Annotated in this window: 92 protein-coding genes and 1 pseudogene (2 of these 93 running past the window's edge); 46 read left to right on the plus strand and 47 right to left on the minus strand. The window is 70.8% G+C overall.

Features of this window, described 5'->3' with window-relative positions; all coding sequences use genetic code 11:
* A protein-coding gene (locus QMG73_RS10425; protein WP_281894051.1) for a nucleotidyltransferase domain-containing protein crosses the window boundary here: on the plus strand, positions 1–646 show its 3' portion. It extends 122 nt beyond the left edge of the window; the window shows 646 of its 768 coding nt (coding positions 123–768); its start codon lies off the left edge, out of view; its stop codon occupies positions 644–646.
* Here the strand turns inward: QMG73_RS10425 and QMG73_RS10430 are convergent.
* Positions 599–1,813 (minus strand): hypothetical protein, encoded by a 1,215-nt coding sequence (locus tag QMG73_RS10430; protein WP_281894052.1) that lies wholly within the window; start codon positions 1,811–1,813, stop codon positions 599–601. The genes QMG73_RS10425 and QMG73_RS10430 overlap by 48 nt on opposite strands.
* 62 nt (positions 1,814–1,875) lie before the next feature.
* Here QMG73_RS10430 and QMG73_RS10435 point away from each other — a divergent pair, with 62 nt between their 5' ends.
* Positions 1,876–3,297, plus strand: coding sequence for a serine hydrolase domain-containing protein (locus tag QMG73_RS10435; RefSeq protein WP_281894053.1), 1,422 nt, complete (start codon positions 1,876–1,878; stop codon positions 3,295–3,297).
* 15 nt (positions 3,298–3,312) lie between these two features.
* On the opposite strand, the gene QMG73_RS10440 is transcribed toward QMG73_RS10435, so the two are convergent.
* The 4 genes and pseudogenes from QMG73_RS10440 to QMG73_RS10450 form a co-directional block, all read right to left on the minus strand.
* On the minus strand, positions 3,313–5,358 hold the full coding sequence (locus tag QMG73_RS10440; protein ID WP_281894054.1) for a hypothetical protein: 2,046 nt from the start codon (positions 5,356–5,358) through the stop codon (positions 3,313–3,315).
* 79 nt (positions 5,359–5,437) lie between these two features.
* Positions 5,438–5,836: an MBL fold metallo-hydrolase gene (locus QMG73_RS10445; protein WP_281894055.1), complete on the minus strand. Its 399-nt coding sequence runs from the start codon at positions 5,834–5,836 to the stop codon at positions 5,438–5,440.
* A pseudogene (locus tag QMG73_RS46355) lies at positions 5,797–5,898 on the minus strand (MBL fold metallo-hydrolase); the annotation flags it as partial. The pseudogene QMG73_RS46355 and the gene QMG73_RS10445, both read right to left, overlap by 40 nt.
* The gene (locus QMG73_RS10450) at positions 5,888–6,691 is read right to left on the minus strand and encodes an alpha/beta hydrolase (RefSeq protein WP_281894056.1); all 804 of its coding nucleotides are present in this window, start codon (positions 6,689–6,691) and stop codon (positions 5,888–5,890) included. The pseudogene QMG73_RS46355 and the gene QMG73_RS10450, both read right to left, overlap by 11 nt.
* Before the next feature lie 85 nt (positions 6,692–6,776).
* On the opposite strand from QMG73_RS10450, the gene QMG73_RS10455 reads away from it, so the two are divergent.
* The 3 genes from QMG73_RS10455 (at position 6,777) to QMG73_RS10465 (ending at position 8,967) form a co-directional block, all read left to right on the plus strand.
* The gene (locus QMG73_RS10455; RefSeq protein WP_281894057.1) at positions 6,777–7,733 is read left to right on the plus strand and encodes a helix-turn-helix domain-containing protein; all 957 of its coding nucleotides are present in this window, start codon (positions 6,777–6,779) and stop codon (positions 7,731–7,733) included.
* 145 nt (positions 7,734–7,878) lie between these two features.
* Positions 7,879–8,304, plus strand: a complete 426-nt coding sequence (locus QMG73_RS10460; RefSeq protein ID WP_281894058.1) for an ester cyclase — start codon at positions 7,879–7,881, stop codon at positions 8,302–8,304.
* Positions 8,305–8,496: 192 nt separating this feature from the next.
* Positions 8,497–8,967 (plus strand): Pycsar system effector family protein, encoded by a 471-nt coding sequence (locus QMG73_RS10465; protein WP_281894059.1) that lies wholly within the window; start codon positions 8,497–8,499, stop codon positions 8,965–8,967.
* Between the two features lie 10 nt (positions 8,968–8,977).
* On the opposite strand, the gene QMG73_RS10470 is transcribed toward QMG73_RS10465, so the two are convergent.
* From QMG73_RS10470 to QMG73_RS10495, 6 genes are all read right to left on the minus strand, one after another.
* Positions 8,978–9,955 carry a hypothetical protein gene (locus QMG73_RS10470; protein WP_281894060.1) on the minus strand — a complete coding sequence of 326 codons (978 nt, stop codon included), beginning with the start codon at positions 9,953–9,955 and terminating at the stop codon, positions 8,978–8,980.
* Entirely contained in the window at positions 9,942–12,167 is a 2,226-nt protein-coding gene (locus QMG73_RS10475; protein WP_281894061.1) for a hypothetical protein, read from the minus strand. Before QMG73_RS10475 ends, QMG73_RS10470 begins: the two co-directional genes overlap by 14 nt.
* A 5-nt stretch (positions 12,168–12,172) precedes the next feature.
* Entirely contained in the window at positions 12,173–12,934 is a 762-nt protein-coding gene (locus QMG73_RS10480; protein ID WP_281894062.1) for a hypothetical protein, read from the minus strand.
* 74 nt (positions 12,935–13,008) lie between these two features.
* Positions 13,009–13,692: a Crp/Fnr family transcriptional regulator gene (locus QMG73_RS10485; RefSeq protein WP_281894063.1), complete on the minus strand. Its 684-nt coding sequence runs from the start codon at positions 13,690–13,692 to the stop codon at positions 13,009–13,011.
* 73 nt (positions 13,693–13,765) lie between these two features.
* Entirely contained in the window at positions 13,766–14,713 is a 948-nt protein-coding gene (locus QMG73_RS10490) for a nucleoside hydrolase (RefSeq protein ID WP_281894064.1), read from the minus strand.
* A complete protein-coding gene (locus QMG73_RS10495; RefSeq protein WP_281894066.1) occupies positions 14,710–15,534 on the minus strand; it encodes a fumarylacetoacetate hydrolase family protein in 825 nt (274 codons plus the stop codon). The genes QMG73_RS10490 and QMG73_RS10495 overlap by 4 nt, the downstream gene beginning before the upstream one ends.
* 179 nt (positions 15,535–15,713) lie before the next feature.
* Between QMG73_RS10495 and QMG73_RS10500 the strand changes: the two genes are divergently transcribed.
* The 20 genes from QMG73_RS10500 to QMG73_RS10595 all read left to right on the plus strand — a co-directional run bounded on the left by QMG73_RS10500 (position 15,714) and on the right by QMG73_RS10595 (position 48,598).
* The gene (locus QMG73_RS10500) at positions 15,714–16,310 is read left to right on the plus strand and encodes a TetR/AcrR family transcriptional regulator (protein WP_281894067.1); all 597 of its coding nucleotides are present in this window, start codon (positions 15,714–15,716) and stop codon (positions 16,308–16,310) included.
* The gene (locus QMG73_RS10505) at positions 16,307–18,715 is read left to right on the plus strand and encodes a beta-glucosidase family protein (RefSeq protein WP_281894068.1); all 2,409 of its coding nucleotides are present in this window, start codon (positions 16,307–16,309) and stop codon (positions 18,713–18,715) included. Before QMG73_RS10500 ends, QMG73_RS10505 begins: the two co-directional genes overlap by 4 nt.
* Positions 18,716–18,725: 10 nt before the next feature.
* Positions 18,726–20,273, plus strand: a complete 1,548-nt coding sequence (locus QMG73_RS10510) for an ABC transporter substrate-binding protein (RefSeq protein WP_281894069.1) — start codon at positions 18,726–18,728, stop codon at positions 20,271–20,273.
* A complete protein-coding gene (locus QMG73_RS10515; RefSeq protein WP_281894071.1) occupies positions 20,270–21,214 on the plus strand; it encodes an ABC transporter permease in 945 nt (314 codons plus the stop codon). Before QMG73_RS10510 ends, QMG73_RS10515 begins: the two co-directional genes overlap by 4 nt.
* The gene (locus QMG73_RS10520; RefSeq protein WP_281894073.1) at positions 21,211–22,062 is read left to right on the plus strand and encodes an ABC transporter permease; all 852 of its coding nucleotides are present in this window, start codon (positions 21,211–21,213) and stop codon (positions 22,060–22,062) included. The genes QMG73_RS10515 and QMG73_RS10520 overlap by 4 nt, the downstream gene beginning before the upstream one ends.
* Positions 22,059–24,062: a dipeptide ABC transporter ATP-binding protein gene (locus tag QMG73_RS10525; RefSeq protein WP_281894074.1), complete on the plus strand. Its 2,004-nt coding sequence runs from the start codon at positions 22,059–22,061 to the stop codon at positions 24,060–24,062. The genes QMG73_RS10520 and QMG73_RS10525 overlap by 4 nt, the downstream gene beginning before the upstream one ends.
* 2 nt (positions 24,063–24,064) lie before the next feature.
* Complete coding sequence (locus QMG73_RS10530) at positions 24,065–25,630, plus strand: sulfatase family protein (protein ID WP_281894076.1); 1,566 nt, start codon at positions 24,065–24,067, stop codon at positions 25,628–25,630.
* The gene (locus tag QMG73_RS10535) at positions 25,627–27,369 is read left to right on the plus strand and encodes a sulfatase (RefSeq protein ID WP_281894078.1); all 1,743 of its coding nucleotides are present in this window, start codon (positions 25,627–25,629) and stop codon (positions 27,367–27,369) included. Before QMG73_RS10530 ends, QMG73_RS10535 begins: the two co-directional genes overlap by 4 nt.
* Complete coding sequence (locus tag QMG73_RS10540; RefSeq protein ID WP_281894079.1) at positions 27,366–28,799, plus strand: sulfatase-like hydrolase/transferase; 1,434 nt, start codon at positions 27,366–27,368, stop codon at positions 28,797–28,799. The genes QMG73_RS10535 and QMG73_RS10540 overlap by 4 nt, the downstream gene beginning before the upstream one ends.
* Positions 28,796–29,734 carry a formylglycine-generating enzyme family protein gene (locus QMG73_RS10545; protein WP_281894080.1) on the plus strand — a complete coding sequence of 313 codons (939 nt, stop codon included), beginning with the start codon at positions 28,796–28,798 and terminating at the stop codon, positions 29,732–29,734. Before QMG73_RS10540 ends, QMG73_RS10545 begins: the two co-directional genes overlap by 4 nt.
* Before the next feature lie 362 nt (positions 29,735–30,096).
* Complete coding sequence (locus tag QMG73_RS10550; RefSeq protein WP_281894081.1) at positions 30,097–30,696, plus strand: D-sedoheptulose-7-phosphate isomerase; 600 nt, start codon at positions 30,097–30,099, stop codon at positions 30,694–30,696.
* Positions 30,693–31,733 (plus strand): putative sugar O-methyltransferase, encoded by a 1,041-nt coding sequence (locus QMG73_RS10555; RefSeq protein WP_281894083.1) that lies wholly within the window; start codon positions 30,693–30,695, stop codon positions 31,731–31,733. Before QMG73_RS10550 ends, QMG73_RS10555 begins: the two co-directional genes overlap by 4 nt.
* Positions 31,730–33,415 (plus strand): condensation domain-containing protein, encoded by a 1,686-nt coding sequence (locus QMG73_RS10560; RefSeq protein WP_281894084.1) that lies wholly within the window; start codon positions 31,730–31,732, stop codon positions 33,413–33,415. The genes QMG73_RS10555 and QMG73_RS10560 overlap by 4 nt, the downstream gene beginning before the upstream one ends.
* Position 33,416: 1 nt before the next feature.
* Entirely contained in the window at positions 33,417–34,721 is a 1,305-nt protein-coding gene (locus tag QMG73_RS10565) for a glycosyltransferase family 2 protein (RefSeq protein WP_281894085.1), read from the plus strand.
* Complete coding sequence (locus QMG73_RS10570; protein WP_281894086.1) at positions 34,718–35,446, plus strand: HAD family hydrolase; 729 nt, start codon at positions 34,718–34,720, stop codon at positions 35,444–35,446. Before QMG73_RS10565 ends, QMG73_RS10570 begins: the two co-directional genes overlap by 4 nt.
* Positions 35,439–38,522: an amino acid adenylation domain-containing protein gene (locus QMG73_RS10575; RefSeq protein WP_281894087.1), complete on the plus strand. Its 3,084-nt coding sequence runs from the start codon at positions 35,439–35,441 to the stop codon at positions 38,520–38,522. The genes QMG73_RS10570 and QMG73_RS10575 overlap by 8 nt, the downstream gene beginning before the upstream one ends.
* The gene (locus QMG73_RS10580) at positions 38,519–43,918 is read left to right on the plus strand and encodes a non-ribosomal peptide synthetase/MFS transporter (RefSeq protein ID WP_281894088.1); all 5,400 of its coding nucleotides are present in this window, start codon (positions 38,519–38,521) and stop codon (positions 43,916–43,918) included. The genes QMG73_RS10575 and QMG73_RS10580 overlap by 4 nt, the downstream gene beginning before the upstream one ends.
* The gene (locus QMG73_RS10585) at positions 43,915–45,390 is read left to right on the plus strand and encodes a class I adenylate-forming enzyme family protein (protein ID WP_281894090.1); all 1,476 of its coding nucleotides are present in this window, start codon (positions 43,915–43,917) and stop codon (positions 45,388–45,390) included. Before QMG73_RS10580 ends, QMG73_RS10585 begins: the two co-directional genes overlap by 4 nt.
* On the plus strand, positions 45,387–48,347 hold the full coding sequence (locus tag QMG73_RS10590; RefSeq protein ID WP_281894092.1) for a non-ribosomal peptide synthetase: 2,961 nt from the start codon (positions 45,387–45,389) through the stop codon (positions 48,345–48,347). Before QMG73_RS10585 ends, QMG73_RS10590 begins: the two co-directional genes overlap by 4 nt.
* Positions 48,344–48,598, plus strand: coding sequence for an acyl carrier protein (locus tag QMG73_RS10595; protein ID WP_281894093.1), 255 nt, complete (start codon positions 48,344–48,346; stop codon positions 48,596–48,598). Before QMG73_RS10590 ends, QMG73_RS10595 begins: the two co-directional genes overlap by 4 nt.
* Here the strand turns inward: QMG73_RS10595 and QMG73_RS10600 are convergent, their stop codons facing one another.
* Positions 48,599–49,393, minus strand: coding sequence for an AraC family transcriptional regulator (locus tag QMG73_RS10600; protein WP_281894094.1), 795 nt, complete (start codon positions 49,391–49,393; stop codon positions 48,599–48,601).
* A 70-nt stretch (positions 49,394–49,463) separates the two neighbouring features.
* Between QMG73_RS10600 and QMG73_RS10605 the strand changes: the two genes are divergently transcribed.
* Entirely contained in the window at positions 49,464–50,285 is an 822-nt protein-coding gene (locus QMG73_RS10605) for a phytanoyl-CoA dioxygenase family protein (protein ID WP_281894095.1), read from the plus strand.
* Positions 50,282–50,566, plus strand: a complete 285-nt coding sequence (locus tag QMG73_RS10610; protein WP_281894096.1) for a hypothetical protein — start codon at positions 50,282–50,284, stop codon at positions 50,564–50,566. Before QMG73_RS10605 ends, QMG73_RS10610 begins: the two co-directional genes overlap by 4 nt.
* A 17-nt stretch (positions 50,567–50,583) precedes the next feature.
* Here the strand turns inward: QMG73_RS10610 and QMG73_RS10615 are convergent, their stop codons facing one another.
* Both QMG73_RS10615 and QMG73_RS10620 read right to left on the minus strand, forming a co-directional pair.
* The gene (locus QMG73_RS10615; protein ID WP_281894097.1) at positions 50,584–51,816 is read right to left on the minus strand and encodes a hypothetical protein; all 1,233 of its coding nucleotides are present in this window, start codon (positions 51,814–51,816) and stop codon (positions 50,584–50,586) included.
* Between the two features lie 6 nt (positions 51,817–51,822).
* Positions 51,823–52,332, minus strand: a complete 510-nt coding sequence (locus QMG73_RS10620; RefSeq protein WP_281894098.1) for a SigE family RNA polymerase sigma factor — start codon at positions 52,330–52,332, stop codon at positions 51,823–51,825.
* Positions 52,333–52,408: 76 nt separating this feature from the next.
* On the opposite strand from QMG73_RS10620, the gene QMG73_RS10625 reads away from it, so the two are divergent.
* On the plus strand, positions 52,409–53,533 hold the full coding sequence (locus QMG73_RS10625; protein WP_281894099.1) for a hypothetical protein: 1,125 nt from the start codon (positions 52,409–52,411) through the stop codon (positions 53,531–53,533).
* Between the two features lie 16 nt (positions 53,534–53,549).
* Here QMG73_RS10625 and QMG73_RS10630 read toward each other — a convergent pair whose 3' ends face one another.
* From QMG73_RS10630 to QMG73_RS10665, 8 genes are all read right to left on the minus strand, one after another.
* Positions 53,550–56,327: an Hsp70 family protein gene (locus QMG73_RS10630; protein ID WP_281894100.1), complete on the minus strand. Its 2,778-nt coding sequence runs from the start codon at positions 56,325–56,327 to the stop codon at positions 53,550–53,552.
* 35 nt (positions 56,328–56,362) lie between these two features.
* Complete coding sequence (locus tag QMG73_RS10635) at positions 56,363–56,773, minus strand: VOC family protein (RefSeq protein WP_281894102.1); 411 nt, start codon at positions 56,771–56,773, stop codon at positions 56,363–56,365.
* A 10-nt stretch (positions 56,774–56,783) separates the two neighbouring features.
* Positions 56,784–57,158, minus strand: coding sequence for a helix-turn-helix transcriptional regulator (locus QMG73_RS10640; RefSeq protein ID WP_281894388.1), 375 nt, complete (start codon positions 57,156–57,158; stop codon positions 56,784–56,786).
* 103 nt (positions 57,159–57,261) lie between these two features.
* Positions 57,262–60,804, minus strand: a complete 3,543-nt coding sequence (locus QMG73_RS10645) for a LamG-like jellyroll fold domain-containing protein (RefSeq protein ID WP_281894103.1) — start codon at positions 60,802–60,804, stop codon at positions 57,262–57,264.
* Positions 60,801–62,474 carry an amylo-alpha-1,6-glucosidase gene (locus tag QMG73_RS10650; protein WP_281894104.1) on the minus strand — a complete coding sequence of 558 codons (1,674 nt, stop codon included), beginning with the start codon at positions 62,472–62,474 and terminating at the stop codon, positions 60,801–60,803. Before QMG73_RS10650 ends, QMG73_RS10645 begins: the two co-directional genes overlap by 4 nt.
* Positions 62,475–62,490: 16 nt before the next feature.
* Positions 62,491–63,300: a carbohydrate ABC transporter permease gene (locus QMG73_RS10655; protein WP_281894106.1), complete on the minus strand. Its 810-nt coding sequence runs from the start codon at positions 63,298–63,300 to the stop codon at positions 62,491–62,493.
* Positions 63,297–64,133, minus strand: coding sequence for a carbohydrate ABC transporter permease (locus QMG73_RS10660; protein ID WP_281894107.1), 837 nt, complete (start codon positions 64,131–64,133; stop codon positions 63,297–63,299). The genes QMG73_RS10655 and QMG73_RS10660 overlap by 4 nt, the downstream gene beginning before the upstream one ends.
* A gap of 37 nt (positions 64,134–64,170) precedes the next feature.
* Positions 64,171–65,427 (minus strand): sugar ABC transporter substrate-binding protein, encoded by a 1,257-nt coding sequence (locus QMG73_RS10665; RefSeq protein ID WP_281894108.1) that lies wholly within the window; start codon positions 65,425–65,427, stop codon positions 64,171–64,173.
* 177 nt (positions 65,428–65,604) lie between these two features.
* Here QMG73_RS10665 and QMG73_RS10670 point away from each other — a divergent pair, with 177 nt between their 5' ends.
* Complete coding sequence (locus QMG73_RS10670) at positions 65,605–66,615, plus strand: LacI family DNA-binding transcriptional regulator (RefSeq protein WP_281894109.1); 1,011 nt, start codon at positions 65,605–65,607, stop codon at positions 66,613–66,615.
* Between the two features lie 84 nt (positions 66,616–66,699).
* Positions 66,700–68,502: an RICIN domain-containing protein gene (locus tag QMG73_RS10675; protein ID WP_281894110.1), complete on the plus strand. Its 1,803-nt coding sequence runs from the start codon at positions 66,700–66,702 to the stop codon at positions 68,500–68,502.
* A gap of 293 nt (positions 68,503–68,795) precedes the next feature.
* On the opposite strand, the gene QMG73_RS10680 is transcribed toward QMG73_RS10675, so the two are convergent.
* The 7 genes from QMG73_RS10680 to QMG73_RS10710 are packed head-to-tail and all read right to left on the minus strand — an operon-like array spanning position 68,796 to position 75,839.
* Positions 68,796–69,710, minus strand: a complete 915-nt coding sequence (locus tag QMG73_RS10680) for a dihydrodipicolinate synthase family protein (protein WP_281894111.1) — start codon at positions 69,708–69,710, stop codon at positions 68,796–68,798.
* Positions 69,707–70,513: an ABC transporter ATP-binding protein gene (locus QMG73_RS10685; RefSeq protein WP_281894112.1), complete on the minus strand. Its 807-nt coding sequence runs from the start codon at positions 70,511–70,513 to the stop codon at positions 69,707–69,709. The genes QMG73_RS10680 and QMG73_RS10685 overlap by 4 nt, the downstream gene beginning before the upstream one ends.
* Positions 70,506–71,480, minus strand: coding sequence for an ABC transporter ATP-binding protein (locus tag QMG73_RS10690; RefSeq protein ID WP_281894113.1), 975 nt, complete (start codon positions 71,478–71,480; stop codon positions 70,506–70,508). The genes QMG73_RS10685 and QMG73_RS10690 overlap by 8 nt, the downstream gene beginning before the upstream one ends.
* Entirely contained in the window at positions 71,477–72,997 is a 1,521-nt protein-coding gene (locus QMG73_RS10695) for an ABC transporter substrate-binding protein (protein ID WP_281894115.1), read from the minus strand. The genes QMG73_RS10690 and QMG73_RS10695 overlap by 4 nt, the downstream gene beginning before the upstream one ends.
* Positions 72,998–73,030: 33 nt before the next feature.
* The gene (locus tag QMG73_RS10700) at positions 73,031–73,840 is read right to left on the minus strand and encodes an ABC transporter permease (protein ID WP_281894117.1); all 810 of its coding nucleotides are present in this window, start codon (positions 73,838–73,840) and stop codon (positions 73,031–73,033) included.
* Positions 73,837–74,766 (minus strand): ABC transporter permease, encoded by a 930-nt coding sequence (locus QMG73_RS10705; RefSeq protein WP_281894119.1) that lies wholly within the window; start codon positions 74,764–74,766, stop codon positions 73,837–73,839. Before QMG73_RS10705 ends, QMG73_RS10700 begins: the two co-directional genes overlap by 4 nt.
* Positions 74,763–75,839 (minus strand): LacI family DNA-binding transcriptional regulator, encoded by a 1,077-nt coding sequence (locus QMG73_RS10710; protein ID WP_281894121.1) that lies wholly within the window; start codon positions 75,837–75,839, stop codon positions 74,763–74,765. Before QMG73_RS10710 ends, QMG73_RS10705 begins: the two co-directional genes overlap by 4 nt.
* 187 nt (positions 75,840–76,026) lie before the next feature.
* On the opposite strand from QMG73_RS10710, the gene QMG73_RS10715 reads away from it, so the two are divergent.
* From QMG73_RS10715 to QMG73_RS10730, 4 genes are read left to right on the plus strand one after another with little or no spacing between them, the layout of a single operon-like run.
* A complete protein-coding gene (locus QMG73_RS10715) occupies positions 76,027–78,117 on the plus strand; it encodes a golvesin C-terminal-like domain-containing protein (protein ID WP_281894122.1) in 2,091 nt (696 codons plus the stop codon).
* Positions 78,117–79,898 (plus strand): glycoside hydrolase family 127 protein, encoded by a 1,782-nt coding sequence (locus QMG73_RS10720; RefSeq protein WP_281894124.1) that lies wholly within the window; start codon positions 78,117–78,119, stop codon positions 79,896–79,898. The genes QMG73_RS10715 and QMG73_RS10720 overlap by 1 nt, the downstream gene beginning before the upstream one ends.
* A gap of 3 nt (positions 79,899–79,901) precedes the next feature.
* Positions 79,902–81,734, plus strand: a complete 1,833-nt coding sequence (locus QMG73_RS10725; protein WP_281894126.1) for an MGH1-like glycoside hydrolase domain-containing protein — start codon at positions 79,902–79,904, stop codon at positions 81,732–81,734.
* Positions 81,731–83,332 carry an FAD-dependent oxidoreductase gene (locus QMG73_RS10730; protein ID WP_281894127.1) on the plus strand — a complete coding sequence of 534 codons (1,602 nt, stop codon included), beginning with the start codon at positions 81,731–81,733 and terminating at the stop codon, positions 83,330–83,332. The genes QMG73_RS10725 and QMG73_RS10730 overlap by 4 nt, the downstream gene beginning before the upstream one ends.
* 12 nt (positions 83,333–83,344) lie before the next feature.
* On the opposite strand, the gene QMG73_RS10735 is transcribed toward QMG73_RS10730, so the two are convergent.
* Genes QMG73_RS10735 through QMG73_RS10745 form a run of 3 tightly spaced genes read right to left on the minus strand, consistent with a single transcriptional unit; the run spans position 83,345 to position 85,436 of the window.
* A complete protein-coding gene (locus QMG73_RS10735; protein ID WP_281894128.1) occupies positions 83,345–83,917 on the minus strand; it encodes a transcriptional regulator in 573 nt (190 codons plus the stop codon).
* Positions 83,914–85,059: a PEP/pyruvate-binding domain-containing protein gene (locus QMG73_RS10740; protein WP_281894129.1), complete on the minus strand. Its 1,146-nt coding sequence runs from the start codon at positions 85,057–85,059 to the stop codon at positions 83,914–83,916. The genes QMG73_RS10735 and QMG73_RS10740 overlap by 4 nt, the downstream gene beginning before the upstream one ends.
* Positions 85,056–85,436: a DNA-binding protein gene (locus QMG73_RS10745; protein ID WP_281894130.1), complete on the minus strand. Its 381-nt coding sequence runs from the start codon at positions 85,434–85,436 to the stop codon at positions 85,056–85,058. Before QMG73_RS10745 ends, QMG73_RS10740 begins: the two co-directional genes overlap by 4 nt.
* 61 nt (positions 85,437–85,497) lie before the next feature.
* Between QMG73_RS10745 and QMG73_RS10750 the strand changes: the two genes are divergently transcribed.
* Positions 85,498–85,983, plus strand: a complete 486-nt coding sequence (locus QMG73_RS10750; protein ID WP_281894132.1) for an HAD domain-containing protein — start codon at positions 85,498–85,500, stop codon at positions 85,981–85,983.
* Here QMG73_RS10750 and QMG73_RS46230 read toward each other — a convergent pair.
* Positions 85,980–86,966, minus strand: coding sequence for an RICIN domain-containing protein (locus QMG73_RS46230; RefSeq protein ID WP_309299451.1), 987 nt, complete (start codon positions 86,964–86,966; stop codon positions 85,980–85,982). The two genes, QMG73_RS10750 and QMG73_RS46230, sit on opposite strands and share 4 nt — an antisense overlap.
* A 195-nt stretch (positions 86,967–87,161) precedes the next feature.
* On the opposite strand from QMG73_RS46230, the gene QMG73_RS10760 reads away from it, so the two are divergent.
* Both QMG73_RS10760 and QMG73_RS46590 read left to right on the plus strand, forming a co-directional pair.
* Positions 87,162–88,556, plus strand: coding sequence for an OFA family MFS transporter (locus tag QMG73_RS10760; protein WP_309299455.1), 1,395 nt, complete (start codon positions 87,162–87,164; stop codon positions 88,554–88,556).
* Complete coding sequence (locus tag QMG73_RS46590) at positions 88,553–88,660, plus strand: MFS transporter small subunit (protein ID WP_456107249.1); 108 nt, start codon at positions 88,553–88,555, stop codon at positions 88,658–88,660. The genes QMG73_RS10760 and QMG73_RS46590 overlap by 4 nt, the downstream gene beginning before the upstream one ends.
* Here QMG73_RS46590 and QMG73_RS10765 read toward each other — a convergent pair.
* A complete protein-coding gene (locus QMG73_RS10765) occupies positions 88,650–89,195 on the minus strand; it encodes a PadR family transcriptional regulator (protein ID WP_281894142.1) in 546 nt (181 codons plus the stop codon). The two genes, QMG73_RS46590 and QMG73_RS10765, sit on opposite strands and share 11 nt — an antisense overlap.
* A gap of 161 nt (positions 89,196–89,356) precedes the next feature.
* Between QMG73_RS10765 and QMG73_RS10770 the strand changes: the two genes are divergently transcribed.
* From QMG73_RS10770 to QMG73_RS10785, 4 genes are read left to right on the plus strand one after another with little or no spacing between them, the layout of a single operon-like run.
* Positions 89,357–93,205 carry a Pls/PosA family non-ribosomal peptide synthetase gene (locus QMG73_RS10770; protein WP_407676777.1) on the plus strand — a complete coding sequence of 1,283 codons (3,849 nt, stop codon included), beginning with the start codon at positions 89,357–89,359 and terminating at the stop codon, positions 93,203–93,205.
* Positions 93,184–94,527 carry a M1 family metallopeptidase gene (locus QMG73_RS10775; RefSeq protein WP_309299452.1) on the plus strand — a complete coding sequence of 448 codons (1,344 nt, stop codon included), beginning with the start codon at positions 93,184–93,186 and terminating at the stop codon, positions 94,525–94,527. The genes QMG73_RS10770 and QMG73_RS10775 overlap by 22 nt, the downstream gene beginning before the upstream one ends.
* 36 nt (positions 94,528–94,563) lie before the next feature.
* Positions 94,564–94,890: a PadR family transcriptional regulator gene (locus QMG73_RS10780; protein WP_407676778.1), complete on the plus strand. Its 327-nt coding sequence runs from the start codon at positions 94,564–94,566 to the stop codon at positions 94,888–94,890.
* Complete coding sequence (locus QMG73_RS10785; protein WP_281894150.1) at positions 94,887–95,822, plus strand: hypothetical protein; 936 nt, start codon at positions 94,887–94,889, stop codon at positions 95,820–95,822. Before QMG73_RS10780 ends, QMG73_RS10785 begins: the two co-directional genes overlap by 4 nt.
* Here QMG73_RS10785 and QMG73_RS10790 read toward each other — a convergent pair.
* The 4 genes from QMG73_RS10790 to QMG73_RS10805 are packed head-to-tail and all read right to left on the minus strand — an operon-like array spanning position 95,758 to position 100,083.
* Positions 95,758–98,094: a hypothetical protein gene (locus QMG73_RS10790; protein ID WP_281894153.1), complete on the minus strand. Its 2,337-nt coding sequence runs from the start codon at positions 98,092–98,094 to the stop codon at positions 95,758–95,760. The genes QMG73_RS10785 and QMG73_RS10790 overlap by 65 nt on opposite strands.
* Before the next feature lie 37 nt (positions 98,095–98,131).
* Positions 98,132–98,737, minus strand: a complete 606-nt coding sequence (locus QMG73_RS10795) for a flavodoxin family protein (protein WP_281894155.1) — start codon at positions 98,735–98,737, stop codon at positions 98,132–98,134.
* Between the two features lie 18 nt (positions 98,738–98,755).
* Complete coding sequence (locus QMG73_RS10800) at positions 98,756–99,775, minus strand: hypothetical protein (protein WP_281894157.1); 1,020 nt, start codon at positions 99,773–99,775, stop codon at positions 98,756–98,758.
* Positions 99,760–100,083 carry a PadR family transcriptional regulator gene (locus QMG73_RS10805; protein WP_281894159.1) on the minus strand — a complete coding sequence of 108 codons (324 nt, stop codon included), beginning with the start codon at positions 100,081–100,083 and terminating at the stop codon, positions 99,760–99,762. The genes QMG73_RS10800 and QMG73_RS10805 overlap by 16 nt, the downstream gene beginning before the upstream one ends.
* A gap of 69 nt (positions 100,084–100,152) precedes the next feature.
* On the opposite strand from QMG73_RS10805, the gene QMG73_RS10810 reads away from it, so the two are divergent.
* Positions 100,153–100,692: a DUF4232 domain-containing protein gene (locus QMG73_RS10810; RefSeq protein ID WP_281894162.1), complete on the plus strand. Its 540-nt coding sequence runs from the start codon at positions 100,153–100,155 to the stop codon at positions 100,690–100,692.
* An 87-nt stretch (positions 100,693–100,779) separates the two neighbouring features.
* Positions 100,780–101,010 carry a hypothetical protein gene (locus QMG73_RS10815; RefSeq protein ID WP_281894164.1) on the plus strand — a complete coding sequence of 77 codons (231 nt, stop codon included), beginning with the start codon at positions 100,780–100,782 and terminating at the stop codon, positions 101,008–101,010.
* A 13-nt stretch (positions 101,011–101,023) separates the two neighbouring features.
* Here the strand turns inward: QMG73_RS10815 and QMG73_RS10820 are convergent, their stop codons facing one another.
* On the minus strand, positions 101,024–103,360 hold the full coding sequence (locus tag QMG73_RS10820) for an ATP-binding protein (RefSeq protein WP_281894165.1): 2,337 nt from the start codon (positions 103,358–103,360) through the stop codon (positions 101,024–101,026).
* A gap of 125 nt (positions 103,361–103,485) precedes the next feature.
* Between QMG73_RS10820 and QMG73_RS10825 the strand changes: the two genes are divergently transcribed.
* Both QMG73_RS10825 and QMG73_RS10830 read left to right on the plus strand, forming a co-directional pair.
* Entirely contained in the window at positions 103,486–104,127 is a 642-nt protein-coding gene (locus QMG73_RS10825; protein WP_281894167.1) for a sigma-70 family RNA polymerase sigma factor, read from the plus strand.
* A 24-nt stretch (positions 104,128–104,151) separates the two neighbouring features.
* Entirely contained in the window at positions 104,152–105,114 is a 963-nt protein-coding gene (locus QMG73_RS10830) for a glutamate ABC transporter substrate-binding protein (protein WP_281894170.1), read from the plus strand.
* A gap of 195 nt (positions 105,115–105,309) precedes the next feature.
* Here the strand turns inward: QMG73_RS10830 and QMG73_RS10835 are convergent, their stop codons facing one another.
* From QMG73_RS10835 to QMG73_RS10860, 6 genes are all read right to left on the minus strand, one after another.
* The gene (locus tag QMG73_RS10835) at positions 105,310–106,122 is read right to left on the minus strand and encodes an ABC transporter permease subunit (RefSeq protein ID WP_281894172.1); all 813 of its coding nucleotides are present in this window, start codon (positions 106,120–106,122) and stop codon (positions 105,310–105,312) included.
* A 1-nt stretch (position 106,123) separates the two neighbouring features.
* Complete coding sequence (locus tag QMG73_RS10840) at positions 106,124–107,047, minus strand: ABC transporter ATP-binding protein (RefSeq protein ID WP_281894174.1); 924 nt, start codon at positions 107,045–107,047, stop codon at positions 106,124–106,126.
* A gap of 162 nt (positions 107,048–107,209) precedes the next feature.
* Complete coding sequence (locus QMG73_RS10845) at positions 107,210–108,154, minus strand: ABC transporter substrate-binding protein (RefSeq protein ID WP_281894176.1); 945 nt, start codon at positions 108,152–108,154, stop codon at positions 107,210–107,212.
* Between the two features lie 11 nt (positions 108,155–108,165).
* Positions 108,166–108,951, minus strand: coding sequence for an ABC transporter ATP-binding protein (locus QMG73_RS10850; protein ID WP_281894177.1), 786 nt, complete (start codon positions 108,949–108,951; stop codon positions 108,166–108,168).
* Entirely contained in the window at positions 108,951–109,985 is a 1,035-nt protein-coding gene (locus QMG73_RS10855; RefSeq protein ID WP_281894180.1) for a FecCD family ABC transporter permease, read from the minus strand. The genes QMG73_RS10850 and QMG73_RS10855 overlap by 1 nt, the downstream gene beginning before the upstream one ends.
* A complete protein-coding gene (locus QMG73_RS10860) occupies positions 109,982–111,016 on the minus strand; it encodes a FecCD family ABC transporter permease (protein ID WP_281894182.1) in 1,035 nt (344 codons plus the stop codon). Before QMG73_RS10860 ends, QMG73_RS10855 begins: the two co-directional genes overlap by 4 nt.
* A 791-nt stretch (positions 111,017–111,807) precedes the next feature.
* Between QMG73_RS10860 and QMG73_RS10865 the strand changes: the two genes are divergently transcribed.
* On the plus strand, positions 111,808–113,364 hold the full coding sequence (locus QMG73_RS10865; RefSeq protein ID WP_281894183.1) for a pectate lyase family protein: 1,557 nt from the start codon (positions 111,808–111,810) through the stop codon (positions 113,362–113,364).
* A 176-nt stretch (positions 113,365–113,540) separates the two neighbouring features.
* On the opposite strand, the gene QMG73_RS10870 is transcribed toward QMG73_RS10865, so the two are convergent.
* Both QMG73_RS10870 and ligD read right to left on the minus strand, forming a co-directional pair.
* On the minus strand, positions 113,541–113,990 hold the full coding sequence (locus tag QMG73_RS10870) for a GNAT family N-acetyltransferase (RefSeq protein WP_281894185.1): 450 nt from the start codon (positions 113,988–113,990) through the stop codon (positions 113,541–113,543).
* A 75-nt stretch (positions 113,991–114,065) separates the two neighbouring features.
* Positions 114,066–115,343, minus strand: partial view of a non-homologous end-joining DNA ligase LigD gene (ligD, locus tag QMG73_RS10875; RefSeq protein WP_281894187.1) — the 3' portion only. Its footprint extends 324 nt past the window's final position; the window shows 1,278 of its 1,602 coding nt (coding positions 325–1,602); its start codon lies off the right edge, out of view — the gene reads right to left on this strand; its stop codon occupies positions 114,066–114,068.

Raw genomic sequence — 115,343 nt, forward strand, 5'->3', positions numbered from 1 at the left:
CGACGTGCTGGTACCGAAAGGACCACGCGACCGCGCGATGGAGTGGTTCGACGGGCCGGTACGGGTGTCGGCGTGGGTCCGCGACATCGACCTGTGGCTGGCCGAGCGAGACGTGCCGCAGGAGTGGGCGTTTCACCTGCCCTGCGAAGACCTGCTCCGGCTGTGCTGGAGCGCCAGCGACGAGTGGCGGGAACGGTTGGACCGCAAGGCACTGCCCCATCGCGCCGGCACGCCGGAGCTCGACCACCTCATCGGCGACGCCGCCAAGGTGGCCAACGCCCGCCGTGCCGGTGACGAGTTGGGACTGCGGCTGGCCGCGCAGGACCTCGCACGCTCCTGCCCCGCGCTGCTGCACCCGGTCAACAAGGTGTCCCCGGTGCACAGCCGGCGCGCCGCGCTGCGGGCGGCCACCGAGATGGCGGTGGCTCCCCCCACGTACCAGGAAGACCTGCTCGCGTGCCTGGGCCTGACCGCGGGGCCGACCACGGCGGCGCAGGTCTATACCGCCGCCGGGCGCCTCGCGCTCGGCGTCCTCGACATCCTGGCCGCCCACGACGCGACCTACGCGCCGCTGCTGCCCGCGGACCTGCTGGCCGACCTACGAGCCGGCGTCCTGCGCTCCTTTGTGGAGCGTGCCTTCGGTTAGCCGGTCGCGCACCGCGAGATAGACGGCGCGGACGGCGAGGGTGCGTTCGACCTCGTCGATGACCGGTGCGAAGAACTGGCGCCGGTGCTCGGCGTCGCTCATCGAGGTGACCGCGAAGTACATGCTGCCGAAGCCGGCCAGCAGCGTGGCGTTGCGCAGCAGGGCGACCGGGACCCCGGGCAGCAGCACCGAGCGTGCGGGCTCCTCGCCGATCCACTGCTTAGCCGTCTCCGGCGTCACCACGAGCAGGCCCAGCACGAAAAAGACCACGAACAGCGCGAGGCCGACGACCGCCGCCTGCACCAGCTGGCGGGTAGCGAGCATCAGGAGCAGGTTGCGAGCCTGCCGCCCGTTCAGCGGCACGGCCTCGACCGAGCCACCGGGCGCGATGTCGTCGACCGGCAGGTCGGCGAGCGGGGTGCGCTCGCAGGCGGTGGTCAGCCGGGGCGCGCTGAGGTCCTGCTCGACACGGCCGATCTCGTCGCGCAGCCGGGCGGCCGCCGCCAGGATCGTCACCGCCGCGAACAGACCCACCACGAGCCCGAGCCGCCACCAGTCGAGGCGGTTCATGGCCTGCCACAGCTCGCCGGTGAAGAACAGGAACGTGGTCACGAACAGCAACGCCGGCAGCGCCCGCCCGAACAGCCGCACGCTGTTGCTCAGGTCCACAAAGGCGTGTCCGATCGCGCGGCGCAGCAGGGCGCCCAGGCCGTACGTGGTCGCGAGCCACGTCGCGACGAACGCACCAGCGAAGAAGATGACGAAGCCCAGGAAGCCGACCACGTTGCCGCCCGGCGGCGTGATACCGCCGTCGACCGCCAGCTGGAGCAGCGGTACCGCCAGCGGCATGAACGCGTACGCGCCGAGGATGGGGACGGTGGCGCCGCGGGGGAACCGGGGCAGCCGCCGGACGAACCGGCCGATCAGGAACCGGACGAGGAGTACCGCCGCTACGATCCCGGCCAGCAGCAGCCAGCGAGACCGGCCGGCGGCGCGAAGCGGTAGGAGCCAGGCCAGGCTGGCGACCGCCACGACGGCCAGCGCCGGCAGCATCCGGGGCAGCACGTGCGTCCCGAACGCGTACCCCTCGATCATCGTGGGGGTGCCGCGCCGGACGAACCAGCGCTCGGTCCGGCGCACGACGGTGCGCGTCGCGGTGAGTGCCACCTGCCGATCATGCCGGTTTCGCGGCGGAAGCGGGTGTTCAACGCGGAGGTAATCTGCTGGGTATGCTGCCCGCCGCCACCCCTGAAGAGCACGGCGTCCCCTCCTCGGCCCTGATGGCCTTTCTCGACGCGGTCGAGGAGCGGATCGACGCGTTGCACAGCGTCGTGCTGGTGCGGCACGGCCACACGCTCGCGCGGGGCTGGTGGGCACCGTATCGGGCCGACCGGCCGCACGCCCTGTTCTCGGTCAGCAAGAGCTTCACCGCCACGGCGGTCGGGCTGGCCGTCGAGGACGGGCTGCTGTCGGTCGACGACCTGGTGGCACCGCTGTTCCCAGACGCGCTGCCGGCACGGGTCGACGACCACCTGGCCGCCCTGCGGGTACGCCACCTGCTGACGATGACCGCCGGCCACGCCACCGACACCACCGACGAACTGTGGAGGGAGCCCGACGGTGACTGGGCGCGCGCGTTCCTCGCCCAGCCGTTCACGCACGAGCCGGGCACCACGTTCGTCTACGACACGCCGGCCACCTACATGCTCTCCGCTATCGTGCAGCGGCTGACCGGCGAGACAGTCCTGGACTATCTACGCCCGCGCCTCTTCGAGCCGCTCGGCATCACCGAGCCCGCGTGGGAGACCTGCCCGCGCGGCGTAACTGTTGGTGGGTGGGGCCTCAGCCTCCGTACCGACGAGGTGGCGCGCTTCGGCGAGCTGTACCTGCGGGACGGGGTCTGGCGAGGGCGGCAGCTCGTGCCCGCGTCGTGGTTACGCGCGGCGACCGCCTCACAGGTGGCCACCGGCGCACTGGACACTGTGGACTGGCAGCAGGGCTACGGGTACCAGTTCTGGCGATCCCGCAACGGATACCGGGCCGACGGCGCGTTCGGCCAGTTCTGCCTCGTGCTGCCGGAGCATGACGCGGTGGTGGCCATCACGTCCGGCACCCCCGACACGCAGGCCGCGCTCGGCCTCGTGTGGGAGCACCTGCTGCCGGCCGTCGCCGACGGGCCGCTGCCCGCGGACGACAGCGCGGTCAAGGCACTCGCCGGCCGGCTCGACGGCCTGCGCCTGCCGACCGTGGCCGGCCGCGCCTCCACACCGTTGGCACCACGGGTGTCCGGCCGCCAGTACCACGTGGACGGTGAGTCGGGCACGATCACGTTCTCCGCGGAGCCTGGCGGGGCGGCACGGCTGGTCCTGAAAGATGAACGCGGCGCGCATGACCTGGCGATCGGATACGGGGAGTGGCTGCCCGGCACGGCGACCGTCGCGACGGGGCAGACGGTGGCGGTCGCGACGAGCGGAGCGTGGACGGCCGACGACACCTACGTCGCGCACGGGTACGCGGTCGAGACGGCGTACCGGCGCACGTTGACCTGCACCTTTGATGGCGACCGCCTGACCGTGGAGTCCCGCGACAACGTCTCGTTCGGCCCGACCGAACACCCACCCATCATCGCGACCTGCCGTTCACAGCCCTGATCACGAAGTGGGGTGTTAGGCGTACCAGCCTTGGACGTCGACCAGCAGGTGCAGGGTGCCGGTGCTGCCGTTGACTATGCGAATCTTGCCGTCGGTGCCGGGGACCAGCTTCAGGGCGTTCGCCCGCCACACGCCCGCATTGAAGTCCATGATGGACACCGCCGGCTCGGTCGCGCCGACCGGCCACGCCTTCAGGTAGCCGGACTGCTCCTGCCTGGTAACCGTCACGTTGATCGCGACGGCCGTCGCGCCCGCGGGGATACCGTTGGCGCCGGCGACCACCACGTCCACTGTGCCACCCGCCGGTACCGGCGTGCCCGTCCCGGCCGTGCGGGTGTCGAGGACGCGCACCGCCGCCGGATTGAGCTCGGCGCCCGTCGCCGCGCTGCCGGTGTAGTACCCCTGCACCGCCACCGTCAGGTGCACCGCCGAGCCGCCCTTGTTGTAGAAGGTGGCCTGGCCGTTCGCCGCCAGCTTGACCGTCGCGCCCGACTGCGTCGACCCGGTCGCATAGTTCAGGATGCCCTTGCCGCTGGCCGTACCGGCCGGTGCGGCCGCCAGCCAGCCCGCCGCGGGGGCGCCCGGCACCAGCAGGTTGACGGCGACGGCCGCAGCACCGGCCGGCACTCCGCCGCCGGTCAGCGTGACGGTGCGGGTGCCGCCGGCCGGGATCGTGCCCACGGTGGTGCTGAGGCCGCTGCGGGTGTCGACGACCCGGGTGTGCGCCACCGGCACGAAGCCACCGCCGGTCGTCGCCGAGTAGTAGCCGAGCACGTCGACGACGATGTTGGTGTCGCCCGCGCTGTTGTACGCCACCAGTTTGCCGCTGGCGCCCACCGGCACGACGGCGACGTTGGAGATGTTCTCGCCGGCGCCCACGTTGATAAGGGACAGGCCGTTGTGTGGCCGCCCCTCCGGCCATACCTCCAGGAAGGTGGCGGCGGTCGGCGCGTTGGGTGCCACGCGGACCTGCACGGCACGGACCCCGGAGGTCGGGATGCCGCCCACGCCGAGCACCGGGAACGCGGTCATGCTGCCGGGTCCGCGCTTGCCGGTGGTGCCGCCGGTACCGTCCCTTGTGTCCAGTACACCGGCGGGTGTGGCCAGCGGCACGAAGTCCAGGGGCGCGGGTGCCGGCTCGGTCCGCGGCGCGGTGATGAGGTACTGGCTGTTGGCGACGTTCCAGTGGTTGGCGAGCCAGCTACCCGGGACCGGGTTGGTGCTGAAGTAGTCGTCGTGGTTGCAGTCGAGCAGGTTCTCCGGCGCGTCCGCGCACACCTTGACGATGCCGCCCGGCGGGTCTGGGATGCCGCCGTCGTCGTAGCACATGATGTCTTCGTCGTCCCAGCAGTGCCCGTGCGCGCTGGCGTTCGGGGCGCCCGGGAGCACCGCGCCAAGGGTGTGCAGCAGCTCGTGGCCGGTGGTGGCCCAGCTCCAGCAGTTGGTGCCCATGGTGGCCAGATCGGGCCCGGAGTTGTACCGGTTCTCGGCTCCCGGCCGGTCGTCCTTGGCGCCCGGACCACCGCCGCCGAGGCCGCACCACGCGGTGGTCTCCGCGTACGCGACGTACTTGCGGTTGGTGCTGTTGTAACCGGCGTTCTTCAACGCGGTGAACGTCGTGCCGAAGTTGGCCAGCGTGCCGTTGGCCACGACCACGCCGGTGACGGTGGGCTTGCAGGCCCGGTCGTGCGCCCAGCGCACCCGCCGGTACCCGCCGGTCTCGGCCGCGCTGTCGATGAAGGCCTGGTCCACCTGGGTCGCCCACTGCTGGAACGTGGGTCGCAGCGTCGCCAGCCGGTCGGTCTGCGCCGTCTCACGCACGTACAGGATCTGTACCCGCTTGCCGCTGGTGCCGTCGCCGTCGCAGGCCACTTCGCCAGGCGCCGCCGCGAGCGTGGTCGGGCTCACCGGGTCGGAGCTGATCCAGCGCTCAGCGGGACCGGGGTCCTCGATCGGAGCGCTGAGGACGGTTGACGCGGCCGAACCGCCGACGGGCGTACCCAGTACCAGGCATGTCACCGCCGCGACCACCGCGGGCAGCGTGCTTCGCCGCATTCCCATGTGCTGTGCCTCCCCAGGCGGTGATGTCACCGGCATGGAGGCTGCCAGGCGGCGCCATCGCGCCGCCACCGCGCGAGCATCACAGGTCGACCGGCGTGGGCTCTCCCAGCGGCAGCCAGCGGATCGCGTCGCGGATCTGGGCCGGTGCGGCGGCGAACTCGCGTTCGGCCGCCTCGCGGCCCTGGCGGAAATGCAGCCAGCCCTCGTAGTGCACGGGGACGACGGTGCGCGGCTGGACCAGTCCGCACAGCGTGACGGCCTCGCGTGCCGTCATCGTGTACCGGACCGGGCCGGTCAGCGGAAACTGGACGCCGCCCAGGTGGAGCAGCATCACGCCCACCCGCAGCCGCCCGGCGACCGCTCGCACACCGCCGTACAGGACGGTGTCGCCGGTGACCCACAGGTCGCCGTCCCGCTGTCCGGGCCAGCGCAGCGGCGGCCGGGCGCGTCGAACGTCGGGTCGGTCAGGATCCGCCACCCGCCGACCTCGATGAGCGCGGTCGGCCCTCCGATATGCGTGACGCGGACGCTATCGGGCATGAGCGAGTGCCCATTCCAGTACGTGGTCGGCGATCTGCTCCCAGCCCTTCTGGGCGGGCAGCAGGTGCGCGTACCCCTCGTACTCCTCGACCTCGGTGACGGTGTTCGACTTGTAGTGCTTGGCGTTGGAGCGTTGGACGGACGGCGGCATGATGTGGTCCTCGGAGCCGGAGACGAACAGCAGCGGCGCGCGGGCGTCGTTGTGGTAATCGACCCAGGTGTCCTGGTGGCCGGGCTGGAAGTTGGCCAGCACCCCGCCCCACAGGATGCCACCGCTCGCCGGGATGTGGTACCGCTCGTACAGCGCGCGCCCCTCCTCCTCGCTGAACGTGTTGGTGAACGCGTACTGCCACTGCTCGAACGTCAGCCCGACCGCCTTGTGCCGGTTGGCCGGGCTCTTCAGCACCGGAAACGTCGACTTCACCTGAGACAGTGGCACGACCCGTACGCCTTCGGTGGGCGCGGAGTTCAGTGCCACGCCGGACACGCCGAGGCCCTGGTCGAGCAGGATCTGGGTGAAGGCACCGCCGGCGGAGTGGCCGATGATGACCGGCGGCGTCGCCAGCTCGCTGATGACCGACTTGAAGTGGTCGATGATCTGCGGGACGGTCACCTCGACGATGGGCGTGGGGTCGGCGTTGAGCGCCTCGACCTCCACCTCGAAGCCCGGGTACGCCGGTGCCAGTACCCGGAAGCCCTTGTTTTCGTAGTGCGCTATCCAGTGCTCCCAGCTGCGCGGCGTCACCCAGAAGCCGTGAACCAGGACGATCGTGTCGGGTTGCGGAGATGCCATGGGAAACGATAGGCCCCGGAAACATTTCCCGAGCAGACTGTGCGTGCACCGCTGCCGACTCAGGGTGCACGAATGGGGTGCGTGAATGGGATACGTGCTGGACACGGCGGACCTTCCGGTCGTAGACCGGGCCGAAGCGGTCCACGCGGCGATGATGTACGCCTCGGCGCCGTGCCACGTCATCCACGAGCACCCCGACCGGCCGATCCACACCCGCCTGGAGGTCCGGGAGCTCGGCCGCGCCAACATCTTCACCACCCGGTCCACCGGCATCCGCCTGCTGCGCACCGCCAAGCAGGCAAGGCATGACGCGGCGCCGGTGATCGCGCTGTCGGTGCAGCAGCTCGCCGACGGGCGGCACGAGCAGCTGTCCCGGCGGCAGCTCGTCTCGCCCGGCGAGCTGATGGCCGTCGACCTGTCGGCGCCGTACGACTTCGCCTGGTCGGGTGACGGCGCCGCGGGCTGCGTCCAGATCCCGTTCGAGCAGTTCGGCCTGCCGGTCGACGTGATACGGCGCGCGCTTGGCAACCTGCGCGCCAGCCCGCTGTACGACCTCGTCACCGACCACGTCGCATACCTGGCGCGCCACGCCGACCGGCTCGCCACGGACCCGGGCGCCCCCGCGCTCGCCACGGCCACCGTCGAGCTGGCCCGGGCGCTGCTGGCGTCCGCCGGCTATCCGGACCGGCGCTCTCCCGAGGTGCTGGCCGAGACGCTGCTGAGCCAGGTCCGCGCCTACGTCCGCCAGCATCTGGCCGATCCGGATCTCACGCCGGCCCGGATCGCCGCCGCGCACAACATCTCGCTCCGCCAGCTGTACAAGGTCTGCGCCGCCGCCGACCTCAGCCTGGAACAGTGGATCATCGGCGAGCGGTTGCACGGCGCCCGCGAGGAGCTGAGCCTGCCCGAGCACCGCCAGCGCCCCATCGCGGTGATCGCCCGCCGGTGGGGATTCCGCGACCCGACGCACTTCGCCCGCCGCTTCCGGGCGGCATACGGCCTCCCGCCCCGCGAATGGCGCCGCCTCTCCACCGACGGGTAAAAACAAGATTTCGAGCTGCCGCGACGCCCGTCGCGGGCGAGACCGTCGCTCCCGCGGCCTCACCCTCCGCGTCCACCAAGCCCCCATCGGGGTGGGATTGCCCGTTCGCCCGCGAGCGGCCCTGAGCTGGGCAGATACTGGCCGCATGAGCGCCGAAGAACTCAGGAAAGCGAACGCACACTTCTACGACGAGGTATTCCGGCGGCGGAACGTCGACGCGATCGACGACCTGCTCTCGGACGACTTCGTGGAGCACATTCCCGGTCCGGGCCAGCAGACGGACCGGCAGGGCACCAAGGAGTTCATAAAGAACGTCCTGGACGCGTTCCCGGACATGGACCTCGAGATCGAACACGACGTCGTAGAGGGCGACACGATCGCCTCGGTGGTGCGGTTCACCGGCACGCACGAGGGCGAGTTCGCCGGCGTGCCCGCGACCGGCCGGCGCGTAACCGTCTACGTCACCGACTTCGGGCGCATGCGCGACGGCAGGTGGACCGACCACTGGGGCCTGGTCGACGTCGGCGGCCTCATGGCGCAGCTCGGCGCGGGTCCGGGCGGCACTCGCTAGCCGTCGCAAGACCGGCGTTTCGCCGAGGCGCTAGACCGGCCCTGGCGACGCCGGTACCGTACGTGTGCTGGCGGCAACGTGTCTTAGTACATAGTCACCACGCGCACTTCTCGGTTTCATTCCGCTATGGGTTCCAAGTCCAAGCCGAGGTATTCCTCCCCAGCGTCCGATCTCGATGTAGCCCTTCACTGCGTGGCCGAATTCGGCCAGTGGATCAGGAGCGCAGACTCCAAGGCCGCCGCGTTGGCTGCCATTCAGGGTCTCCTGCTCACCGCGCTGACCGATCGGCTGACGTCGGTTGCGAAGACGCTGCCGCCGAATACCTTCGTGGCTTGGGCCATACTCCTGGCGTTAGCAGGTTTCGTGGGATCCATGATCTTTGCCTTCATCTGTCTTCTCGGTGCACAGCTACCGCGCCTGACCTCTCCGGCAGAGCGCGCTTCGCGCATCGCGTTCCCGACTGTTGCCCGGGTCGGCACCGCACCGGTCAGGATGGAAGAGACGGAGCAGCGTATACACGCATGGCGCCAAGCCACCACGCTAGCTGGCATCGCGACTGCGAAGTACCGCTGGCTACGACACGCCGTCATCGCCAGTGCCTTCACCGTCGGCGCTTTCCTCGCACTACTAGGGCTTACCGCGACGCAGGTCCCGCCGCGGTAGGCCAGCATCGTCAATGTCCGGACTTCATCTCGTCTGACGGCGCTTCGGGTTCCCATCGGGCACCCGAAGCGCTCAGAGCCTCCCACAGCCGGCGCAGCGCATGATCTCGAATCGGATCTAGGTCGGCTGGGTTGTAGAGGTCGGCGCCCATGAGGTCGCTGATCACCTTACGCGCCTTCTCGAAGGAGTTGTCGTTGCGACGCTCGAGCATTGAAATGACGGCACTGATGTCTTCAGGGTGCTCGATCAACTGTAGAATCACGAAGCCAACACCGTCGCGCTCTAGAGCTTTTACGTAGAAGTCCATCCGTTGCTGCTTCAAATTCAGCCGGTGCGCGGCATCCAGTTGTTCCAGTTGCCGACGCAGATCGGCCAGTTCGGCATCGTGTCGATCTTGCAGAAGCCTAAGATCGTGATCGAGCAGCGCCTGTTCCCGAGCGCGGCGGGACTCGGTTCGCCGGGCGAGATGCTCCTGCGCTCGATCATCCAAACTCAGATCCACCGCACATGACGACAACACAATACCTTGATCAAGCATAAATGGCGCGGCCTTGAGATCGCTGTTGAGTTCGTCTTCGGCCATCGCGCAAGACTCAATCGCATGCTGACGGCTTAGGGGACGGAGCCTCTGATCCAGGAATGGCCAGAAGATCGCCTTGACATCTCGGATACCGAGTCGAGCAATGTCATCCGGACCGTGAACCGCCCAGGTTAGATACATGGTCACCCGGAACCTGAATGCCTCCTCGGCGGATGGAAGTTCGAACTTTAATGTGATCGGATGATGTGCCGTATCGATCTCAAACAACCGATACGACTTGCGTAGTCGTTCACGGAGGGACGGCAACCTGCCACCTGATTCCGATAGTCCGCCATCGTGTATATACACGATCCTGGTGTTGCCACGAGAGTGATTACTGAGCGCACGAAAACCAAAGAAGGGAACGGCGGAGTCTCTAATAATCGGATTGAGGTCAGGCTGCGTCATCGCGCATCCTCTCGGCTCGTAGTGCATTCAGCAGGATGTGGGCGGTCGCTGGGCTCGCATTGGGTTCGCTCGACCACTTCCGAAGGTTGAAACGGAGCGAACGCAAATCTCGTTCAGATTCTGGAATCGCCGCTACCTGAACACTCAGCGGCTCCCGCACGTGCGGGTAACGCTCTGCCAGGCACACCCAATGATGAAGTACACCCATGGCGGCTTCGTCGAAGTTGGGCCTATTAATCGCCTTGCGCCACAATCCGGCTACAACTCCTCGATATGCCGGCACGTCTCTGACACGCCACAAGAGTCTCGGCCACAATGCACCAGTCTCTGGATCTGTGTATTCGCGGTCAAGTGCGATTTGAAGGAACGTCGCCAGCGATGTTCGAATACGCTCGATATTGCGATCGGTCGCCCAACGGTTAACGCTATCCAACACAAGGTATGCCTGGGCAGGGTCGGACGACGCAAAGAGATCGGTGGCGGCCTGGCAGATCGTCTGCTTAAGCCTGTAACTAACGGAGTCTGCCTGCTTTTCGAGAATCCTGAGCGCGCGACGAGTGTCGCTGGCCCCCACGCTGCCCCCCAGCGCCGCAGCTGCGGTCAACTGCAAAGGCAACGGTCGTTCCTCGTCCACCCAGTCCTCGACAAGGTTCCAAATCACCGCCGCTTGATCGGGCCGAAGAGCGGGCACCCGCAGCGCCGAAACCGCAGCTTGTCGGTCCTCCCGCCGCCAACTCCCCGCCCATCCCAACAACACCTGCTCGTACGTCCGGTAGAAGTCCAGCGCGGCCACCATCCCGACTGCTGTAGCGGCGCTTGCCCGCACTCGGGCGTCGTTGCCCATCGCCAACTCTCGCAGCCAAGCGAGCAGAATCGGATGCAGACCGGGATAGTCTTCCCATAGGAGCTGCAATAGTCGCCTTGGATACGCGTTGAGATCCGATAGAACAACCCGCGCGGACACTTCGCCGTAGCCCGTGTCCTCACGGCCCTCGGCCACTCGTGCGCGGACCGCCGCCAGAAGATCCTGCGTCGTACGCGCGAACGCACGAACGCGCGGCGGCTTATGTGGACGCCGAGCACGCTGGATGTGGCTATGCAAGAGCCCTCCAGCCTCCGCGACGGTGGCGAACGGAAGTCCGTTTAGGACCGCCAGCGCGATCGCGAAGGTCTGGTCCTCCGCTTCGGGCAACGCTCGAAACCAGGCCGTGAATCGCTCCTTCGAGGGATCGGCGGCACAGACCGTTTCGACGTCGACCTCGCCCAGTACAGCCGGCCGCAGTCTTACTGCGAGCCGGTACACCTCGTCGAGGCCGCACCTCTCGGCAGCCAGATCCGCGAGCACAGCGCCAACAGCAGGCTTCGCCACCACATCGCATGCAGCCGCGTAATGTTCCTCACCGACCTCTGCGAACAATTGACTTTTCAGCACGTCGGCCGCGACCGGCGGGGCATCCAACTCCTGCGCGAACGACGCCAGCCCCGGACTCAACGCTGGGAGGTCGAGAGCCGTGACGACCACGACTCGGGACCGTCTGCGCCGCAGACGACCGACAAACGATTCAAGGTCGATAGCATGAGCATCTGCGGCTGCCACGATCTCAACGAGATACCCCGTCTGATCGTGCAAGCTGTCATCATCGACCTGGACAAGATCAGCCAGTCTTCCAACCCTGCGGACGCCACCCTCACACATCGCGTCCAACAGGTGCAGCGCCGTCCATGCCTTTCCATAGCCTGCCGGACCAGCAATTACCAGCGCCGCCTTCTCCACAAGCTTCCGCCATAGCACGGTGTGCCCTGGACGACGAACGAATCTTTGGCGTACCTTCGCCAGTACCTCAGGTGGGACCGGCTCGAAGCGCTCACCACCCGACAGCGAGGGTGAGGCGTAGATGTAGTTGTATTGATGAGCCACCTGCTGATGGCCGGCAAGGGCACCGAGATTCCGGAAGGCCGCCTCCTGCGCCAGCGCTTCGAGATTGCGCGACCTCCGACTGGACTCGTCGGTCACCGCTGCCATCAGGCCGGTAAGGGTTCCGACGTCCTCTGCGTCGGCCTTGTCCGAATCGCCTTCGCCAGACTCCGCCTTGGTGGAAGCGGGCTCCATCGCGGCTTTGTCGGCAGTCTCGCGCTCATTTATCTTTGACGATCCTGGGCTTGCCTGATCGCCGTCCTTCTTGGTCTCCCTCACTCTTCGTTCGTCGTCCATCGCAGTCACCCGCGGCCGCTTGAGCCGCTGTTGGTCACGATGTGCCCGCTGTTGATGGTGCCACTGTTGGTGTTCTGCCTGCCTCCCACCATGCCACCGGAGACACCACCGTTAATGAAGAGGACATCGCCGGACGGGGTATCCCGCTGCGAGCCGGCGACCGTGTCGGTCTTCGACGGTTCGTCGGGTTCGATGACCGGAGGGTGCCGAAGTCCGGGCACGCCTACCCAGGCCAGCATGCGGCCGCGCTTGAGATCAAGATCGACACACCGAAACCATGTGGGATCGTCGGCCGGGTCGCTACAGAACGCGCCGCGATAGAATTCGTCCGAAACGACGACTACCATGCGCGCTCGTGGCGCTGCGGCCAGCATTTGCCGAACACGATCGTTGTTCACCATGCCAAAGGCACGATCAACTTCAGCGCCGCTTGAACCACGTTTGTCCCGGGTGACCTCTCCGCAGTGCAGGACGAGGCGCAGGCGCATCGGGGCGTCGCCAACCTTACGGTCACCGAGCGCCCGGTCAAGCTCCGCGACAAAAGGTGGCCCGAGCCGCCTCTTGGCAATGGCGCCGGGCACAAGCAGGTAAACCCCATCGCCTCGATCCTCTATCAGGTCCTCGCTCCACTCGACCCCACTGAGGTGAAGGCTGTTGCGCACGATGCTGTGGAGGACCTCACGTACGACTGGCTTCTCCTTGTCCGACAGCGATCCGCTGCCCTCGACGTCTACGACAATGATCGAGAAGTGGTGTGTGTCAAGCATCTGGACGACTCCCTCAAGATGGGTCTGTCGCCCGTGTCTATACTTCAGCTCCATCGCAGTCTGTGGATTTTTACTCACTCATGCTCGGAATGACCGATCAGCCGATCCATCCTCTTGATCACGATTCGACGTCGCCCTGTGAGGACCGTGCCCTCCTCCCGCAGCCGGCGTAGCGCCTTCGCCACAGCCTCGCGGGACGCGCCGGTAGCTTCGGCGATCTCCTCCTGCGACAAAGCCAGCGAGATCGTCACGACGCCATCCACCCCCGGCTGGCCGTGTGTCTGCGCCAACTCGACGAGTAAGAGCGACACCCGCTGCGGAACGTCGAAGCCGCTGAACTCCAGCCGACGACGATCGGACTCCCGTAACCGCGTCACGACGGCGGCGAGGACGGCAAGCAGGGCATCGGGATTGCTTCGCAGGTGTTGGCGGAACGTCGACGTCGCGATGAGCCGGGCACGAACATCATCCAAGGCACGCACCGTGGCGGAGTGCGGCTGCCCATCAAGGGCAGCAAGCTCGCCAACGACCTCTCCGGCGCCGCGCAGTCCGAGCAGCGCCTCACGCCCATTGCTGACCGAGGCCGTAATCTTGACTACGCCAGATGTAATGATCGCAATATGTCCGGAGCGGTCGCCTTGCGCGAGAAGCTTTTGTCCGACTCCGAATCGAACTGGACGCCCAGCCGGAAGTAGCTCCGCCAATCGCTGACGAAGGTCGGGGGGCAGAAGAGACGAAGTTAGCCCAGATACTGCCATTCGTCGCCCCTTCCGCCAGGGACCACCCAGTACCACCGTCGAGGTGAATGTAGTCCTACATCGACGGTGCAGGCTATTTCTGGAGCAGTGCCAGCTTGGCGTAGAAGTCTTGGAGCATGAGGCGGACGTCGAGGTGGGTGTAGACCCGGATCGGGCGGCCGTCCGGGCGCTCCTCGTAGCCGCCGTCGCCGGTGATCCGGGGCGCGGGGCGCACCACGTGCCGGCTCGACGAGGTGTCCGGGTGGAAGTTGGACTGGAGCGTCGAGAGCAGCACGAGCGGGCTGTCGCCCATGATGTACGTCTCGCCGAGGCCCCGGCCTGCCTCGGCCAAGTACTCGCCGACCGCGCACAGCCTGTCGTACAGGTGCTCGCCGATCCGGCCCGCCGGCCGCACGTACGCCTCGATCTCCGCCATGCCCGCGATGGTCTGGCGGTACGCGTCGCGGGGCACCTGCCACAGCGGTATCGGTGAGTCGAAGACGACCTGGGCGGCCGCGATGTCGATGCTCAGGTTGTACTCGGGCCCGGGCGTGTCCGGTGGCGGCGACGCCAGGTCGGGGTACTCGGGGCCACCGATCCAGATCGCGGTCAGCCGCTCGGCGATGCGCGGCTCCATCAGGTAGGCGCTGGCCAGTTCGGTGAGCCCGGCGCCAAAGGTCGCGTACAGCGGCAGGTCGGTGTCGGTGCGCATCGCCTCCGCGACGATGGCCTCGGCACCCGCGGAGGGGCGGGGCGTAAGGGTATCGGCGAGGGCCACATTGGACCCCGGGTACGCCGGCACCATCCGCTCCATGATGGACAGTACCTCGACGACCCGCTCGTACGACTCGTCCGCCGACCGCCGCGCCGGGTTCGCCGGGTCGGCGGGAAGGTGCGAGCCGATGATCGCGCGCAGGTCGGCGGCGGGCGAGAGCAGTTGGTGTACCAGTTGGGCGAGCCCGTCCGGGTCGCCGCAGTAGTCGTTGTCGGTGACGACGCGGCAGCGCGGGCCGCCGTACGGCTGGAATCGCACCGCCGTCACGCGCCCGCGATGATCCGGTTGGCGCAGCTCCCGAGCCCGTCCACGGTCGTGACGAGGCGCTGGCCGGCCCGCAGGTACCGGGGCGGCTTGCGCGCGTGCCCGACGCCGCCCGGAGTACCGGTCGCGATCACGTCACCGGGCTGAAGGGTGACCATCGTCGAGATGTACTCGACCAGGGCGACCGGGTCGAACAGCAGGTCACCGGTGTTGTCGCGCTGCACGGTCTCGCCGTCGAGCGCGGTGCTGATCTCGACCTTCGGCCGTACGCCGCCGGGCACCTCGTCCGGGGTGACCAGGTACGGGCCGAGCGGCGTGGTGGCCTCCCAGGTCTTGCCCTGCAGCCACTCCTTGGTGCGGTACTGCCAGTCGCGGCAGGTCACGTCGTTGAGCACCGCGAAGCCCGCGATCGCGTCTTCGGCCGCGGTGCCCCGGGCCCGGCGCACCGGCGTGCCGATGATGACGGCGAGCTCGCACTCCCAGTCGAACGCGGCGGTCTCGGGCGGGAGCACGATGTCGTCGCCGGCGCCGACGAGCGCCTCGGCGTACTTGGCGAACAGCGTCGGGTACTCCGGCAGGTCGCGGCCCATCTCCAGGATGTGGTTGCGGTAGTTGAGGCCCACGCAGACGATCTTGCTGGGGCGCGGCACCACGGGCGCGTACTCGGCACCGTCGAGCGGGTACGCCGGCCCGCCGGCGACGGCCCGCCCCGGGCTCGCCAGGTACTCCCCCACATCGGCGGCGCCGAGGTCGACCAGGTGATCGTCCTCGACCCGTACCGCTCGGGTGGCGCCATCGGCGGTGCGGATGGTGGCCAGTCTCATCGGTGCGGTCCTTCCACGCGGCAGGCGAACAGCATCCTCCCGAGAGGGCTCCGGGAACACAGAGTTCTGCTCTGAAGAACCACCGCGGTTTGTGTCCAGCACGTTTCAAAAATCTCGCCACGAGCTCTCGACAACCTACCGAGTGGTCGGTAAGTTACCGCAACCAAGGAGGTCGCCAAATGACCGAATCCCCTGGTCGTCGCCGTCTCAAGCCCGGCGCACGCCGGCGTCAGATCCTCGATGTCGCCACCCGCGAGATCGCCGCCTCGGGCTTCCGGGGCGCCTCGCTGGCCGAGATCGCGGAGAGTGTCGGCGTCTCGCAGCCGGGGCTGCTGCACCACTACCCGAGCAAGGCCGCCCTGCTGCTGGCGGTGCTGGAGCAGAAGAGCGCGGAGGACACCAAGCTCGTCGACGAGGTCTTCGCCGACGCCGAGGGCACCGTCGGGCAGGCGATCACGGCCCTCGTGGAGATGAACCAGCGCGACCCGGAACGGATACGGCTCTACACGGTCATCGCGGCCGAGAGCATCGACGCCAACCACCCGGCGCACGACTTCTACCTCCAGCGGTACCGCAGCATCCGCAGGCGGCTCGCCGGCCGCCTCACCGAGGACATCAAGCGCGGCCGGCTGCCCGAGAGCCTCGACCCCGTCGACGTGGCGACCGCGATCCTCGCCCTGATGGACGGCCTGCAGTTTCAGTGGTTGCTCGACCCGTCGATCGACATGGTCCAGCCCATCAGGGCGTACTTCGCTCGACTCTACGGAAAGGCATGACCGACGTGCACACCCTGAGCCTCGCCCAGAAGGTAGGGCTGCTCGCCGGCGCGACGTTCTGGACCACGCCCGCCTGCCCCCCGATCGGGCTGCGGTCGATGGCACTCGCCGACGGTCCCGCCGGCGTGCGCGGGATCCGGTGGGACGCCGCGGACCCCTCGGTGTGCTTCCCGTCGCCCACCGCGCTGGGCGCGAGCTGGGACGTCGAGACGGCTCGGGCGTACGGCCGGGCACTGGGCGCCGAGGCGCGGCGCAAGGGCGTACACGTCGTGCTCGCACCGACCCTCAACGTAATCCGTACGCCGTTCGGCGGGCGCGCGTTCGAGTGCTACTCCGAGGATCCGATGCTGATCGGCGCGATCGGCGCCGCCGTGGTCGCGGGGATGCAGGAGCTGGGGGTGGCGGCCACCGTCAAGCACTACGTGGCCAACGACTCCGAGACCGAGCGGTACACAGTGGACGTCCGGATGGACGAGCGCACGCTGCGCGAGGTTTACCTCGCTCCCTTCGAGACGGTCGTTCGCGAATCCCGTCCCTGGGCGGTGATGGCCGCCTACAACGCCGTCGACGGCACCACGCTGACCGAGCACCCGTTGCTGGAGGCCCCGCTGCGCACCGAATGGGGCTTCGACGGGCTCATCATGAGCGACTGGCGCGCCACTCGGTCCACAGTGGAGTCCGCTCGCGCCGGTCTCGACCTGGCCATGCCGGGCCCGATCGGTCCCTGGGGCGACGCGCTCGTCGCGGCCGTCGAGCGGGGCGAGGTCGACGAGGCCGCCATCGACCGGAAGGTCACCCATCTGCTGGAGCTGGCCGAGCGGGTCGGCGCGCTCGGTACAGCTGCCGAGAAACCACCCGCGGACCTGACGCCGGCCGGCTATGCCGCGGACGTCGCGGCCTACGCCGCCGTGAGCGGCACCGTCCTGCTCACCAACGACGGCACCCTGCCGCTGGCGGCTCCCGCGCTGCGCCGCGTCCTCGTCGTCGGCGAGGCGGCCGCGGCACCGCGCTTCCAGGGCGGTGGCAGCGCCGAGGTCATGCCGGCCGGTGTCGTGTCTCCTGTGGACGCGATCCGCGCCGCCCTTCCGGAGGAGTGCGAGGTGGTCTACGTCCCCGGCACGCACGGGGACACCGACCTCGAACCGCTGCCGCTGGAGTTGGCCGGCGGGACCGACGCGATCGAGCTGACCTGGCTCGACCAGGCGGGCGCCGAGGTGCACCGCGAGCGGCGCTCGTCGACGAAGCTCGTCTACCTCGGCCCCGACGTGCCGGCCGGCGCCACGTCGTGCCGCGTCGAGTGGGACTTCACCGCGGACGAGGCGGGGGCGTGGCAGCTCGGCTTCATCGGCTGCGGCTACTTCGAGCTGTCCATCGACGGCACGCGGGTGCTGGCGGAGCGGGCCAGCGCCGCGCACGAAGGGCCGGGCGCCGAGCTGTTCAACGGACCCAGCCGGGCCGTCACGCACGAGGTCCGCGAGGGCGAGCCGGTACGCATGCGCCTGGACCACACGTTCGGGCAGCTGGGCGTGTCCGTGACGCTAGGCGCGCGCCGGCCCCGGATGGACGTGGAGGAGGAGCGCGACCTGCTGCGCCGCGAGGCGGAGGCGTGCGACGTGGCCATCGTGGTCGTCTCGACCGACCGGGCCAGCGAGTCCGAGGGCGTCGACCGCGGCACCCTCGCGCTACCGGGCGACCAGGACGGCGTGGTGTCCCTTGTGGCCGGTCACGCACCGTCCACTGTGGCTGTCGTCTGCTCCGGAGCCCCGGTGGCGCTGCCCTGGCGGGACGAGGTCTCCGCGATCCTGGTCGCCTGGTTCGGCGGTCAGGCGGTCGGCCCGGCCCTCGCCGACATCGTCGTCGGCCATCGCGAGCCTCGCGGCCGGCTCCCGATGTCGTGGCCCGCCGGCGACAGCGTCCCCGTCCACCAGGTCGCCCCGACCGGCGGCCGCCTCGAATACGCCGAAGGACTGCACGTCGGGTACCGCGCGTGGCTGAAGGAGGGCCGCGATCCGGCCTGGCCGTTCGGCCACGGGCTTGGCTACACCACCTGGGACCTGACCGGCGTCGAGGTCGACGGCGCCAACGTCTTCGTCACCGCCCGCAACACCGGGGACCGTCCCGGTCGCACCGTCATCCAGGTCTACCTGGCCCGGCCGGACTCCGCACACGACCGACCCGTGCGGTGGCTGGCCGGATTCGCCGCGGTCGACCAGGACGCCGGCGCGACCGCCACCCACCACATCCGGCTACCAGCTCGCGCGTTCCAGCACTGGTCGCAGGCGACACAGAGCTGGGAGTTGGAGCCCGGCCAGTTCGAGGTCCAGGTCGGTACCTCCGCGACTGCCATCCATCACCGGCGGATCGTCGCCGTCCACGAAGCAAACAACGCACTCCAGCCCGACTAGGAGTCTCCCCATGAGAAGAAAGCTCACCGGCGCCGTCGTTCTCACTGTCGCACTGCTCAGCCCCGCCGCCTGCACGTCGGCCGTCGACCAGGCAAACCAGGCGTCGACCGCGACCAACGAGGCCTCCTGCCAGCCGGGTGGCACGCTCACCGCCGCGCTGGCCAGCCCCGCCGATCCCAGCGCCGTCCTCAGTGGACGACCGGGCAACATCTTCTGGGTACGCAACATCGTCGAACCGCTCTGGTACATCACCAAGGACTCCCCGGAGCCCAAGCCGCTGCTGGCCAAGTCCTGGAAGTACGAGAACGACAACAAGACGCTCGTGCTGACCCTCCAGGACGGCGTGAAGTTCCACACTGGACGCGCGTTCACGGCCGACGACGTGGTCTACACCTTCAGCCAGGTCACCAAGGCGGGCAGCCCGTCGAACTTCGGACCGATCGTCTCCACCTGGCAGGTCGCGGCCACCGCGCCGAACACGGTGACCATCACCGCGCCGACCGCGCTGGACCAGTCGGCGCCGAGCATCCTGGACGTCACGCCGATCATCGACAAGGACACCTACGCCGGCATCGCCTCCGGCAAGCAGATCGTCGGCACCGGACCGTTCACTCTGGACACCTACACGCCGGGCGCCGCGATGACGCTGAAGAAGAACCCGAACTACTGGCAGGCCGACCTGCCCAAGCTCGACAAGATCGACATCCCGGTCATCGCCGACTCGACCGCACAGCTCGCGGCGTTGCAGTCCGGCCGCTTGCAGCTCGCCTCCGGGCTCACCGTCCGGGACGCGACGACCGCCGGCGACGGCACGAAGTTCACGCTGGAGAAGAGCGGTGGCATCTTCTACCTGCTCGGCATGGACATCACCAAGGCGCCGCTGAACAACAAGCAGGTGCGGCAGGCCATCGCGTACGCCATCGACCGGGAGCGGATCAACCAGCAGGTCTTCGTGGGCATCGGCACCACCAGCGACCTGATGTGGCCGGAGTCCAGCCCGGGCTACCCGAAGGACCTGGCCACCAAGTACACGTACGATCCGGAGAAGGCCAAGCAGCTCATCGCCAGCGCCGGCGCCACCGGGGCCACAGTGGACCTCACCTACGCGCAGCAGCCGATCCTCGCCTCGATGTACAGCATCATCGCCAACAACCTGGAGGCGATCGGCCTCAAGCCCAAGGGCGAGGCGCTCTCCATCGGCGACTACCAGCAGCGGGTCGCCACGGCCAGCTTCAAGATGTCGTACCTGAACAACGCGGCGAGCGTCGGCCAGTCGGCACCGGTCCTGCTCGCCACGCTGCCGCAGATCCGCCTGAAGAACAACTCGTTGGGGTACGACGACCCGCGGTTCGCCGAGCTGTCCAACGCGGTCACCACGGCGACGAGCGCCACCAGCGCCGACGCGCTACGCAAGCTCACCGAGTACATGCTCGACGAGGCGAACGTCCAGTTGATCGTGGCCGCACCCACCACCGCCGTACAGGCCAAGAACCTCACCGGGGTGGAGCGCACCCTGACCGGCAGCCTGTTCCGGAACGCCTGCCTCACCAAGCCATGATTCGCTTCCTGGTCCGGCGCCTGCCGGTCATCGCGCTCGTGCTCGTCGCCGCGAGCATGATCGCCTTCCTCCTGCCACGGCTGATGCCGGGCGACCCGGCCGCGGCCGTGGCAGGACCGGACGCGACACCGGAGCAGATCACCCAGGTCCGCCACGACCTGGGGCTGGACCGGCCGGTCGTCGAGCAGTACGTGGTGTGGATCAAGGGACTGTTCACCGGCGACCTCGGCCAGTCCCTCCAGTACCGCAGGCCGGTCGCCGAACTCGTCGGTACCCGGCTCGAAAGCACCGTCGAGCTGGCGATCGCGGCCCTGATCTTCATGGTGATCATCGGGGTGGGGATCGGGCTGATCGCCGGCAGCACCCGCGCCGCCTGGCTCCGGTCGGCCATCGACAGCGTGAACACGCTCCTGCTGGCGATGCCCGGGTTCCTGGTCGGCCTGCTGATGGTGCTGCTGTTCGGCATCTACTTCCGGGTGCTGCCGACCAGCGGCGAGGTGCCGCTGTCCGAGAATCCCGAGATCGGCGTGCAGTACCTGATCCTGCCCGCCCTGGCCCTGGCGCTCGCCCCCGCCTCCGGTATCGCCCGCCTCGTGCAGACCTCGATGCGGGCGGTACGCCAGCAGGACTTCGTGGACCTCGCGATGGCCAAAGGCGTGCCGCCCCGGCGGATCGCCACCCGCCACGTCCTGCGCAACAGCCTCGGGCCGGCGCTGGTCGCCATCGGCATCCGCTTCGGCGACCTGCTCGCCGGGGCCGTGGTGATCGAAGCGATCTTCGCGCGCAACGGCCTCGGTCAGCTCGCCGTCTCGTCGGCGCAGACCGCCGACTACCCGGTCGTACAGGTGCTGATCGTGGGCGCCGTACTGATCGCCGTCGCCGCCCAACTGCTCACCGAGATCGGGCTGGCGCGCCTCGACCCACGAGTGAGGTTGGAATGAGTACTCCCCCAACCGCCAAGCGGAGGAACCAGACCCTTCTGCGGTACGCGCGCGCCTTTCGCAGCCCGCGCGGGATCATCGGCGCCGGCACGCTGCTCGCCCTCGTCGTGGTCGCGCTGGCCGCGCCGCTGATCGGACCCGGCGGGTACGACCAGCAGACGTCGCAGACCCTGGTCGGTGCGAGCGGCCAGCACCTGTTCGGCACCGACGAGCTGGGGCGCGACATCCTGGTCCGGACCGTGTACGGTCTGCGGACCGACCTGAGCCTCATCCTCACCGCCGTACCGGTCAGCCTCGTCATCGGTACCCTCATGGGCCTGTCCGGTGCGGTGTCGAAGGCGCTCGGCGCGCTCACGCAGCGGCTGCTCGACATCATCCTCGGCTTCCCCGGCCTCGTCCTCGGCGTGATCATCGTAATGATCATCGGCCAGGGCTGGTGGGCGCTGTTCTTCGCGCTGGTCTTCGCGGGACTCCCCGGCTTCGGCCGGATGGCCCGGGCGGGTCTGCTGTCCGAACAGGACAGGGACTACGTGCTCGCCGCCCGCGTGCTCGGTGTGTCGACCGGCCGGCGGATCCGGCGGCACATCCTGCCGAACATCGTCGACCCGCTACTGGTACAGACCGCCATCTTCATGGTGGTCGCCATCTTCATCGAGGCGGGCCTGAGCATCGTCGGGCTCGGCATCGAGCCGCCCGCGCCGTCGCTGGGCGCGATGCTCAACGTCGGCGCCCGGTACGCCACCACGCACCCCAGCTACGTGCTCGGACCGGGCATGGTGCTGCTGCTCCTGGCGCTGTCGTTCACGCTCCTGTCGGACGCTCTCAACGAGGCGGCGATCAAACGATGACTGCCGAGGCACCCCTGCTGCGCGTCGCCGGGCTGCGCACCGAATTCCACACCGCGGAAGGCGTCGTCCGCGCCGTCGACGACGTCTCGTTCGACATCGCTCCCGGCGAGATCCTCGGGATCGTCGGCGAATCCGGATCGGGCAAGTCGGTGACGGCCCGCTCGATCCTCGGCATGGTCCACGAACCCGGTCGCGTCGTCGCGGGGCAGATCAGCTACCGGGGACGCGACCTGCGGACCCTGCCTCCCAAGGCGATGCGTCCGATCCGGGGCCGGGAGATCGGGCTGGTCTTCCAGGATCCACAGTCGGCACTCAACCCCGTCATGACGGTGCGCGACCAGATCAGCGAGGCGCTGACAGTACACGGGATGGGCCGTGCGGCGGCGCGCGAGCGCGCCCTCGAACTGCTGGAGCAGGTCGGCATTCCCGACGCGCGGCGCCGGGCCGACGACTACCCGCACCAGTTCTCCGGTGGCATGCGCCAGCGGGTCGTCATCGCGATCGCCTTGGCCAACAACCCTTCCCTGCTGATCGCCGACGAGCCCACGACGGCGCTCGACGTGACCATCCAGGCGCAGATCCTGCGCCTGCTCGGGCGCCTGCGCCACGAGCTCGGCGTGGCCGTACTCATGATCACGCACGACATGGGCGTGGTGGCCGAGACCTGCGACCGCCTCGTCGTCATGTACGGCGGCCGGGTGCTCGAACGCGGCACAGTGGAGGATGTCTTCCGGGCGCCGAAGTCCCCGTACACGCACGACCTGCTCGCCGCCATGCCGCGCCTCTCCTCCGATTCCGCTGGCGCGCGCCGGCTGCCGTCGATCCCCGGCGCGCCTCCCGATCCGGCGCACCTGCCACCCGGATGCCCTTTCGAGCCCCGGTGCCGGCTCGCCGTCGACGCCTGCGCCGAGAAGATGCCGAGCCTGACGGTGTTCAGTGTGGACCACGCGGCCGCGTGCCACGTCACCGCCGGCGGTGCGTCGATCCCCGTGCTGGACTCACCGCCCGCGCCGCCGCGCCGCCGCGCCGAGGGCGACCGCCGCCCGATCCTGGAGGTCACCGACCTGCGGATCAACGTCGCCAACGGCCGCCGGGGGCTGTGGGGCAGGCAGGATCCGGTGTACGCCGTCGACGGGGTGTCGCTGCAGGTCCATCCTGGAGAGACGCTGGGCCTGGTCGGCGAGTCAGGATGCGGCAAGTCGACCCTCGCGCGGGCGATCGTCGGCATCAACGAGCCCGCCTCCGGTGCCATCACCGTGCGCACCGGCGGTGCCGTGCAGTACGTCTTCCAGGACCCCAGCGCCTCCCTCAACCCCCGGCGCACGATCCGCGAGTCGATCGACGAGGGCCTGGAGGCCATCGGCGTGCCGGCGGCGGAGCGCTACGACGAGTCGGTGCGGCTGCTGGAGCGCGTGGGCCTGAACGCTCGGCACCTCGAACGGCTGCCGTACGCGTTCTCCGGGGGCCAGCGCCAGCGGGTAGGCATCGCACGGGCACTCGCGGCGAAGCCCGAACTGCTCGTGCTCGACGAGCCGGTGTCAGCGTTGGACGTCTCCATCCAGGCGCAGATCATCAACCTACTGGAGTCGCTGCGCGACGAGCTGGACCTCGGGTACCTGTTCATCGCGCACGACCTGTCGGTGGTGCGGCACCTCAGCGACCGGATCGCCGTGATGTACCTGGGCGGCATCGTCGAGACCGGCGAGGTCGCCACCGTGTACGGCGACCCGCGGCACCCGTACACGGCCGCGCTGCTCGCCTCGTCACCGCATCCCGACCCGGCCGCCAAGCACCGCGAGCGCATCGTGCTGACCGGCGACCTGCCCAGCCCCAAGAACCCACCGAGCGGCTGCCGGTTCCGCACCCGCTGCCCGATCGGCCCGATCGTCCACAGTGACCGGACGATCTGTATCGAGCAGCGGCCGGCACTGCGGCCCGCCCCGAACGGCGCCCACGTCGCCTGCCATTTCCCAGGAGAACTGCGAAACGGGGAGGCCTGACGATGCGGGTCATCTACGTCGACGTCGACACGCTCCGGGCCGACCACACGACCGCGTACGGCTACCACCGCGACACCACACCCAACCTGGCGGCCCTGGCGGAGAAGTCGGTGGTGTTCGAGCGCTACTACTGCTCGGACTCGCCCTGCCTGCCCTCGCGTACCGCGCTGACGAGCGGTCAGTTCGGCATCACCAACGGGGTCATCGGGCACTTCGGCGAGGCCGCCCGGTTTCGGCTCGACAGTGGGCACGGGCCGCATCCGCAGCGCCCGCTGCTCGGCCAGCGCCTGCAGCAGGGCGGCTACTACACGGCCGCGGTGTCGATGTTCGCCGAGCGGCACCGGGCCTATCACTTCCTGGGCAACTTCCGGGAGTCGATTCGCGCCACCGACCAGCTCAACGACGAGCAGGCCGGCGAGGTCAACGCCGTGGCGCTGGACTGGATCCGCCGCCACGCCGGCGAAGACGACTGGTACCTGCACCTGACGTACTGGGATCCGCACACCCCGTACCTCGCCCCCACCGAGTACGCCGAGCGGGCCGCCGCGCTGGGACCAGCGCCGGCCTGGCCCGACCAAGCCACCATCGAGGCGCACGCCGAGGTCTACGGCCCGCGCAGCGCGCTCGACCTGCACTACTTCGTCGGCCCGCGCGACTCGTCCACACCGGACACCATGCCCGACGCGATCCGTGACCGCGCCGACTTCGAAAAGCTCATCAACGGCTTCGACGGCGCCATCCTGTACTGGGACGAGCACTTCGGCCACCTGCTGCGCACCCTCGAAGAGCTGGGTATCGCGGATCAGACCGCCATCATCGTCAGCGCCGACCACGGCGAGGCGTTCGGCGAGAACGGCCAGTACGCCGAGCACGGGCTGGCCAGCGAGCCGATCCAGCGGGTGCCACTCGTCGTCTACTGGCCCGGTCTGACCGATCGGTTGCCGGAGGCGGCCCGCCGCGACAACAGCCTGCTCTACCACATCGACCTCGCCCCGACGATCTGCGACCTGCTCGACATCCCGGTGCCGGAGGGCTGGCAGGGCACGTCGTTCGCCGACGCCATCCGCGGCGAGGAGATCGCCTCCCGCGAGTACCTCGTGCTCGGCCACGGCGCCCACTCGTACCAGCGAGCCGTGCGCACCCGCGACCACCTATATATCCGCACCTTCCACCCCGGTGCCTTCCGCGCCGAGTGGGAGCAGTGCTTCGACGTCACCAACGACCCGCACCTGACGCACGACCTGCTGCCCGAGTCGCCCGAACTCGGTGCCCGGATGCGCTCGCTGCTGGCAGAATGGACCTGGACCTACACGGGTGGGCCCGGGGCGCTGCCCGACCCGATGATGACGACGCTCCACATCGGACCGACGTACTACAACGACCCGGCCCGGTACGTCGCGCACCTGCGCGCCACCGGTCGCGAACACCTGGCCGACGACCTCGAAGCGCGCCTCCGCGCCGTGCCCGGCGCCACCCGGGTCTCGTGGCACGCGCCCGACGATCCGTGGCCACCCGGCCGGCACGCCGCCCTCGCCCGCCGGTTCACGGTGAAGGAGCCGCACACGTGAGAGCCATCGTCGTCATGTACGACAGTCTCAACCGGCGCAGCCTGCCGCCGTACGGCGCGAGCGGGGTGCACGCGCCCAACTTCGAGCGGCTGGCGGCGCGGGCGCAGACCTTCGACAACTGCTACGCCGGCAGCATGCCGTGCATACCGGCCCGCAAGGAGATGCACACCGGCCGGCACAACTTCCTGCACCGCAGCTGGGGCCCGCTGGAGCCGTACGACGACTCGATGCCCGAGTTGTTGCGCCACCACGGCGTCTACACCCACCTGGTCACCGACCACCAGCACTACTGGGAAGACGGCGGCGCCACCTTCCACAACCGGTACTCCAGCTACGAGCTGTTTCGCGGCCAGGAGGGTGACCGCTGGAAGGGACAGGTCGCCGACCCGCCGATGCCCGAAGACCTCAAACGGCGCCGGCACGCCACCTACCGCCAGGACTGGGTCAACCGGCAGTACCTGGAGAACGAAGACCTGCACCCGCAGACGCAGACCTTCGACGCCGGTGTCGAGTTCATCCGCACCAACGCCGCGGCCGACCGGTGGATGGTGCAGATCGAGACCTTCGACCCGCACGAGCCGTTCTTCAGCTACGAGCGCTGGCACAAGCTGTACCCGGAGGACTACGACGGCCCGCACTTCGACTGGCCCGACTACAAGCAAGTACTGGAGAGCCGTGCCGAGGTCGAGCACGCCCGCAACCGGTACCACGCCCTACTGTCCATGTGCGACAACTCGCTCGGCCGCGTCCTGGACCTGATGGACGAGCTGGATCTGTGGCGCGACACCATGCTGATGGTGGTCACCGACCACGGGTTCCTGCTCGGCGAGCACGGCTGGTGGGGCAAGAACGCGGCACCCTGGTACGACGAAACGATCCACACGCCCTTGTTCGTCTGGGATCCGCGCGCGGATGCGAGTGGCGAGCGGCGCGACGACCTCGTGCAGACCATCGACTTCGCACCCACCCTGCTCGACTTCTTCGGCGTGCCGATCCCGGGCGACATGCAGGGCACGCCACTGCGCGACACGGCCCGCGATGCCGCACTGTTCGGCTCCTTCGGCGGGCACGTCAGCGTCACCGACGGCCGCTATGTCTACATGCGAGCCCCGGCCACGCCCGACAACGCCCCGCTGCTCGAACACACGCTGATGCCGACGCACATGCACCACCCGTTCCGGCCCGAGGAGCTGCGCGGCGCCGAGCTCGTCCCGCCGTTCACCTTCACCAAGGGCGTGCCAGTGCTGCGCGTGCCCGGCTACACCATGGCCAACGCGTACGCGTTCGGCACGTTGCTGTACGACCTGGCGGACGACCCGGGCCAGGAGCGCCCACTCGTCGACGACGGGATCGAACTGCGGATGATGGGGCTGCTCGTGGAGCTGATGCGCGCCAACGACGCACCGCCCAGCCAGTACGAACGGATCGGGTTGCCGCCCACCGGGCCGGTCGGCGCCGCGCACCTCCAGGTCCGCCGGCAGTGGGCGCAGGTGGAGCAGGGCCAGGCTCGGATCGTTCCCGATGACTATCCGCGCGGGCCGGTGAGCGTACACACTCCGCTGTGTGACCTGCTCGCGAACCCGGACGCGGCGGCGGTGCTCGCCGCGCACGCGCCCGGCCTGACCCGCGAGCCGATGCGGTCGATATCGGGGCACCTGACGGTGGTCGAGATCGCCGCGTTCGCCATCGGTGTGGTCCCTCAGCCGGTGCTGCGGCTGCTCTCCGAGAGGCTGTCATGAGACCCAACGTCGTCGTCTTCGTACCCGACCAGTTGCGGGCCGACGCGGTCGGTGCCTTCGGCAACACGGTCGTGTCCACACCGCACATCGACGCCCTCGCCGCCCGGGGTGCCCGCTTCGACAACGCGTACGCCCAGCACCCGGTCTGCTCCCCCAGCCGGGCGTCGTTTCTGACCGGCTGGTACCCCCACGTGCGTGGGCACCGGTCGCTCACGTACCTCCTCGAAGCCGGGGAGCCCAACTTCCTCAAGACGTTCAAGGACAACGGATATCACGTCGCGTGGGTCGGCGAGCGCGGCGACACGTTCGCGCCGGGCGCCACCGAGCGGAGCGTGCACGAGTACGGGTTCTCGGTACAGCCATCGGGGATGAAGTGGGCGAAGGACATCGCGTACCGCGACGAGACGGCGGCCCGGCTGTTCCTCGTCGGTAAGGTCGACTCCTCGCTCGACTTCGACGAGGCCGCGGTTCAGACCGCCGAACGGTGGCTCGCCGCCCGGCCACCACAGCCGTGGGTACTGTTCGTGCCGCTGCTCGCCCCGCACGTACCGTTCCGGTCCCAGGAGCCGTGGCATTCCCTGTACGACCCGGCCGCGATGCCCGATCCCGCGCCCATCCCTTCCTCTTCTGAACCGGCCTTTCACCAAGCGATCCGGGAGGCGTACGGGATCCAAGATGTCACCGCGGAGACCTGGCGGGAGATCACGGCGATCTACTACGCGATGGTCAGCCGGATGGACCACCACCTGGGCCGGGTACTCGCCGCCGTCGACGCGATCGGCGCGGCGGATGACACGGTCACCGCGTTCTTCGCCGACCACGGCGAATATCTCGGCGACTACGGGCTCGTCGAGAAGTGGCCCACCTCCATGACCGGCAACATCCTGCGAAACCCGCTCATCCTCGCCGGCCCCGGGATACCCGAAGGCGGCGTCGACGGTGGCATGGTCGAGCTGATCGACGTGTTTCCGACCCTGCTGGAGCTGGCCGGCGTACCCGACGACACCCACCGCCACTACGGCCGCAGCCTCGTGCCACGGCTGCGGGGCGAAGTCGACGAACACCGGGCGTTCGCCTTCAGCGAGGGCGGCTTCACGATCGAGGAGGAGCCGCAGTACGAGCACGCGCCGTTCCCGTACGACGCGAAGACCGACCTTCAGCACGCGCGGCCGTCGCTGGTGGGTAAGGCGGTCGCGGTCCGCGACCGGCGCTGGACGTACGTACACCGGCTCTACGACCCGCCGGAGCTCTACGACCGCGAAGCCGACCCGAGTGAACTGGTCAACCTCGCCGGCCGCCCCGAGCTGGCCGACACCGAACGCCGCTTCCGCGACGAGGTCCTGCGCTGGCTCCTGGCAACCACCGACGCGTTCCCCTACACCCGCGACCCCCGCCGCCCGGACGTAGCCCTCCCCCACCCGTCCCCATGAGCGAGCACCGATGCTGTGCCCCGGCGCGGGGTGAGCCGGCGGCGCCGCACGGCGCGGCGCCGGTCGCCACTCCCGGTGCCAGGCCGGACCCTGACCTGGTATCGCTCGACGGCGGCACGTTCCTCATGGGCACCACCGACGCCGACCGCAACCGTTCCGACGGCGAGACGCCCGTGCGCCAGGTGACCCTCTCGCCGTTCCGGATCGCGCGCCGGGCGGTCACCAACACCGAGTTCGCCGCGTTCGTCGCGGACACCGGCCACCTCACGGGCGCCGAACGGTACGGCTGGTCGTTCGTCTTCGACGGCCTGCTGCCCGACGACGTGCGCCGCACCGCGCGGCGCCCGCGGTCCGCGCCCTGGTGGTGCGGCGTGGAGGGCGCCACCTGGCGACGGCCCGAGGGCGGCGCCAGCTCCATCGACGAGCGCATGGACCACCCCGTCATCCACGTCGACCACGGCGACGCGCTGGCGTACTGCGCGTGGGCGGGGCTGCGGCTGCCGACCGAGGCCGAATGGGAGTACGCCGCGCGTGGCGGCCTGGTGCAGGCACGCTACCCGTGGGGCGACGACCTGACCCCGGACGGCGTGCAGCGATGCAACATCTGGCAGGGCCGTTTTCCCACACTCAACACGATGGACGACGGCTACCTGGGCACCGCGCCAGCGGACAGCTTCGCGCCCAACGGATACGGGCTGCACAACATGGCCGGCAACGTCTGGGAATGGTGCGCCGACTGGTGGACCACCGCACACGACGCGTCACCGTCCACCGACCCGACCGGTCCAGCCACCGGGACGGCACGCGTGATGCGTGGCGGCTCCTACCTGTGCCACGACTCCTACTGCAACCGGTACCGCGTGGCCGCCCGCACCAGCAACGACCCGGGCAGCTCCGCCGGCAACCTGGGCTTCCGGTGCGCCGCCACCCCTTGACAGCGCCGCCTGTCCTGCCGTTTCAGCGTGTTTTCAGATCGAGAATTTCTCACATTGATCGAACACCTTAACGTCCACTATGGATAAATCAAACACATGCACAAGGGTAGATAGATGCCCTGGATATGTTGTGTAGCAGGGCATCCAGGGACACATCGACCATTGCAAGATCGCGGGTTGCCGCACGCATTGATGGCTGTTATCTTCCTCGCAAGCCACGGGGGAACGGCGACTTGACGCAGTGCAGCGCCCGTCGCCGTCCTCGTCCCGGGTGTCGAGGAGGATCCTGTCTTCATGTTCTACAATAGACAGACTGAGAGCGCTCTCTCGGTCCAATTCGGACTCCGCCCGAGCGCGCCCCGATGAGCACGCCCACCGGGGCCGAGACCGTGGTCAAGCAGTACGTCGACGATCTCACCTTGGCTCTCGCCCAGCTCGAGACCGGCGCGATGACCGACGTGCTGGAGACGCTGGTCCTGGCGCTGCGCGCCGGCGACCGGGTCTTCGTGGCCGGCAACGGCGGCAGCAGCACCGCGGCCATCCACATCGCCAGCGACCTGACCGCGGCCTCCGACCGGCTCAGCAGCGCACCGCAGGCAGTCGCGCTGACGGAAAACATCGCGCGGGTCACGGCCATCGCCAACGACTTCTCGTACGACGAGATCTTCTCGCGCCAACTCGTCGGCTGGGGCAGGCCGCGCGACGTGGTGCTGCTGTTGAGCGTCAGCGGCCACTCGACCAACCTGGTGCGGGCGGCCAACACCGGTCGTGAGCTGGGCATGACCGTGCTGGCGGCGCTCGGCAACGCCGGCGAGATCGCGCGGCTCGCTGACCGGTCGGTCATCTTCGGCCAGGCCGACTACGGCCTCACCGAGGATCTGCACGTGGCTCTCGGCCACATGGCGGTGCGGGTGCTGCGCGGCGGCGACGCCTGCCGATACACGGATGGGCGAACCCGGTGAATCGCAAGGGTTCCAGGATCTTCCTCACGATCCGGTACCTCATCGGGCTTTTCGGACTGACCCTCACGCGCACCTCGCCGAAGCTCACCAGCTACCGGATCCACTCCGGCAAGGGTCGCCACGACGATTCGCGGCCGCTACCGCCGGGCATGGCCGCCGTGCTCGACGATCGCCACCCCGACCTCGTGGCGCTGCGCGGGCGATACAGCCAGCTCGCCTCGCCGTTCAAGGCCGGCAGCTTCTGGCGGCGCAGCCGCCGCCTGCGTGACCTGAACCTCGCGTACTTCCGCGGTGACAACGCGTACGTCTGGCAGCTACGCCAGCTCGGCGAGAACGCGCGCCTGAAGTTCTTCCTGTTCGCCCGCTACGTCAGCGCGCTCGACACCCACAAGCTCCTGGAGCGCACGGGCGAAGACGGCGCCTTCGGCTGCTGGGCGTTCGACTTCCAGACCATGCCGACCGCCAGCCGAGACCTGCTCGACTCCGTCAACGAGATGTACTTCCTGGACCGGCACTGGGGGCTGCTGTCCAAGATGGACTTCACCGTCGTCGACATCGGCGCCGGCTACGGCCGCCTCGCGCACCGCATGGTGGAGAGCGTTCCCGACCTGAAGCGGTACCTGTGCGTCGACGCGATCCCGGAGTCGACGTTCCTCAGCGAGCAGTACCTCAGGTACCGCAAGGTGGACCACAAGGCGACCGTGCTGCGGCTCGACGAGGTGGCCGACCGGCTGCCGGCGGAGCGTCCTGACCTGGCGGTCAACATCCACAGCTTCTCCGAGATGCCGATCGCCGTCATCGAGGCCTGGATCGAGCTGCTGGCGCGCTCCGGCGTGCCCACCCTCATGATCGTGCCCAACGAGGGCGACCAGCTGCTCAGCCTGGAAGACGACTACGTGCGGCTGGACTTCGGGCCGGTGCTGGAGCGCCACGGATACGTGCTCGCCGCGCGCGAGCCGACCATCACCGACCCGGACGTGCGCGACCTGGTCGGGATCGGCGACTGGTTCATGCTCTACCGCCGAGCCGCACCATGAACGAGCTGACCTGGGGGCAGCGGTTCGTCTGGGACATCCTGCAGTCACTGGCCCCGGCCAACCACTACATCAGCCTCCGGTTCCGGGTGCACGTGCCGACCGGCGCCACGCTCGACGGCGTACGCGATGCCCTGCACACCCTGGTGCGGCGGCACGAGTCACTGCGTACCCGATTCACCGTCGGCGCGGACGGCGAGCCACGGCAGCGGGCCGATCCCGCGGACGCCGTGCCCATGGAGGTCCACGAGACCGAGCCTGGCGGCGTACGCCGGCTCGCCGAGCAGGAGGAGGAACGGCTCTGGCGAGAGCCGTTCCGCCACGACACCGAGTGGCCACTGCGGGTGAGCGTCGTCGTCGCCGGCGGCCGTCCCCGGCAGGTGGTGTTCGTGTTCTCGCATCTCGCCGTCGACGCCTGGGGATGCGTGGTGCTGCGCAAGGAATTCCTCGACCTGCTGCGCGACGGCGACGCCGGGCATACGCAGGTCGGTTGGCAGGAGCAGGCCGGCTGGCAGCCGCGCGACCGGGCCGCGTTCGAGGCGTCGGTCGAGGGGCGCAACGCCAGCGACCTGTCCCTCGCGCACTGGCGCCGGGTGCTGGAGACCGCGCCGCAGACCGCCTTCCCCGCCCTGCCCGAGGCCGGCGAGACCCCGCTGTTTCCCGGCGTCGGCGTTCACTCGGTGGCGCTGGCGGCGGCCGCGCAGGCACTGGCCACACGGCACCGCGTCGGGCCGGCCGCAGTCCTGCTGGCCGCGCTGTCGACGGTCGTGGGCATCAGGACCGGCACGGAGGCCGTGCCCGTGTTGCTCGCGACCGGCAACCGGTTCACGCCGGTCGACGCCGCGTCGGTGGGCACGTTCTATCAGGCGGCGCCGGCGCTGATACGGCTCGACGCCGGGTCGCTGGCCGGCACCATCCGCAACGCGCACAAGGCGTCGACGGTGGCCTACCTGCGCGGCCAGAGCGACCCCCGCGACGTGGCGCGGCTGCTGGCCTCGGTGAAGCATCGGCGAGGCGTCGATTTCGAGCTTCAGACCACGGTCAATGTGGTGCCCGAGCCGGGCAGCGTGCGGATGCCGCCGGCCGTTCACGACGTCGCCGCGCTGCGCGAGATGACCGCGTCGACGCTCGTGTCCGATCTGGAGGGCCGCGACAACGAACGGCTGAAGCTGTACGTGCACGTCAAGGCCCTGCGCTCGCGCGCCGTCATCGAGTTGTTCTGCGACAGCCGCTACCTGACCGCCTCCGGAGCGCGGAAGGTGCTGGCCGGGCTGGAGCTGGTGCTGATCGAGATGCTCGACAGCGGCGACCTGACCCTCGAACGCGTCGCCGACCTGGTCGGGATCGCGCCGCTCGGCCGGTCCCCCGGTTGGGCTCACGTCGACAACTGCTGGGTCGACGTCGAGGCGGTGCGCGCACTCGTCGCCGGCCTGCCAGACGTCGTCGCTTCCGGGGTGTTCGTGGAGGCGCCGGCCCAGCTGGTCGCGTACGTCGTGGCGGCCGGTCCCAGTACGCCCGAGGGGCTGCACACCGCTGTGACGGGCCGGCTCGACGGGCACCTGAGCATGGCGCCGCACCGGTACGTCGTGTGCGGCGCGGCGCCCGCCCGGCCGGAGCTCCACGACGAGTGGCTGCGGCAACCGGTGCTCGCGCAGGGCAGTGGTCGAGCCGGCGAGGGAGGCTAGCGTGCTGTCGGTCATCATGCCCACGTACAACCAGGCCAGGTGCCTGGAGCTGACTCTCGGGTCACTCGCACGCCAGACCGCCGGCCGCGACCAGTTCGAGGTGGTCGTGGTCGACGACGCATCCACACAGGACATCCGCGCGGTGGTGGACCGGTTCGAGCCGGAGCTGCGGCTGCGATACGTGCGGCACGACACCAACCGGGGCCGGTCGGCGGCGCGGAACTTCGGAGTGGCCCAGTCCCGGGCCGACTGGCTGCTGCTCATGGACGCCGACTCCTACGCCGCACCGGACCTCGTCGAGCGGCACCTGCGGCGCCCCGGCGACACCCGTCCCGCGGTCGTGTACGGCCGGCGCGTCGAGCCCAGCTGGGGCACCTTCTCGGCGCTGCTGGAGGCGATGCCCGACGAGGCTGACCTGCTGCCGATGGAGGGCGACCACCGCGACCGGCCCCTGCGGGATGGCGACGCCGGCTTCGACGTGTACCGGCGCACCGCGTGGATGTTCGGCTTCACGCACAACCTCTCGCTCCCCCGCGACCTCTACCTGCGCATCGGCGGGTTCGACGAGTCGTTCGTCCAATGGGGATACGAGGACACCGACTTCACCTACCGGATCTACCGGCACTTCGGGCGTGACAACAGCCGCTTCCGGTACGACCCCGACGCCGTCTGCTACCACACGCCACACTTCCGCGACTGGTACACGGAGTGGGAGAACACCAAGCCGGTCCTGCCCTACCTGGTCCGCAAGTACCGGCACTACGACATCGAGTTCTTCACGCATCCGTCCGGCGACCACCGCCGGGTCGCCCGCACCCTGCCGTTCTACGAGGACTGCCGGGAGTTCATCCGCGACCACCCGGCCCGGGTCGCCGGCGACGCCGTCCGCAAGGCCGTCGCCCTGCCGGACTCGGCGAGCAGCCTCTGGATCGGGTTCGACGTCGACTCGGTGATGTCGACCGGCCGGGCGACAAGCATCGACCACGCGCTGCCGTTCGGGCCGGACAACCCGCACCTGTTCGGTGTCCGCACCCCGTACCCGGACGGCTCGTTCGACTACGCCGTGCACATCGACCTGTGGCGCATGCTCACGCCGATCGACCTGTCCGCGCTCATCATCGACAGCCTCCGGGTGGCCGGCGTAGCGGTGCTCGTGCTGTCGAAGGGCCTGCGCCGGGATCCCGCCGACGGCATCGGGATGATCGACGACCTGGAGTACCTGCTGTCCATCGTCGAGCCCCGGTACGACGCCCGCATCTCCTATGAGGACGACGAGATGGCCGTCGTCAGGCTGGGGCGGCGGTGACCGGCGGGCAGATCCTCGCCGTCGCGTTCGATCTCGACGGCACGCTGGTGGACCTGGAACGGTTCCACCACGACTCCCTGCTGCGGGCCGCCCGGGAGGTCGGGATCGAGCTGACCTGGGAGCAGGCGAGGCGGAGCGTGCCCAACTTCATCGGCGGCCCCGACGCCGTGGTGGCGGCCGGGATCGCGGCGCTGTCTCCGGCCGGTGCCGCGCCGGCCGAGATACTCGCGGCGAAGCAGCGCTACTTCACGACCGCGATCGGCGCCGTGAGCCAGATCGTGCCGCGAGACGGGGTCGGCGAGATACTCGACCAGCTCGGCCGCCAGGGCCTACCAGTAGCCGTGGGCACCGTCACCGAGCGCGAGATCGCGGTGGGCATCCTGGATCGGGCGGGACTGCTGCCGATGTTCGGCGAGGACCGCGTGGTGACGCTGGAAGACGTCCCGCGGCCGAAGCCGGCGCCCGACATCTATCTGGAGACGGCTCGACGGCTCGACGTGGAGCCCGTCGCCCAGCTGGTCTTCGAAGACTCGCTCACCGGCATGGCGGCCGCGCGGTCGGCCGGCAGCCCGTTCGTCGCCATGCCCACCGTGCGCGCCCCGGACTACCTGGCATCGGTCGGCGCGGCCGGCGCCTCGGCGGTATTTCGCGACTGGCGCGACCCCGGCCTGCTGTCATTGCTCGCACACCTGCTGGCCACACCGGGACGTGTCTACTATGGATGAACGCGATCGCGGCCCGCTGACCGCCGCGCAACGCCGCCTGTGGTTCCTCGACCGGCTCGAACCGGGCGACGCCGCCTACCACATCTCACTCACGGTCCTGCTGCGCGGCGACCTCGACACCGGCCGGCTGATCCACGCGTTCGACGCCGTCACGGCCCGGCACGAGAGCCTGCGCACCCGGTTCGTCGAGTCCGGCGGCGACCCGGTGCAGGAGGTGCTCCCCGCACGGCAGACCCGGGTCGAGCGGGCCGACGTGACCAGCGAGGCCGAGGCGCGGCGCGCCGTCGAGGAGCTGATCGCCCGCCCGTTCGACCTGGCCGAGGGGCATTTGCTCCGGGTCGGCCTGTATCGCCTCGGCCCGCGCGAGCACGTCCTCTGCGTCGTCACGCACCACATCGTCGGCGACGGCTGGTCGATGAACCTGCTCTACGTCCAGCTCGCCGAGGCGTACCGTGGCGTGGCTTCCACCGAGCCGGGCCTGCGCCCGCTCGACCACGCCCACGCCCGGCAGGGCACCGACGAGGCCGCACGCGAGTACTGGCGGGCGGCGCTGGCCGAGCCGCCGGTGCTGGAGCTGCCGCTCGACCGTCCACGCCCGCCGGTGCGCACCTCGGCCGGAGTCTCGACGACCCGGGTGTTCGACGGGGCACTGTGGACAGCGGTGCGCCAGGCGGCCCAGAAGCTGCGCTGCACACCGTTCATGCTGCTGATGACGGTCTACCAGCTGACGCTGGGGCAGGCCAGCGGGCAGGACGACATCGTCGTCGGTACCCCGGTCGCGGGACGCGACGAGGTGGCGGCGGAGTCGGTCTTCGGCTACTTCACCAGGATGCTGCTGCTGCGCGCCGACCTCTCCGGCGACATCACCTTCCGCGACCTGGTGCTGCGAACGCGAAAGAGCTGCATGGGCGCCTTCGCCCACCAGGAGATCCCGTTCGAGGGGCTCATCGCCGACCTGGACCTGCCCCGCGACCCGAGCCGCAACCCGCTGTTCCAGGCGGCATTCACGCTGCACTCCACGATGGACGTGTCGGCGACCGGGTTCCAGGGCTTCGAGGGCGTCGGCGTCGAGGAGTTCGGCGAAGGGATACGGCGCACGATCACCGACGTGGCGATGGACGTGTTCGTCAGCTCGACCGTGATCGACACGTGGCACAACGAGGCCCGGATGGACGTCCAGCTCACCTGCAGCGCCGACCTGTTCGACCCGGCGACCACCGAGGCGCTCGTCGACCGGTTCGCCACCGTGCTGCACGCCGCACTGGCCGATGTGGACACCCCGGTACGGTCGCTGCCGCTCGTCGACGAGCCCGCCCGAGCCGAGCTGCTGCGCATCGGCACCGGACCGGCCATCCCCGAAGGGCCGCCGCTGCTCGACCGCATCGAGAGCGCTGCCACCGGTACGCCTGAAGCTGTCGCCGTGGTCAGCGGCGCCGACCGGGTCAGCTATCGCGAGCTGTGGGCGCGCGCCGGCGCGCTGGCCGGCGCGTTGCGCGACGCAGGGGTCCGGCCCGGCCAGCTCGTGGGTGTGAGCGTGCCGCGCGGCCCGGACATGGTCGTCGCCCTGCTCGCGACGTGGCGTGCCGGCGCCGGCTACGTCCCGGTTGACCCGCGCCTGCCCGAGCGGCGCCGCGCGACGCTCGTCGAGCACGCCTCCGTCGCCGCCGTGATCACCGCCGATGGCGTCCATCGTGTACCGGCAGCGCCAGCGTCCACATGCGATCCCGCCTACGTGCTGTTCACGTCTGGCTCCACGGGTACCCCGAAACCGGTGCTCGTTGGCCGGGATGCTCTCGACGGCCGGGTCGCGTGGATGGTCGACGCCTACCGGCTCACCAACGCCGACCGGGTCGTGCAGTTCGCCGAGCTGAGTTTCGACACGCACGCCGAGGAGATCTGGCCCACCCTCGCGAGCGGCGGCACGCTGGTGCTGCTGCCGGACGGGCCGCAGTCGCTGCCGGAGGTACTGGCCGCCGACCCGGCCATCACCGTGCTCGACCTGCCGACCGCGTACTGGCAGGCGCTGCTCGACGTCGTGCCGGACTGGCCGGCCGCGCTGCGGCTGGTGATCCTGGGCGGCGAGCAGGTCGACGCGGCGGCGGTCGCCCGCTGGCGTGCCCGGCACGGCGACCGGATCCGGCTCACCAACACGTACGGGCCGACCGAGGCGACCATCATCGCCACCGCGGTCGACCTGGGCGCCGCCGACACCGGCCGGCGGCCACCGATCGGGCGCCCGCTCGGTGGGGTACGCGCCTACGTGCTCGACACGGCCGGACGGCTCGTGCCGCGTGGCGCGGCCGGCGAGCTGTGCCTGGCCGGTACTGGGCTCGCCGACGGCTACCTGGGCCTGCCGGAGCTGACCGTCGAGCGGTTCCGTCCCGACCCGTACAGCGGCGGTCTGCTCTACCGCACCGGCGATCGGGCGCGGTGGCGCGCAAACGAGCCGGTGCTGGAGTTCCTCGGCCGCCTTGACCGGCAGCTCAAGGTGCGGGGCGTGCGGATCGAGCCGGGCGAGGTCGAGTCCGTCCTCACTGGACACCCCGGCGTGGGCCAGGCGGCGGTAACGGCACACGCGGACACTCTCGTCGCCTACGTGACCGGCACAGCCAGCGTCGACGACGTGCGCGCGTACGCCGCCGAGCGGCTGCCCACGCTGCTCGTACCGAGCGTCGTCGTGCCGCTGCCGGCGCTGCCGTTGACCCCGCACGGAAAGGTCGATATCGCCGCGCTTCCGGCGCCGACGGTCGCTGACGAGGTCCGCACCGTCTACGAGGCGCCGCGCACCGACGCGGAGGAGTTGGTCGCCGACATCTTCGCCGAGCTGCTGCGCGTCGAGCGCGTCGGCGCGCACGACGACTTCTTCGTCCTCGGTGGACACTCGCTGCTCGCGCTCCGGGTCATCGCCCGCCTCCGGGCCGCGGTGAGCCTCGATCTGCCCGTCCGGCTGCTGTTCAAGTACCCCACGGTCGCCGGGTTCGCTGAGGCGGTGGAGACCGCGCTGATCGCCGAGATCGACCGGCTCACCGACGAAGAGGCCGCCGCCCAGCTAGCCGCCGCCGAGGCACAACCGTGACGGATCAACTCTCTGCCGCCAAGCGGTCGTTGCTTACCGCGCGGCTCAAGCGGACCACCGCACCGGTCGAGACGATCGCGCCCCGGCCGCCGGGGACGGCGGTGCCGCTTTCGCTGGCGCAGGAGCGGCTGTGGTTCATGGAGCAGTACGCGCCGGGCACGGCGGCGTACACGGTGCCGGTCGTGCTGCGGCTGGGCGGGGCGCTGGACACGACCGCGCTCGCCGCCGCCCTGGACACGGTCGCGGCCCGGCACGAGAGCCTGCGGATGCGCTTCGACGCCACCCTCGACGGCCAGCCGGTGCTGCACATCGACGACACCATGCCGATCGGGCTCGACGTCATCGAGGCGGAAGGCACGAGCACCGCGGCTCGCGAGGAGTGGGTGCGCGAGGCGGTCCGGGCCCGGCTCGCCACACCGTTCGACCTGACCCGGGGTCCGCTGCTGCGTGCCGCCCTGTACGCCATCGGGCCCGACGACCACGTGCTCGCGCTCACCGCGCACCACATCGTCTGCGACGGCTGGTCGGTCGACCTGCTCGTCGGCGAGCTCCTCACCCTGCTGGCCGGCGACTCCCTGCCGCCGCTGGGAAGGCAGTACGGCGACTTCGCGGTGTGGCAGCGCGACCGCCAGCGACAGCGGCTCGCCGATGGCAGCCGGGATCGCGACGTCGCGTACTGGCGCGAGCGGCTCGGCGGCGTACCCCCGCTGGACCTGCCCACGGACCGGCCGCGCCCCGCGGAGCTGACGTTTCGCGGCGCTCCGGCTGGTGTGCGCCTCGACGGCGAGACGGCGCAGGCGCTCAAGCGCCTCGCGCTCGCGCACGGCGCCACGCTCTACATGGTGGTGCTCGCCGCCTACGCGGCGGTCCTGGCCCGGTTTGCCCGGCAGGAGGATTTCGCGATCGGGTCGCCGCAGGCCGGGCGCACGCACGCGGAGCTCGAACCGATGGTCGGCATGTTCGTCGACATGCTGATAAACCGGATCGACACGGCTGGCGACCCCACCTTCACCGAGCTCGTGCGCCGGGTGCGAGACACCACTGTGGACGGGTACGCCCACCAGGAACTGCCGTTCGAGGAGCTGGTCGCCGCGCTGGACGTGCCGCGCGACCTCGGCCGCTCCGCCGTCTTCCAGGCGGCCCTGTCGATGCGCACCTACGCGAGCCAGGCCCTCGGCACGGCGCTCCGCGTGGAGCCGTTCGTCGTCGAGGCGGTCGCGACCCGCTTCGACCTCGAGCTCGATCTGGTCGACGGCGACGGCCTCGCCGGCGCGTTCATCTACAACCGCGACCTGTTCACCGGCGAGACGGTGCGGCGGATCGCCGACACGTTCGTCGACTTCGCGCGCGAGGCGGCGCGCGACCCTGACCGGCCACTCAGCCGCCTGCTCATCGCCGGCGGCCCGCCCGCTTCGTGGAACGACACGGCGGCCGAGTTTCCGGACGGCGCGACGCTACACGGGCTCATCCAGGCCCGGGTGGCCGCCACCCCCGACGCGCCCGCGGTCACGTTCGAGGGCACCACGCTGACGTATCGCGAACTGGCCGCGCGCGCCAACCAGATCGCCCACCGGCTGCGCGAGCACGGTGCCGGCCCCGGACGGCTCGTCGCGGTGTGCACGCACCGGAGCCCCGACCTCGTCGCCGCCCTGCTCGGCGTACTGGTCTCCGGCGCGGCGTACCTGCCACTGGACCCGGACCACCCGGCCGAGCGGCTCGGGTTCATGCTCGCCGACGCCGACGCGGTGGCCGTACTGACCGCCGGGTCAGCGCGAGACGCGTTGCCGCCCGCCGACCGCCCGGTACTGGCCCTCGACGACCCGGCCGTGTGGGCGGGCGCCGCCACGACCGCGCCGGAGCCGCTTGCCGGCCCCGGTGACGCCGCCTACGCCATCTACACCTCCGGCTCGACCGGGCAGCCCAAGGGAGTCGTCAACGGGCATCGCGGCATCGTCAACCGGCTACACTGGATGCAGCGCCGCTACGGCCTGACCGCGGCCGACACCGTGCTGCAGAAGACCCCGGTCGGGTTCGACGTGTCGGTCTGGGAGTTCTTCTGGCCGCTGCTCGCCGGCGCCCGCATGGTGCTGGCCCGGCCGGACGGGCACAAGGACGCCGCCTACCTGCGCGACCTGATCGTCGCCGAGCGTGTCACGACCGTCCACTTCGTACCGTCCATGTTGGGTATCTTCCTGACTGAAGACGGGATCACGAGCTGCACCTCGCTGCGCCGCGTCATCTGCAGCGGTGAGGAGCTGCCCGTCGACCTGGCACTGCGCACGCTCACCGCACTGCCCGGCGCCGAGTTGCACAACCTGTACGGGCCGACCGAGGCCGCCATCGACGTGACCGCCTACCGCTGCACGGTCGAGAACCTGACCGGGGTGGCCCGGGTGCCGATCGGCGCCCCGATCGACAACACGCGGGTCTACGTGCTCGACGAGCACGGCCAGCCGCTGCCGGTGGGCGTACCGGGCGAGCTGCACCTGGCCGGCGTGGGGCTGGCGCACGGATACCTCAACCGGCCCGAGCTGACCGCCGAGAAGTTCGTCACCGGCCTCGACGGCCAGCGCCTGTACCGCACCGGCGACCTCGCCCGCTGGCGCCCCGACGGCACGGTGGACTTCCTCGGCCGGATCGACGGGCAGGTGAAGCTGCGCGGCCTGCGGATCGAGCTGGGCGAGATCGAGGTGGCGCTGCGCGAGCGGCCCGGCGTGCGCGAGGCCGCCGTGGTCGTGCGCGAAGACACCCCCGGCGACAAGCGGCTCGTGGCGTACCTCGTCGTGACCGCCCCGGTCGACGTCGCCGCGCTCCGCCTCGCCCTCAAACGGCGGCTGCCCGACTACATGGTGCCGGGCGCCTTCGTCGAGCTGCCTGAGCTGCCGCTGAGCCCGAGCGGCAAGCTCGACCGGCGCCGGCTGCCCGTGCCGCAGCGCGGCCGCGACGCGGGTTCTCCCTACGCGGCGCCGGAAACGCCGACCGAGATCATGGTGGCGGGCGTCTGGGCCGAGGTGCTCGACGTGGAGCGGGTCGGCCTCGACGACGACTTCTTCGACCTCGGCGGGCATTCGCTGCTCGCCATCCAGGTCGTCGCGAAGCTGCGCCGCGCCGCCGGAGCCGGCCTGTCCATCATGGACCTGTTCAAGCACCGCACGGTTCGCGAGCTGGCCCAGCTCATCGACGTACCGCCCGACCAGCGCGGCCCCCGATCGCTGCTACATGAGCTGACCCGCCCGGTACCGGTCAGCCAACGGATACGCAGTCTCGTCTGCGTGCCGTACGGCGGCGGCAGTGCCGTGGTGTACCAGCCGCTCGCCGACGCAATGCCGGCCGGGCACCGGCTGTTCTCCGTCGCCATTCCCGGCCACGACATCGGCCTGGACGAAGAGGCGCTGTCCTTCGACACTCTCGCGGAGCGCTGCGTCACCGAGATCCTGGAGAAGGTCGACGGGCCCATCGCGCTCTACGGCCACTGTGGCGTCGGCTCAGCGCTCATCGTCGAGATCGCCCGCCGCCTGGAGCAGCGCGGCCGCGAGCTCGACGCCGTCTACATCGGAGCGATCTTCCCCTTCGCCCGGCCCAGGAGCCGGGTGTGGTCGGCGCTGTCCCGGCTGACCCGCATGGAGCCGCTGCGCTCCGACAAGGTCTACAGCAACTGGCTGACCTCCATGGGTGTCGACATGAGCGACATCGAGCCCGGCCAGGCCCGCCAGATCATCCGCAACATGCGCCGCGACTCCGACAGCGCCGAGGCGTACTTCACCGAGCTGATGCACGGCGACACCGAGCGGCTGCGCGCCCCGATCATCACCGTGGCCGGCGAGCGCGACCCGGCGACCGAGTTCTACTCGGAACGCTTCCGGGAGTGGCACTTCCTGACCGATCAGACAGCCGTCGTCGTGCTCGACGAGGCCGGCCACTTCTATCTGAAGTGGCGCGCCGAGGAGCTCGCCGCGATCGTCACCACCGTCGACAAGGCACAGGAGCCCTCTCCGCGCGGACCGCGGGCCACCTGGTGGCTGCACGACACCTCCCGGTCCACCGGAAGAGTCGCGCCCAGCGGGCCGCAGCCGAGCATGGGTCGCTTCCTGCTCGTCGCGCTCGCACAGCTCATCTCCCTGCTCGGCTCCACCCTGACCGACGTGGCGCTACCGCTGTGGGTGCTCAAGGAGACCGGGTCGCTGCTGAACTTCGCGCTGATCGCCGTCGCCGGGCTCGTCCCGGGCCTGCTGGTGCTGCCGGTCGCGGGCGCCATCGTCGACCGGCACAGCAGGCGCGCCGTCATGCTCTGCGGCGACGTCGGTGCAGGCGGCACGCAACTACTGCTCGGCGTCCTACTGTGGACCGGCTCGCTGCAGACGTGGCACATCTACCCGCTGATCGCGCTGCTGTCGGTGTCGCTACAGTTCCAGCGGCTCGCGTACGCGTCGGCCATCCCGCAACTGGTGCCCAAGCAGTACCTCGGCCACGCCAACGGCGTCGTGCAGATGGTCGGCGGCATCGCCACCACCATGATGCCGCTGCTGTCGGTGGCGCTGCTGGCCGTCATCGACCTCGGCGGCATCCTGATCATCGACGTGCTCAGCTACGCCGTCGCCATTACCATCGTGCTGCTGGTGCGCTTCCCCCGCACGCTGGCGTGGCGCTCGAAGGAGAGCCTGGCCACCGAGATCCGCGAGGGCTTCCGGTTCTCGTGGGGGCACCGTGGTTTCCGCGCGATGCTGCTGTTCTTCATGGGCCTCAACGTGTTCCTGTCACCGCTTTTCCTGATGGTCACGCCTCTGGTACTGGCCTTCGCCGGCCTCGACCAGGTCGCGCAGGTGTCGGTCGCGGGCGGCGTCGGTGCGTTCCTCGGCGGCCTGGCGATGAGCATCTGGGGTGGGCCGCGGCACCGGCGCCTGCACACGTTGCTCTGCTGCACGCTGGTGCTGGCGGCCTTCTGCCTCCTCATCGGCCTGCGGCCGGCCCTGTGGCTGATCGCCGCCGGCGCCTTCGGCATGTCGATGTGGCTGGTACTGCTCAACGGCGTCTACACCACCATCGTGCAGGTCAAGGTGCCGCAACGGTTCCACGGTCGGGTGTTCGCCATCAACACCGTCATCGCCTGGTCCACATTGCCTATTGGCTGGACGCTGGTCGGCCCGTTCGGCTCCAGCCTCCTCGAACCCTTGATGGCACCGGACGGGGCGCTCGCCGGCACGGTCGGGCGGGTCATCGGGGTCGGCGAGGGCCGCGGCATCGGCCTGCTGTACCTGGTGTTGGCGTGCGCCATCGGGGCCCTGGTACTGGTGTCGATGCGGGTGCCGCGCATCGCCCGGTTCGACGACGAGGTGCCCGACGCACAACCCGACGACCAGGCCGGGCTGGAGGCGCTGCGCGCCAGGGGGTCACTGTGAACGCCACGACCGTGCCGCAGCTGCTCGCCGCACGCGCCGCCGCCGAGCCGGCACACGTCGCCGTCAGCCAGGGAAACAACACCCTCGACCTGGGCACCTGGCAGGCCCGCACCCAGGCCATCGCCGCCGGGCTGCGGGCGGCTGGAGTACAGGCCGGGGAGCGGGTCGGACTGCTGTTTGGTGCTCAGGACTGGGTCGCGTACGCGTGTGCGTACACCGGAGTGCTCGCCGCCGGTGCGGTCGCTGTTCCACTGTCGACTCGCAGCGCCGTCGCCGAGCTGGTGTACATGCTGGAGCACAGCGGCGCGACCGGCCTGCTGTACGGTCCGACCGCGCAGCCGCCCGACGTGAAGACACGGCTGTGCTGGGATTCCTACGCGGTCGCGGCGCTGCCCGACGCGGAGCCGTTGCCGGGGCCCGGGCCGGCCGACGCGGCGCAGATCCTCTACACCTCCGGCACGACCGGGCGCCCCAAGGGCGTCACCGCCGCGCACGCCAACCTGACCCACGGTTTCCGGCTCCGCCCGCCACTGCGGCCACTGGCCCACTCGCGGCAGTTCCTGCACGCGTTCCCGATCGGCACCAACGCCGGCCAGACGATGCTGTTCAACGCGCTCTACGCGCACGCCGGAATGCTGGTGACCGCCCGGTTCGGCCCCGACCACTTCGCGCGGCTGATCGAGCGGCAGGCGGTCGGCAGCGTCTTCGTGGTGCCGGCGATGGCGATCGAGCTGCTGCGCTCCGGGGCGCTGGAACGCCACGACATGACGAGCGTGGCGCTGCTCGGCTCGACCGCCGCGGCCCTGCCACCCACCGTGGCCGCCGGGCTCGCGGCGGCGCTGCCCCGCGCCACCATCGTCAATTACTACACCTCCACCGAGGCGGCGCCCACACAGTCCACAGTGGTCTTCGAGCCGGATCGGCCGGGCGCGTTGGGCAAGGTCGTCGCCGGTGGCGCGCTGCGCGTGTACGACGACGCGGGCCAGCCGTGTCCCGCCGGGGTGACCGGCGAGGTGTGGATGCGCTGCGCGGGCACCGCACGGTCCTATCACGACGATCCGGCCGCCACCCGCCACGTGTTCCGCGACGGCTGGACCCGGATGGGCGACCTCGGCTACTTCGACCCCGACGGCTACCTCTACCTCGTCGACCGGGAAAGCGACGTCATCAAGAGCGGCGCCGACAAGGTGTCGACGGTCGCGGTCGAGGCGGCCCTGCACGAGCACCCCGAGATCGTCGAAGCCGCGGTGTTCGGCCTGCCCGATCCGGTACTGGGCATGGCGCCCGCCGCAGCGCTCGTGGCCACCCGCCCGCTGAGCCTCGGTGAGGTGCGCCGGTTCCTCGCCACCCGGCTGGCCGGTCACGAGCAGCCGAGCCGGATCACCCACGTCGACGAACTGCCGCGCAACGCCGGCGGCAAGGTCGTCAAACACCGACTGCGCGCACTCTTCGACCGAGAGGCGAACTCATGACTGGCATCCCGATGACCCTTGCCCAGCAGGGCATCTGGTTCACCGAACGGGCCGGCGGCGCCTCGACGGCGTACACGCTGGCCGTGTCGCTGACCGTGCCGGGCCCGGTGTCCGTGGATGAGGCGTGGGCCGCGGTCACCAAGCGGCACCCGCTGCTCGCGTCCACTGTGGTCGAGACGGACGGCGTACCGCTGCTGGTGCCCACCGATCCCGCGACTGTCCACCACGGCGAGGCCGGCGCGGCGGCCATCGCCGCCGAGATCGCCGCCGGCTTCGACCTCACCGCCGGCCCGCTCGCCCGCTGCGCGGCGCTGCGAGCGGGCGACGGCAGCACAGTCCTGCTCATCGTCGCCCACCATCTGGTCTTCGACGGGGGCGGCAAGGACGTGCTCGTCGCCGACTTGGCCAGGGCCATCGCCGGCGAGGCGCTCGACGCGGGCTCACCCACCGCGCTGGCGGCGGCTGTACAGGCACAGGCCAGCCGCATCGCCGGGGCGCTCCCGGCGGCGCGCGACTTCTGGTCCCAGCGCCCGGCACCGTCCACAGAGGTCGTCCTGCCCGGCCTGTCGGGTACACCCACCGCCGCCGAACCCGCCACTCAGCTCGACATCGAGTGGACCCGGGAGTTGGACACCGCCCTGACAGCCGGGGCGGCCGCGCTCGGGGCGACCCGGTTCGAGCTGCTGCTCGCGGGCCTGCACGCCGTGCTCGCCCGCTACGGCAACGGCGTCCCCTCGGTGGCCGTCGACCTGTCCACGCGCCGCCCCGAGACGGCTGGCGAGCTCGGCATGTGGGTCAACGAGCTGCCCGTCACCGTCGAGGTCGACCCGGCGGCGTCCTTCGCCGACCTGGTGCGCGCGGTGCGGGCCGAGGCGCGCGCCGTCTACGAGTACCGCGAGGTGCCGCTCGGGCGCGCGCTTCCCGGCCTGCCACCACGCCCCGCCCTCGCTCCCGTCTCCATCAGCTACCGCCGACTGACCACTCAGTCAGCCACTGTGGACTGGCTGCTCGCACCGGCAGCCGTCCGCAGCGCACTGCACCTGCACCTGGTCGACGCACCGGATGGCCTCAGCGGGCGGATCCATGTACCCGAGCGGCTGCTGGCGGCCGACGACGCCGCGCGGATCGCCGGGCACCTGCGTGTCCTGCTCGCCGCGGCTCTTGCCGATCCTGATCGGCCGCTCGGCGGCCTCGACCTGCTGGTCCCGGCCGAGCTGGCGCTGCTCGACCGGCTGAACGCCACCGCGCGGCCCCGACCGGCCACCACCGTGCTCGACCTGGTCCGCGCGGCCGCACAGTCCACTCCGGACGCGACCGCCGCGGTCGGCGACAGCGGCACGATGACGTACCGGGAGCTGGTCGCCGCCGCACACCGCATCGGGCACGGGCTGCGCCGGCGCGGCGTCGGCTCCGGCGACGTCGTGGGGCTCTGCGCCCAGCGGGGCGTCGAGCTCGTCGCGGGCGTACTCGGCATCCTCGCCGCGGGCGCCGCCTACCTGCCGCTGGATCCGACGTATCCGGTGGGCCGGCTCGACTACATCGCCACCGACGCCGGCATCAAGCTGATCCTCGGCCACGTCTCGGCCGCCCCTGCCGGGCTCCCCGCCGAGTTGCTCCCGCTCGACGGCCTGGCCGCCTTCGCGGACGAGCCCGACACCGAGCCGACCGCCACCGATCCGGACGGGCTCGCCTACGTCATCTACACGTCCGGCTCGACCGGCCGGCCCAAGGGCGTCGAGATCGGCCATGCCGCGCTGGCCAACCTCATCGCCGCGATGGGAGAGCTGATCGGCGCCGCCCCCACTGACCGGTGGCTCAACCTGACCACCCTCTCCTTCGACATCAGCGGCCTCGAACTGTTCGCGCCGCTCACCACCGGCGGCCGCGTCGTGGTGGCCGCCGACGCCGCCGTCCGCGAGGGCGCCACGCTCGCCCGCCTCATCCGCGACGCCGGCATCACCCACGTGCAGGCCACGCCCTCCAGCTGGCAGATGCTCCTCGACGCCGGCTGGACCGGTGCGCCGATCACCGCGCTCAGCGGCGGCGAGGCGCTCCCGCTGCCGCTCGCCCGCCGGTTGCGTCCGCTCGTCGACCGGCTGATCAACGTGTACGGGCCGACGGAGACGACGATCTGGTCCACGGCGGCCTCGATTCCGGCCGCCCCGACGCGCGTCACCATCGGTCAGCCGCTCGCCAACACCACCCTGCACGTCCTGGACTCCCGCCTGCGACCGGCCCCGGTCGGCGTACCCGGTGAGCTGTGCATCGGCGGCGCCGGACTGGCCCGCGCCTACCGGGGACGGCCGGAGCTGACCGCCGAGCGGTTCGTGACCGGCGCCGGCGGGCAGCGGATCTACCGCACCGGCGACCAGGTGCGGCTCGGCGCCGACGGCGAGATCGAGTTCCTCGGTCGGGCCGACAACCAGGTCAAGCTGCGCGGGCACCGCATCGAGCTCGGCGAGATCGAGCAGGCGCTGCTCGGCGCGCCCGGGGTGGTGCAGGCTGCGGTGGCGGTCCGGGTGTCGGAACTCGTGGCCTACCTGGTCGGCGCGGGCGACCTACCGCCGATCCGGGCGCACGTCGCGCAGACCCTGCCCCGGTACATGATCCCGATGCACTACGTCCGGCTAGACCGGCTCCCTCAGACGCTCAACGGCAAGCTCGACCGGGCCGCCCTGCCCGCACCGGATCGCACCGAGGCCGCGCCCGTGACCGCCGCCCCGGACCTGACCCAGATCGTCACCGGCATCTGGTGCGAGGTGCTCCGCGTCGACGAGATCGCCCCCGACGACACCCTCTTCGACCTGGGCGGCCACTCGTTGACGATCATGCAGATCACCGCGCGGGTCCGGAAGGCGCTCGGCGTCGAGGTGCCGTTCGACGTCTTCTTCGACACCCCGACGATCGACGGCGTGGTCAGCGCCATCGACGAGTTGCGACAGGAGCAGCCCGAGTGACCGACATCCATCAGGAACTCGCCACCTTGGTCGCCGAGGCCAGCGACGGGCAGATCAGCGTCGCGGAGGCGCTGGCGGAGTCGGAGTCGCTGGGGCTGCTGGGGTTGACGTCGATGGGCTACGTCCGCCTGATCCAGGCCGTAGAGCGCCGCTACGGCGTGGCCGTGGAAGTAGACGACGACCTCTCCACCCTCGACACCGTGCCCGCCCTCGCCGCCTACCTGCGGACTTCCGCTCCCCCCACGTCGTGATCAGGGCGTCCCTGGCGGGGGTTTGACGCCGGCTCGGATGGCTCTTGGCGATGCGTGCAGGACCTGCCTGCACGCCTTGTTGAACGCCTGGAGGTCGCGGATGCCAACGCTGGCGGCGACCGCGGCGATGGGCAGTGTCGAGGAGCGCAACAGGTGTTCGGCGCGGGCGAGGCGCCGGGCCCGGATGTAGGCGACCACGGTGCTGCCCAGCTCCGCGCGGAAGAGGCGGGTCAGGTGGTTGTGCGAGATGCCCGCCGCCCGCGCGATGGCCGGTACCTCGAGCGGTCCGGCGAGATTCGACTCGATGTACGCGACAGCGGCGCCGATCGCGGCGTGCGTGCCTCTGTCCTCAGTAGACTCGGCCAGGTGGGCGACCCGCCAGAGGGCGGCCCAGATCTGCGCGACCGCCTGTGCGGGGCTGCGTGCGAACACGTCGATGGCGTGTTGCATCAGGTCGGACAGCACCGGCACCTGCGCACCCGCGTCCTGCATGACCGGCACGTCGACGGCCCGGCCCGAAGCGGGCAGGCGCAGGTGCGCGTACAGGTGCTCGGAGCGCCCCTGGTACTGGTACCGGACCACCACGCGCGGCGGGACGAGGCTGACGTTTCCCGGCAGGATCGCGTGGGCGACGCCGTCGACGACGATGTCGGCGTGGTAGCGGTACAGGTGCAGCTGCCACAGGTCGGGTAGCTGGAAGACATCCTGCCGTCTGGTGGTGCCGTGCACTCCCACCCCCACGTTGACCACGTCGGGCGGTGCGTCGAGGTAGACGCGGACAAGATGACGACCCATGGTGAGAATTTACCAGTAATGGTGATCCTGACCGACGCGCATACAGCACGGCCCTTCGTAGCCTCGTTGAATGACTACCAGTTCGAGACCACGCCTACTGACGTCCGTCCAGATGGCGCGGTTCGTCGCGTACGGGTCGGTGCGGCTGGACGCCGTCGTCCCGGCCGGCATGAACGACGAGGCCGTGAAGGTGCTGACCGAGGGCATCCCGCCGGTGCCCTACGGCACGCCGGTGGCGGAGGCGTTCCCGGAGGGCTCGTTCGCCCGGCGGCTCGTCGATCTGCCCGAGGTCGCCGGGGCGCTGCGCAGCCTCGTCGGGCCTGGCCCGACCGTCGACCACCACGCCGTCCACGTCCGCGACCCGCGCGGCGGGGAGGCGCAGCCGCTGCACGGCGACGCCATCATCGACACCCGCGTCGACGCGTTCGACGTGCAGCTCATGTACTACCCGCACGACGTGACGCTCGAAATGGGCGGCACGCTGAGCGTCCCCGGCAGCCACTTCCGCCGCACCAACGAGAGCGACACCGGGCGGTACCAGAACCTGCGCGGCCAGACCCGGCTGGTGTGCCCGGCCGGCACCGTCGTGCTGCTCCATCATGGACTGTGGCACGGCGGCCGGCGCAACGACAGCGACACCGCCCGGTACATGTTCAAGATCCGGTTCAACCCGACGGTGCGCCAGGTGCGGCTCTGGGACACCGGCGACCTGGCCGATCCGGAGGTGGCCGAGATCCTGTCGACCCGGTTCCCGTGGTACGAGGCGGCCACCGCCCGGCTGGAGTACTACAACCGGATCCGGATGTGGCGGGCGCTCACCGGCGACGACACGTTCGACATCGAGTACTGGATGACCCGCGTGTCCAACCGCCCGCGGCGGGTGGCGTCATGAGCGCCCCGGTCGTACGCCAGCAGGTTCTTGTCCTCTACCTGTCGACGTCCGCATTGGACAGTGAGGTCGTCGGCTGGGCGCGGTACGACGGCACCGGCCGCACCTCACCCACGACCGGCGACAGCGACGAGCCTCCATACCGGACCGGCGTCGCCGCGCTGTGCGATGGCTGGCGCCTCATCCAGGCGTCCCCGCTGATCCCGCCGTACCCCGGGCACGAGTACGACGTCTCGTTCCTCAAGCACGAGTTCTTCTTCGAGCGCCTGGTGAACGTGTCATAGCGGGCCTCATGCGTGCTTCACGGTGCGCAGGTCCAGACCACGGGCTGGATGACGCCCTTGGCGTCATCGGCCTGGCCGGCGACGATACGGCCATCTTCGCTCACCGTGGACGCGATGTTGGCCGTGGACGAGTGGTGGTTGTTCAGGTCCGGCAACGTGATCATGCCGTTGCCGGTGGACAGCGCACCCTGGCCCTTCTCGGTCGAGCCGACCAGCCACCCGGAGCCGTTGGCGTCGCTCGGACTCATCGACACGGCCGGCAGCCTGGTGTACTGGCCGGTGGTCAGGTCGAGCCGCACGGGCGTGACGCGGCGGTCCGATCCACCCTTGACGAAGGTCTCGTCGCTGGACACCACCCCGTAGGCGACGTTCCGCTGGATCGAGTACGGCCGGAAGTACTCGCCTTCCGACGGCTTGGGCAGTGTGCGCCCCTTCCCGTCGGGGCCCCACAGGTACGCCTGGGGCGTCCTCTTTCCCGTGGAGCGCAGGAGCGCCAGCACGCTGCCGTCCTCGCCGACGGCGACCACGTTGCCGGTCCACCCGGAGGGCATCGGCAGGTACGTGGCGGGGGCCGTGGCGGAGCGCCAGACCACCGGCACCGAGTCCGGGGTGCCGCCGCCCTGGCCGACGATCACGCCGGCCTCGTTGATGGCGATCGCCTCGCCCGTCCTGACACCCGCCAGCCTGCTCACCTTTCCGTCGCGGTAGACGTACGGCACCGGCCCGGCGTCGCTCCACCCGGATCCGACCGCGACACCGGCGGTGTTGGCGTCTCGAAGCGACTGGTCGTCGCCCGGCACGTCGACGGTGCGAGTGGTGCCGTTGTCCCAGATCACCACCGGGTACCTGCCCTTGTGCCCCTTGGGATACGCCCGGCCCAGCAGCAACCGGCCGGTCGGGTCCGCACCGGTGACCAGGGCCATCGGGTGACCGCCCGGAATGGGCAGCCGCGAGACCGTACAGGACGTGGGAGGGGTCACGGCCGGCGACTCGGTCGGTGGCGGCGGCGTCGCGGCGATCGAGCCGCCCACCGCCGGCTCCTCGCGGCTCAGCGCGTCCGTCACCAGCGGCACGCTGGCGACCGCCACCGCGGTGACCGCCGCGCAGGCACCCATCCGGGTCCAGCGCCTGATCAGGCGCCGGCGCCGCCCATCGCTGACGGCCCGGGACACGTCGACCTTGGAGGCCGTCGTGGGCTCCACATCGAGGACTCGCAGCACCGCGACCCCGTAGCGCTCCTCAGACTCCACCGACCCTCACTCCGTCCATGCCAGTGCGTTCGACCGATCACCCAACACCTGCCGCAAGGTCGCCAACCCGTGGTGGGTCTGGCTCTTGACGGTGCCCTCGGAACAGCCCAGGATCTCGCTCACCTCGGCGACCCGCAGGTCATACAGGAACCTCAGGACCAGCACCGCCTGCTGGCGGGCTGGGAGCCCCGAGAGGGCGGCCCGCACGGCGGTGCGGTCGTCCACACCCATGTCGGCCGTGTTCGGACGGTCGGGCGCGCTCGCGAACAGCCGCACCCGGGACCATGCCAGGCGCTTCTCGTCCACGAACGTGCGCACCAGGATGGTGCGCGCGTAGGCGTCGAGGTTCGTCGCCGCCCGCGCCTTGTCCCAGTGCACGTAAAGCTTCGTGATCGCGTCCTGGACGATGTCGTCGGCGCGGTGCTCGTCGCCGCACAACAGGCACGCCAGCCTACGCAGCGCGGGCAGCCGCGCCGTGACGTACTCGACGTACTCCTGCTCCCAGGCGTCCTTCATCGAAAGTTCCCTCCCGCGAGGTTCCCATCTCAGACGGGGTCACCGGCCGGATCGGTTGTATGGGATCTTCACGGGAATGGACGCCACACAGTTCACCACGCTGTTTCACGCTTATGGTCGCGCCACCGATACTCCCGGTCACCTGGCGGCTCTGGTGGGTGACGACACCGTCGCCAGGAGCGCGGCCTTGGAGCACCTGTGGTCGGCCGTGATCCACCAGGGTACGCCGTGGACCGCGACGCCACCGGTGGCCGTGGCGGTCGCCGCGCTGGTACACGATCCCCGCCTCACCGACGCGGACCTGCGCGCCAACCTGCTCGGTTTTCTCGCCGCCGTCGCCAAGGCGGGCCGGTCGGCCGACGACCTCGACGATCTCGCCGCGCCGGACGGCTTCGACGTGGACGCCGCCCTGGCCGCTGTGCTCGGCACCGACGCCGAAGACGAGATCTGGGCCGACGAGGTGCTGGGCCAGGCCCTGTACGCCCGCGCGCTGCTGGGCTGCCACGCGGTCGTCCCGACGCTGCTCGGCGCCGCCACGTCGGCGCTGTCCGACCCCGAGCCGGCGGTCCGCACGGCGGCCGCGCACGCGGTCGGCGCCTGCCTCGCCGTCTCGACCGAGGCGGCGGCGCTCGCGGAGCGCCTTCACGCACTCGCAGCGACGGCCGGTCCTGACGAAAGAGCCGCTCTGGTACTGGCCATCGGCGAACTCGGACTCGACACGAGCGGCTACCTCGACGACCCGCATCCGGGTGTACGTGCCTGCGCCGCGCTGGCACCCGCACTGGCCGACGACCCGGCCGCCACCGGCGAAATCCTCGCCGCCCTCGCCGATCCCGCCGCCACCGACACCTGGTTCACGCACCGCCCGCCACAACTGCGTACCCGGACCCGGTTCACGCTCGTCGCCGCCGCCATCGCCCGCGTCGACGACCCCGATCGGCTGCTGCCGGTGGCACTGGCCATCGCCCCGATCGCCAGCCGCTACACGATCAGCGAGGAATGGGGGCCGCTGCTGCGCGCCCTCTTCGCCGGCCGCGCCTCCGGCCCTCTCACCGAGCCCCAGCGGCGGTACCTGGGCGCGCTCGTGGCCAACGCCGACCTGTGGGATCCCAGCCACGGCAACGCCCGCGTGCTCTTCCGCGAGACCGGCCTCCCGTACGACCGCGCCACCTGCGAGACCCTGGCTCGCGAGCCCGCCTAGGCGTCCTGCCGGACCGCTATCCGGGCAACTGCCACAGCCGCACGGTGCCGTCGCGGCTGCCGCTGGCGAGCGTCTGCCCGTCCGGCGAGAACGCGACGCACATCGTGTTGTCGGTGTGGCCGTCGAACACGGTCTCCGGCCCGTCCGGCGCCGCCCACAGATGTACCTTCCGGTCGAATCCGCTGGCGAAGGCCACATGCCGGCCGTCCGGGCTGAACTCCGCCTCGTACAGGTCCGGGCCCTCACCGGGCGTCGACAGGTACGTGAGGGTGGGCGGGTTGGCCGCCACGCTCCAGAGCCGGACCGCGCCGTCGCTGCCGGCGGTCAGGACGCGGGAGCCGTCGCTTGGGTCGAAGGCGACGCTGTACACCCGCGGGACGGAGCCGTTCTGGTAGGCGGATATCCGGGCGACCTCCTTGCCGGCGGCCAGGTCCCACAGGAGCAGGTCGCCTTCGCTGCCCACCGCGAGCAGCTTGCCGCTCGGGTCGTACGCGACCGCGTCGTCGTCGGCGTCGTTGTTCTGCAGGATCGTGGTGGCGGTGCTCTTCTCGAGGTCGTACAGCGTGACCTGGGGGCCGGCGATGGCGAGCGTCCGGCCGTCGGGACTGAGCGCGAGCTGGCCGGTGCCGCGCTCCACCAGCGTCGCCAGGTGTTCCCCGGTCGCGACCCGCCACCGGTGGACGCCGCCGCTGTAGCTGCTGGTGAAGACCTCGTCGCTGTCCCGGTCGAAGGCGACCTCGGTCTCGCTGGACGTGGTGCCGCCGAGCGTCGCGATCTTGCGCCCGGTCGCCGTTTCCCACAGCTCCACGCGGTACGGGCCCCACCACGCCCTCGTGGCCGTCACGATCGCGACGACCTTCCCGTCGGGGCTGTACCGCACCCGCGCCACGGGTCCGCCGGCGTCGATGACCCGGCTGGCGAACGCGGGTGTGGCCTGGATCGCGACGATCACGCCCGCGACGGCCACCACCAGCGCCGCGCCCGCCGCCACCAGCGCCCGCGGTCGCGACAGTGGCCGGCCCGGCTCGCCAGCGGGCCGGCTCGGCACCGTGGCCAGCGCCACCCCGAGCCCGAGCGCCGCGGCCACGGTCAGCCAGCCGGTGGTCGGCGGCACGAGCGCGGGCCAGCCGGCGAGGTGCTGCCAGCGGTCCCAGCCGTACGCCAGGACGTTGGCGACGGCGGCGGCGCCCAGGACCAGCGGGGCGTGCCGCCGCCAGCCGGGCAGCGGGTGCCGGCGGGCGCACAGGAGGCCGGCGACCACGGCCAGGATCGCGGCCAGGGCGTCGACCGGAGACACCTCAAGGGGGCGCCAGTCGTACACGTTTCCCACGAGACCGGCGAACGGGTTGGTGCCGTGGCCGGTGTCGACAAGCGCGGGCCGGGCGAGCAGCAGCAGCGTCAAGGGCAGCAGCGCCCACCACGCCCGGCGGCCGCCGGTGCCCGCCTGGAGCAGGCCGCCCGCCAGCGCGACGAACCCGACGCCGGTGGCGAGCAGGTCGATCCGGACGGCCCCGGCGGCGTGCGCGGCGACGGCGGCCGCGAAGCCCACCACGGCCACCACCCCGGCGATCCGAACCGGCACATGCGGCGTCCGCACCGGCTCATCGTGTACTGGCTCATCGTGTACTGGCTCAGCCTGTGGCGGCTCAGCCTGTGGCGGCTCGATGTGGGGCGCCTCGACGGGTGCCGGCTCGACGGCCGCCGCCGCCACGGCGTGCAGGCTGCCCTCGGCGACCACCAGTTCGGGCACCTCGGTGGCGATCGGCGCGATCCGCAGCGCCCGGTGCAGCAGGGTCGCCACGAGCGGGACCCGGCTCGCCCCTCCCACCAGGAACAACCCGTCGACCTGCTCCGGCGGTACGCCCGAACCGCGCAGCACCCGCACGGTCAGCTCGACGGTGCGCCCCAACGGCTCCCGTGCGGCCTTGTCGAACTCCTCCCGCGTCAGGTGCAGGTCGGCGCCGACCAGCGGCACGTGCAGCGGTGCGGTGGCGTGCCGCGACAGCTGCTCCTTCGCCGCCCGAGCGCCGCGCCACAGCTGGTGCCGCGCCTGCTGGTCGGTGGAGGTCCGCGGCCAGTCGAGCCGGCTCCAGGCGTCGGCGGCGCTGGCGGTCAGCGTGCGGGCGTGACCGACCACCGCCGCGTCCAGGTCGAGCCCGCCGACGTCGTCGAGGCCGCCGCTCGCCACGACCTCGAACCCGCCCGGCGTACGCCGTACCACGCTCACGTCGAACGTGCCCGCCCCCAGGTCGTACACGATCAGGCAGTGCCCGGTGCGGACCTGGCGGCCGAGCACGGCCGTGAGGTACGCGGCGGCGGCGACCGGCTCGGCGACCAGCCGGACGCCGGCGAGCCCCGCCCGGGTGGCGGCGCCGGCGAGCACGTCGAGCCGGCTGCGGCCCCACGCGACCGGATGGGTGAGCACCACATCACCGGGCACGGTGCCGGCGACGCGCCGCGCCTCGGTCGCCACCCGGTCGAAGACCGCGCCGACGAGGTCGGGCACCGGCACCTCGCGGTCACCGAGCCACACGACGTTGTCGTCGACACGGCGCTTCGGGTTGGCCTCGAAGGCGCCCGGGTCGGCGAGCGCGGCCCGTTCCGCGTCGCCGCCGGTCAACAGTGGACGGTCGACATCGGATAGCGCGGGATCCGCCGGCACCGCAACGGCTGAGGACAGCAGCGGCGACGAGTCGAACAGCAGCGGCACGACCGGCCGCCCGGCTATCGCGAGGACTGCGACGGTGCTCGAGGTGCCGAAGTCGATCCCGAGCCGATAGCCTCCCGCCGCCACCACGCCACTCTAAGCCCCGCCCTCCACCCCGGAGATCAGGTCTTCGGGCGCTGGTTGATCCGGATCTGGTTGCCGGCCGGGTCGCGGAATGCGCAATCGCGCACACCGAAAGGCTGGTCGATCGGCTCCTGCATGACCTCGGCCCCGGTCGCCCGGATCGACTCGAAGGTCGCGTCGACGTCGTCGGTCTCCAGTACCAGACCGCCCAGGGATCCCTTGGCCAGCAGCTCCTTGAGCGCCTGCGCGTCTTCGCTCGGCCGGCCCACGCCCACGGTCTGCAGGACGATGCCGAGCTCGGGCTGCGCCGCGGGCCCGACGGTCAGCCAGCGCGCGTCTTCCATGGCGACATCCTGGCGCACCTCGAAGCCGAGCGCGTCGCGGTAGAACGCGAGCGCGGCCTCGTGGTCGTCGACTTCCAGAAAGGTGTATCCAACGGCGATATCCATGCCTAGAACGCTACGAGCCCGGGCTGGCCCGCGCTTCTCGATTCCTGCTTGGCCTTGTCACGACTTTTGTCCAGCAGCCGGGGACGGCGGCCATGGCCGCGTGGTTGCGTGCCCGGTAGGCGCTTGGGCTCTCCCCGACCAGCTCGGTGAAGCGGGAGCTGAACGAGCCGAGGGAGGTACAGCCGACGGCCATGCAGACCTCGGTGACGCTCAGGTCGCCCCGGCGCAGCAGCAGCTTGGCGCGCTCGATCCGCCGGGTCATCAGGTAGCTGTACGGCGTCTCGCCGTATGCCGCGCGGAACTGGCGGGAGAAGTGTGCCGGTGACATGAGCGCGGTGCGGGCCATCGCCGGCACGTCGAGCGGCCGCGCGTACTCCCGGTCCATCAGGTCGCGGGCGCGCCGGAGGTGCTTGAGCTCGTCGGGCCTCACCTGGCCAGCATAGACGCGGTGCGGAGAGCCCGGCCCCGTTCCGGGCTCTCCGCGGGCGCTAGCGGGCGTACGGAGTGACGCCGATCTTGTCGATGATCGGCGCGTACCGGGAGCGCAGCAACTCGGTGTACCGGTCGCTGATGTAGGTGGTGCCGTCGAAGTCGGGCAGTTCCTCCGACGAGAACCGGATGGTGTTGTGCCCGGCCTTGAGCTGGACCGGGATGGTCAGGTACCAGAAGTTGTTCGCGTGGAACGTGTGCGGAAACAGCGTCCGGGTCGCCGCCGCCCCGTTGACCGAGATGTCGGCGGGCCGGGCGAGCGGGTCGGGGTTGTAGTGCGAGGCCGGCGACTGCTCCGGGTTCGAGTACCGGACGGTCAGGGCGTACGTGCCGGCCGCCGGTGCCTGGACGTCGAAGGTGAGCGTGTTGGCGTTGCCCGGCTCGCCGCCGACACCGGTGACCGCCGCTCCGCTGACGGTGGCCGTGCCGGCCAGGGTGGCCGCCTCCGCCTCGTACCACGCGGTGTGCAGCGTGCCCGACGTGGCCGAGACCCGCAGCCGGTCCAGGTACCGCTTGCCGCCGGCGCCCGTCACCGTGACCTTGTTGACGCCGCCGTTCAGGAAGACCTTCACCTCGCTGGTCTTCCGGAGGTCGGCGACCTGTTGGCCGTTCACGGTCACGGCGGCTCGGCTGCTGCCCTCGCTGTCGAACCTGAGGGTGTGCTCGCCGTCGCCGGCCGCGTACACCCAGAAGGTCGCCGACCGCTCCCCCGCCAGGTTGAACCGGCCGGAGCCCGAGACCCCCGGTTGGCTGTAGTCGATACGCCCGTCGCTGAGCGTGGCGTACTCGGCCTCGTAGATGGCCTCGGCGGCGGCCGGGTTGGGCAGCGCGAGGGTGATGCGGTCGACGATCGCGTCGCCCTTGGTGGCCTTCATGCCGTCGAGGCTGCGCGCGGCCAGGCTGATCACGTGGTCGCCCTTGGTGAGCGGCACCGTGGTGTCGGCATGGTCCCACACCACCCACTTGTAGCCCAGCGGCAGCCGCATCTCCTGCTCGGCTCCCCCGTCGACGCGCAGGAAGACGTTGGTCGGGCCCTGCTCGGCGACCGCGTCGAAGGTGTTGAGGCTGTTGGCGAAGACGCTCAGGTCGTAGACGCCGGTCTCCGGCACCGAGACGTGGAAATCCAGCGTGAGGCTCGATCCGGTGCGCAGCCCGCCGACGTTGTACGTGCCGGACGTGTAGAACTTGGACACATCGGAGGGTGAGCCCTCCGGTCCGTTGCGGTAGTAGGGAGAGCCGGTGTGCGCGGCGCCTTCGGCCTCGTAGCTGGCGCTCCAGAGCTTCGGCGGGACGGCCTGCGAGGTCGCGTTGCGGCCCGGGGTCAGGATTATCTGGTACGCCGAAGACTCCTTGAGCTTCGGCAGCACACCCCCGAAGTCAACGGTGACCGTGCCATCCGAGACCCGCTGGTCGAACTCGGCGACAACCTCCGGCTGTGGTGAGTCGCCGATCTGCCCGGTCCACGGGATCTCCTGCACGATGACGTGCGCCGTGGTGCCGAACATGCCGGCGTTCTGGAACGTGACCACGCCCTCGCCGGACGCGCCGCCGAACAGCGCTCGCGCCTGCCGTTTCGCCTCGTCCACTGTGGCCACGCCCTGCATGGTGTAGCTGACGTTGGGGAACTGCGGTGTCACCTTGACGGTGTGGCCGCTCATCTGGGCGTACGCGTGCAGCAGCCACCACTGGCCGTTGCCGCGGTTGGCCTGTACGGCGGAGTCGCTGAGGTTGCCGTCGATGTTCCAGTACGCGATGTCGGCGTCCACCTTGGACTCCTCGATGGCCGATACCCACTGGATCATCTGGCCGGGCACCGACGTGTGGTAGTTGAAGGCGTACTCGTTGATGTTGATGGGCAGGTGCCGGCCGAGGAGCTCGTCTTCCCAGGCGCGGTACCTGGCGACGCTGGTGCGGATCCGCGCCGGATCGCTGAGCTCGTGCCAGGTCATGACGTCGGGCACGGTGCCGGCTTCGATGGTGTGCGACAGGAACCGCCTTACCTGGTCGTAGAGGACGCTGGTGTTGGGTCCGGCGATCCGGGCGTCGGGCATCTTGCCCTTGATGAGCGCGTACACCTCGTCCCAGGCGGCGAAGTAGTACCGCGGGTCGGAGAGCCAGCTGACCCGGTTGTAGCTCCACTCGCCGGTGCCGAACATGTTGCCTTCGGGCTCGTTGAACGGCACGAAGACGATGTTGTCCTGGTACTTCGGGTCCAGCGTGAGCACCTGGTCGACCTGCTTGGCGATCTTGGCCTTGAAGTCGTCGAGGCGGGCCTGCGGGGTGTCGCCGGGCCACTGGTAGGGGAAGCCGCGGTAGATGTCGGTCATGTAGATGTAGACATCGCCGTCGGTGCTGTCGGCGAGCGGCTTGACGACTTCGAGCGCGTCGGCGCCGGGGTGCTGCGGCCCGTCCTGTGCCTTGGTCGAGACGGTGCGCAGCCTCATACCCTCGATGAGGTTGCGCGAGGGCACGCCTTCCCCGTAGAGGCCGTACAGCGTGCCGGACGCCCCGCCGTGGAAGGCGCCGGTGTTCGTGCCGAGGTCGATGGTGAGGTCACCCGGTGCCACGACCCGAACGTTAGCGGTCACCGTGATGCCCGCGGCGACCCCGGTGACGGTGAACGTGCCGCGCCGGGCGTAGGAGTCGGGGTCGACGGCGTTCCAGGTGACCGGCACCTCGCGGTCGATGCCGTCCGTGTACGCCCCGGTCACGGCGGGCAGGACCGGTGCCGTACCGACGGTGGTGCTCACGTCCACCGTGGTCTGTTTGACCGAGGTCAGCGTGGCGAGGTGGTCTCCGGCGAGCCCGGCCACCTGCGCGGCGCTGAACGCCGTGTCGTAGACCCGGAAATCGTCCAGCGCACCGGCCAGAAACGGGTGCCCGTTCCAGAACGGCTTGCCCAGGTACCCGGACGTGGTGTTGGACGCCGAGTGCATGGTGGCGGCGAGGTCGAGGCTGGCGGCGGTGGCGCCCACCTTCGCGCCGTTGATGTAGTACGTGATCGTGCGCCCGTCGATGGTGGTGACGAGGTTGACCCAGCGGTCGGTGGGCAGCTTCTGGGTGGCGGTCACGCCGACCTCGGAGCTTCCGTTGACCGGCTTGATGGACGAGCGGGTCCTGCCCACCCCGCTGTACGACGGGGTGATGAACGTGGCGGTGTTGAGGTCCTTGCCCATGCAGTAGACCCACTGGAAGTCCTCGCCGCCGGTCCACTTGACCCAGGTGGAGATCGTGGTGGCGGTCAGTCCGGCGAACAGTCCATTAGGGATCGACACGTATGGCGCCGTGCCGTCGCCCGCGCCACCGCCGCGCAACTGCAGCGCCTGCGACCCGTCGGCGCCGGCCGCCACCGTCGCGGAGCCCGGGTTGACGAGCGTACCGGTAAGGCCCGACCCGGACCGGTCGGCGATGACGCCGGTCGACAGGTCGCCCTCGAAGTCGTAGTGCAGCACGAGCCGGGCGGACTCCTCCGCCGCGGCCGGTGCCGGGTGTCCAAAAAGGAGGGCGGCGGCGAGCGCGGCCGCTACTGGCTTTCTTGTCATTGCGAGCTCCGTTGTGCGTAGGCGGCGGCGAGGATGAGGTAGCTGCTGGCGGTCCAGGTGTAGGCGCGGTCGCGCAGTCCGGTGCCGGTTTCGGCGTCGAAGTTCTCGGCGAAGCCCGACTTCTCGCACAGCGCGCGAAACCGGTGACTGATCTCGTCGGCGAGGCCGGTGTGGCCGGCGCGGCGCAGCCCGTCTTCGATGAGTACCGTGGACGGCGCCCAGATCGGGCCGCGCCAGTAGCCATCCGCGGAGTAGTGCGGCGAGTCGACCGGTTCGGTGGCCAGGCCGTGCGCGGTCAGGTGGGCTTCGATGCGGCGGGCGAGCGCCGCGGCGACATCCGTGGGCAGGTCGGCGCCGAGGACGATGGGCATGAGGTCGAGCAGGCTGGTACTGGCCTGTGGCTGGCCGGTTTCGGCGCGGCGGGCGGTGAAGCGCTCGCCGTCCCACAGCTGGTCGAGCATGGCGGCCTGGATGCGGTCGGCGGTGCTCGCCCAGGTGGCCGCCGGCACGCCGAGTTCGCCGGCCAGGTCGGCGAGGCAGCGCAGTTGCAGGACGAGGAAGGCGGCCAGGTCGGCGGTCTCGATGACGCGGTCACCGTCGAATGTGGTCGCGTTGTCCCAGCCGCTGTCGTTGCCGTGCTGGTAGTGCGGCAGGTCGTGACCTGGTACGCGGCGTGACTCCAGCCAGAACCCGGTCCAGTCGGCCAGCCGCGCGTAGGTCTCGGCCAGCCGCGCGCGATCGACCGGCCCGTCGAGCAGGCGCCGCAGTGCCCAGCCGTGGATCGGCGGCTTGACGTAGTTGTAGAGGACCTCCGAGTGGGTGACGGAGTCCGGCAGGGCGCCGGCCGGGTCCTGGTGGTCGAACGGGAGCTGGAACTGGTCCCACGCCAGCTCCGGCTCTCCGGCGGCGAGCGCGATGGCGTTGAAGCAGTGGTCCCAGCTCCACACCTTGTCCATCCAGTGCTTGGACATCAGCACGGCGGGCCGGGCGAGGAAGCCGGCGGGACTGACGGTCGCCGACCACAGCACGTACGCGGCGAGCTCGGCGGCGGGGGTACGCGGGCCGCGCCACGGTGCCACCGCGTCGACGAACTCGGCGAACGTGACCGCCGCGGCGTTCACGATGCGGTCGAAGGGGACGGTGGAGGCGTACGGGCGCCGGGCGGTCTCGTACTCCTCGATGGCGACCTCCCACGGCTGCCCCGCCGGCAGCGTGAGGTGACGGTCGGCGGCGGCGAGGGCCTGGGCTCCCTCGACCTCGACTGGTTCGCCACTCAACACGGTGAGGCGGTAGCGGCGGCCGGTCTCGTAGGAGGTGAACACGTAGGAGCCGTCGACCGGGTCGCGGTAGAGGTACGTGCCGCTGAACGGGGTCAGGGCCGGCGCGGCCGCCGCGATCCGCATGCCGAGGCCGTCGCCGCGCATCCGGATGGTGTCCGGGCTCTCGTAGGCGAGCTCGACCCGGCCGGTCTCATGCCGCCACGTCAGCAGCGCCGGTGTCGCGACGACAGTACTGTCCACAACGGATGGCGTGAAGCGGAGCACGGGATGCAGGCCGGTCTGGTGCGAGATCAGGTGCAGGTCTTCCGCGTATGTGTGCTTGGCCACCACCGGTGAGACGTTGAGCCAGGATCCGCGGTAGCTGAACGGGATGTCCTGGATAGAGAACATAGGTGGCAGCTCACTCTCAGTCTTTGATGGCGCCGGCCGTCACGCCGGCCGCGACGTACCGCTGGGCGATGATCAGCAGGATGGTGGCCGGGATGGAGGCGACCACGGCGGTGGCCATGATGGCGTTCCACTGCTGGTTGTTGTTTCCGATGTACTGGTAGATGCCGAGGGTGATCGGCCGGTGGTCTCCGCCACCGTCCAGGGTGGACGCGAAGATGAAGTCGGACCACGCCCAGAGGAAGGCGAACAGCGACACGGTGACGATGGAGTTGCGGCTGACCGGTAGCACCACCGACCAGAACGTGCGCAGCCGGCCGGCCCCGTCGACCACGGCCGCCTGTGTCAGCTCGTCCGGTATCCCGGACATGAACGCGGTGAAGATGAGTACCCCGAACGGCACCGCGATCGTCGAGTCGGCCAGGATCAGGCCGGGTATCGAGTTGAGCACGCCGAGGTTGAGGTAGATGGCGTAGAAGCCCATCGCCATGATGATTCCGGGGATCATCTGGGCGATCAGCAGTACGAAGCTGAGCGCCCCGCCCCCGACCGGACGCAGCTTGGCCAGTGCGTACCCCGCCGGCGCGGCCAGCACGACGGTCAGCGCGACGGTGCCGAGCCCGACCAGCAGGCTGGTTCCGAGGTACGGCAACTGCTGGTCCAGCACCGCCCGGTACCCCTCCAGCGTGCCGTCGACGGGGAACAGGTGCGGCGGGTCGGCCCGCATGTCCTGGTCGCGGGTGAACGACACGTTGATCATCCAGTACACCGGGAAGAGCATGACGGCCGTCAGCACCAGCCCGATCACCGTCTTGATGGGACTCCTCATGCCTGCTGCCTCCGCTGGATCCGGATGTAGATAAGCCCGAAGATGAGGGCCATCACGATCAGCAGGTTGCCGACCGCCGCGCCGGGCCCGAAGGCGGGCAGCAGGTTGCCGAACCCGAGCCGGTACGACCAGGTGGCGAACGTCGTGGAGGAGTCGGTCGGCCCACCCCTCGTCATGATCCAGATGATGTCGAAGACCTTCAGCGTGTAGATCAGGCCGAGCAGCAGCGTGATGGCCGATACCGGGCGCAGCATCGGAAACGTGATCCGCCAGAACCGCTGCCAGCCGGTCGCGCCGTCCAGCGACGCCGCCTCGTAGAGGGTGCCGGGTATCCCCTGCAGGCCGCTGTAGAGCACGACCAGGTTGAACGGGATGCCGATCCAGACGTTCGCGATGATCACCGACACCAGCGACCACTGCGGCGAGGTGAGCCAGTTGACGGGCTCGACGCCGACCACGCCGAGCGCCGCGTTGACCACGCCGGCCTCGCTGTTGAGCATCCACGACCAGGTCGACGCCGACACGATCAGGGGCAGCAGCCACGGCACGAGAAACAGCGCCCGCAGCGTGCCCGACAGCGGGAAGTGCTGGTGGAAGAAGACCGCCAGCGCCATGCCGATGGTGAACTGGAAGGCCAGCGACGCGCCGGTGAAGACCACGGTGTGCAGCAGCGCCGGTCCGAAGGTCGGGTCGGACAGGATCTTGCCGTAGTTGTCCAGCCCGGCGAACGGCGCTCCACCTTGGACGAACGAGCGGACCGTGTAGGTACGCAGGCTCAGCTCGATGTTGCGATAGAGGGGGTAGGCGTAGAACGCCAGCAGGTACAGCGTCACCGGCGCGAGAAACGCCCACCCCGCCCAATCGCGCGTCTTACTTTGTCGCACTTGCGGCCGTGGTCTGTGCGGCGGACAGTGCGTCCTTGGGCGACTTCGATCCGCTGAGCGCGGCCTGCGTCGCGGTCCACAGTGGTTCGGAGATCTTCGGGTACTTGGTGCCCAGGTTGTCACCGGTGCGCCCCTTGGCGGCCTTGACCGCCTCTACCCAGACCTTGAGCTTGGCGTCGGCGGCGACCTGCTTGTCCTGTACGGCCGCGACCGGAGCGATGTACGACAGGGTGGTGTCGGTGGTGAGCAGGTTGTCCGGGCTCGTCAGGCAGGACACCAGCTTCTGCGAGGTGGCGTACCGGCCGGTGTCGCTCTGCACCGGGATCGAGACGAACTCGCCACCGGTGGGAGCCGGTGCCGTGCCGCCACCGCTGGCCGGGATCGGGATGATCCCGTACTCGAAACCGAGCTTTTCCGCGTTGCCCAGCTGCCACGTGCCGTTCTCGCTGAACGCGTAGTCGCCGCTGGCGAACTCCTGCCAGCTCGTGGTCTGGGTGTTGTTGATGACCGAGTTCGGCGCGTATCCCTGCTTGAGCCAGTCCGTCCACAGTGTCAGCGCGGAGACCGCCTGCGAGGAGTCCAATGCGGTCAGTTGCGCGCCGGAGCCCCAGAACCACGGCAGGAACTGGAAGCTGCCCTCCTCGGTGCCGATCGCGGAGAAGGTGATGCCCTTCTTCCCGGCGCCCTTCACCTTTGCCAGCGCGGCGGTCAGCGACGGCCAGTCCTTCACGGAGGCGACGTCGACGCCCGCCGCGGTCAACACGTCCTTGTTGTAGTAAAGAGCGAGCGTGTTCGCCCCGATCGGGACGCCGTACGTCTTGCCGCCGCTCTGGCCGGCGCCGAGCAGGTTCGGCTCCATCGCCGACGTGTCGAGCTTCGTCTCCTCGGTCGTGGTCAGCGCGCCCGCCTCGGCGAGCGTCGAGATCACCGGGTTGTCGATGATCAGTACGTCGGGCGAGTTGTCCTGCTGCGCGGCGAGCAGCGCCTTGTTGGTCAGGTCGGTGGTGTCGTAGCCGGTCCGCTCGACGGTCACGCCGGCGGAGGTGCCGCAGCTCTTGAGCAGCTTGACCCACTCGGAGTCGTCGTTGAACTGCGGGTACGGGTCCCAGATGGCGTACGAGCCGCCACCGTCCGAGGAGCCGTCGGAGGAGGACGAGGACGAGCAGGCGGTCGCGGCGCCGGCGAGCGAGACGGCGACCAACGCGGCGCCCACGGCGCGCCACCTGCGGGCGGGGGTCTTCATATCGATGCTCCTAGAGGTAGCGAATCGGTTCGCGGAATCGGTTCGACAGAAGATAGGCCCGTATCCGAGCGTCGGTCAATAGCCCTTGACATCATTTCGTAACAGCTTCTACGCTCCCAGCGAACCGATTCGCTAGCTCAGCCTGTGCTCTAAGCTGCACGTCGTGAGGTGTACGAGATGAACATCGGTGAGATCGCGCGCCGAGCCGGCGTGTCCCGCAGCACCGTCTCGTACGCGCTCAGCGGCAAACGGGTCGTCTCCGAGGAGACCCGGCAGCGCATCCAGGCCGTCATCGACGAGCTGGACTACCGGCCCAACGCCGCGGCCCGGGCCCTGAAAGAGGGGCGCACCCGCACCCTCGGCCTGGTCATACCCCCGGCCAGCCTGCGCCTCACCGACATGCAGCTCGGCTTCGTCGCCAGCGTCGTCGAGGCGGCCGCCCGCGTCGACCTCGACGTGCTCCTGTCCCCCTCCGGCGGCGACCACGACCGCTCCTTCGAGCGGATCGTCAGCGGCCGGCGCGTCGACGGCGTCATCCTCATGGAGATCCGCCTGGAAGACGAGCGGGTGACCCGGCTGCAGCAGACCGGGCTGCCGTTCGTCACCATCGGGCACACCGCCCACCCGCAGGGCACCTGCTGGGTCGACGTCGACTACGCCACCCTGATCGCCCGGTGCGTGCACCACCTGGCCGACCTCGGCCACCGGCACATCGCCCTGATCAACCGCTCAGCCGAGCTGGTCGCCGCCGGCTACGGGCCGGCACAGCGCGCCCTGACCGGGTTCACCGAGGCCGTCGCCCAGCGCGGGCTGACCGGCGTCGACATGTGCTGCGCCGACGACGCCCCCGGCGGCGAGTCCTGCCTCGAACAGCTGCGCGAACAACACCCCGAGGTCACCGCCATCGCCACCATCAACGAGGCCGCGCTGCCCGGGATCCAGCGCGCCCTCGAACGTGCCGGCGTCGCCGTACCCCGCGACATGTCCATCGCCGGCGTCGCCGCCCGGCACTGGGCCGAAGACTTCCGCCCGCCCCTGACCGCCGCCGACGTGCCGACCGAGATGGGCAACCACGCCGTCGACCTCCTCCTCGAGCGCATCGCCACCCCCGACGCGCCACCCCGACACCTCCTCCTCACCCCACCCATCTCCCTCCGCTCCACCACCGGACCGGCCCCCACCCGGTAACCCCCATCCGGTAACCCCCACTCCGGTAATCCCCGGGACGAGCCACGCGCTCGCCCCGCGATCCCCCCTACGCAAGGAGTCCCTGTGAACAGACCCAGGCTGCTCAGCGTGCTCACCGCCGCCCTGGTAGCCGCCGCCTCCCTCACGGCCGCCAGCCCCGCACAAGCGGCGGACGAGTCCATCACCGTCAACTTCTCCGTCGCCGGCGGCAACCCGACGTACCGCGCCTCAGGCTGGATCTACGGCATGACCGAGAACGCCTCCGGGCCCGCGGACCACTTCTACCGCGACGTCAAGTTCCGCTACATGCGCGCAGGCGGCGCGCAGCTCGGCCAACCCGGTGGCTGGGTCGCCGGTACCTATCAACGGCGCTGGGACTCGACACTGGCCCAGGCCCGCCGCACCATCGCGCTCGGCGGCCAGTTCGTCATCCTCCCCCACGATCTGTGGGGCGCCGACGGGTACCCGATCTCGCGTTTCCCCGGCGACAACGGCAACTGGACCGACTACGACGCGTTCCTCACCCGCCTGATCAGCGACGTACGCGCGGCCGGTATCGCCGTGCAGTGGGACATCTGGAACGAGCCGAACCTCGGCCTGTTCTGGAACCGCTCGCAGGCGCAGTACTTCGAGCTGTGGCGCCGCACCTACCAGCGGCTGCGCGCCGAGTTCCCCAGCCACCTGCTCGTCGGGCCGAGCTGTGCGTGCGTGCCGTCGACCGGTGGCTGGTGGGTCCAGTACCTCGACTTCATCCGCGCCAACAACCTGGTGCCGGACATCATCAGCTGGCACAGCCTGCCCGGCGACCCGGTCGCCAACGTCAACACCGCCAACACGACACTCAACGCGCGTGGCATCCCGCACCCGCGCCCGTATCAGATCAACGAGTACGGGTCGCCGAGCGAGCAGAATCCCGGTGACGGTTCCTGGTACATCGCGCGCCTCGAACGAGCCGGCGCCGATGGCCTGCGCGCCAACTGGGCCAGTACCGCGAACCTGCACAACGACCTCGGCAACCTGCTCGTGCGCAACTCGACCGGCGTACACATGCCCAAGGGCGAGTGGTGGGTCTACCGTTACTACGGCTCGCAGACCGGCCTGATCTCCTCCGTCACACCCAGCCCGGCGTACGACGCTTTCGCCACAAAGGACAGTGGTGTCGCCAGGATCCTGGTCGGCGGTGGCGGCACCACCGGCAACATCGCCGTCAACCTGCAACGCCTCGATACGACCAGCGGCATCGTGCAGAACAACCAGGTGCGCGTGGTCGCACAGCGCATCCCCTACAACGGCGGCGCCGCCGTGCAGGGCCCGATCACCATCGCGAACTCGGTCGTGACGCTGTCGGGCAACGCCACCACGGTGAACCTGCCACACAGCAACGCCGACGACACCTTTACCATCACGCTCCTGCCACCCTCCGAGGGCGGCTTCCAGACCGTGGCGGTCGCGCAGCACTCCCAGCAGTGCCTGGACAACACCAACCTGAGTACGGCCAACGGCAACCAACAGCAGCAGTTCCACTGCGAGGGCGGCGACCAGCAGCTGTGGAACTTCCGCCCCGTGGCGGGTGTCGCGGGTGCCTACACCGTCGTGAACCAGCAGAGCGGCAAGTGCCTCGACGTCAACGGTGCGTCCACAGCGGACGGTGCCGCGGTGCAGCAGTGGACCTGCGGCAGCGGCACCAACCAGCAGTTCACCCTGCGAAAGGTCACGTACGGCGGCAACGACTCCCACGACTACCAGCTCGTCGCCCGCCACAGCGGCAAGTGCGTAGACGTCAGCGGCATCTCCACAGCGCCTCGCGCCGCCGTCCACCAATGGACCTGCAACCCAGCAACCCAAGCCACCCCGTCCAACCAAACCTGGCGCCTCTGGTCCCGCTAGCCCCCCGCTCCCCCGCGCGCCGCCCGGCTCGCGCTCCCCGCGCCGCTCCCGCTCCACGGCGCCCCCTTTTCCCGCCGATCAAGGGCGAATGCACGTGGTTTGATCTCAGATCCGCGTGCGTTCGCCCTTGATCCATGCAGATGCCCTTGATCGGCGCGCCTAGCGCGCCGCAGCCGGCTTGATCGGCGCGCGCCTAGCGCCGCAGCCAGCCTGATCGGTGCGCGCCGCACCGCCGTGTCCACCTTGAGTCGCTCGCGAGCCGGCATCGCGTGCCATGAGCGTAGGGAGGCGAACTACGCGGGTGGGGTGAGCAGGTAGCGGCCGAGGGGGCGGGCCAGCTCGACGAGGCGGTCGGTTTCGGTGGGCGTGCACGCAGTCAGGGGTGGGGCGGCGTGGGGTGGGCACAGGCCCCAGCGGGCCAGCAATGCTTTGACGGTGGGCACCCCAGGGCGCACGGCGTGCAGGGCGGCCAGGCGGGTGTTCAGCTCCTGCAGGCGGTCGAGTTCGGTGTCGTCGCCGACGGCGTGCGCGTCGACCATCGCGAGGGCGAGTCGCGGAGCGAGGTTGGCGGTGCCGGGCACGATGCCGCCGGCTCCGGCCCGCAGTGCCGCGGCGAGTTGGCGTTCGTCGCCCTGGCTGACCGTGAAGTCGGGCCGGTGGCGTGCCGCGGCGATCAGGGCTGCCAGCATGGCCGGGTCGCCGGACGAGTCCTTGACGCCCACCACGTGTGGCAGCGCCACGATACCGTCCACACTGGACTGTTCCAGAGGAGTCGCGTACTTGGGAGCGTTGTAGGCGACCACCGGCAGGCCGCAAGCGCTCAGGGCCGCGTAGTGGGCGACGACCTCGTCGGGGCGGTGCCGGAAGTACGTGGGTGGGCTGAGCACGAGGGCGTCCGGCTCGCCCGCGACGGCTTGCTCGGCGCGCAGCAGCGCCTCGGCGGTGCCGGGGGCGGTGACGTTCACCAGGATCACCCCGCCCGGTACGAGGTCTCGCCATCGCGCCACCACCCCGGCCACGTACTCGCCGGTCCGGTCCGCGGGCACCAGCGGCCCTTCGCCGTTGCTGCCAAGCAGCATGAGCCGCCGCACGCCGGCGCCCGCCATCGCGCGCAACAGCGGCTCGGCCGCCGGCGCGGAGGGCGCGCCGGGGCACTCCATGGCCGTCACGAGCGGGACCACCACACCGCCGAGCAGGTCGCCGCTCATGACTCGGTGTTGAGTTCGAGGGCGGCGCCGACCAGCGCCTGCGTGTACTCGTGCCGCGGCGCGACGAGCACCTCGCCGGCCGGACCCTGCTCGACCAGGACGCCGCTTCGCATGACCGCGATCCGGTCGGCGATCTGGTGCACCACGCCGAGGTCGTGGGAGATGAACAGCATCGACAGCCGGTGGCTGGCCCGCAGGTCCACGAGGAGCCGCAGGATCTGCGCCTGTACCGACACGTCCAGCGCGGACACCGCCTCGTCGCAGACGAGCAGCCGCGGCTTGACGGCGAGGGCGCGGGCGATGCTGACCCGCTGGCACTGCCCGCCGGACAGTTCGCCGGCGTGTTGGCGGGCCACGCTGGCGTCCAGTCCGACGTCGTCGAGCAGGCGGTGCAGCGCGGCGGTACGGTCGCCGGCCGGAGCGGACACGGGATGGGTACGCCACGCCTCGCCGACGATCGCCGCGACAGTCATCCGCGGGTTGAGCGACGAGCGCGGGTCCTGGAACACCATCTGCACCGCGCGTTGCAGTGCGGCGGGGCGCTGGCCGACCGGCCCGAGGCGGTGTCCGTCCACTGTGACCGTGCCGGAGTCCGGCCGCACCAGCCCGACGACGGCGCGCGCCACGGTGGTCTTGCCCGATCCTGACTCGCCGACCAGGCCGACCGTCTCGTCCGGCCCGACGTCGAGACTCACCCCGTCGACCGCGACGAACTCTCGCGTGGTGGCACGCCGCCACGGCGGTCCGGGCCGCCGGCCGAAGCTGACCCGCAGGTCGCGCACCTTGAGCAGGGTTTCAGACACGATCGGCGATCTCCTCCGCGAAGTGGCACGCGGTCCAGTGGTCGGGCGCCACCGACCGGACGGCCGGCTGCTCGGTGCGGCACCGCTCGCGGGCCAGCGGGCAGCGCGGATGGAAGGCGCACCCGGCCGGGCGGTTGGCCGGAGTGGCCGGCGTACCGGGCAGGGGGTGCGCGAGCGCGGTCCGCGTCCGGATCGCCGGCACGCTGTCGACCAGGGCGCGCGTGTACGGGTGGGCCGGGCGGCGCAGCACGGTGGCGGTCGGCCCGCGCTCGGCGACCCGCCCGGCGTACATGACCACCACCTGGTGTGCCACGTGCGCCACCACGCGCAGGTCGTGGCTGACCAGCAGCATGGCCAGCCCTTCGCTCTCCTGGATGGTGCGCAGCAGCCGCAGGATGCGGGCCTGCACGGTCACGTCGAGCGCGGTGGTCGGTTCGTCGGCGAGCAGCAGCGCGGGGTTGCCCGCCAGCGCGAGCGCGATCATGGCGCGCTGCCGCATCCCGCCGGAGAACTCGTGCGGGTAGTTGTTCAAGCGGCGGGCCGGTTCGGGGATACCGGCACGGTCGAGCAGGTCGACCACCCGCCGCCGCACCTCGTCGCGGTCCAGGCCGTCGCGCCGCAGGATCTCGCCGACCTGCCGGGCGATCGTCTGTGTCGGGTTGAGCGCCGCCAGCGGGTCCTGGAAGATCATCGCGATCTCGCGGCCCCGTACCCGCCGGCGCCGGCGGCGGTCGACCCGCAGCAGGTCGTCGCCGCGCCAGCACAGCGCGCCGCCGGTCGTGGCGCCGTCGGGAAGCAGGCCGATGATGGCGTTCGCCGTCATCGTCTTGCCGCTGCCTGACTCCCCGATCAGTCCAACGGTGGTGGCCGGCGGGATGTCGAACGACACCCCGTCGACCACCCGGACAGCGCCGCCGGGGCCGGGCAGGTCGACGACCAGCCCGACCAATTCCAGCATGTCGCTCATGAGCCGCGGACCTGCGCGGTGGAGAAGTCGGGCAGGCCGTTGGGGTCGGGCGTGAAGCCTTCGAGGCGCTTGTTCCAGGCGTACGCGTACTTGACCGCCATCGGGAACATGCCAACCGCGTCCTGCCAGATGATCTGGCTCGCCTGGCCGTACAGCTTGACCCGCTCGGCCTGGTCGGGGCTCGACCCGGCCGCGCTCAGCAACTGGTCGAGCTGGGGGTTGCAGTACCCGTTCCGCTTGGCCGCGCACGGGTACAGGCGGCCAAGCGTGTTCGCCGCGTCGAACGTCGGGTTCGACAGCTGCTGGAAGTTGATGTCCCAGTTGAGGGCCAGCAGGTCCTTGGTGAACACCGCCTGTTCCTTCTCCAGCAAATCGACCTGTACCCCGATCTTCGCAAGGTCGGAGACCACCGCCTGGTTGAACTGCCGGAACTCGGCGTTCGCGAACTGGAGCCGCAGCTTCTTGGAGAAGTCGAAACCAGCCGCGGTGAGGGCCGCCTTCGCCGCGTTGGGGTCGTAGGTGACCGGCTGCTGGGCGACGTAGCCGAGCGTGATGGGCGATACCGGCGCGTCGGCCAGGCCGCCGGTCTGCGGGTACAGCTGCTTGACGATCGTCTGGAAGTCGACGGCCTGCCACAGCGCGCGCCGCACCGCGGCCTCGCGCAGCGCGGGCGTCGAGGAGTTGAACCACATCGTGAACACCGCCGTGCTCGGCACGGTCTCGACGGTGAGCTTGGAGTCGCTCTGCATCTGGCCGAGCTGGTCGTCGGGGATGCCCCAGACGACGTCCGCCTCGCCGGTGCGCAGCGCGGTCAGGCGGGCGGCGAGCTCGGGCATCTTGCGGATCGTCACGCGCGTGACCTTCGGCGCCCCGGCGTAGTAGTTCTTGTTGGGCACGAGCGTGAGGGTCTGTGACGGCGTGAACTTCTCCACGGTGAACGGCCCGGACCCGACCGGCTTCTGGAAGAACGCCGCGTCGGTGGTCGCCACGCTCGCCGGCACCACGTAGAAGGTCGCGAGCTTGCCGGGCACGGCGGCGTCCGGCTTCGTGGCCTTCAGGACCACCTCGCTGTCCGAGGTGGCTGTCATCGTGTACCCGGGGAAGTTCGCGGCGTTCGTGCCCTTGTTGTCGATGAGGCGCTTGAACGAGGCGGCGACGTCGGCGCCGGTGACCGCCTTGCCGTCGCTGAACTTCACGCCCTCGCGGAGGGTGAACGTCCACTGTGTAGCGGTCGCGTCCGGCTTCCACGCCGTGGCGAGGTCGCCTTCGAGCGTGCCGTCGGCCTTCGGCCGTACCAGCCGGCTGAAGAGCTCCCGCGCCGCGAGCTGGGTACCGGTGCCGCCGCCCTGCGGGCCGTGGGGGTCGAGGCTCTCGATGGGGTACGTGCCAGCGACGGTGATCTCGCCGGAGCCCGAGCCGGACCCGCTGCCGGTTGAGGCGTCGGTGCACCCCGCGAGCGCGGCCGGCGCGAGGATGATCATGGCCGTCAGCGCGCGTGATCTCAGTGCCCTGAACATATGTCGTGCTCCTGTCGCTCGTGAGGAGGAGAGTTAGCGCAGGTGACCTCGGCCGTACCGGGCGGTGAGCTGGTCGCCGAGGATGCCGATGTTGACGATCAGCACCGAGAGCGCGATGCCCGGCAGCGCCGAGATCCACCACGCGGTTTCCAGGTACTGCTTGCCGTTCGCGATCGTCTGGCCCCACGACACCGCGGAGTTGGGCAGGCCGATGCCCAGGAAGCTGAGCCCGGCCTCGGCCAGCACGACGAGCGCGAACTCCAGGGTCGCGAGGGCGACCACCGGACCGATGGTGAAGGGAAGGATGTGCCGCACCAGGATGGCCGGGCGCGGCACGCCGAGGACGCGGGCGGCGTCCACCCAGGGACGTTCCCGCAGCGAGAGTGCGATGCCGCGGGTGACGCGGGCGAAGGAGATCCAGGCGGTCGCGGACAGCGCGGTCACGACCAGCAGGACGCTGCGCTCGAACGCACCCGCGATCACGATGGTCAGCAGGATCGCCGGGAAGGCGAGCAGGATGTCGATGCCGCGGGCGAGGACGGTGTCGAGCCAGCCCCGGAAGTAGCCGGCCGCGGTGCCGACCGCCACACCGATCAGGCAGGCGAGGGCGACGGTACAGATGCCGATGATCACGGAGGTGCGGGCGCCGTAGACGACCTGGGCGAGCACGTCGCGGCCGAGGGCGTCGGTGCCCAGCCACGCGGTTCCGTACGACACGTCGGACCCCGGCGGGCGCAGCCGGTCCGGCAGCGAGGTGGGCACCGGGTCGTACTCGATCAGCAGCGGACCGAGGCCGCCGACCAGGGCGTAGAGCGCCAGCACCAGATACGGGATGCGCCTCATGAGACGGTGTCCAGCTTGATCCGCGGGTCGAGCCGCGAGTACAGCAGGTCGGCGACCAGGTTGAAGAGCATGACGATGCCGGCGATCAGGAAGGTGGCCGCCTGCACCACCTCGTAGTCCCGGCCCGCGACGGCGTCGACGATCAGCGAGCCGAGACCGGGCCAGGCGAAGACGTTCTCGACGATGACCGCGCCGCCCATGAGGCCGCCCATGTGCAGGCCCACGATCGTGACGACCGGGATGAGTGAGTTGCGCAGCGCGTGGCCGAGCAGCACCTGCGGCTCGGTGAGGCCCTTGGAGCGGGCGGTCTGGATGTACGGCTCGCGCATCGTCTCCGCGACGCTGGTGCGGGTCAGGCGGGCGACCGTGGCGGTGAACGGCAGCGCCAGCGTGACGGCGGGCAGTACCAGGTGGGCGGGCGTGCCGGCGTCGGCGCTGGGCAGCACCCCCAGCCACAGCGCGAAGACGAGGATCAGCATGATGCCGACCCAGAAGGTGGGGAACGACTGGAGCGCGATCGTGCTCGCGGAGACCACCCGGTCGACCATCCGGCCGGGACGCGCGCCGGCCAGCAGCCCGAGGGTGACGCCGAAGACGACGGCGATCGCGGTGGAGGTGAGCATCAGCTCGGCGGTGGCGGGCAGGCGCGTCAGCACCTCCGACATCGCCGGGCGGCCCAACCGGTACGACTCGCCGAAGTCGAACCGGGCCACGTCGGCGAGGAAGTGGACGTACTGCGTCAGCTTGGGCTGGTCGAGGCCGAGCCGCGTGGTCAGCTCGGCGATCTGCGCGGGGTCCGCGTCCGGTCCTAACAGGATCGTCGCCGGGTCGCCGGGTGCGACCCGGACGATCAGGAAGATGAGCGACGCCGCGCCCCACATGACGAGTACGCCCACGAGCAGCCGTTTCACGATCACCCGGATCATGACGGCCCCGCCGATGGTGCCGGCCCGATCGAGTCACCGGGCACGAAGCTGCACGGCAAGCTGCGGTGTCGCGGCGCGTCCTGGCGGTCCTCGAGCAGGTCGATGAGCATGCGGGCGGCCTCGCGCCCCATCTCGATCCGCGGCAGCGAGAAGCGCGTCCAGTCCCGCTGGTCCGGGCTCCACGTTGGAGGGTCGCCGAGGAGGGCGACCGAGCAGTCGTGCGGGAACCTGATCCGCGCGGTGGCGGCGATGGCGTCCAGCGCCGTGGTGAGCCGGGTGTCCTCTGTGGGTTCTATGAGGACGGCGGTGGCGCCGTACCGGCCGATCCAGTGCTCCAGGTGCTCGGCGGTGAGCTCCGCGGGGTCGGCGAGCGCCTGGATCAGCGACTCGTCGACCGCCAGGCCCGCGGCGGCGAGCCCCTGCCGGTAGCCGGCCTCGCGGTCGAGGGTGGGCTCGGTGTCCTCGATGGCGCGCAGGTAGAGGATGCGCTCGTGGCCGTACCCGGCGAGGGTCGTCACCATGTCGCTGGTGGCGGTCACGTAGTCGGCGGCGACGTATGACAGCTCGCCGTCGGGCAACTCCCGGCGGCCGAGGAAGACGAAAGGAAAGTCTTCCCGCACGAGCGCGGCCAGTTCGTCGCGGCGCACGTTGCGGCCCAGTAGCACGCACCCGTCGGCGATCCGCAGGCGGTTGACCCCACCGGCGTAGATGGAGCGGTCGGCGGCCGAGGTGACCGAGCTGAACAGCAGCAGGTCGTAGCCCAGGGCCGCGGTCGTCTCTTCGACACCGACCAGGAACGGGTAGTAGAAGTCGCGCTGGTCGACGGGGAAGACCGGCTCGAACGTGTAGACGCCGAGCAGGTGGTTTCGCTTGCCGCGCAGGCGGCGCGCCGCGACGTTGGCCGTGTAGCCCAGCTCGGCGGCGGCCGCCAGGACGGCCTGCCGCGTCGACTCGGCGACCTGGTCGCTGACCGCGCCGCCGCTGATCACCAGCGAGACCGTGGCCTGCGAGACGCCGGCACGGCGCGCGATGTCGACCTGGGTGGGTCGGCCTTTACGCGGGGGCAGGGACACTGCGCGGCTCCAATTAATACGTATTAGAAGATCCAGTGGGAGCGACCATACTCGCGATCTCCGGCACCCGTCAACGGGCCATTTCGGCGGCGTTTCCGCCCGTTGACGTGCCCGAAGCGGTTCCAGTACTGTCCCAAGGAGTTGATCTTAATACGTATTAATAAACTCGCGCCGATCAGGAGCTCGCATGACCAACCCCATCAGCAGGCGGGCGTTCACGCTCGGCCTCGCGGCGGGCGCCGCCGCGACCGCGCTCCCGTCCGCCGCCCTCGCCGCCGGATCACGACCCTCCCCCGCCGAGCCGTTCTTCGCCGAGACGACGTTGTGGGACAACACCGTCGACCCGCTGGCCAGTTACCACGTGCACGCCCTGACCGCGCTGCCCGACGACAGCATCCTGGCCTGCACGGAGGGCCGGTACGAGAACTGCGACGCCGGCCCGCACGACCTGCTGCTGCGCCGCAGCACCGACCGCGGCGCCACGTGGACACCGTCGCAGACGCTGGTCGCCGCCACCGAGGGCCAGTGCTGGGCCAACCCCACCTTCGTCGTCGACCGGGCGACCAACGAGGTGTTTTTGTTCTACAACCACTGTGTGCGGCTGCCGGAGAACACGAGCTGCTCGGCCGACTTCAGCACCATGTACGTCATCTCCAGCACCGACGGCGGCGTCACCTGGGGCGAGCCCCGCGAGCTCACGTCGCTGTTCGAGCACTTCCCCTTCAACTGGGCGATGCACGGTCCCGGTCCCGGCCACGGCATCCAGCTCGCCAGCGGCCGGCTGCTGCTGACCGTCTCGCACCGGACCATCATCAGCGGGGTACCCACCAGCGAGCGCAACTACGGCGTCTGCACGCTGTACAGCGACGACCACGGCCGCACCTGGCACGCCGGTGAGGCGGTGCCGATGGGTGCCGAGTACCCCACGGTCGGCGAGGCGCGGCTGGTGGAGCGCGCCGACGGCACCGTGCTCATGAACAGCCGAGCGGGCTCCGGCGCCAACTGGCCGCGCAGCGTCACGGTCAGCGAGGACGGCGGCGTGACCTGGTCGGTGCCCCGGATGGACGAGGCCGCCTGGCTGTTCAACGGCGTGGACGCCGGACTGCTGCGGTTCACCGGCGGACCGCGTGGCGGCGGCGTCGACCGCATCCTGCTCAGCCGCCCGGACGCGCCGATGCGGTGGAACATGACGGTCTCGGTCAGCTACGACGAGGGCTACTCGTTCCGGTACAGCCGGGTGGTCAACCCCGACCGCTCCTTCTACTCCGATCTGGCGCGCCTGTCCGACGGCACGATCGTGCTGCTGTACGGCTGCGACGGCGACCTCGACGGCACCCCGCAACGGGTGGCGGTCGCGCGGTTCAACCTGGAATGGGTCACCGAGGGGCGGGACAGCCTGGCCAACGGACCGGGCATCAGCGAGTACACACAGGACCTCGGCCGCCTCGCGCCGCTCGCGCGCCGCTCCGGCGGCACGGTCGCGGTGGTGCGCGAGGGCACCGCGCGTGAGGGCGCCCGCGCCGCCTACAGCCCGGGAGCGGTCGGGGACTTCATCGAGTACCCCTTCGTCGTCGGCCGGCCCGGCGAGTACGAGCTGTGGCTGCGCTTCTTCCGCTCACCGGACGGCGGCGTCGTGCGGGTCACAGTGGACGGCGCGGAGCCGGTGAACTCCACAATAGACCTGACCTCGTGGCGGACCGCCGGGTACGACGTGCTGCGGCTGGACCGGACCCGGCTGCGGTCGGGCCCGCACAAGCTCCGGTTCACGCTCGCCGGCCCTGGTCGCGGCGGCGGCACGGCGATCTCGGTCGACGAGCTGAGCCTGGTGCGGGCGGCCGCCCCGGCCGACGTACGCGACGACGTGACCGTCGACAATGGAGAGCTTGGCTTCCAGGTGGTGTCCGGATCGTGGCCGAGCAGCCGCGGCGTCCCGGGGTACTACGGCTTCAACTACCTCTCGCACGGGCCCGGCACCGGTGCCAGCGCGGTGAGCTGGCGTCCGGCCCTGCCCGGCGACGGCCGGTACGAGGTGCTGGTCTCGTACTCGGCGGGCACCAACCGGGCGACGAACGCCACCTACACGGTGCACCACGACGGCGGCAGCACACCGGTCGTGGTCAACCAGCAGGTCGCCGGGGCGCCCGAACCGCGTAGCGGCGAATGGGCCTCGCTCGGCGTGTTCCCCTTCCGGGGCGGCATCGACGGCCACGTCATCCTGACCGACGCCGCCGACAAGACGGTCATCGCCGACGCCGTGCGCTTCCGGCGGATTCGTTGATGGCTCCCGTCGTACCCCGTCCGGAGGCCGCCGTCGCGCTGCGCCCACTGTCCGCCAATCGCATCACCAGCGGGCTGTGGGCGCGGCGGATGGCCGGCAACCGGGCCGCCATCCCGGTCGTCTACGAGCGGCTCGTCGAGGCCGGACACATCCACAACCTGCGCGTCGCGGCGGGCGAGGAGACCGGCGCCGCCGAGGGAGCCGCTTTCCGCGACTCCGACGTCTACAAGTGGCTGGAGGCGGTCGCCTGGGACGGTGCGGGTCATCCCGAGACGCCGGCGCTGACCCGCGCCATCCGCGCCGCCCAGCGCGACGACGGCTATCTCAACTCGGTCATCCAGGTCAGCGGCGAGCAGCCGTACGCGCGACTGTGGAGCAGCCACGAGCACTACGCCGCCGGGCACCTGTTTCAGGCGGCGGTGGCGACGGCACGGGCGAGCGGCGACACCGAGCTGCTGGATGTCGCGACGCGGCTGGCCGATCACCTCGCCGCCACCTTCGGCCCGCACGCCCGTACCGACCTGGATGGGCACCCGCTGGTCGAGATGGCGCTGGTCGAGCTGTACCGCCAGACCGGCACACCGTCCTATCTGGAGCTGGCCCGGCACTTCGTCGACACCCGCGGGTACGGGCGGGCCACCAAACCCGGCTTCGACCCGTCGCACTACGGCGACCCGGCGCACTACTCCGACGCGCAGCCGGTCCGCGAGGCCGAAACGCTGTCGGGGCACGCGGTCCGCGCGGTGTACCTCGCCACCGGCGCCACCGACGTCGCGATCGAGACCGGCGACGCTGAGCTGCTGGCCGCGGTGCGCCGCCAGTTCGACGCGGTACGCCGGCGGAAGCAGCACGTCACCGGTGGCGTCGGGTCGCGCTGGGACGGCGAGGCGTTCGGGGAGCCGTACGAGTTGCCGCCCGACCGCGCGTACGCCGAGACGTGCGCCGCGATCGGCATGCTGCAGTGGGCGTGGCGGCTGCACCTGGCGACCGGCGAGGCACAGTACGCCGACCAGGTCGAGCTGCTGCTCTACAACGCGGTGCTCCCCGCGGTGTCGTCGACCGGCACGGAGTTCTTCTACGTCAACACGCTCCACCGGCGTACCGGCGCGCGCGGCGACCTGCAGCGCTCCCCCAACAACGGCAGGCGGCCCTGGTTCAACTGCGCCTGCTGCCCGCCCAATGTGCTGCGCACCCTGGCCAGCCTGCCGGCGTACCTGGCCACCGGCACCGGCGACGGGCTCCAGATACACCAGTACGCGGCCGGTTCGGTGCGGGCCGGCGAGTTCGCCGTGGACGTCGACACGGAGTACCCGTGGGACGGCCGGGTCGCGGTGACGGTGCGGGCCGCGCCGAGGCGGGAGGTGGAGCTGGCCCTGCGGGTACCGGCCTGGGCCGAGGGCGCCACGGTCGACGGCGAGCCCGTGCCACCAGGCGGGTACGCCCGGCTGCGGCGCGCGTTCCACACCGGAGACCGGGTGCTGATGGAGCTTCCCCTGCACGCGCGGCGGATCGTGCCCGACGATCGGGTCGACGCCCTGCGCGGCTGCCTCGCCGTGGCGCGCGGCCCGCTGGTGTACGCGATCGAACAGCCCGACCAGCCGGCCGGCGTCACCCTGGAGGACATCCGCATCGACCCGGCGGCACCCGTGAAGGCCGAACACCGGCCGGATCTGCTCGGCGGCGTGACCGTGCTGCACACCGCCGGCATGACGCTCATCCCGTACTTCGCCTGGGCCAACCGAGGACCGCACGCGATGCGGGTCTGGATACCGAAGGTATAGATCATGTCTTATGAGGACGCTCAGCGGCGGCTCGCCCGCGGCTGGAACACCTGGGACACGCACAGCCTGCTGACCCAGGTGCTGCTGCCGGACGGGCTCGCGGTCGCGCTCGGCCTCAAGGAGTACTACCGCGGCAACACGCTGCACCGCGTCCACATCGGACGCCGCGACGCGGAGGCGGAGGAGGTGACCCTCGGCCCGCACGCGATCGACGGCTCCTACACCGCCGTCACCGTGCGCTGGCGCGGCGTCGAGGTGCTCGTCGAGACCGCGCACGCCGACGCCGACCTGGTGGTACTGGCCACCCCGCTGGCGAACCAGGCGCAGCCGGCGACGCTCACCGTCTCGGTGGGCCTGCTGTGGAACCGCCCCGGAAGCGTCCGGCACGACGGCGACGCGATCGCCGCCGACCTGCCCAGGCGCGACCCGATCGCCGTGCACGGGACAGCGCCGCGCTACCACGACCCGTACGTCGACCTCGCCGGCCCGTACCTGGCGATGCGGCTGTCCCAGCCGGTGGGCGTGTCGACCGGGCGGCCCCGCGACCTGGCCCAGATCCAGGCGCTGGTCGCCGCCGCCCGGATCGCGCCGCCGGAGAGCGTGGAGGGGCGGCACCGGGAGCTGGTGCGGGACGCGATCGCCTGGAACACCGTGTACGAGCCGGCGGGCGAGCGCGTGGTGACCACGGTGAGTCGACTGTGGAATGTCGGCAAGCGTGGCGGGTACGCGCTGTTCTGCTGGGACAACTACTTCAACGCGCTGCTGGCCGGGGTGTTCAGCGCCGACCTGGCGTACGCCAACGCGGTCGAGATGACCCGCGAGCTGACCCCGGACGGTTTCGTGCCCAACGTGGCGCAGGGCACCGGCCGGCGCACCTACGACGGCTCCCAGCCACCGGTCGGCGCGATGGCGGCGTGGCAGCTCTTCCGGCGCTTCGGCGACCGCTGGTTCCTGGCCGAGGTCTTCGACGGATTACTGCGCTGGAACCGCTGGTGGTGGCGGGTACGCCGCCACGGCGACCTGCTGTGCCTTGGCTCGACCGCGTTCACCCCCGAGTGGCCGTCCCCTCAGGACATCCCGCGCATCGACCAGCACTTCGGCGCCACCTGCGAGAGCGGCTGCGACGACCATCCCGTGTTCGCGGGCATCCCGTACGACCCTTCGGTCGGCCTGCTCCTGGCCCATGACGTCGGCCTCAACAGCGAGTACGTGATGGACTGCCAGGCGCTGGCGGAGATCGCCGGCGTACTGGAAAGGGACGCCGAACGGGACGAGTTGCGCGAGCGCGGCGCGGCCGTGGCCGAAGCCGTCGAGCGCCGCCTCTGGTCGGAACAGACCGCCTCGTACCGCAGCCGCCGCCTCGACACCGATGAATTCACATCGGACATCTCGCCGATGAGCTTCTACCCGTTGCTGGCCGGGCTCGGCGCGGACGGCCGCGCGCGCCTCATGGTGGACCGGTACCTGCGCGACGAGACCTCCTTCGGCGGCCGGTGGGCGATCCCGTCGACACCGCGCACCGACGTCGAGTCCGCCTCGCGCAGCTACTACTGGCGCGGCCGGGTGTGGCCGCCGATGAATTTCCTGGTGTACCTCGGGCTCCGGCGGCTCGGCCTGGCCGACGAGCGGCGGTGGCTGGCCGAGCGCAGCGGCGAGCTGGCGATGAAGGAGTGGGACGAGGCGCGCCACGTGCACGAGAACTACTCCGCGAACACCGGCGAGGGCTGCGACAAGGCCAACAGCGAGCCGTTCCACTCCTGGGGCGCCCTGCTCAGCCTGATCCCGCTGATCGAAAACGGTCTGGAACCCTATTTCACCGAGGAAGGAACGCGATGAACCGGGCGGACGTGCTCGTCGTCGGTGGCGGTCTGGGCGGCGTCGCGGCGGCTCTCGCGGCGTTGCGGCGCGGCCGGACCGTGCTTCTCACCGAGGAGACCGACTGGCTGGGCGGTCAGCTCACCACCCAGGCGGTGCCGCCCGACGAGCACCCGTGGATCGAGCAATTCGGCTGCACCGCGAGCTACCGGACACTGCGCGACGGGATCCGGGACTACTACCGGCGCTGGTACCCGCTCAGCGAGAGGGCCCGGTCCGCGCGGTATCTCAACCCGGGCGAGGGCACCGTCAGCCCGCTGTGCCACGAGCCGCGCGTCGCGGCGGCCGTGATCGACGCGATGCTGGCGCCGTGGACGGCGGCGGGCCGGCTGCGGGTGCTCATCCGGCACCGGCCGGTCGCCGCCGACGTCGATGGCGATCGGGTGCACGCGGTGGTCGTCGAAGGGCCGGACGGCGACCGCGTCGAGCTGGCCGCGCCGTACGTGCTGGACGCCACCGAGCTGGGCGACCTGCTCGCGCTCACCGGCACCGAGCACGTCACCGGGTTCGAGTCGCGCGCCGAGACCGGGGAGCCGCACGCTCCCGCCGAGGCCCAGCCGGACAACATGCAGGCGTTCTCGTGGTGCTTCGCGCTGGAGCACCTGGCCGGCGAGGACCACACCATCGACAAGCCGGCCGAGTACGACTTCTGGAGCGGTTTCAGCCCCGAGTTCTGGGGCGGAAACCTGGTATCGCTGGACGCTCCCGATCCGCGCACGCTGCGCCGGTACCCGCGCACCTTCGTCCCGAACCCGGTCGCCGACGGTGATGTCGTCGCCGACCAGAGCCTCAGCGCCGGCGACAGCGACCTGTGGGTCTTCCGGCGGATCGTGTCGCGACGGACCCTCTCCCCCGGCCTGGTGGGCAGCGACGTCACGCTGGTCAACTGGCCGATGATCGACTACTTCCTCGGGCCGCTGATCGGCGTCAGCGATGAGGAGAAGGCCAAGCACCTCGCCTCGTCCCGGCAGCTCAGCCTCAGCATGCTCTACTGGCTGCAGACCGAGGTGCCCCGGCCCGACGGCGGCACCGGCTGGCCGGGCCTGCGCCCGCGCGGCGACGTGCTGGGCACCGCCGACGGCTTCGCCAAGGCGCCCTACATCCGCGAGTCCCGGCGGATCCGCGCCGAGTACACGGTGGTCGAGCAGGACCTCTCGCTGGAGGTGCGTGGCGAGCGCGGTTCGGTCGCCTACCCGGACAGCGTGGGCGTCGGCGCGTACCGGATCGACCTGCACCCGTCGACCGGCCTGGACACGTACATCGACGTGGGCGCGACGCCGTACCACCTGCCGCTGGGCGCCCTGCTGCCGGTGCGGATGGAGAACCTGCTGCCGGCGGGGAAGAACATCGGCACCACCCACATCACCAACGGCTGCTACCGCATGCACCCCACGGAGTGGAACATCGGCGAGGTGGCCGGCGCGCTGGCCGCGCACTGCCTCGACCGGGGCGTCGCGCCCCGGCAGGTACGGGCCCAGCAGAGCCGGCTGGAAGACTTCCGGGCCAGCCTCGTCGCCGACGGTGTCGAGGTGGTGTGGCCAAAGCTGAGCGGCTACTAGACCCCAGCGTCCCTATCGGGAGAGGTTGAGGGTCGCGATGAGGTCCTCGTGGAGTTCGAACCAGACCCGGTGGCACGAGTCGACCTCGATAGCGGTTAGCCACGCCGGATCGTCGATCGACTTGGCCAGCGCGATGGCGAACCGGTCGTGGTAACCAGAAAACCGCGTCAGCCGCGCGGTCAGGCGCCGTTCCAGGTCGCGAAGCGCGTCGGCGATGTCCGCGAGCTGGCCGTGGATGTCGCCGGCGCTGCCGAGCTGGGCCGCGGTGAAGAGGCGGGACGCCTGGGCGTTGAAGGGCAGGAAGTCTTCGTGCACGGCGTCGACCGTGCCGCGGGCGTCGATGCCGTCGAGCTCGTCGCGGAGCTGGGACTCGTTGCGCTGGCGGCCGGTGCCGGTCAGTGACCACCCGGTCAGGTCGGCGAAGGAGGCTTTGGCGACCCAGCCGTGTGCCTGCGCGTCGAGCAGGTACTCGTGCGTGTCATGGGCATCGAGGCCGAACCGGGCCGCGACGGCGGCGGAGTCGGCGTGGCCCTTGAGCCGCACCGCGTGGAGCACCAGCAGTTCGGTGGGCGACGGGTGGGTCATCGGGGGTGCCTTTCGAGATGGGCGACGGTGCCGAGCGTGCCGTCGATGGTGACGTGTTCGCCGTCCGGTACGCGGGTCATCGCGCCGGTCGCCCCGACGACTGCGGGGATCCGGTACTCCCGGGCGACGATCGCGGCGTGGCTGAGGATCCCGCCGGTCTCGGTGACGACGCCGGCGGCGACCCGGAACAACGGTGTCCAGGCCGGGTCGGTCGTCCGGCACACGAGTACGTCGCCGCGCTGGACGCGGGCGAAGTCGTCGACCGTACGCACCAGGCGCGCCGGTCCGCTCGCCCGGCCGGGGCTGCTGGGCACGCCCGTGACAAGTGCCGGGCCAGCAGCCGGTGCGGGCTGGCCGGCAGGAGTGGTGAGGGTGGTGATGGGTCGCGATTGGACTATCCACACGCGACCGTCGCGGATCGCCCACTCGACGTCCTGAGGCTCGCCGAAGAGGTCCTCGCAGCGCCGGCCGAGTGCGACGAGTTCGGCGGTCTGGCCGGGGGTCAGGCAGCCGCGCGCACGCTCCGGCTCCGGTACGGCGGTGCGGACCAGGCCGCCGTCGCCGAGGTCGAGCCGGGTCTGCTTGGTGCCGACGGTCATCTGGACGGTGTCGGCCGGCGGGGTCACGATGAGCTCGTCGGGCGTGACCAGACCGGAGACGACGGACTCCCCGAGGCCCCAGGACGCGTTGATCACGAGCCGATCGGCGCCGCCGCGGGGGTCGCGGGTGAACAGCGCTCCCGCGTGGTCGGCCTCGATCAGCTCCTGCACGATCACGGGTGCGCTGGCCTCGCCGTCGAGGTCCAGGTGCGTGCGGTACGACCGGGCCCGCTGGGCACCCGTCGAGGCGGCGCAGCTCCGGATGGCGGCCAGCACCTCGTCGAGACCTCGGGCGCCCAGTACCGTCGCGAGCTGTCCCGCGAACGACGCCGTCTCGGTATCTTCCGCTACGGCTGACGATCGCACCGCGACCGCCCGCGCGCGCAGGCGCCGCAGGTGTGCCGCGACGAGGTCCGGATCGGTGGCCGGGTCGGTGACGACGAACCCGTCCGGCACGGGGACGCCGGCCCGCATCAGGACGGCGAGCGCGGAGGCCTTCCGGCCGCAGGAGCGGTCCGCGTCCGCCAGCGGTACGACGCTCACGGCAGCCGGGCCACCACGCGCTCGTGCCGCTGCTGCGCCGCCTGCGCGGTGCGCAGCCCCAGCGCCTCGGCGATCTGCGCCCACGTCAGCCCCTCCGCCCGGGCGACGAACAGCAGGCCCGCCTCCATCTGGTCCAGCTCGCCGCGCGCGGCGGCCAGCAACGCGACCGCCGCCAGCAGGTCTTCCGGTAGCTGGAGGGAGTCGCGATCGGTGTTGGCGCGCCACAGCGCTTGGCGGATCAGCGTGACGGCGTCGTGTGGCTGGCCGTCGATCAGCCACGGAAGGCGGGGCAGATCCTCGCCCCCGCGGTCCATCAAGCGTCGCCGCGCCTGCCGCTCGACATCGGCGGCGGCCTCGTCTCCTGACCCCCTACTCATGCCGCCCAGCGTCCACTTCAACAACTTGTTTGTCAACAACCTGTTGATATACGGTCGGCCCGTGCCCACCGCCCTCGTCCTCGACGTCGACGGCGTCCTGTGCCCGGCGTCGGGGTTCAGCCCGTTCGGCGCGACCATCGAGGTGGGGGTCGCGCTTCGGCCGGTACACGTGCCGCTGCCGCTGTGCGCCGCGCTGGCCGACCTGGCGGGGTCGCCCGATGTGACGCCGGTCTGGCTCACCAGCTGGCTGCCGCGGACGCGGCGCGCGATGCGACCGCCGTTTCCCGGCCCCGAGTGGGAGCAGATCGAGCCGGAGCCCGGCGACGGATGGCCGAAGTGGTCGGCGCTGAACGCGTGGCTCGCGCGCCACCCCGAGATCACCCGGCTCGCCTGGGTCGACGACGACCTGGCCGACCGAGCCCCGCGCTACACCGAGGAGCTGGCCGATCGCGGCCTCGACGCCCTACTGATCAGCCCCGCGACCGACCACGGCATGACCCCCGATCACCTCGCCCACCTGACCCACTGGCTGACCCAGGACCTTTAGATGCCCATGTCCTGGCGGAGGGCGGCGACCATCTTGACGTTGCGGATGTACTCGTCGGCGGACGTTGCCTCGCTGGCCTGATTGAGGCCGTGCGGCCAGAAGTGCGCACCGTCGGCGTAGAGGATCGCGGCGGAGTTGTTGTCGAGCGTGCGGAGCTGGTTGATCGCGTTGGTGCCGGTCCACCGGCCGCCGGAGACGCGCGAGGCCCAGTTGCCGTGGGTGCCGACGCCGAGGGTGTGCGCGATCTCGTGCATGGCGGTGGCCTGCTGCATGGTCGACTTGGCGCCGAAGCGGATGGTGCCGTTGAAGTTGCCGTCGGCGGTCGGCACGCTGGGCTCGTAGTAGATGTTCAACGCCTTGCTGACACCCAGGTAGCAGTTGTACACGGTCAGGGCCAGGTTCATGGCGTCGGTGATGCGGTTGTACGAGTCGAGCTGGTCGGCGGACGGCGCCGAGGCCCGGTGCAGCGTGTACGTGATGCCGCCGGACGCCGGGCAGCCGGGGCCGCCGGTGGTGCTGTTCCACCGCTGGTTCGCGCCGCCGTTGCAGGTCCACAGGACGATCGCGGTGCCGTTGGCGGTGCCGCCGCCGCTGGCGTCGAGGCAGAGCCCCGACAGCGCGCTGGTGATGGTGCCGTTGCTGTTGACGTTCCACACCTGGTTGGTGCCGCCCGTGCAGTCCCAGATGACCACCTGGGTGCCGGCCGTCGTGCCGTTGTTGTAGGCGTCGAGGCACTTGGTGCCCGCGTACGCCCGCAGTTGCCGGGCGGAGGTGAGGTTCCACTGCTGGTTGCTGCCGCCGTTGCAGTCGTACAGCTTCACCTGCGTGCCGTTGGTCTTGCTCGCGCTGGGCACGTCGACGCAGCGACCGGACGGGGCGCCGCGGATCGCGCCGACCGCGGCCGAGGCGGGGGCGGCGACGGCGAGAAGGGAGCAGGCCAGAGCCGCGGTGGTGACGGCGGCGAGGAGGCGGAGGTTCGGCATGCTCGGACTCCTCGTTGCCAGGGGGAACCGCTTTCCGGAGAAAGTACACATTCAGATCTTTGGATGCAAGGGGTCGTCCGATCGTACCGCTCGGCTCATCCGAACGGCCACCCGGCGCCTGGTAGCGACCATTTGCTGCGCACCCCGGGCGCGGGCACTAGGTTGCGGGCAACACAGGGAGGTGCACCCTTGTCGATCCTGTCAGCACTCGACCACCGGCACACCGTCGCGCCACCCGGGTACAGCCGGTGGCTGATCCCGCCCGCCGCCCTGTCGGTGCACCTCTGCATCGGGCAGGCGTACGCCACGAGCGTCTACAAGAACTCGTTCATCGCGCACTTCGACACCAGCCAGACGGCGATCGGCATCATCTTCAGCATCGCCATCGTGATGCTTGGCCTGTCCGCCGCGGTCGGCGGCACCTGGGTCGAGGCGAACGGGCCGCGCAAGGCGATGTTCGTGTCCGCGTGCTTCTGGGCGACCGGCTTCCTGGTCAGCGCGGTGGGCATCGCGACGGAGCAGCTGTGGCTGGTCTACCTGGGATACGGCGTGCTGGGCGGCATCGGGCTCGGCATCGGGTACATCTCACCGGTGTCCACATTGATCAAATGGTTCCCCGACCGGCCAGGTCTCGCCACCGGGCTCGCCATCATGGGATTCGGCGGCGGCGCAATGGTCGCCAGCCCGCTGTCGCGCCAACTGCTGTCGTTCTACGACTCCGGCTACGACTCGGGCAACGCCAGCTCGGTGGCGTCGGGCGGGGCGCTGGTCGCGCTCTTCGTCACGCTGGGCATCGGGTACTTCGTCATCATGATGTTCGGTGTCGTCAACGTCCGGGTACCACCGCCGGGCTGGTCCCCCGCCGGCTTCGACCTCGCCACGGTCGCGAGCCGGCCACTTGTCACCACCGCACAGGTCGCCGCGTCCAACGCGATCCGCACCCGCTCGTTCTGGCTACTGTGGATAGTGTTGTTCTGCAACGTGACCGCCGGCATCGGCATCCTCGAACAGGCCAGCCCGATGATCCAGGACTTCTTCCGGGAAGACGGCGTGTCGAGCGTCGCGGTGGCGGCCGCGGCCGGCTTCGTCGGGTTACTGTCGCTGTTCAACATGGCTGGCCGATTCGTGTGGTCGTCCACATCGGACATCATCGGGCGCAAGCCGATGTACGTGGTATACCTGGGCGTGGGCATGGTGCTGTACGCGCTGCTCGCCTCCTTCGGGCACGCCGCGACCGCGCTCTTCGTCCTGCTGGCCGGGCTGATCCTGTCCTTCTACGGCGGCGGCTTCGCGACGATACCGGCGTACCTTCGTGACCTGTTCGGCACGTACCAGGTGGGCGCCATCCACGGGCGCCTCCTGACCGCCTGGTCAGCGGCCGGCATCGCGGGACCGCTCATCATCAACGGGTTCCTCGACGCGCAGGGCAAACCCGGCACGCTCACCTCATCGGCGTACCAGCCCGCGCTTTTCACCATGGTCGGCGTACTGGCCATCGGATTCGTCGCCAACCTGCTGATCAGGCCGGTGCCGGAGCGCTTCCACGAAACAGCCGATGAGGTCGCCGTCGAAGGGAGCGCCGCGCGATGAGTCAACAGACCCGGCTCTGGGTGTCGTGGCTGCTGGTCGCGATTCTGCTCGGATACGGCGTGACCCAGACCATCATCACCGCCGCGAAACTCTTCACGAACTGACCGGCCCCGCGATTGTGGGTGGGAGAGCGTCGAACCAGCCCAGCATCGCGCGCTCGTAGGCGATACCGAATCGCAGCGTGGCTATCGCGTACGGTTCCGCCTCGGCGGCCCCGGGTGGCAGCGCCGCGTCCATCCGCTCGTACGTGGCCAGGCGGTCGGCGTGCGTCTGCCGGTGTTTGGCCACGATCGCGGCCAGCCGTTCGGCGGGGACGTGCCGGCCGAACATGACCGTCAGCAGCAGCGGGAACCGGATCGTCTCCGGGTCGGGTTCCCGCGCGACCCATTCGGCGAACGCCTCCCGGCCGGCGTCGGTGATGGCGTACGGGCGCCGGTCGCGCCGGCCGCGTTCCTGCGCCTCGACGAGCCCGTCGGCTGCCATGGCGGCGAGCTCGCGGTACACCTGGCTCTGCGTGAGCGACCAGAAGTCGCCGATGCGGGACTGGGCGGTCGCGACGAGGTCCCAGCCCGACATCGGCTCCTCGTGCAGGAAGCCGAGCAGCGAGGCGGCGGTCGCGTTCAGCGGCCGAGCGGTCATCCATACCTCCTTGACATGTCATTGTGTCAGGTACGTGACACGCGTCGGGGCTGTGGTGGGGGACACGAAGGTGACATACGGGCGATACGCGCCGTTGAGCTGCGATAGCGTGGACGGCTGGCCGCGCGCTCGGTGCGTGCCCAGAGAGGTGCGCTGTGACCCTGACGCCCGTCCTGCCGACCGCTCCTGCCGTCTTCCGGTCCGACACCGCACCGGCCAGCCGGACTCTCCTGGACATTCTGGACGACACGGTCGCACGGCACCCGGACGCCCCGGCGATCGACGACGGCACCCGGGTGTACGACTATCGCCGGCTGGCCGCCGAGGTCGACACCGTCCGGCAGAAGCTGGCCGCGGCCGGGATCGGCGCGGGCGACCGGGTCGGCATCCGGATCTCCTCGGGCACCGCTGACCTGTACGTCGCGATCCTGGGGATCCTCGCCGCCGGCGCGGCGTACGTGCCGGTGGACGCCGACGACCCGGACGAGCGGGCGGAGCTGGTGTTCGCGGAGGCGGGCGTGTGCGCGGCCCTCGGCGACGGGCTGGCGATGACGTCGCTGGCCCCGCCGGGCTCGTCGGCACCGGGACGGCCGGGGCTCGACGACGACGCCTGGATCATCTTCACCTCCGGCTCGACCGGCAAGCCGAAGGGCGTCGCGGTGAGCCACGCGTCGGCGGCCGCGTTCGTCGACGCCGAGGCGGAGCTGTTCCTGACCGGCGAGCCGATCGGGCCGGACGACCGCGTACTGGCCGGGCTGTCGGTGGCGTTCGACGCCTCCTGCGAGGAGATGTGGCTGGCCTGGCGGCACGGCGCGTGCCTGGTGCCGGCCGCGCGTTCCCTGGTACGCAGCGGCGTCGACCTCGGCCCGTGGCTGGCTGACCGGAGCATCACCGTGGTGTCGACGGTGCCGACGCTCGCCGCGCTGTGGCCCGCGGAGGCGCTCGACGGCGTACGGCTGCTGATCTTCGGGGGCGAGGCGTGCCCGCCCGAGCTCGCCGAGCGCCTGGCCGTGCCGGGTCGCGAGGTCTGGAACACGTACGGCCCGACGGAGGCGACCGTGGTGGCGTGCGCCGCCCAGCTCACCGGCGAGGGACCGGTACGCATCGGGCTGCCGCTGGCGGGGTGGCGGCTCGCGGTCGTCGACCAGTACGGCGAGCCGGTGCCGATGGGTGACACCGGTGAGCTGGTGATCGGCGGTGTGGGCCTGGCCCGCTACCTCGACGCGGCCAAAGACGCGGAGCGGTTCGCGCCGCTGCCCTCGCTCGGCTGGGAGCGCGCCTACCGCAGCGGTGACATAGTGCGCGCCGAGCCGGAAGGGCTCGTCTTCATCGGCCGCAACGACGAGCAGATCAAGCTCGGCGGCCGCCGGATCGAGCTGGGCGAGGTCGACGCCGCGCTCCAGGCGCTGCCCGACGTGGCCGGCGCGGCCGCGGCGGTGCGGCGCACCAAGGCCGGCAACCAGGTCCTGGTCGGATACGTGACCGTCCCTTCGGGCGCGGAGTTCGACGCCGACGCGGCGGCCCAGCGGCTGCGCGAACACCTGCCCGCCGCCCTGGTGCCGCTGCTCGCCGTCGTCGAGACGCTGCCGACGCGCACGTCCGGAAAGGTGGACCGGGCGGCGCTGCCCTGGCCGCTGCCCACAGTGGACACCCGCGCGACGGCGCTGTCGGAGACCGAGGCGTGGCTCGCCGAGGGCTGGGCGGAGATCCTCGGCGTACGGGTCACCGAGGCGGGCGCCGACTTCTTCCGCAACGGCGGCAGCAGCCTCGCCGCGGCGCAGCTGATCGCCTGGATCCGCACCCGCCACCCCCAGGTATCGGTCGGCGACCTGTACCAGCACCCGCGCCTGGCTGACCTCGCGGCGGTACTCGACGGGCTCGGCGCGAGCACCACGACGAGGCGGGAGGTCGCTCCCACGCCACGGCGCGCGGGCGCCATCCAGACGCTGCTCATGGTGCCGCTGCTGACGATCGTCGGGCTGCGCTGGCTGACCGTCCTCGCCCTGGCCGCCAAGCTCCTCGGCGCGTCGTGGGCGCCGGCCGCCTCGTGGTGGTGGATCGCGCTCGGCTGGTTCCTGCTGTTCAGCCCCGTCGGACGGATCGCCATCTCGGCGGGCGGGGCACGGCTGCTGCTGCGCGGCGTGCGCCCGGGGCGCTACCCGCGTGGCGGATCGGTCCACTTGCGACTGTGGACCGCGGAACGGCTGGCCGACCTGAGCGGTGCGACAAGTGTCGCGGGCGCGTCGTGGATGACCCGGTACGCCCGGGCGCTCGGCGCCGAGGTCGGCCGCGACGTCGACCTGCACTCGGCACCGCCGGTCACCGGGCTGCTGAAGCTGGGCCGGGGCGCGGCCGTCGAACCAGAGGTCGACCTGAGCGGGTACTGGGTCGACGGCGATGTCGTCCACATCGGACAGATTCGGGTCGGCGCGGACGCGCGGATCGGCGCGCGCAGCACGCTGTTGCCGGGCGTGCGGGTCGGCAAGAGCGCGGAGGTCGGCGCCGGCTCGACGGTACGCGGGACGGTGCCGGCGGGCCAGCGATGGGTCGGCGCACCGGCCACCCGGGCCGGCAAGAGCGGTCACACCTGGCCGGCGGAGCGGCCGGACCGGTCCCGGGTGTGGGCCACGGCGTACGGCGTGACCTCGCTGCTGCTCGGCATGCTGCCCGCCGTGGCCGCCCTGCCGGGGATTGCGGTCCTGGCGCGCGCGGCCTCCGGCGCCGGCACGCTCGGCGGCGCGGCCACGGCGGCGCTGCTCGCCATGCCGGTCGCCGCACTGATGTACGTCGCCACCTACGCGGTGCTGGTGCTGGCCGCGGTCCGCGCGCTGAGCGTCGGACTGCGCGAGGGCTACCACCCGGTGCACAGCCGGGTCGCGTGGCAGGTGTGGGCGACCGAACGCCTGATGGGCATGGCCCGCGTCGGGCTCTTCCCGCTGTACGCCAGCGTGCTGACCCCGGCGTGGCTGCGGCTGCTCGGCGCGAAGGTGGGCCGGGGCGTGGAGGCGTCCACCGTGCTCGCGCTGCCCAAGATGACCACCGTCGCCGACGGCGCGTTCCTCGCCGACGACACGATGGTCGCCACGTACGAGCTGCGAAACGGCTGGCTGCACGTGGCGCCCACCCGGATCGGAAAGCAGGCGTTCCTCGGTAACTCCGGGATGGCCGCGCCGGGACACTCCGTGCCGAAGCGGGGCCTGGTCGGGGTGCTGTCGTCGGCGCCGCGCAAGGCCAAGAAGGGCTCGTCGTGGCTCGGCATGCCACCGATGCCGCTGCGCCGGTCGCCGGAGGAGGCGGACAGCAGCCGCACCTACGCCCCGCCGGCCCGGCTGAAGGCGGCCCGCGCCGTGGTCGAGCTGTTCCGCCTGGTTCCGGTGGCGTGCGGCGGCGCGCTGGCGGTACTGGTGCTGGCCGCCCTCGCGGCGCTCTGGAACGCGTTCGGGCCGGTGGCCGCCGGTGCGCTGTCGGGTGTCGTGCTGCTGGGCGCCGGCGTCCTGGCCGCCGCCACCGCCACCGCGATGAAGTGGCTGCTGGTGGGGCGGTTCCGGGCCGGCGATCGTCCACTGTGGGACTCGTTCGTGTGGCGCAACGAGCTCGCCGACACCTTCGTCGAGGTCCTCGCGGTGCCGTGGCTCGTGCCCACCGCCACCGGCACTCCCGTGCTCACCGGCTGGTTGCGTACGATGGGCGCGAAGATCGGCCGCGGGGTGTGGCTGGAGACGTACTGGCTGCCGGAGTTCGACCTCATCCGTCTCGGTGACGGGGCGACGGTCAACCGGGGCTGCGTCGTGCAGACACACCTGTTCCATGATCGGATCATGAGTATGGACGAGGTGACGTTGGCGGCGGGCGCCACGCTGGGCCCGCACGGGATCGTGCTGCCCGGCGCGACGATCGGCGCGCGGACCACGGTCGGGCCCGGCTCGCTGGTGACCCGCGGCGACACGGTGCCGGCCGACTCGCGCTGGCTCGGCAACCCGATCGCGGCGTGGCCGAGCCACCGGGAATGACCGAGACCGCGCAACCCGGTGCGGAGCATTCCGCCGACTCGTACCTGCCGGAACACGGCAACGGCGGTTACCGGACCCGCCACTACGACCTCGACCTGGACTACCGGATCGCCACGAACCGCCTCACCGGCCGGGCGACGATCACGGCGGTGGCCACCCAGGGGCTGTCGCGGTTCAGCCTCGACCTGGCCGGGTTGCAGGTCAAGCAGGTGCTCGTCGATGGCGCGGCCGCGAGGTTCACCCACGCGGGCCACAAGCTGCACGTGCGACCGGCGAGTCCGGTACCCGTCGACGCCGTGTTCCAGGTCGACGTCCGGTACGCCGGGCGGCCCCGACCGATCGCCGGGCGCTGGGGCGACCTCGGGTGGGACGAGCTGACCGACGGCGTCCTCGTCGCCAGCCAGCCGGTGGGCGCGCCGTCCTGGTTTCCGTGCAACGACCACCCGGCCGACAAGGCGAGTTATCGGATCGCGGTGACGGCGGCGACGCCGTACACGGTGATCGCGACCGGAAAGCTGACGGCTCGCCGGCGGGGCGCGAGCACGACGGCCTGGGTCTACGACCTTCCCGAGCCGACGCCCGCCTACCTGGTCAGTGTCCAGATAGGACGGTACGAGCGGATCGACCTCTCCGCCCGCTGGCCGGTGCAGCGGGCGGCGGTGCCGGGGCGGCTGCGGCGGCAGTTCGCGCACGACTTCGGGCGCCAGGGCGAGATGATGCGGGCGCTGCAACGGTTTTTCGGGCCGTACCCGTTCGGCGAGTACGCCGTCGTCGTCACCGACGACGACCTGGACGACCCGATCGAGGCGCAGGGCATGTCCATCTTCGGCGCCAACCATGTGGACGGGCGGCGGACCCACGAGCGGCTGGTGGCGCACGAGCTCGCCCACCAGTGGTTCGGCAACAGCCTGACGGTCGCCGACTGGCAGCACATCTGGCTCAACGAGGGGTTCGCCACGTACGCGGAGTGGCTCTGGTCGGAAGCCTCGGGTGGCGGGTCCGTGAACGCGCTCGCCCGGCTGTGGCACACGCGGCTGGTGCTCCGTCCCATGGACCTGCGGGTCGCCGATCCGGGCGTGGACCGGATGTTCGACGAGCGGCTCTACAAGCGCGGCGCGCTGACCCTGCACGCGTTGCGTCGCGCCGTGGGCGACGAGCGGTTCTTCCGCCTCCTGCGCGCCTGGGTCGCCGAAAACCACCACGGCACCGTGACCACGCGGGCCTTCATCGCGCTCGCCGAACGGCACGCGGGCCGGCCGCTGACGAACCTGTTCGACGCCTGGCTCTACGCCGCTCCCCTGCCGGATCCACCCCTGACTTGACCCTATGTAGATCAGCGATATAGTCGGGCGGTGAGGATGACCGTCCCGACCGCGCGTGTACTGGCCGCGCTACTCGCCAATCCCGAGGCCGACCGCTACGGCCTCGACCTGATGCAGGCCACCGCTCTCGCCAGCGGCACCCTGTACCCGATCCTGCGCCGGCTCGTCGAGGCCGGCTGGCTCACCACCCGGTGGGAAGAGGTCGACCCGACCGCGCAGGGCCGGCCGGCCCGCCGCTACTACCGGCTCACGCCCGAGGGCGTGGCCCAGGCACGGCACGCCCTGGCCGAGATGCGGGCGTCCACTGTGGTGCCCGACCCGAGCCGCCCCGAGTCGGCACCCGCTGTGCGGCCGGCGTGGTGAGCCTGCGGATCGCCCGGGTCCTGCTGGCCGCCGCCGCCCGGCGCTGGCCCGGCGACCTGCGCGAAGAGCTGCACCAGGAGTGGTCGGCCGAGCTGCACGTGCTCGCCGAGCAGCGGCGTCACGCGCGGATGCTGCGCTACGCGGCGAGCCTCGCGGTCGCCCGCCCCGTGCGACGGGCCGATCCGGTGGCGGCACCACTCACGGGCGCGGCACGCGTGGCTCGGCTCGTACTGGTGGCGCCCGTGCTGGCCGTACTGCTGCTCATCGCCTGCCTCATCGCGATGAACCTGGTCGTCGGGCTGATCGCGCCCGAGGATCCACTGGGGATAGACCCGCAGCTTCCGGTGCTGACGCTGTTTGCCCTGTGCACCGCGGTGCTGCTGGCCCGGCTCGGGCGCAAGTGGACAGTGGCGGCCGCGCCGGTACCGCTGGTGCTCGCGGTGACGGTGCCGGGCTTCGCGTTCGGTGTGATGGCACAGGCCGTCGTCGGCATGGAGAAGGTCACTCAGCACGCCCCCTCGTACGCGGTGTTCTTCCTCGGGCTCGGCGCGGCGCTGATCTTCGTCGCGCGTCTCGCGGCCGCGGGCCGCCGCCGCGCGGCGTGGTCGGTGGGCATTCTCGGCGCGACACTCGCGGCCGACGTCGCGGTCATCCTAACGGTACTGGGTGACAACGCGATGGCGGAGGAGAGTCCTCACCCGTTGTCGGCTCCGGTCTGGCTGTTCACCGCGCTCACCGACAGCGGCTTCGGCCTGAGCCCCATGCAGGTCTTCCTCATCGGCGACGTCGTCGAGCTGGACGCCTTGCTGTACCTGGTTTTAGCCGCCCTCGCCCTCGGCGCGGTGATCGCCGGTTCGGCGGCACGGTCTACCGCGCTGGATCCGGCGGCATCGCCAATTGCACCGGCTCCATCTGGTGGTCTATCCCGATGAACCCGCGCCCGGGCGGCGCGCTGAACAGCTGATCGGCCTCGAACGTGAACCCGTGCTCGCGCCCGATGGCCACACTGGACGGCGCGAGCAGGATCCGGGTACCGGTGGTGACGGCGTCCATGACGGGCTGGCGCAGGGACGGCCGCTGTCCATTCAGGACAGGCAGGGCGTCCCCGCACAGCACGAGCGCGGCCCGGCCGAGCCAGGCGGGATCGGCGATCTGGTGTGGCAGCGTGGGGAGTTCGGTACCGGACTCCACCGCCGCGTTGATGGACAGCCGGTCGATGTCGTCGACGACCATCGCGTACGGGCGCTCCCCGAACTGCGCGGCGACGGCACGAAGGTCGCGGTCCTCGAAGCCGCTGCCCACCAGTACCCGGACGAGCCGGTCGGGTGGCAGCAGGCCGGGCAGCGCCGAGCGGGCCGGTGCCAGCGCGAGTACGGCCACGCCACATCGGTGAAGCGCGTGGGCGATCGTCGCGGCGGCGGTACTGCGGCCACTGCCGGCCGGTCCGGAAACCAGCAACACGTGTGGTCCCGCACCGAACATGTCGAGCCGAAACGGGGTCACCCGGGGTCCCCCGACACCGACCGCGACACCGCGGCCCGGCACCGCCGCGGGCAGGTCGTCCAGCCGCACGACGGTCGGCAGCACCGGAGAAACCCGCGGACGGGGTTCGCCGGCCGCGAGCCAACTGGCGTGCCGCACCGATATCGCACTGGTTGGGGTCGTCGCCGCGTGGTCAGCCAACGCCTCCCGCATCGGCGCGAGCGACCGGGCGATGCCTTCCGCCCGCTCTCGACTCAGGAGGTCCGCCCGGCCCGTGACCGCGTCGGCACCGTCGCGGCTCACGCGCAACCGGCCGGCGTCCACCTCGCAGCACACGCCGCGGTCGCTCGGTGCGGTGTCGCCGGCACAGATCGCGTACATCCCCAGCGACGGCCCGTCCCTGAGGAGCTCGGGCACGCCCGGCAGGTCCCGCAACGCCGGGGCGCCGTCGAGCAGTACCACGATCTCGGGCAGGTGTGCCTCGCCGGCGGACCCGTCACGGCGCGCGGCGAGCAGCTCGCCCAACTCAGCCAACCGGTCCGCCCGGCTCCGGGGCGTGTTGCCCACCCGGCAGGCGGGCCCGCCGCCGGCGGCGTCCACGCTCACGTGTGGCAGCCACGCCGTCCAGGCCAGATCGTCGCCGTCCGAGGCCGTCAGCACGACAAGCCGAAGGTCCGCCGGGCTGCGCAGCGTCGCCAACTGCACCAGCATCCACCGCACGGCGGCGGCGACCTCGCCTGACTGACCGGTCAATCCGACCACCCCGGCCTCGCGGAGGTCGACCGTGGCCGGTACGCCGCGCAGCACCGGCGGTGCGAAGCCCTCCCACGGTTCGCCACGCAACGCCAGGCTCGCCGGGCTCTGTGTCGACCCCATCCGCAGCGTCAACCCATGCGGCGCCGCCGGGTCTCGCGACCACAGCCGCTCGCTGGCGCCGGACGCGGCGAAGACGACGTCGATCTCGTCCGGCGCCAGCTCGCGGCGCGCCCGTTCCTCGCGCGCCACGTGCCGCGCGATCTCCTGGGTGGCAGCGTCGCGGGCCGCTTGGAGATCCCGGCGGCGCCGTGACCGCGTCAGCAACCCGAGTACTGGGTTCGCGGCGACCGGCGCCGGCAGCGCCACCTCGGCCGGTTCCACGGTCGGGGCGGCCGCGGACCGGCGTTCGAACACCAGCCGCCCGTCCTCGCCGCGAACGGCGTCCAGCGGCACCTCGGGGCGGCCGACCAGCTCGATGCGGCTGCCGCCCACCTCCACCATCGCCCCGGGCTCCAGCTGCACGGGTGTACCGGTCGACAGCTCCGTCGCGCGGACCGTCCCGTCGATGCCGACCTCCAGCGCCAGGTGCCGCTCGGCCACGTCGGGGTCGGACATCCTCGGCAGGCACCCTTCCTCGCGCCCCAGGACGTGCTGGCCCGGCGGCAGCCAGGTCACCGCGCCCATGTCCGGGCCGGCGACGGCTCGCAACGCCGCTACCGCGCCATCGGGCAGCCCCGACGGGTCACCCAGCTCGCCCACGCGGATGACGCAGCCCTGCACCAGCGGGCTGTCGGCGACGGTCTTGCCCGGATCGAGGCGCGTATCGCCGGCGAAGCACGGCTGATCACCGACCGGTACCGGCAGCGCGTCGAGCACCTGCCCGACCGCCGCACCGGGATCCACTTGGATGATCAGATCCATCCGGTTCTCGGGCGTCGAATGGCTCACGGTGCAACGCAGCTCCACGGACAGATGATATGGATCATTCGTCCGGAATGTCCCGTTAATCGGGTGGTGGCCGCATCGGCGTGGCCGCCAGCGCCCGGGCGACCGTGACCAGGTTCTGCGCCATGGCCCGGCCGGTCTTGGCGGCCCAGTCGTGGCCGCGCTGGTCGTCGAGGTAGTCGGGGCCGGCACCCGGCCCGAGATGCCAGTACGTCCACGCCTGCCCGGGAATGGTGAAGCCGATGTCGCCGAGCGCGCCGTTGATCTCGCCGATCACGTGGTGGGCACCGTCCTCGTTGCCGGTGTTGACCACGCCGGCCACCCGGTTGTACGCGACCGGCCGGCCTTCGTCGTCGGTCTCCGAGATCAGCGCGTCCAGCCGCTCGATGACCCGCTGGGCGACCGAGGACGGCCGGCCCACCCAGGTCGGCGTCGCAATGATCAGGATCTCGCTGGCGAGGAGCTTCTCGAGGATCGGCGGCCACTCGTCACCGGGGCCCTCGTCGCTGCGCACGCCGGGCTTGATGTCGTGGTCGACCGCGCGCACCCAGTCCACCGATACCCCGTCCTTCTTCAGAGCCTCGGCGACGACGCCGGCGAGCGCCTCGGTGTTGGACGGCTCGGGAGACGGCTTCAACGTGCAGTTGATGATGAGTGCCCGCATGGCGGGTGGGATACCCACTCAGCCGGGATTCACGCTCGCCTGCCTGTCACCGAGAGTCGCCCCGACGGTGGCACCGAACACCGCGAACGGGAAGCCGATCATGGGGACAGCGACGGAAACAAGGAGAGTGAAGCCGAGGCTGAACCCCGCGGACGTCACGTCGCCCGCGAAGGTCGGCACGCCATCGGCGGCGTACTGGCGCAACGCCTCGAACACTCCCGTGGCCAGGGTGAGCGGCACGACCGCGATCACGGTCCAGACACCGGCCCGCACGCCCGCCCGGAACGACCGTTCCGCCGCCGCGGCGACGCACGCCGAAGCGGCGAAGGTCAGCATCGGCCCGAAGAGCGCCCACAGGGCGGGCAGCCCTTCCCAGCCGGCATAGGCGCAGCCCAGTCCTCCGAGGGTGAACGCGACGGCGGCGGCCACGCCAAGGTGTGGTGCCAGGCGGCCACCCCCCAGCGCGGGAGGCGGTGCCACCGCCAACCAGAGGCAACCGGCGAGTATGACGGCGCTTCCGGGCACGAGTCCGTCGGTGACGACCGGATGCCGGGTCAGGAAGGTCGCGATCGCGCCCACGCATGCCACCACGGCGCCGATCACCAGGGCGGTCGCCGCGGGAGCCGACCACCGCCTGGATACCGGCAGCAACAGCACCGCCCGGGCACAGCTGAGCGCGAACCGCCAGCGCGCCGACCGCTCCCGCACCTGCTCCAGCTCGCCGAGCATGGCCTCCCCCCAGCGCCGCCGGGCCGCGGGCAGGGTGGCGACCGCCGCGGCGAGCACCTGGCCCGGCGGGTCCATCGTGGACATCCGGACGCCGGCACCCTGCCACCAGTGCTGGACCAGCAGCGACGACGTGATCAGCCAGAGGGACGTCGGGATCAGGAACAGCACCCCGAGCCAGAACATGTCCGCGGCCCCGTTCTGGCCATCGGTCGGGACAGCCCAGGCGTACAGGGCGGCGAAGGCAACGATGACAGGCACCGCCGCGGCGATCTCATAGCGGCGCTGGGGCCGGCTCACGCTCCCTGCCATCTCGGCTCCGATTGTCGCGGTGGCGTCGCTGGTCGCGGTTGTGCGTGCGCCAACTCGGCCGCGAACGCGCGACCGGAGCCGGTCAGCCGATACAGGTGGCGGGGCGGCCGGCCGCCCGGCGCGGCGGACTCCCAGGAGGTTTCGAGCAGGCCGCGGTCCGCGAGGCGGACAAGGATCGGGTACAGCGAGCCGGGCTTGAGATCGAGCTGCTTACACAAGTCGTAACCGTGCCGCCACTGCGAGGGCTCCTCCGCCAGCGCGAGGACGACCGCGATGGTCTGTGCGGATGGGCGGCGAGTCTTGGTCACGCCATAACTCTACATATTCAGAGTTGACCCGCCAAGAGGCCGCTTGTGTCGATCTTGCACAATCGTCGGATGCGCTCGACACCAGTCGCCCGTCTCGTCGCGGCATCCGCCACACTGGCCCTGCTGGCGGCCTGTACCGCCGAGGGGCCCAAACCGGACCCGACGCCCCCGGCGCCGTGCCCGCCGTCGGGGGTAACGCTCCGCACCGGCGATGTCGAGGCCGCCTCGGGACTGCGGGCGATGCGCGTCAAGCTGGTCAACTGCGGCAGCCAGCCCTACACCGCCAACGGCTACCCGACGCTCACGGTGCTCGACGCCGACCGCAAGCCCCTCGACATCGACGTCCTTCAGGGTACGGCCCAGATCTCGACGATCACGGGCTTCGACGGCCCACCGCAGCCCGTGACGCTGGCACCGGGCACGGAAGCGTCGGCGGTCGTGGTGTGGCGCAACACCGTCACCGAGGCCACCGTGCCGGCGGCCACCGGCACGTACCTGGAAATGGCCCCGGCGACGGGCCAGCCAACCCAGACGCTCAGCCCGGACGGCGGCGTCGACCTTGGGACCACCGGCAAAATCGCCACGAGCCCCTGGGTCGCCACCCCCTGACGCGTGTCATTGGTAACTCGGAGCCCTTCACCGTCGTTGCTCTCCAGCACTCCATGTTGGACAGCGCGCGGAAAGGGAACGACGAAGATGATTCAACCGCTTCGGCCAGCGGACTGCCGGTACTGCGGTGGCGGGATCGTGTGGGGCACTCTGCAGAACGGCAGGGATCGCTGTTTCGACAAGCAGCCGATACCCATTGTGGAGGTGTTGCCGCGCGACCGGTACGCCTACAGCCGCCGGCTTCGGGCCGTGGTGTGTCTGGATGGCGAGAAGCGGCCGCCGGCTCTGGTGCTGCGCGCGCACCGGTGCCGCGAGTAGCGGCACCGGCCGGTCAGTCTCGCGGTGCCGGGCGCTGGTTCGCCAGCCAGCCGGCCACCTGGGTGCGGGAGGTGAAGCCGAGCTTGCTCAGGATGTTCTCCACGTGTCCCTCGGCCGTGCGTTGCGCGACCACGAGCCGGGCCGCGATCTCGCGGTTGGTGAGGCCCTCGGCGATGAGCGCCGCGACCTCGCGCTCGCGCCTCGTGAGCCCGTGGTCGGCGGACGGGTCGGCCGGCTGTCCGGGCGCCGGCGTGGCTGGCTTGCGTTCGAGCGCCGCCGCGACCGCGTCGGCGGCGGACATGCCGGAGCCGCGCCGGATGGCAGCCGAGAACGCGGTCGCGCCCAGGCGCGACCGCACCTCGGCGACGACCTCGTCGTGCCAGTCCTGGAGCGTCCGGAACGGGGCCAGGGACGTGTGCATGCCCTGCCACATCCGTTTGGAGGCGCCGAGCAGCTCGGCGGAGCGCTGGTCGCGCCGTTCGCTGCCGGCGATCCAGGCGAGCGACTCCATGGCGAGCCCGACGGTGAACTGCTCGTCTTCCACGACCTTGCGGATGACCAGACTCTCCTTGGCCGCCGCGGTCGCCGCGGCGTGGTCGCCCTCTCGCCAGCGCAGTACGCTCAGCGCCCACAGCGCGAACGACTGCCACCACGCCTCACCGCTGGCCGCTCCCAGGTCCCTGGCGGTGTTCAGGTCCGGGTAGCCGCTGGATGGCCGCTCGGCGAGACCCCGGCTCAGGCCCAGCACGATGAGTGTCCACATTTCACCGTTGCGGTTGTTCATCGCGCGGAACGCGGCCAGCGCCTGTTCGAGCTTCGGCAACGCCTCGGCGTGCTCACCCGGCCACATCAGGAAGATGCCCTGGATCAGCGGCAGGTACGCGCGTTCGGGCGACGGCGGCAACGTCTCGGCGAGGGCGGCCGCTTCGGCCAGCAGTGCGCCGGCCCGGTCGTCGCCCTGGATACCGGCGATCCAGGCGGCGACGCGCAGGGCCTTGACCCGTGTCCAATGTGGGGGGCCGTCCATCGCCAGGGCGCGATCGAGCCAGTGCCGCCCTTCGGACAGGAACCCCCGGATGAACCAGTGGTTCTGCAGGTCGGCCGCGAACTGCAACGCGGTCTCGGGCGGGCCCGCCGTTATCGCGTACTCCAGGGCCGCCCGCAGGTTGGCGCGCTCGTGCCGCAGCCGCCGCATGACCGCCACCTGTTGCGGGCTGACCCAGTTCCGGTCGGCGTGCGCGGCCAGGTCGGCGAACCAGCGGCAGTGGCGGCCCGCCACGACCTCCTGCTCCCGCGCGGCGAGCAGCTTGAGCGCGCCGTACTCCCGGGTGACGTCGAGCATGTGGTACCGCGCGACGCCGTTGCCGGCCCGGATCAGCACTGACTTGTCCACAAGAGAGGCGATCAGGTCGAGGATCGTGTCGGCGGGCAGCTTGTCGTCGGCGCAGACCGCTTCGGCGGCGTCCAGCTCGAAGCCGCCGGAGAAGACCGATACCCGCGACCACAGCACGCGTTCGGCGTCGGAGCAGAGGTCCCAGCTCCAGTCGATCAGGGCGCGCAGCGTCTGCTGCCGGGGCGGCGCGTTGCGGGCACCGTCGGTCAGCAGCCGGTACCGGTCGGTCAGCCGGTCGAGGATCTGGTCGAGGGAGAGCACCCTGAGCCGCGCCACAGCCAGCTCGATCGCCAGCGGCATGCCTTCGAGCGCCTGGCACAGCCGCACGATCGTGGCGCAGTTCGCGTCGGTGACCTTGAAGTCCGGGCACACCGCCGAGGCGCGCTCGACGAGCAGGCTCGCCGACTCGTACTTGTGCAGATCAGCGGCGGTGCACGCGGCGGCCGGACCCGGCACTGACAGCGGTCGCACCGGCAGGTTGGCCTCGCTGTCGAGCCGCAACGCCTGCCGGCTCGTGACCAGTAGCCGCAGGTCGGGGCAGGCCCGCAGGAGGGTCTCGGCGAGCTCGGCGCAGGCGTCGACGAGGTGCTCGCAGTTGTCCAGGATGAGCAGCGCCTGCTGGTCGGCCAGGAACGCCGCCAGGCCGCGCGCGTCGGGGCTGACCTCGTCTTCACGGATGCCGAGCGTCTCACCGATGGTGACCGCGACCAGGCCGGGGTCGTGCAACTCGGCGAGGCCGACGAACCACACCCCGTCGGGGAAGCTGCGGCGCAGCTCGGCGCCGACCCGCTGGGCCAGCCGGGTCTTGCCGACGCCGCCCGGGCCGGTGAGCGTGACGAGCCGACTGTTGGAGAGCATCCGCCGGACCCCGGTCACCTCGTGGCGGCGGCCGACGAAGCTCGTCACCTCGGCCGGCAGGTTGCCGAGGGAGCCGCGCGTGGTCGTGGCGGTAGCCATAGAGGCACGGTAGTGGGTCAGGCGGTCCGGGTAGGAATCCAGGTACTTTCCCCGTGTCCGTTCCGGGCCCGGTGATCAAGGATTGGAGTCCACAGAGAACGATCGGAACGAGAGGGGTACCCGGCATGGGCCGCCACGCCGCCGATGGCACGGCGCCCGGCTCGCCAGGCCCGGACGACCGGGGCAAAGCCGCAGGCCCGCGGCTTCCACGGCACGCCGACCTGTTCATGCCGACACCCACCACAGCCGACGCCCAGGCCAGTGCGGAGCGTGCCGCGGAGACCTTCCAACGGCTGGTCGAGCCGCACACCACGGGCCTGCGGGCGTACGTGTTGAAGCTCACCGACGGTGACGAGGCCGCCGCTGACTCGATACTCAAGGAAACGCTCTACCGGCTGGCGCAGGATCCCCGGCAGTACCCCCGCCGGCCATCCGCGGTGCGGCCCTGGCTGGTACTGGCCGCCCGCAAGGTGCTGCGCGACGGTGAACGGTACGCGCCGGCTGGCCGCGACGACCGGCCATACCCGCTGCTCCAGGAGGTGCGCACCGCCGAGTCGGGCTCACCGGTACCGGCCAGCGGGATCGTCGGGATGATGAACGACCTGCCGGCAGCGGATCGTGAGCTGCTCGTCGAGCTGGTCTATCGCGGGGTCTCTCTCGAAGCCGCGGCGGCTGAGCGGGGCGTCCCGGTGGAGACGGTCAAGTCGCGGCTGTACTTCGCGCTGCGGGGCCTGCGTGGGGTACTCGACCAGCATCTAAGTGATTGACACCTCCCAGTACGGTATCGGCTGATGATGTCGTCGCTGGCTGCGCGTCGCCTGGGCGCGGGAGTGCTGATCGCCGCGTTTGTCGCTCTTGCCGGTTGTGCGGCCGAGGGTTCGGCGCTGCGCGAGGTGGCTGTGGCGACCGGCGCCCCGCGTCCGGGCGGCGTCGAAGATCCGGCGCGGCCTGTCGCGGCGGAGGCCGGCGGGTCCTGCGATCCCCGCGCGAGCCTGCGACCCACCGATCTCGGCGGCCGGACCATCGCCAAGATCCGCAAGCGTGGCCGGCTGATCGCCGGCGTCAGCCAGAACGCGTACCAGGTGGGGTTCCGCGATCCCGCCACCGGCCAGCTGGCCGGCTTCGAGATCGACCTGGTCCGGGAGATCGCCCGTGACCTGCTCGGCAGCCCGGATCGGGTGCAGTTCGTGGCGCTCGGTGCCGCCGACCGGGTCCCCAGCCTGGCCAGCGGCCGGGTCGACCTGGTGATGCGCACGATGACCATGACGTGCCGGGACTGGCAGCAGGTCGCGTTCTCGACCGAGTACTTCAGCGCCGCGCAGCGGCTGCTCGTGCCGCTCGGCTCCCCCGTCGCCAGCATGGCCGACCTGACCGGGGCGAAGGTGTGCGCCGCCGCCGGCAGCACGTCGATCAGCAACATCGCCGCCCATCCCGGCGTGATCCCGGTCTCCGCGGTCGAGGTGATCGACTGCCTGATCCTGCTGCAACAACGCCAGGTCGCGGCGGTGTCGACCTCCGACATCCTGCTGGCCGGCCTGGCCGCGCAGGACCCCACCACCGTCGTGGTCGGCCCGCCGATCAAGCGGCAGCCGTACGGCGTCGCCGTCGCACCCGCCGCGACCGACCTCGTCCGGTTCGTCAACTCGGTGCTGGAGCGCCTGCGCCGCGACGGCACCTGGCAGGCCGCCTACCGGCGCTGGCTGTCGAACCTGGGCCCGACACCCGCACCACCCCCCGCCCGCTACCGCCCCTGACCTGGACGGCGCCGGTCCGCCGCCGCGATGCGGCGACGGTCCGAGAGCAGCCCCGCCCTCACGTCGATCAAGGGCAATCGCATCGATCAAGGGCAAAAACACGCGGAAAAGAGATCCAACCACGTGCAAACGCCCTTGATCGACATGCCAGGCGTGGCGACATGCCAGGCGTGGCGACACGCCGCCACGGGCGGCTCAGGCGTCGGTCCTCATCATCCGGTACGCCGCACCGGCGAGCGCCAGAGCGACCCAGCCGGCGAAGACGGCCAGTCCGGCCCAGGGGCCGAGCGAGTCGCCGGTCTGGGTCAGGGTCATCACCGCGCTGCCGGCGTTGCTGGGCAGGTACGGGCTGATGGTGTCGGACCACGAGTCGGGCAGCAGCGAGGTCAGCCCGGGCACGATGAGCAGGACGCCGGCCAGGAGGGTGATGGCGCCCGCGCTGGAACGCAGCAGCGCGCCGAGGGCCACGCCGAGCACGCCGACCAGGCCGAGGTAGAGGCCGGCGCCGAGCAGGCTACGCAGTACGCCGCTGTCGCCGATGCCCAGCGCGAGGCTGCTGTCGAGCAGCGGGTTGCCCAACGCGAACGCGGCGAGCGCGCCGACGCCGGTGGCGACCAGGGCGATGACCCCGAACACGAGGCTCTTGGACCACAGCACCGGCAGCCGTGAGGGCACCGCGGCCAGGGTCGAGCGGATCGAGCCGGTGGTGTACTCCCCCGCCGACATCAGGACCCCGAGCACGCCGATGGCCAGCGAGGCGAACGTGACACCGGTGAGCACGATGCTGATCGCGTCGGAGGCCGCCGATTGGCCCGGTGGGCCGTCACCGAAGCCTCCCGCGGGATCATAGGTCAGTGCCGCGATCACGCCGAACGCGATCAGCAGCAGCAGCGACACCGCGAGCGTGATCCAGCTGGAGCGCAGCGACCAGAACTTGGTCCACTCGGCCCGCAGGACGCCCTTGGCGGTGAGCCGGTACCGGGGGCGGGTGATCGTCATGGTGGTCATGTCAGCGGGCCTTTCCGGACGACGGGGCGGTGGCGGCGTACTCGATGGAGTCGCGGGTCAGTTCCATGAACGCCTCTTCGAGGGAGACCGACTGAGCGCTCAATTCGTACAGCGGTACGTCGTGCTTGTTGGCGATCTCGCCGATCTCGCGGGCGGACAGGCCGGTCACCGTCAGCTCCTCCGCGGTGGTCGAGGAGACGGTCACCTTCGGCCCGGCCAGGAGTGCCCGGAGCCGGTCCGCCTCGTCGCTGGCGACCCGCACACCGGCGTCGTTCTGCTGGATCAGCGCCTCGACGCTGGTATCGGCCAGCAAGCGGCCGCGGCCGACGATGACCAGATGGTCGGCGATCAGCGAGGTCTCGCTCATCAGGTGCGAGGACAGCATCACCGTGCGCCCCTCGGCGGCGAGGCCGGCCAGCAGGTTGCGCACCCACAGCACGCCTTCGGGGTCGAGGCCGTTGACCGGCTCGTCGAGCATGACCACGCCCGGATCGCCCAGCAGCGCCGACGCGATACCGAGGCGTTGCCCCATGCCCAGGGAGAACCCGCCGACCCGCTTGCCGGCCACCGCGCCCAGTCCGGCCATGTCGATGACCTCGTCGATTCGCGTGCGCGGTATCCCGTGCGTCCGCGCCAGGCCCAGCAGGTGGTTGTACGCCGTGCGGCCGGGATGTACGGCGCGCGCCTCCAGCAGCGCGCCGATCTCCTGCAAGGGCGCGCTGTGCTCGGCGTACCGGCGGCCGTTGACGGTGGCCGTACCGGACGTCGGCCGGTCCAGCCCGATGATCATCCGCATCGTGGTGGACTTGCCGGCCCCGTTCGGGCCCAGGAAGCCCGTGACCTGTCCCGGCAGGGCGGTGAAATCGAGCCCGTCGACCGCTGTCTTCGGCCCGTACCGCTTCGTCAACTGCCGTACCTCGATCATGGCGTGGTATCCCTTCGTTGCCGTGGACCCCGCCCATGCGGGATCCCGTGCACACCACGCTATGAAGATCCGGCCGGCCGATCGTGGTACCGGCGGAGGCACTTCCCGAGCCCAGTGGTACCGCGGTACCACTGGGCTCTCAGGGGACACCCGGAGGGCTGATCAGGCGGTCAGGTGCTTCTCCAGGTCGTCGAGGATCTTGCCGGCGGCGGTCACCCCGATGCCGGTCATCCACGTCTCGTCGGTCACCGGGTACGCCTTGCCCGCCTTCACCGCGGACAGGCCGCGCCACAGGTTGCCGGCGGTCACCGTGGCCTGCTGCGCCTCGGCCTTCTGACCGTACGCGCAGAAGAAGATGACATCACCGTCCACTTCGGAGATCCGCTCCGGGCTGAGCTTGTCGAACCGCTTGTCGTCCTTGTTGGCCAGCAACTGCCGCTCGGTGCGGCCCAACCCGACGTCGCCGACGACGATCCCGGAGAACGACTCCGGCCCGTACACGCGGATCTCGGCGGGCATGAACCGCACGATCGAGATCTTCCGCTCGGCGGGGTTACCGATCTTGGTGCCGACCTCCTTGGCCCGCTTCTCGTACCCGGCGAGCAAATCCTTCGCCTGCTGCTCCTTGCCGAGCGCCACGCCGTCGAGCAGGAAGTTCTCCTTCCAGGTGATGCCGACCCGCTCGGTGAAGACGGTCGGCGCGATCGCCTTCAGCTCGTCGTAGAACTTCTCCTGGCGGAACTTGCTGCCGAGAATCAGGTCCGGCTTCAGCGCGGCGATCGCCTCCAGGTCCGGCTCGGCGAGGACTCCGACCTCCTTCATCGACGACACCTTGTCGCCGAGATACGTGGGCCAGCCGTCGGCTTCGGTCGCGCGGGCGGCGCCCACCGGCACGATACCGAGCGAGAGCGCGGTGTCGACCTTGTCGGTGTCGAGCACGACGACGCGCTGCGGGTTGGCCGGTACGTCGGTGGTGCCCATCGCGTGGGTGATCGTCCTGGTCTCGGCGCCCTCGCTCTGCGTGCCCGGCGCGGGATCGCTGGAGCAGCCGGTCACGCCGATCGCAAGTGCTACCACGGCAACCGCCGCGGTACGTAGAGCACGCATCAGATGTCCTTTCAGGATGGTGAGGTTGGCCAGGCGGGCAGGACCAGCGGTGCGCCCGAGACCGGGCACGGTACGACGACGCAGTCCAGCCCGAAGACGTCGCGGACCAGGTCCGCGGTGAGGATCTCGCGTGGCGGGCCGGCTGCGACCACCGCGCCGCCGCGCATCGCGACGAGGTGGTCGGCGTAGCGGGCCGCCTGGTTGAGGTCGTGCAGCACCGCGACGACCGTGCGGCCCCGCTCCGAACGCAGCCGGTGCACCAGGTTCAGCACCTCCACCTGGTGGGGCAGGTCCAGGAAGGTGGTGGGCTCGTCCAGCAGCAGGATGCCGGTGTCCTGGGCCAGGGTCATGGCGATCCAGACACGCTGCCGCTGCCCGCCGGACAGCGTGTCGACCGACCGGTCCGCGAGAGACTCCACGTCGGCGAGCGCCATCGCCTCCTGTACCGCGACACCGTCCTGCGTGGACCATTGGTGCCACCAGCGCTGGTACGGCTGGCGTCCGCGCGCCACCAGTTCCGCGACCGTGACACCCTCGGGGACCAGTGGGCTCTGCGGCAGTACTGCCAACCGCCGCGCCACCTCGCGGGTCGGCAGCTCGGTCAGCGCGGCGCCGTCGAGCAGTACCGCGCCGTCGCGGGGCTTGAGCAGCCGGGCAAGCGTGCGCAGCAGGGTGGATTTTCCGCAGGCGTTCGGGCCGACGATGGCGGTGAACGCCCCGGCGGGCAGGTCCAGGTCGAGGCCGTCGAGGACGACCCGTTCCTCGTACCCGGCGACGAGCGCGCGTGTGGACAGCATCACGAGACCTTCCGACGCCCGCGTATCAGCAGGAACAACAGGTACGGGCCACCGATCGCCGCGGTGAGCACACCGGCGGGCAACTGGGTGGGTGCGAACAGGCGCCGGCCGAGCAGGTCGGCCAGTACCACGAGAATGGCGCCGACGAGCGCCGCGCACAGCAGCGGCGGCCGTTCCGCGCGGACCAGGCGCCTGGCGACCTGGGGCGCGACCAGCGCGACGAAGTCGACCGCACCGACCTGTGCGGTCGCCATCGCGGCGGCGACGACACCGGTCGCGGCGAGCCCGATCCGGCGAGCCACCGGCCGAATCCCGATGCCGCGCGCGGTGTCGTCGTCCAGGGCGGTACTGTCCAGCGCCCAGCCCGCCCACAGCAGTACCGGCAGCAGCACGGCGAGCGTGACCGCCACGTACGCCGCCTCGCTCCAGCCGCGGCCGGCGAGCGTGCCGATCAGCCAGATCTGGGCGCGGAGCCCGTCGATCGGGTCGGCGGAGAGCATGACGACCTCGGTCAGCGCGCGCAGGGCCACGGCGACCGCCACGCCCGCGAGGACGAAGCGCCGCGCCGCCAGCCCGTGCCGCGATCCGAGCACCATCACAGCGGTCGCGGCGAGCAGCCCACCGGCAAGCGCCGCCGGTGCCACCACCGCCGCGGCGGCGCCCGTGGTCAGGGCGACCGTGGCCGCCAGGCCGGCGCCCTGCGTGATGCCGATGATGTCGGGACTGGCCAGCGGATTGCGGCTGACGCTCTGGATGAGCGTCCCGGCGACACCGAACGCCGCCCCGACGATCACGGCGAGCACCGTGCGGGGCAGCCGCAGCTCCCGCACCACCAAGTCGTACGGGGTGCCGCCGCGCAGGGCGCGCAGCACGTCGAGCGGCGCGACATACTGAGTGCCGACGCAGAGGCTCGCCACCACCACGGCCGCCAGCACCACGACCAGCAGCGCGGCGACCACAATGGAGCGTCGTCGCACGAGGAAGCTCGCCCCGCCCGCGCGCAACAGCGACCGGCCCATCGCCACGGCGGTCACGAGGCGGCCAACCGGACGCGGCGGACCAGGATCACGAGCAGCGGCGCGCCGATCAGCGCGGTCACGATGCCGGCCGGTATCTCGCCCGGCGGTGCCACCAGCCGGCCGACCACGTCCGCGCCGACCAGCAGCGCCGGTCCGAGCAGCGCGGCCACGAGCAGCGTCCAGCGGTGGTCGGTGCCGACGAGCGCCCGTGCCAGGTGCGGCACGGCCAGCCCGACGAACGCGATCGGGCCGGCGGCGGCCACGGCGGCGCCGGTGAGCAGTACCGCCGCGGCTCCCCCGGTCATCCGCACGAGCCCGACCCGATGGCCGAGACCGCGCGCGACATCGTCGCCGAGCGCGAGCGCGTCGAGTCCACGTGCGACAGACGCGGCCAGCAGCACGCCGACCGCGACGAAAGGCAGCACCCACAAGGCGACCGAGACATCCCGGCCCGCGAGTCCGCCCACCACCCAGAACCGGTACTCCTCGAACGTGCGGGCGTCGGCGGCCAGCAGCGCGACCACGACCGCGCCGAGGCTCGCGTCCAGGGCGGCGCCGACGAGCGCGAGCGTGACCGGGCTACCGCCGTCGGGCGTACCCGCGGCCAGCCCGAGCACCACGACGCCGGCGAGCAACGCACCGGCGATGCCGAACCAGACGTACCCGGCCAGGGTGCCCACCCCGAAGACGGCGATCGCCAGGACCACGCCCACCGAAGCGCCGGCGCTGATGCCCAGGATCCGCGGGTCGGCGAGCGGGTTGCGGGTGAGCGCCTGCATGAGTACGCCCGCGACCGCCAGCGCGAGGCCGACCGCCAGCCCCAGCACGGTACGCGGCAGGCGCAGCTCCCGCACGATGATGCTGGCCTCGCCACCGTCGGGCGCGACCAGAGCCCGCCACACCTCGCCCGGCGGCAGGGACTTGCTGCCCAGCGCGAAACCCGCGAGCACGACGACGGCCAGCAGCACGACCAGTGCGGCGACGACCCACGCGCGATGCTTGCGGCGCGCGGGACGGGAGCGCGCGGGCGCCACGGCAGTCGTCATCGAGTTCCCCAGGACAGGCGTTTAGGTTCGCCTTACCTTACTGCCCACAACCCCCAGTCGATCAAGCCGCCCCCGCCCCCTTCCCCGCACGCGCCTCCTCGCGCCGCACTCACGCGCCGCACCCCCGCCCAGCGCCGCACCCTCTCGCACCGCGCCCGTCGGCGCCGCACCCCCGCCCAGCGCGGCACCCTCTCGCACCGCGCCCGTCGGCGCCGCGCCCTCGCCCGCGATCAAGGGCAAATGCACGCGCTTTGATCTCCGATCCACGCGCGGGCGCCGCGCGGCGAGCGCGGCACGACGTGTCGCCACGCCGGTTGCGCCGATCAAGGGCGAATGCACGCGGTTGGATCTCTTTTCCACGTGCATTTGCCCTTGATCCATCGAGATGCCCTTGATCGATGCGTCAGGGGGAAGCCGCGCGGCCTCACCAAGGCCGCAGCAGACGCGCATTCAAGGCCGCGGAACCAGCGCAACCGGACAGCGCCCGCCAGCGCGGGCCGACGCAGGCAGACGCAGCCACCCGCCGGCGCAGACACCCGCCCGACGCCGCGGGCCGCCGCCGGCAGCCGCCGCCGCTGGCCGCACGGAGGCACGACCCAGGGATAGGAAATCACGAATATATACCGCAAACCGGGCCAGGATCTTGCCACACGAATCGATGCCGTCCTATCCTCGCGGCGGAAAGCGCTTTCCTTCACGTGACAGGTCGGCAGCCTCCGGCGGCCGTCGAAATGACCCACGCATTTTTTCGGGGACCCACGTTTCTCGAAGACCCCAGAGTGAGGCGAAAGATGAGACGACCAGTCGCATTGCGACTCTGCGCGGCACTGGGCACCACGGCCCTCGCGGTCGCGACCGGCGTGGTGCTGTCGATACCCGAGGCGTCGGCGGCTACCGGCGGCGTCACCGGCTACGCGACGCAGAACGGTGGCACCACCGGCGGCGCGGGCGGCCAGACCGTGCGGGCCACCACCGGCACCGCGATCCACACGGCCCTGTGCGGCCGCGCCAGCAGCAGCACCCCGATCATCATCCAGGTCGAGGGGACCATCAACCACGGCAACACCACCAAGGTGTCGGGCGCCAGTTGCAACACCGCCGCCGACGTGATCGAGCTCAAGGAGATCAGTAACGTCACGATCATCGGGGTCGGCAGCGGAGCGGTGTTCGACCAGTTGGGCATCCACATTAGAGACTCCAGCAACATCATTATCCAGAACGTGACCGTCCGGAACGTCAAGAAGTCGGGCTCGCCCCTGTCGAACGGCGGAGACGCCATCGGCATGGAAAGCACCGTGCGCAACGTCTGGGTCGACCATGTCACGCTGGAGGCGTCAGGCGGGGAGGCGGAAGGGTTCGACGGCCTCTTCGACATGAAAAACAACACCCAGTACGTGACGCTTTCGTACAGCATCCTGCGCAACTCCGGGCGCGGCGGCCTCGTCGGGTCGAGCGAGAGCGACCTCGGAAACGGCTTCCTCACCTACCACCACAACCTGTACGAGAATATCGACTCTCGCACGCCGCTGCTGCGTGGCGGGATCGCCCACATCTACAACAACTACTACGTGAGCCTCAACGAATCCGGCATCAACTCACGGGCCGGGGCTCGCGCCAAAGTGGACAACAACTACTTCAAGAACTCCAAGGACGTCCTGGGCACGTTCTACACCGACGCGGCCGGTTACTGGCAGGCGAGCGGCAACATCCTGGACAACGTGACGTGGTCGAGCCCGGGCAGCGACACCAACCCCGCCGGCCCCAGCATGCCGTCCAACACCACGGTCAGCGTCCCGTATGCGTACAGCCTCGACGGTGCCAGCTGCGTGCCGAACCTCGTCGCCCAGACGGCGGGCGCCAACAAGGGCCTGCAAGTGTCCAACGGTAACTGCGCGGCGCAGACACCCACCACGGGACCGACCACCGCCGGGCCGCAGCCGACGACACCCGCACCCACCACACCGGCGCCTACCCAGCCCAGCGGCACCAATCTCAGCATCGGTGCCGGCGCCGACGGCTCCAGCAAGGCCAGCGGCACCAGCTACGGCAACGTGGTGGACGCGAACATGAGCACCTACTGGTCGCCGAACGGTTCGACCGGCTCGATCTCGGTCAAGTGGGGCTCCGCGACGACTGTCTCGCGAGTCAGCATCCGGGAGGCGTCCGGCGCCACCGGTGCCATCGGGTCGTGGCGGGTCATCAACCACGATACTGGCGCGGTGCTGACCTCCGGCAGCGGCGCGGGCGTCATCAGCTTCGCCCGTACCTCGCTGAAGAAAATCACCTTCGAAATCACCAGCTCGAGCGCCGCTCCGAGGATCGCCGAGTTCGAAACCTACGCCAGCTAGACCGTTTCTAAGGACCAGGATCGAGTTTTGGGCTACCGCGGCGCCCGTCGTGGTCCATACCGTTGCTCCCGCGGCCTCACTCCGCGCGGTTCACAATCCACCCCCGTGGGTTGTGGAAACGCGCACGGTGAGGCCGCGGGAGCGGCGGTAACGACCGCGACGAGCGTCGCGGTAGCTCAAATCCTTTGCTTCGCTGGTTGTCGCGCCATGTGGACGTCGATCGGATCCTGACCCTCCACAGTGAACCCGTGGCGCTCGTAGAGTCGACGGGCGGCGCTGCCCTGCAGGACATGCAGGCGCACGGCCTGGCCGGCGGCGTCGCTGCGGTCGAGCAGCGCCCGCAGGACGGCCGAGCCGAGTCCGCGGCCCTGGATGCCGGGGGCCAGATAGAAATGCTCCAACCAGAGCCCGCCGTCCACCGGGCGCATGGTGACGCAGCCGGCGAAGGCACCATCCGCCTCGATAACCGACGTGTATCGCGTGGAGAACGAGTCTCGCAGCCGCTGCCGGACGCGGTGCTCGTCGAACCGGCCCAACCGTTCCAGGTCGGGCCGCATCACCGCCGCCCGCAGTTCCGCGATCGCCTCGACATCGGCCGCCTCCGCGGACCGCAGTCCCCATTCCACAGGTGCAGTATCGCAGTGCCCGCTCGCGCCCATGCCCGCCAACGGCTTGGGCGAGACGGGGGACACACCGGCAGGTCAGCGCAGCGGTGGGAGCCGCTGCGGCCGGCTGAGCACGTCGCGGAAGAGGTCACCCTTCGCGGCCACGCGCTCCAGGACGTTTCTGATCGTGTACCCGTCTGGCGTGAGCCGCGGATCGTCGAGCTCGTCCCAGTCGATCGGCGCCGAAACCGGTGCGCCCGGGGCGGGCCGAGGACTGTACGGGGCGACCAGCGTCTTGTTGACCGCGTTCTGCGTGTAGTCGAGGCGCGCCTTGCCGCCGCGCTCGTCCACCTGCCATTTCCAGCTCACCAGTTCCGGGACGAGCGCGCCGACGGTACGCGAGAGCTTCTCCACCCAGGCGCGGGTGGCGCCGAAGTCCGGGCCGGGAGCCACCGGTACCCAGATCTGGATGCCCCTGCGGCCGGTGAGCTTGGGCCGCGCGCAGACGCCGAGGTGGTCGAAAGCCGTGCGGTGCAAGCGCGCCAGCGTGAGCACCTCGTCGAAGCTCGTCGTCGCACCGGGATCGAGGTCGACCAGCGCGTACGTGGGCTTGTCCGGGGCGTCGATCCGCGACGTCCACGCGTGCCATTCGAGCGCGCCGAAGTTGGCGGCCCAGACGAGCGCGGCGGGCTCGTCGACGACCAGATACGTTTGCGTCTCGCCCGGGTCAGCGTCAGGATTGTTCCAGCGGGGCAGCCAGTCAGGCGCGTGGTCGGGCAGTTCCTTGTGCCAGAACCCTTTCGTGTGCGCGCCGTTCGGGTACCGGTGCATGTTGAGCGCGCGGCGGGCCAGATAGGGCAAGGCGATGGGTGCGATCTGTGCGGTGTACCGGAGGAACTCCCGCTTCGTGATCGGTGCCTCTCCGTCCTTTGGCGGGAAGAGAACCTTGTCGAGGTTCGTGACCCGTAAGTCTCGCCCGAAGATGTGCCACGTGCCCCCGGCCCGCAACACGTCGAGTCCACTAGTGTCCACAGTAGACTTGAGAGGCACCGCCGCTTGCGCGGCCGGCAGGTCTGAGCGCCACATCAGCTCAGGGTCCGCTTTGACCTCATCGTTTGTGCGGCCACTCAGCACGGAACGCGGATGCTCCTCCGGGTTCCAACCGTCCACAGCGGACTCGTCACGCTTGTGCAGCAGCAGCCAGTCCTTGTCCTTTGTGCGCACCAGCACGAACCGGCCCCGCAGCTTCTCACCGTGCAGGTCCACGTGCAGTTCGCCGGCGTCCAGCGCCGCCAGCGGGTCGTCCGTGTCGTGCGGCTCCCACGTGCCGGCATCCCACACGATCACATCGCCGCCCCCGTACTCCCCCGCCGG

Origin of the sequence: Phytohabitans aurantiacus, from assembly GCF_027923225.1 — a bacterium.
Lineage (GTDB): Bacteria > Actinomycetota > Actinomycetes > Mycobacteriales > Micromonosporaceae > Phytohabitans > Phytohabitans aurantiacus.

Excerpts from the sequence above, each read along its gene's own strand:
- QMG73_RS10670 (WP_281894109.1), top strand. The coding sequence starts at position 65,605 with ATGAACATCGGTGAGATCGCGCGCCGAGCCGGCGTGTCCCGCAGCACC.
- QMG73_RS10830 (WP_281894170.1), top strand. The coding sequence starts at position 104,152 with ATGATGTCGTCGCTGGCTGCGCGTCGCCTGGGCGCGGGAGTGCTGATC.
- QMG73_RS10625 (WP_281894099.1), top strand. The coding sequence starts at position 52,409 with ATGGACGCCACACAGTTCACCACGCTGTTTCACGCTTATGGTCGCGCC.
- QMG73_RS10435 (WP_281894053.1), top strand. The coding sequence starts at position 1,876 with ATGCTGCCCGCCGCCACCCCTGAAGAGCACGGCGTCCCCTCCTCGGCC.
- QMG73_RS10600 (WP_281894094.1), bottom strand. The coding sequence starts at position 49,393 with ATGGGTCGTCATCTTGTCCGCGTCTACCTCGACGCACCGCCCGACGTG.
- QMG73_RS10680 (WP_281894111.1), bottom strand. The coding sequence starts at position 69,710 with ATGAGCGGCGACCTGCTCGGCGGTGTGGTGGTCCCGCTCGTGACGGCC.
- QMG73_RS10495 (WP_281894066.1), bottom strand. The coding sequence starts at position 15,534 with ATGAGACTGGCCACCATCCGCACCGCCGATGGCGCCACCCGAGCGGTA.
- QMG73_RS10520 (WP_281894073.1), top strand. The coding sequence starts at position 21,211 with ATGAGTACTCCCCCAACCGCCAAGCGGAGGAACCAGACCCTTCTGCGG.
- QMG73_RS10530 (WP_281894076.1), top strand. The coding sequence starts at position 24,065 with ATGCGGGTCATCTACGTCGACGTCGACACGCTCCGGGCCGACCACACG.
- QMG73_RS10845 (WP_281894176.1), bottom strand. The coding sequence starts at position 108,154 with ATGCGTGCTCTACGTACCGCGGCGGTTGCCGTGGTAGCACTTGCGATC.
- QMG73_RS10645 (WP_281894103.1), bottom strand. The coding sequence starts at position 60,804 with ATGACAAGAAAGCCAGTAGCGGCCGCGCTCGCCGCCGCCCTCCTTTTT.
- QMG73_RS10695 (WP_281894115.1), bottom strand. The coding sequence starts at position 72,997 with ATGTTCAGGGCACTGAGATCACGCGCGCTGACGGCCATGATCATCCTC.
- QMG73_RS10700 (WP_281894117.1), bottom strand. The coding sequence starts at position 73,840 with ATGAGGCGCATCCCGTATCTGGTGCTGGCGCTCTACGCCCTGGTCGGC.
- QMG73_RS10780 (WP_407676778.1), top strand. The coding sequence starts at position 94,564 with ATGACCGTCCCGACCGCGCGTGTACTGGCCGCGCTACTCGCCAATCCC.
- QMG73_RS10500 (WP_281894067.1), top strand. The coding sequence starts at position 15,714 with ATGACCGAATCCCCTGGTCGTCGCCGTCTCAAGCCCGGCGCACGCCGG.
- QMG73_RS46230 (WP_309299451.1), bottom strand. The coding sequence starts at position 86,966 with ATGCCGAACCTCCGCCTCCTCGCCGCCGTCACCACCGCGGCTCTGGCC.
- QMG73_RS10540 (WP_281894079.1), top strand. The coding sequence starts at position 27,366 with ATGAGACCCAACGTCGTCGTCTTCGTACCCGACCAGTTGCGGGCCGAC.
- QMG73_RS10820 (WP_281894165.1), bottom strand. The coding sequence starts at position 103,360 with ATGGCTACCGCCACGACCACGCGCGGCTCCCTCGGCAACCTGCCGGCC.
- QMG73_RS10510 (WP_281894069.1), top strand. The coding sequence starts at position 18,726 with ATGAGAAGAAAGCTCACCGGCGCCGTCGTTCTCACTGTCGCACTGCTC.
- QMG73_RS10455 (WP_281894057.1), top strand. The coding sequence starts at position 6,777 with ATGGGATACGTGCTGGACACGGCGGACCTTCCGGTCGTAGACCGGGCC.
- QMG73_RS10800 (WP_281894157.1), bottom strand. The coding sequence starts at position 99,775 with ATGGCAGGGAGCGTGAGCCGGCCCCAGCGCCGCTATGAGATCGCCGCG.
- QMG73_RS10560 (WP_281894084.1), top strand. The coding sequence starts at position 31,730 with ATGAACGAGCTGACCTGGGGGCAGCGGTTCGTCTGGGACATCCTGCAG.
- QMG73_RS10865 (WP_281894183.1), top strand. The coding sequence starts at position 111,808 with ATGAGACGACCAGTCGCATTGCGACTCTGCGCGGCACTGGGCACCACG.
- QMG73_RS10795 (WP_281894155.1), bottom strand. The coding sequence starts at position 98,737 with ATGCGGGCACTCATCATCAACTGCACGTTGAAGCCGTCTCCCGAGCCG.
- QMG73_RS10450 (WP_281894056.1), bottom strand. The coding sequence starts at position 6,691 with ATGGCATCTCCGCAACCCGACACGATCGTCCTGGTTCACGGCTTCTGG.
- QMG73_RS10635 (WP_281894102.1), bottom strand. The coding sequence starts at position 56,773 with ATGGATATCGCCGTTGGATACACCTTTCTGGAAGTCGACGACCACGAG.
- QMG73_RS10745 (WP_281894130.1), bottom strand. The coding sequence starts at position 85,436 with ATGAGTAGGGGGTCAGGAGACGAGGCCGCCGCCGATGTCGAGCGGCAG.
- QMG73_RS10730 (WP_281894127.1), top strand. The coding sequence starts at position 81,731 with ATGAACCGGGCGGACGTGCTCGTCGTCGGTGGCGGTCTGGGCGGCGTC.
- QMG73_RS10665 (WP_281894108.1), bottom strand. The coding sequence starts at position 65,427 with ATGAAGACCCCCGCCCGCAGGTGGCGCGCCGTGGGCGCCGCGTTGGTC.
- QMG73_RS10725 (WP_281894126.1), top strand. The coding sequence starts at position 79,902 with ATGTCTTATGAGGACGCTCAGCGGCGGCTCGCCCGCGGCTGGAACACC.
- QMG73_RS10605 (WP_281894095.1), top strand. The coding sequence starts at position 49,464 with ATGACTACCAGTTCGAGACCACGCCTACTGACGTCCGTCCAGATGGCG.
- QMG73_RS10480 (WP_281894062.1), bottom strand. The coding sequence starts at position 12,934 with ATGCTTGACACACACCACTTCTCGATCATTGTCGTAGACGTCGAGGGC.
- QMG73_RS10815 (WP_281894164.1), top strand. The coding sequence starts at position 100,780 with ATGATTCAACCGCTTCGGCCAGCGGACTGCCGGTACTGCGGTGGCGGG.
- QMG73_RS10470 (WP_281894060.1), bottom strand. The coding sequence starts at position 9,955 with ATGACGCAGCCTGACCTCAATCCGATTATTAGAGACTCCGCCGTTCCC.
- QMG73_RS10650 (WP_281894104.1), bottom strand. The coding sequence starts at position 62,474 with ATGTTCTCTATCCAGGACATCCCGTTCAGCTACCGCGGATCCTGGCTC.
- QMG73_RS10810 (WP_281894162.1), top strand. The coding sequence starts at position 100,153 with ATGCGCTCGACACCAGTCGCCCGTCTCGTCGCGGCATCCGCCACACTG.
- QMG73_RS10485 (WP_281894063.1), bottom strand. The coding sequence starts at position 13,692 with ATGGCAGTATCTGGGCTAACTTCGTCTCTTCTGCCCCCCGACCTTCGT.
- QMG73_RS10610 (WP_281894096.1), top strand. The coding sequence starts at position 50,282 with ATGAGCGCCCCGGTCGTACGCCAGCAGGTTCTTGTCCTCTACCTGTCG.
- QMG73_RS10655 (WP_281894106.1), bottom strand. The coding sequence starts at position 63,300 with ATGAGGAGTCCCATCAAGACGGTGATCGGGCTGGTGCTGACGGCCGTC.
- QMG73_RS10575 (WP_281894087.1), top strand. The coding sequence starts at position 35,439 with ATGGATGAACGCGATCGCGGCCCGCTGACCGCCGCGCAACGCCGCCTG.
- QMG73_RS10550 (WP_281894081.1), top strand. The coding sequence starts at position 30,097 with ATGAGCACGCCCACCGGGGCCGAGACCGTGGTCAAGCAGTACGTCGAC.
- QMG73_RS10440 (WP_281894054.1), bottom strand. The coding sequence starts at position 5,358 with ATGGGAATGCGGCGAAGCACGCTGCCCGCGGTGGTCGCGGCGGTGACA.
- QMG73_RS46590 (WP_456107249.1), top strand. The coding sequence starts at position 88,553 with ATGAGTCAACAGACCCGGCTCTGGGTGTCGTGGCTGCTGGTCGCGATT.
- QMG73_RS10590 (WP_281894092.1), top strand. The coding sequence starts at position 45,387 with ATGACTGGCATCCCGATGACCCTTGCCCAGCAGGGCATCTGGTTCACC.
- QMG73_RS10840 (WP_281894174.1), bottom strand. The coding sequence starts at position 107,047 with ATGATCGAGGTACGGCAGTTGACGAAGCGGTACGGGCCGAAGACAGCG.
- QMG73_RS10505 (WP_281894068.1), top strand. The coding sequence starts at position 16,307 with ATGACCGACGTGCACACCCTGAGCCTCGCCCAGAAGGTAGGGCTGCTC.
- QMG73_RS10850 (WP_281894177.1), bottom strand. The coding sequence starts at position 108,951 with ATGCTGTCCACACGCGCGCTCGTCGCCGGGTACGAGGAACGGGTCGTC.
- QMG73_RS10835 (WP_281894172.1), bottom strand. The coding sequence starts at position 106,122 with ATGACCACCATGACGATCACCCGCCCCCGGTACCGGCTCACCGCCAAG.
- QMG73_RS10515 (WP_281894071.1), top strand. The coding sequence starts at position 20,270 with ATGATTCGCTTCCTGGTCCGGCGCCTGCCGGTCATCGCGCTCGTGCTC.
- QMG73_RS10525 (WP_281894074.1), top strand. The coding sequence starts at position 22,059 with ATGACTGCCGAGGCACCCCTGCTGCGCGTCGCCGGGCTGCGCACCGAA.
- QMG73_RS10825 (WP_281894167.1), top strand. The coding sequence starts at position 103,486 with ATGGGCCGCCACGCCGCCGATGGCACGGCGCCCGGCTCGCCAGGCCCG.
- QMG73_RS10765 (WP_281894142.1), bottom strand. The coding sequence starts at position 89,195 with ATGACCGCTCGGCCGCTGAACGCGACCGCCGCCTCGCTGCTCGGCTTC.
- QMG73_RS10690 (WP_281894113.1), bottom strand. The coding sequence starts at position 71,480 with ATGAGCGACATGCTGGAATTGGTCGGGCTGGTCGTCGACCTGCCCGGC.
- QMG73_RS10640 (WP_281894388.1), bottom strand. The coding sequence starts at position 57,158 with ATGGACCGGGAGTACGCGCGGCCGCTCGACGTGCCGGCGATGGCCCGC.
- QMG73_RS10475 (WP_281894061.1), bottom strand. The coding sequence starts at position 12,167 with ATGGACGACGAACGAAGAGTGAGGGAGACCAAGAAGGACGGCGATCAG.
- QMG73_RS10720 (WP_281894124.1), top strand. The coding sequence starts at position 78,117 with ATGGCTCCCGTCGTACCCCGTCCGGAGGCCGCCGTCGCGCTGCGCCCA.
- QMG73_RS10735 (WP_281894128.1), bottom strand. The coding sequence starts at position 83,917 with ATGACCCACCCGTCGCCCACCGAACTGCTGGTGCTCCACGCGGTGCGG.
- QMG73_RS10545 (WP_281894080.1), top strand. The coding sequence starts at position 28,796 with ATGAGCGAGCACCGATGCTGTGCCCCGGCGCGGGGTGAGCCGGCGGCG.
- QMG73_RS10860 (WP_281894182.1), bottom strand. The coding sequence starts at position 111,016 with ATGACGACTGCCGTGGCGCCCGCGCGCTCCCGTCCCGCGCGCCGCAAG.
- QMG73_RS10705 (WP_281894119.1), bottom strand. The coding sequence starts at position 74,766 with ATGATCCGGGTGATCGTGAAACGGCTGCTCGTGGGCGTACTCGTCATG.
- QMG73_RS10460 (WP_281894058.1), top strand. The coding sequence starts at position 7,879 with ATGAGCGCCGAAGAACTCAGGAAAGCGAACGCACACTTCTACGACGAG.
- QMG73_RS10620 (WP_281894098.1), bottom strand. The coding sequence starts at position 52,332 with ATGAAGGACGCCTGGGAGCAGGAGTACGTCGAGTACGTCACGGCGCGG.
- QMG73_RS10715 (WP_281894122.1), top strand. The coding sequence starts at position 76,027 with ATGACCAACCCCATCAGCAGGCGGGCGTTCACGCTCGGCCTCGCGGCG.